This window comes from Paenibacillus mendelii (genome assembly GCF_024498075.1).
Classification (GTDB): Bacteria; Bacillota; Bacilli; order Paenibacillales; family Paenibacillaceae; genus Paenibacillus_Z; species Paenibacillus_Z mendelii.
Genome location: NZ_JANHOF010000017.1, coordinates 1 through 115,343 on the forward strand (window position 1 = coordinate 1; position 115,343 = coordinate 115,343).

Genomic DNA, 115,343 nt, shown 5'->3' on the forward strand with positions numbered 1-115,343 from the left:
AGCGGTAGAGCATCGCCTTGCCAAGGCGAGGGTCGCGGGTTCGATTCCCGTCTTCCGCTCCATGATATGTGCCCTTAGCTCAGCTGGATAGAGCATTTGACTACGAATCAAAAGGTCGGGAGTTCGAATCTCTCAGGGCACGCCATTTTATACTTATCGGGATGTAGCTCAGCTTGGTAGAGCACCTGGTTTGGGACCAGGGGGTCGCATGTTCAAATCGTGTCATCCCGACCATCTTTTCATGCGGGTGTAGTTCAATGGTAGAACTTTAGCCTTCCAAGCTAATAGCGTGGGTTCGATTCCCATCACCCGCTCCATCATGTCAATTCGAAGCCTCTGCTCACCTGCAGAGGCTTTTTTGATTCCTTTTGCAGGGCATGAATGAATTGCACACCACATCACAGAAGAAGCCCTCCGATTCCGGAAGGCTTCTTCTGCACTGCACACCCGGCAAGGGCGCAATATCTATAGGACCGACTAGCCGCAGGAGGTTAGTCCTTGGCAAACAGCTTCTTATCAAAGAAGACAAGGACGAGAAACAGAGCCATGGCGATCAGCAGTACGGATGCGGGGATAATAAAGCCCAGCAGCGTCGCCGTATTCTCCATCTTGTTATACACCAGCATGCCAATGGGCATAAGTCCGCCGCCGATCAGACTTGTCCAAGCATGGAATCGGGCAGTTTTCTTCATGCTGATCTCTTTGAATACATAATAGAACATACCGTATGCAAACAGGCTTAGCCAGCCGACTACAAGGATGTGGGCATGGGCTGGAATCATCGAGTAATCTTTTCTGCCCGCCATATCAGCGCCCATGAGCGCCCCCATTAACGCATAGATGGCTGCAACACGGATCAACCATTTACTATAATTTTTCATTTCAAACTCACCTCAACCCTTATTTAATCTCTAATTTACGCTGCGAAAATGAACCCAATATGAACAAGAGGTGAACGATATGTGAACGCTCGATAGCTATTCATTCTCACATGGTTGAGTGTACCGCGCTGCTCTCTCTTTGGCAAGATAAGTAAATCTACGAGGTTGAGGCGTTCCTTGCATGCCGCAAAAGACGTGAATACCCTCATTTCTTGCGTCTACATATTGACATTAAAAATTAGGTTATGTTATATAAAGAGGAGTGTTAGCACTCAAGACAAAAGAGTGCTAACGTGCGGAGCTTGTTATTTGATCAACAGCTGCACGTTTCAGTACAATGACAATGATCGAGACAACAATACCAGAGTCATCAGATTCTAATGCTGCCTATATGGGGAGGAGACCTATTCATGGAGAAGAAACAATTCCAAGCCGAATCGAAAAGATTGCTCGAGATGATGATTAACTCCATCTACACGCAGAGAGAGATCTTCTTGAGAGAGCTTATATCGAATGCCAGCGATGCCATCGATAAGCTGTACTACAGAACGCTTGCGGATGAACAGATGGTATTCAATCAAGAGGATTATTACATTAAAGTAACGGCCGATAAGGCAAATCGAACCTTGACGATCTCCGATACCGGTATCGGGATGTCTATGGAGGAGCTTGAGAATAACCTGGGGGTTATTGCGAAGAGCGGCTCTCTTGCTTTCAAGAAAGAGAATGAAGCGAAGGACGGCCACAATATCATCGGGCAATTCGGGGTGGGCTTCTACTCGGCGTTCATGGTGGCGGATGAGGTCACGGTAATCAGTAAGGCGCTGGGCAGTGATGAGGCGTTCAAATGGGAATCCCAAGGGACGGATGGCTATACGATCGTTCCGTGCGAGAAGGATACGGTAGGCACGGAAATTACGCTGAAAATCAAAGCGAATACGGAAGACGATCAGTATGATGAATATTTGGAAGAGTACCGGTTGAAGGCCATCATTAAAAAATACTCCGACTTCATCCGCTATCCGATCAAGATGGATGTGAAGGGCCAACGTCCTAAAGAGGGCAGCGAGAATGAGTTCGAGGAATATCAGGAAGAACAGACCGTCAACAGCATGGTTCCGATCTGGCGCAAGAACAAGAACGAGCTGACGACAGAGGATTATGAGCGTTTCTATCAAGAGAAGCGCTATGGCTTCGACAAGCCGCTGAAGCATGTTCATATTAGCGCTGACGGTGCGGTTGTGTACAATGCCATTCTGTTTATTCCAGAGAATACGCCGTTTGATTATTACACGAAGGAATACGAGAAAGGGCTCGAGCTGTATTCCAACGGCGTGCTGATCATGAACAAGTGCGCGGATCTGCTCCCGGATTACTTCAGCTTTGTCAAAGGCATGGTGGACTCCGAGGATCTGTCGCTCAACATCTCCAGGGAGATGCTTCAGCATGACAGACAATTAAGCTTGATTGCGAAGAATATTAAGAACAAGATCAAGAGCCAGCTGCAGAGCCTGCTGAAGGACGAGAGAGAGGCCTACGAGCGGTTCTACAAGTCCTTTGGCCGCCAGCTGAAGTACGGCGTATACAGCGACTACGGCGCTCATAAGGACGTGCTGCAGGATCTGCTGATGTTCCACTCCTCCAAGGAGAAGAAGCTGGTTACGCTTGATGAGTACGTATCGAGAATGCCTGAGGATCAGAAGTACATCTATTACGCTTCGGGGCCGTCGATCGACAGAATCGAGAAGCTGCCGCAGACCGAGCTGGTTGCGGATAAGGGCTATGAGATCCTCTACTTTACCGATGATATCGATGAGTTCGCGATCAAGATGTTCATGACGTACAAGGAGAAGGAATTCAAATCAGTATCGAGCGGCGATCTTGGTATTGAATCGGACAAAAGTGAGAATGATACGAACTCAGAAGATTCCGGAAACAAAGAGCTGTTCGAGCATATGCAGGGCATTCTAGCGGACAAGGTTAAGCAGGTCAAAGCCTCCAAGCGATTGAGAACCCATCCGGTATGCTTGTCGACCGAGGGTGAAGTCACCATCGAGATGGAAAAGATTTTGCAGGCTATGCCTAACAGCCAGGATGTTAAAGCGGACAAGGTATTAGAAATTAACATGAACCATGAGGTGTTCCAATCCTTGAAGGATGCGTATGACAACGATAAAGAGAAGCTCACCCTCTATACGAACCTGCTGTACAATCAAGCTCTTCTTATCGAAGGATTGCCGATCCAGGATCCGGTTGCCTTCACGAATGATATGTGTAAAATCATGGTTTAATAAGAGCGAATACAGGTAAGAAGGATAACCCGCACTGGTGTTGACCAGTGCGGGTTATTTATCGTTTGGCGCGCGGTGTGGCGCTGTACGACGGCAGGTAAAGCGGCCTTGAAATATGGGGTTCGTTATTGTAAAAAATTGTGATAATATGTAGCTTGTAGAAAAAGGAATCTAGTATCTATAGCTATTTTATTGCTAGAGTAAACGGCCGTACTTCAAACGGAGGAGGTGTTAGAGGGCTGATTTAGTAACATGCTCGATTAGTTATGTAATCGCTTACTTTAATGTTGTGCTGCGGTATGCGGTACGGAAATCCATTGTACATATGACGAGGAGGTTCATCATGAAGGGCTTAAAGAAAGGAAGTATAGCGGCCATCGTAATGGTCATGCTCGTAACCTTGCTATCCGGTATCGCGCCGATAACGGTCTCTGCAGAGGCATCGGTTCAGGTGTCTTCCAGCGCGCTGCCTGCTGGCAATGCAGTTGACGGCAATACAAATACGTTCTGGGCGAGCGGCGCCACCATTAACGAGTATCAAACGGAATGGATCTACATGGATTTGGCGGCAGCCCGGGAAGTTACCGGCGTTAGACTGACGCCTCGAATTGCCGGCAGTGCGGTCTATTGCTTTCCGAAGGACTTTGCCATCCAGTACAGCTCCGACGCCGTGAATTGGGTGGACGTACCCGGCCAGACCCATACCGGCTATGCAGCTTCAAACAGTCAACAGGTGTTTGCCTTTGCCAACCCGGTTAATGCCCAATTCATCCGTGTCCTTGCCACTCGGTTGAGCTTGGATAACGGCACCAATTACTATTTTCAGCTTGCGGAGTTTAAGGTAGACGTGAATGATACGGAGCCGCCGGCTCTGCTCGGGCTATCTCCTACTAACGGGGAAGCGGAAGCTGCGGTCAATACCCCTCTCACGCTAAGCTTCAATGAGCCAGTGCGGAGGGGGACGGCTGGCAATATCACCATTAAACAATCGGATGATCTTATGGTGGAGTCCATACCGGTAACCGATTCGAGGGTCACCGTCAGTGGCAATCAAGTTACGATCGTACCTTCCGCATATTTGGCATACTCTGCCGCTTATTATGTGGTGGTAGATGCGGGAGCTATTCAGGATGAGGCAGGCAACGGCTTTGCAGGAATCGCCGGCAGCTCGGCCTGGGCTTTCACGACAGAGGCGATTGAAGCGATACCGCCTGCGGCTAGCGAGTACGTGCCAGCCGCAGGAGCATCTCATGTGCCGATCAATGGCAATTTGGTGCTTACCTTCAATGAGGAGGTAAAGAAAGGATCAAGCGGCGCCGTCAACATCAAGAAGGCGGATGGCAGCCTTGAGCAAGCGATACCGATTGCAAGCTCGAACGTGCTCGTGAGCTCGCGCAAGGTGACCATCAAACTGATCGATAACCTGAAATATGATACATCGTATTATGTGGAAATCGATTCTGGAGGGATTATGGATATCGCCGGCAATCCTTATGCAGGGATGGAAGGGAACGGAATATGGGCATTCAAAACAGTGAAAAATTATATCAAGCTGCCTATTCTGGAAGCTGTGGCTTCATCAATTGCGATCCCTCAGCTGCCAGCAGGCAATGCCATTGACGGAACGGATCAATTCTGGGCAAGCACGGCCCATGCATCGGAAACGGCCGAGGAGTGGATCTATATCGGCTTCGAGAACGAGCAGGAGGTTTCCCGGATCAAGCTGCTGCCCCGCTCGTACAATGGCAGCGTCTATTCCTTTCCGAAGGATTTCAAGCTTCAATCCAGTCTAGATGCCGCCAATTGGACGGATATACCTGGACAATCGTTTGCTGGATATGTGGCGGGCATGAACGAACAAGTGTTCAACTTCGATACACCGGTTAATGCCAAGTACATTCGTGTGTTTGCGACGAGGCTAACGCAGGCGGACGGACCGGGCTATTATTTTCAGATTGCCGAGATTCAAGCGGAGAGTATAACAATAGCCGGCGATGCGGGACTGATTCCGCCGCCCTCGGAAGATGCAGGCATGCATGCGAGCGATCTGTACGACAACACCGGAATCAAATATGCATCCTCCTTATTGAAGGATTCTGACATGGCCGGGGAACGGTTTACGGCAGAAGGATCGTTCAGCGCGCTTGATGTCTTCGCATTCAATTGGCAGAATCAGACGGGCAGTCTGACCTTGGAACTGTACGCTTGGGATACCGACTATACGACGACATTGAGCGGAACAGCCATTGCATCTCAAGTATTTACCGACTACCCGAATAATTCGGCGCTAAAGCTGGTTTTTCCAGCGGCACAGGAAGGCGACTATTTGTGGGTGCTGAAGAATGCTGCAGGCAAGGTTGGCGTATGGTCCACTGCGAACAGTACGCACCCGAATACGGCATACATGAACGGCGCTGCCGTAACGGGAGATTACGCAAGCCGAATTTACTACACGGACGCCGCGGATGCTAAGATGAGCGGCTATCCGTTCGCGAGTGATGCGCCCAATAACTTCTCCACCTATTTAAACCGCATGTGGAGCATCTACGGCGCGGTCAATGACGGCACCAATGCCGTGTACAAGTTCGGCAACGAGCCGACTTACTTTGACTGGATTGCGACTAAGCTGCTGTGGAGCAACGAAGCGGCGTATAAGCAGGAATTGCGAAATAAGGTGAGAGATTTTGCCATCGGCAGCGACGGATATGTATGGTCATGGTCGAACCTGGAGAGATGGCCGAGCGGCGACTCGCTGCACTATGGCAATAACGTGAATTACATCATCGCGGTTTATAAGATTCTGTCATGGGAGAACAGCACAGACTTTCTGAATGAAGTGGATGCCACAACGTCGGCGGCTGGAGATGTGTCTTCCGGTCTAACCGTCAGGCAGAAGGTCGATATGGCCATGAACTATATTTTGAACGAACTGAACGGCAGCAATGGTTTATTGATTATTGACAACGGCGAGAATACCGGCAAGGCGGACGGACATGCCAGCAATTACTGGGATAACCTCAAGTACGGCTATAAGGAAGGCTATTCCAACATATATTTCTATCAATCGCTGCTGGCCATGAGCGGCATTGAACGAATGACGGGTGATGCCAGCGAGGCAGCGCGACTCGCGGCACTTGCCGAGACGGCAAAAGCAAACTATGACGCTACCTTCTGGGATGCTTCGAAAGGTAGATACGTAGCCACGATCGACGAGGACGGCAAGGCGTGGGACTTCGGATTTACGTTCCAGAATATGGAGGCACTTGCGAACGGGCTGGGCGACAACGCCAAGGCAACCCGTATTTATGATTGGCTGGACGGGCGGCGGATTATAGATGGCGATACATCGACAGGAGCAGATATTTATAATGCCTTCAACTATGCGCCGAGGGCCAATACTGTCCCAATCGAGAGTACAGGGGCCCCTTATTGGTGGAACGATGTGGGCGGAGGAATTCCGGTTACCTCAAGCGGAGGCTGGAACGAGCATCTCGAGAATGGCGGAACGATATTCTATATCTCCTTCTATGACCTTGTCGCTCGCGCCAAATACTTCGGGGCGGATAATGCCAAAGCGCGATTCGATGCGATCATGAGTGAGTTCAGGATTGACGAACTGCGGAGAGACCGGAAAAACAGCTACGGTGCTGCCTGGCTGGAAGGTATCGTCGGGGAGTTCCCGGAAAGCGGGCTTGTGCCAGCGTCTTACCTGTATGCCTTCATGGGAATTGACGCCGCCGGAGACACCATGAGAATCTATCCGAACCTGCCAAGCGATACGACCCATTCCGTCGTGAAGGATATCGTGTATGGCGGCGTGAAGTATGACATCACGGAGAAGAAAGTGTCTGGCGGCTATCAGGTTGAAATTGCAACCAACAATGGAGGTGCCGGGAAGCCGAAATTTACGGTAGGCAGCCTTCGTCCGAAAGCCGTGTACACCCTGACAAACCAGGATCGGACGAACGGAAGAATAGTATCTGCCGATGTGGTAACGAACGACAGAGGTGAGGTCATTCTCCATCAGAATATGGAAGGAAGCAGCAAGCTGACTCTTGTCTATAAGGGCGTGTACACGCCACCGCAGCCTCCAATCCAGATATCGGTGCCGCAAGCAGGAATACCTTCATCTTCTTCGGTACACATTGCTGCGGGAGAAGTACTTGCGGAAGTGAAGGCTGATGATGAAGGTACCGTTGAAGTTGATTTTGAGCTAGAAGACCTGATGAAAGCTATGGAAGATACGCAGGGCAAGAAGCTGCTTATCGGAGTGAAGGTTAACGGGGAAGCAGCTAAAATGAAAGTCAGGTTACCGGTTCAGACGTTAATTACGGCCGCCGGCAGCAATATAACTGAGCTCGAGATTGATACAGGACTAGCACGAATTTCCGTCAATCCAGCTGAGCTGAAAGAAGCTTTGGGAGCCGCGGCAGCCTACTTCGAGTTCGCAGTCTCCGAAGCGGATACGGGCGCACTATCTGAAGAGCTCAGGAAGCTGGCTGGGGGCAGTGCTGCGCATGCTATTATTTTGACCGTGGATGGGAAGACCATTGCACCATTCAGCGGAAAGATCACCGCGGCAATCCCCTATAGCTTGAACCAGGGGGAGAAGGCTGACACGTTGACGGTTCTGTATCTGGCTGAAGACGGAACGGTAAGAAACATGATGGGCAGGTATGATTCCAAGACCAATGAGATGGTGTTTACAACTGGAATACTCGGTACGTTCTTGGTGAAAAACGTCGTTGTGAGGTTCGCTGATCTGGAGCACGGTTATTGGGCCGAGGATTATATTGCTTCGATGGCGGCTAAAGGGATCATCGAAGGAACAGGATCCAATACCTTTAATCCGACCGGAGCGCTGCGACGGGCTGAATTTGTAAGGATGCTGGCAGTCGCGGCTGGAATTATGGATGACGAAGCCAGCGTAGACTTCTCCGATGTGGCCGCAGAAGAATGGTTTTATAACTATGTGGCATCCGCCTATAAGGCAGGCTTAGTCACAGGGAAGTCTGACGGGACATTTGATCCGAACGGGAAGATCACAAGACAAGAAATGGCCGTTATGATTGCCAGGGCACTGGGCGAGAAGGCTTCAACAGCCTCAGGGCTATCGCAGATACTGAACTTTAAGGATTATGACCGGATTGCCGGCTGGGCCAAAGAAGGCGTAGCACGAGCTGTAGCTGGAGGCTATATAACCGGTAAGCCGGGCCCTGTCATGGATCCTGAAGGAGATGCGACCCGGGCAGAAGGAGCGGCAATCATCTATAGGTTCTATAACTGAATCTAATAAGAGGCTCAAGTTGAACCCAACTTGAGCTTTTTTCTGTACATATCGCACCTGATGAGGTATATTTCATCATGCTTGGTTAAATAACCATAGATAAGGGATACAACTAATGAAGGACAAGTAATAACGATTTATAAACCCTAATGGAGTGATCATTTGAGTAAAGCGAAGGGTAAAGGCGGAACGGGCAGAGGAACGGATAAGAAAGGCTGGAACAGATGGCAAGCCAGCGCTAACCGGGCCAAGAACGCTCCCAAACCATACACAAGCAAAGGCGTCAAGAAAGCGGATGGAACAAAGGGCACAGGCGGCACCGGCAGTTCAAGCAGCGCAAAGAGTAATAAAGAATAGAAGGAGCTGGGTTTATTTTGGATCACAATGACATCGCAGCAGACATGCCCGCAAACTACGAGGAATTGAAAAAAATGGCCAATCGCACATCGAGTTGGAAAGAACGGCTGGAGGCGGTCAATGAGCTGGGCCAATGGAACAATAAACAAATCATTGATATCCTGACGCATCGAATGATGAACGATACGGTATACAGCGTACAGGAAGCAGCATATTTGAAGCTTAAAGCGCTTGGCGAAGCTGTCGAGCAGCCGCCGCGGAGAAAAGGCGAGCTGGTTAAGGGCGCCACGAAGATCCTCGTCAGAGTGAAGAAGAGCCTGCCGCAGGGTCATACATTCGAAGCGTTCAAGGAGAAGCTCCAGAAGATGAGACTCGATGTGTATGACGCCTACGAAGGCGACAAGGGCGCTGATTTCGATCAGTGGCTGGAGACTACTTGGGCATCGCTATCTGCGCGGTAACGCCCTTCAACACCCCCGGAAAATCGTGAACGACTGCGATAACGGGGGTATTTTATTCTTTTTAAGGGCAAAAATGAATGTAGAAGGTTCCTAATTATGTTACTTTCGGCATATGGGTGTACTAATCCGTCCATTATTAGTATGATAGAAGAGTATGATTTCGTGAATAGGAAGCGTTCCATTCTAACCTAATCAACCAGATCAATATGTACTGTTAAAATTGGGTAAGAGGATGGGGGGACATTGCCAAAGTGAACATAAACTTGAATTTTACGGCAAAGGGAAAAATAGCAATCGAGAATTTTACGAACGAAGAACTGCTTGAAATTCTCACCAGATATTCCAACACGCTCAAAAAGAAGTATGCCATTGATATTTCGTATCCGCTTGAGTCGAATCAGAGTATCTGTGAAGACGGTGTCGTGAAGGTCATCGCCAACAACATCGAATGCGATGTCGACCTCTTTTTTAGAGAGCTGGGGAGAGATATTAAAGTACCGCTCAAGAAAAGACTTCAAGGCAACCTAGACAATGTATTCAAAATGGTACGGGAATAATTGAACCGAGGTAGCTTGCCCTGTTCCTCTTGCCGTCTCCGCCGATGAGCGTTGATGGTAACCGGGATGTTTGTCTGGGGCTCTATCACGATGGATCCGCTCAAGCTTCGATAAGCTTGGGTTTTTTGTTTTTTCCATAAAACGGAGGACTTTAGAACGAGTTGTCGAATTGTGTAGAAGATGTAATTTTGTGCGGAATATCTGTGGAACAATAGACAAGACCGCAATAACCGGGGGATCCATGATCATGAATCATCTTCGCATTGGCCGTACATTCAAAGACATGCTGGAAAGGATGGCGGGGGATCGGAAGGAATACGTAAAGGTACTGCTGCTATTCGGCTATTTGTTCTGCGTGACGGCGGCTTCGACTACGGGCCGGACGACTGCAGACGCGCTGTTCCTAAGCCGGTTTGATAATTCTTTTTTATCGTTTATGTACCTGCCGCAGGCTCTGACGATGATAGTCACGGGTATCCTTTATCAGCGTTACTTTCACAAGGTACGTCTGGAAACGTTTATTCTGGCACTCATCCCGCTCATCAGCCTATTGGTTCTCTTGTCGAGGATTGGAGTCGGGCTGGAGCTTAGATGGGTATTCCCGGTTATTTACATAGGCTACGACGTATTTAATTTCTTGATGATTGTGTGCTTCTGGCAGTTCGCCACGTCGGTTATGGATCAACGAAAGGCCAAACGGACGATCGGGATCGTAGGCAGCGGCGGAATTGCAGGCGCGATTCTAAGCGGATTTGGCCTAAAGGCATTCGTGCCTCTGATCGGAACCTCGAATTTGATCTATCTCTATGCGTTTCTTCAGCTGCTTGCCCTGTTTATCGTGATTTACCTCGTACGAATATCCCGCTCTACCGCAGCGGCAAGGCCGGCGGCTCCGCCGCCTTCTCGCGCTGCAGCAGCCCGGCAGGTACAATCTAAATCCGGTCTCTTTCAGAATGTCCCGCATTTGAAATATATAGCCATTCTAACGGCAGTTGTGGTGCTGTCGCTTACGTTGATCGACTATCAGTTCAAGGTGATCCTCAGAGGCACGCTGCAAAATGAAGAGTTAGCCGGGTTCATGGGCAGCTTCTACGGATTCTCAGGTCTTATTGCGCTTGCCGTTCAATTGTTCGCGGCGGGACGTATTCTATCGCGCTTCGGGGTGATGGCCGCACTGCTCGTTTTTCCAATCATACTGGCAGCGGGAAGCTTGGGCGTATTGATACTCCCGGTTCTGGCTATGGCTGCAGTCGTTAAGGGCAGCGACAAGGTAGTGGGAGATACGCTGTATGCCTCGGTCAATCAATTGGTCATGTTTCCGATCCGGCCGGAATGGCGGGCGAAGGCGAAGGGCTTCGTGGACGGCGTCGTCAAGAATGGGGCCAAAGGGCTGGCGGCAGTCTGTTTGCTGGTCTTCACTCCGCTTATGAATGCGGAACAATTCAGCTACATCGTTCTGGTGCTGCTCGCGGTAGGGATCTTCGCTGCGCTCAAGGTCAAGAAGGCTTATTTGCATACCCTCATGGAAAGCTTGAGAACGGGAGGGGATGATTTGGAGAAGGCCGAGCTGAATTTTATGGATCCGGCAAGTCTTCGCATTCTGACGGATGCCCTGACAAATCCGGATAAGCAGCAGGCTTTGTATGCGTTAAGAATTCTGCGCGGTACAGCAGCTTTTGATCTATCCCCGTATATAGAAGGGCTATTGCAGCATGCGGACTCCGAGGTTCGCACCGAGGTACTGAGTGATATCGAAGCGTCGACTCCCCCAGGCTTGGAGGAGCAAGTAAGGGGGATGTTAGCGGTAAGCGATATTCAGATCCGACGCAAAGCTCTGCTGGCGCTTGCCGCGTACGCGGATGAACGATATTTGGACGAAATATCGGAGCATCTCGAGGATCAGGAGGCAGAGGTCCAAGCAGCAGCCATAGCGGCGCTGGTTAAATATTATGGCATCGAGGGCATGTTCAGAGCGGTCGGGAGGCTGAAGCAGCTGCTTGGCAGCTCGAATGAAGAGGACCGGATGGCCATGGCGTCTTTGTTCGGCCAGATCGGCATTACAAGCTTCTACAAGCCGCTGCTTTCCTTACTCCATGATCCAAGCCATAAGGTCAGGAGATCCGCGCTGCAATCGGCGGCGATTCTTCGTGTACCCCTGTTGGTGCCTTCCATCATTCAAGCGCTGCAGGATAGACAGACACGGAAGGAGGCCGTCGAAACGCTCGCCGCTTATGACGGGGAGCAAATCTTGACGCTTCTTCAGCCTTATTTGGATGACCGGGAAGCCTCCATGTATTTGTTTGCGGTGTATGAGCAGATAGGAACCCAGCCAGCAGCCGGGATCCTTCTGTCCGCCTATGGCCGTTCCGATTTCGATCAACGGGACCGGATATTGGCCTCTCTGCAGCGGATGAACAAAGCCATGTTTCAGCTGTACCGGGCAGAGGTCGAGGGCTATATTCTGCAAGAAACGGAGCAGTATAGTCAATTTGCCGAGCAGGGCGCGGCTTTAGCCGGAGTGAATGGCTGCTCGCAAATCGTGCAAATTATAGATGAGCTGCGGTACCGCATGTGCCAGCGGGCCTTTGGACTGGTAACGCTGCTGTATGAGGAGAAGATGTTCCGAACGGTCTTCTTCAACTGGTCCGAGGGCGACGTCATGCGGCAGGCAAATGCCACGGAGGTAGTCGATCAGACCTTGAAGGGGACGCTGCGGACGGCCATGGTGAAGCTGATGTCAGCCCCGCGCAGCGTGGTGCGGGCCGGACAGGAGCAGGAGGAACGAATCGAAGCTGCAATCCGCTGGTTTTTACTGCAGGAGGATGAATGGCTTTCGAGTAATATCGCCGTATACATACAACAGCGCCCGGACAGCTGCCCGATGCCGGGCAATAATGAATACGCGGTTAGCGCAGAAGACCCGGAGCAGCTTGACGAGTATTTGGAACGCGTACGTTTATTGAGAGGCGTATCCTTGTTTCAAGGCTTGACTAGCAAGGAGTTATCCGTCATTGCGCGGCGGCTGCAGAAGCAGATGTTTCGTGCAGGATATCCGATCATCCAGGAAGGGGAGCCCGGGGACTCCTTGATGATCTTGGACCGCGGCCGCGCAGGCGTGTATCGCAGCGATCAGCAGCTGAGCGTGCTGAAGAGGGAAGACTGCTTCGGCGAGATGGCGGTTCTTACGCACGGCACTCGAACGGCTACGATTCGCGCGGAAGAGGATGTCACCTTATGGAGACTGGATTCCAATGATTTCTATGAGATGATGATCGATCAAACCAGCATTGCCGTCGAGATGATGAAGCTGCTGTCGCGGAGGCTGCGTGCAGCATTGGCACGGGGAGGGAACCCGGACTCTCTCGAGAGGCCGGCGAGAGAGCTTCAAGAAGACGCGTCCGATATAACCGATATTTCGGATGAAGTCATCCTGCGCCGCATTTTCGTGCTGCAAAAAATAGAGCTCTTCTCGGATCTGACGCTGAATGAATTCATCGAGCTTGCCCGAATGGTGGATGAAGCCCAATTTGAACAAGGAGAGGTCATCTGCCAAGCAGGCGAGCTGGGCGATACGATGTATGGGATCATCGAGGGACATGTGCGTGTACACCGGGGTGCGGAGTTCATTGCATCGCTTCAAGAAGGCGAGTCTTTCGGGGAGATGGCCATCATCGACAGCGGACCGCGCTCGGCGGATTGCACGGCTGCAACCCGTACGGTTCTGCTGCAGCTGCATCGGGATCAGGTATTATCGTTCTGCTTCCAGAACACCGAGGTGCTCAAGAGGTTGATGCGGGTGCTGGCAGATCGTTTGAAAGGCATGCAGTAGACTTGCATATTGACCAGACGCGCCTATAAGGAGTAAAATCCAAACTAATCATACACAGCATGTACAGCATCATGAGGGGAGCATCCGTGATGAGCAAGGAAACCTTCATCCAACCTGATAAGCAGGGCTGGGTGGATCAATTCAGCTTTTCCATTCCGATTAAAGTTCGCTATTGCGAAACAGATTTACTGGGCCATGTGAACAACGTGAGCTACTTTATGTACTTCGAGCAGGGCCGTATCGATTATTTCGAGAATTTGAACCTGACGGAGGAGCTGTTCAGCGATGAGAAGGTATCCGTTGTCGCCGACTTGGAATGCCAGTACTTGGCCCCGCTCTTTCTAAGGGATCCCGTAACCCTCCATGTCAGAGTGGCGCGAATGGGCCGGTCCTCCATGGACATCGAATATGCTCTGGTCGTGCAGGATCAATTAAAAGCGGGAGGCCGGGGCACCATCGTGCTCGTCGAGACGGCAAGCGGCAAGAGCACGCCGATACCGGATCGGGCCCGTGATATCATCGGTACCTATGAAGGGCTGCACTAGCCGTCCTTCTCCATATATGAATCCCCGCTTCAGCATACTCGGCTGGCGGGGATTCTGTCTTTCCCTTGTCCCCGTCAATAGAGGAAATCCGGCCTAGATGTAGAACTATTGAACGACATCTTATTCGGGCACGTTGAAGGTGCTAAGAGGTCCGCATAAACATTGGAGGTAAACCATGCAGCGCGAAATCATATCACCGGCTAATCTGCTGGATAAGGACGGCAGACTCTCTCAGCATGGATATTCAACACAAGCCGTACTCACCTACAATCGGGACGGCATCAAAGCGCCGCCATGGCGGATTAAGGAATGGGACTTCTACCAGGTATCGAATGATGATTACTGCTTGCAGCTGACGATCGGGCATGTTTCTTATGCGGGCAGCATAACGGTTACCTTCTTCGAATATGAAACCGGCTTACGTTATGACGCGTCGACCATGCTTGCGCTGCCGTTTAACCGGCTGCGGATGCCCCCCTCTGCGGAGCAGGGCGATCTGGCGTTTCAACGAAAAGGCATGTCCATGCAGTTTGAGCATGTGAACGGCGGGCGCAGATTGCGATGCAAGACAACCGGGGGAAAGACTCCGCCGATGGATATCGATATTCAGTTGTCCCAGCCTGACCGGACCTCGATCGTGATGGCTACTCCATTCGACGAGCACCCTACCTTCTTCTACTATAATCACAAAATAAACTGCATGCCGGCCGCCGGCGTTGTCCGGATTGGCGAGACGGAATACCGGTTTGAACCGGAGAGCGCGTTCGGTCTGCTCGACTGGGGCAGAGGCGTGTGGCCCTTCCGGCATGACTGGTACTGGGGAAGCGGCAGTAAGATGATCGAGGGCAAACGATTCGGCTTCAATATCGGCTACGGCTTCGGGAATACCTCTGCGGCAACGGAAAACATGCTGTTCTACGACGGGACGGCCCATAAGCTGGGTCATGTGTATTTCAACCTGGAAGAGGACGGCTACATGTCCAAGAAGGTGTTTACGAGCGATGACGAGCGCTTCGAGATGGAGTTTACCCCGGTATACGACCGGTATACGGAAACGAAGCTGCTGTTCGTGGACAACAGCTGTCATCAATTGTTCGGGTGGTTCAACGGGAAAGCCGTCTTGGATGACGGCCGGGTCATTGAAGTGAAGGATATGATGGCGTTCGCCGAGCATGCGGCTAATAATTGGTAAGCGAGACAAGGGACCACACCCGGATGAAAAATCCAGGGCAGTGGTTCTTTTGTTACGCGTTCTTCTATGCCAGAATGATTGTGGGGGCGATGAGAGATGTTTAACGATTTCAAGCTCATGGATGACCGTCCGGTATCGATTCAAGTGAAGGAATACGTGAAACGTTTAATTATAAAAGGCGCGCTGCAGGCCCATCAGAAGCTCCCGTCCACGCGTGAGCTCAGCACGCTGCTGAGCATGAGCCGCAACACCATTATTTCCGCTTACGAAGGCTTGGAGGATGATGGCTTCGCCTATGTGGTTCATGGCAAAGGGAGCTACGTTGCTGCGGCTGTAAGCAGTGTGGCGGCCTCGTCATGGGAGCTGGACTGGGGAGCGCGCGTGAACGCGCATGCGCGGCAGGCGGTGGAGCTCGATCTGATGAAGCGCGGCATACGCGCGAAGAAAGGAACGATCTCCTTCACCAGCATTGCGCCCGATGAGAAGCTGTTCGACCTCGATAATGTGAAGCGGGCGTTTCAGGACCGCATGTCGGTGGAGGGCAACGTGCTGCTCAACTACGGCTATGCCAAAGGGTATAAGCCGTTGATCGATTATTTGCTGCGCTATATGGATCATAAGGGCGTCGATTTGAAAGGTAAGGACCTATTGATTACCAATGGCTTCACAGAAGGCTTCGATATCGTCTTGTCGGCCTTAAACAGGAAGAACGGATCGGTGATCTGCGAGAACCCCACCCATAATACCGCGATCAAGAATCTTAAGCTTCATGGGTTCGAGATTACGGGAATTGCGATGGAGCGGGACGGCATCAACCTTCAGGAACTGGAGCAGGCGTTATCGGATAAGGCTTTCGACTGCGCGTATTTCGTCCCTTCGTATCATAATCCGACAGGCATTGTGATGTCCCCGGAGAAAAGGCAGACGTTAATGAAGCTGATGACGCGATATCAGGTGCCGGTCATTGAGGATGGCTTCAATGAGGAGCTGCGTTATTCCGGCTCCCATGTGTCGCCTTTGATGGCAGCGGCAGGACAGGGCAACGGCGTCATCTACTTGGGGAGCTTCTCCAAGGTGCTGTTTCCCGGACTCCGTGTCGGATGGGTGCTGGCGGACCGGGAGCTGATTGATTACCTGGAAAGCATCAAGCGCGCCCGCAGTATTCATACCTCCACGCTGGATCAGTCGATCCTGTATCAATATTTGCATAACGGCAATTTCGAGAAATATTTGAGGAAGGCCAGAGCGGAATATAAACGGAAATACGAATGGACGAAGCAGTGCTGCGAGGCGTTCATCCCCTACGAGCAGCTGTCTGGTGATGGGGGACTTCACCTGTTTGTCGCCTTCGAAGAGGGCTTCGATACCAGGGTGCTGCTGGAGGCCTGCTCCAGCCAAGGGGTTATCTTCACGCCCGGTGATATCTTCTTCACGAAGGATGGCCAGGGGCGGCATACGATGCGGCTAGGTTTCTCGAGAGTGGCTGATGAAGACATCGGCAAGGGGATTCGGATTATAGGCGAGACAGCCAGACAACTTAGGGGATAGAGGTGCGGATATGAAGGTTGGCGTCATTATGGGAGGCATTTCATCGGAACGCGACGTATCGCTCATGACGGGCGAGGTCATGCTTGCTCATTTGGACCGGGATAAATATGAAGTAACGCCCATCGTCTTAACGGAGCGGGATGAGCTGATCGGGAAGGTAAAAGGAATCGATATCGCACTGCTTGCGCTTCATGGTTCCTATGGGGAGGACGGTACGGTACAAGGCACGTTGGAGACGCTGGGGGTTCCCTACACAGGAAGCGGCGTATTATCGAGCAGTGTGTGCATGGATAAAGATTTGTCCAAGAAGCTGCTGCGCGCGGAAGGGATTAAGACGCCTGACTGGCTCTGCTGGAACAGTATGGAGGAATACTCGGCGGAAGCCGTTGAGCAGCTGGGCTATCCGGTCATCGTGAAGCCCAATTCCGGCGGCTCCAGCATCGGAACGCAGCTGGTGCCAAGCGAAGAGCTGCTGCATGCGGCGGTTCAGGATGCTTTCCGCTGGGATGATTCGGTCTTGATCGAGAGCTACATTAAGGGAGAAGAGATTACATGCTCGATATTAGACGGTGAGCTTCTGCCCATTATCGGGATCCGCTCCGCGCATTCCGAATGGTTCGATTATCAGGCCAAATACGCGGATGGCGGCGCGGAAGAGCAAGTCATTGCATTGCCGGCCGAGGTCGAGGCGTGCGTGCGCGCGGCGGCGCAGGTTTGTTACCGGATCCTGAGATGCAGCGTGTACGGCCGTGTGGATATGATGCTGAGGGATGGCATTCCTTATGTGCTGGAAGTGAATACGCTGCCTGGCATGACGACGAACAGCCTGCTTCCCAAAAGCGCTGCAGCGGCGGGGATCTCCTTCAGCCAGCTGCTGGATCGGATCATTGCCTGCTCATGGGAAGAACACACAAGAGATCGAGGAGTGATGGGCCATGTCGAATGAATTCATTACGCCGCGGGTATTGCAAATACCGCCTTCCGGTATTCGCGCCTTCTTCGAGCTGACCGAAGGAAGCAGCGATATTATCTCTCTTGGTGTTGGCGAGCCGGATTTCGTCACACCGGAGCATGTACGGGCAGCCTGCGTGCGCGCCTTGAACGAGGGGAGAACGATGTATACGCCCAATGCGGGACTGATGGAGCTGCGGGAAGAAATTGCCTCGTATCTGAAGGACAGCTTCACGCTTCAGTACGAGCCGTCGAGCGAGATTATCGTAACGGTTGGAAGCAGTGAAGCGGTTGATCTAGCGCTGCGGACCTTCATTGCTCCAGGCGACGAGGTACTGGTTCCATCACCGACCTATATTGCCTATGCGCCGATTACCTATCTTCATGGCGGGACAGTCGTGGAGGTGGAAACATCCGCCGACCAACAGTTCAAGCTCACCGCACAAGCGCTGCAGGAGAAAATAACGCCGCGCTCGAAAGTGCTCATGTTGAACTATCCGAACAATCCGACTGGTGCGGTGATGACCGAGCAGGACTGGCAGCCGATTGCCGAGCTTGTGATCAAGCATAACCTGATCGTCATCTCGGATGAAATCTATGCTGAGCTGACTTATGGCCAGCAGCATGCCAGCATTGCTTCACAGCCGGGCATGAAAGAACGGACGATCGTCATTAGCGGCTTCTCCAAGGCATTCGCGATGACGGGATGGCGGGTCGGCTATGCTTGCGGCAACCGGGAGCTGATCGCCGGTATGCTGAAGATCCATCAGTATACGGCTATGTGCGCGCCCGTTCTCGGACAAATCGCGGCCATCGAATCGCTGCGCAGCGGATTGGAAGCGAAGGATGCGATGAAGGCGGCGTTCGATGGACGCCGGCAGATGTTCGTGAAGGGGCTTAGGGAAATCGGCCTGCCCTGTCACGAACCGCAAGGCGCCTTCTATGCCTTTCCTTCCATTGCGCATACGGGGCTGACATCCGAACAATTCGCCAAGCAGCTGCTGAGCGAAGGCGGTGTTGCCACCGTTCCGGGCCATGTATTCGGGACGGGAGGAGAAGGGTTCATCCGCTGCTCTTATGCGTCTTCGACGGAGAGGCTGTCCGAGGCGCTTGAGCGTATGGGGCGCTTCATGAACGCTCTGAGCTCCATGCGTGTGGCGGCGGGGTAATGACATAACGCCAATCGATTATGCAGGTTATCGTCCGCCCTGCAAAAAAGATATTCATGTCAGCAAGCTTTTGCGAGTATAATGAAAGCAATCTTTCAAGTTGAGGTGAAGTGGATGTCATTCCGTATCGTTCGAAGTAATTAGTTTCCGGGCTGGAGAAAAACGCGTACCAGCCATCAAGGGGCTCGTCTGCCCTTTGGTCACAAGCTAACGAACATTCGGACAACGATCGGACAATGAATCCAGTGCTTCATAATCTTCTTGAAGGGTGATATAACGATGAACGAAATTGACTACAAGGCATTCTATGATCAAATTGGCAGACTTAATGGCTGGGATTTCAGCAAGGTGAAGGCCGCATCGGAAGGCGTGCTGTGGGATTTCTTCCCTGAAGTAACCCGGCACTGCAAGCCCTCGGATATCTGCCTTGATATCGGCACTGGCGGCGGAGAAGCCTTATTATCGATAGCGGACTGCGCCTTGCTCTTCGTGGGAATTGACCAATCCGCCGGGATGATTGAAACCGCACGGAAGCGTGCGGAGGAATCCGGCAAACCGAACGTCCGGTTCCTGCAGATGGATGCGCGGAGGCTTGAATTTCCGGAGCGCTTCTTCCAGGTGGTGTCCTGCCGCCATTCACCATTCGATGCGGCAGAAGTCGCGAAGGTATTGGCGCAGGATGGCGTATTCCTCACTCAGCAGGTCGGCGAGAAGGATAAGCTGAATGTGAAGGAGGCCTTCGGGAGAGGGCAGGCTTGGGAGGCAGAGGAAGGAGCGCTAACCTCGCAATACGTGACGGAATTAAGGGAAGCGGGCTTTACCGATATCCGGACCTTCCACTACAATGCCGCGGAATATTATGAAACGGCGGAAGACCTGCTGTTCTTGCTGAAGCATACGCCGATCATTCCGGAATTTGGGCAGCGGGAAGCTGATTTTCCGATCCTCCATCAATTTATTCAAGACTATACGGAGGATAAAGGAATCCGGACCAATTCGGAGCGTTATATGATCATCGCGAAGAAATAGGCTGTAAGAAGGGCATAGGGACATCAGTCTAAGCTCTATTATAATCATAACTTGCTCAATTTAGCTTATAGTGAATCGAGAAAGAGCTTGGCATGGAGGAATCTGCAATCATTCCTTTATTGCGAAGTTCTTTCGTTGTTTATGGGAAATGTGTTGAAACGAGAGGGAGGGCCGACATGACACAGCCGAGAGTAACCCGATATTCGAATCGGACCAAATATACCCTGGGAAAGCTGGCATCGCTCCTAGTTTTGCTGCACAACGATGAATTGGGACGGGAAATTGAGGATGAGCTGGCGCTCAGAGGGTACCGGTATACTGTAGGGAAAGTCGGCTCCATGGACCTGGTCAAGGTTGTGGCCGCGATCGAGACGAGTGCCAAAGCCAATCATGTGATAGACCCCAATGTGTACCGGGAGGTCCATTCCTTGTATCATGCCATCTTGGAAGCGATTCAAGGCGTCGGCAGAGGAACGGTTCAATTCGGGGAGATTCTTCGTACGGTAGGCCTGACCTTCTCGATCGTCAGAGGCGTCGTGGATGTATCGGGGGATTCCAGCCAGTGGATCAGCGTCTGCATTTACGGTACGATCGGTGCTCCTAAGAAGGGGTTTGAACACGATGCTTTGGGCTTTGGATACAATCATATCTAAGGACAGCATTCGCATGTGCTGGCGGTCAAAGTTAGAACGGAACAGAGCTAACGGGCAAGTGCCCAAATGAAGTCAGATGGATTGACAGCATGAATCTTCGGTGTTACGTTTATTTGTAAGTGAAGAAAGCATAGGTCCAAGTAATTGAATATTCAGCCCATAGTGATTAGGATATCAGGGGGCTATACCTAGGAAGTCATTTCCTGGGTATAGTCCCTTTTTTGCATTCATATATGAAGCAAGAGGAGAGAGCGTCCATGATACAACTAGACGGCAGCTGTTTATCGATGGAACAGGTCAGCCAAGTCATTCACGATAATGAGCTTGTAGAAATAAGTGAAATCTCCTGGGACAAGGTGAAGAAATCCAGAGATGTCGTGGAATCTATCGTATCCAAGGGAAGCCTTGTTTACGGGGTAACGACAGGGTTCGGCAAATTTAGCGACACTGTCATATCGGTCGAAGACGTCGAAGAGCTGCAAATCAACTTGATCCGGAGTCATGCCTGTGGTGTAGGCGAGCCGCTGCCCGAGAAGGTCGCCAAGACGATGCTTCTTCTAAGAGCCAATGCTTTGGCCAAAGGCTACTCCGGAATTCGTCCGGCGACACTCCAGCTCTTAGTCGATGCGCTGAATCACAATATCTACCCCGTTATACCGAGCCAAGGCTCATTAGGTGCCAGCGGCGACCTTGCGCCGTTGTCTCATCTGGCTCTGGTGCTGGTCGGCGAAGGGGAGGCGGACTATAAGGGCCGGCGGATGATCGGGGGCGAAGCTCTGAAGCAGGCGGGGCTTCAGCCTATTCGCCTGCAGGCCAAGGAAGGCTTGGCGCTCATTAACGGCACGCAAGCGATGACCGCCATTGGGACGATGGCCTATCTGGAGGCTGAGCGGCTCGCTAATCTGGCCGATGGTGTCGCAGCGCTCACCTTGGAAGGATTAAGAGGCATCGTGGACGCCTTCCTGCCTGAATCCCATCAAGTGCGTCCTTATCCGGAACAGAAGCAGGTTGCCGATCGGATCCTCGGCTGGGTCGAGGGGAGCCAGCTTACCACCTCGCAAGGCGAGCTTCGTACGCAGGATGCCTACTCCTTGCGCTGCATTCCGCAGGTACATGGCGCGATTCAGCAGGTGCTTGCCTATGTAAAGGACAAATTGCTGATCGAGATCAACTCGGCGACGGATAATCCGCTGATCTTCTCGGATTCCGGGAGGGTCATCTCAGGCGGCAACTTTCACGGCCAGCCGATTGCCTTCGCGATGGATTTTCTGGGGATCGCTATCGCAGAGGTCGCCAGCATATCGGAACGAAGAATCGAGCGCCTCGTCAATCCGCAGTTGAATGACCTGCCGGCGTTTCTCAGTCCGAACCCTGGCCTGGAATCGGGCTTGATGATTACGCAATATGTAGCGGCCTCTCTCGTTTCGGAGAACAAGACATTAGCCCACCCTTCCAGCGTCGATTCGATTCCTTCCTCCGCGAATCAGGAGGATCATGTCAGTATGGGAACGACAGCAGCCCGGCATGCGGCGATGATTGTGCAGAACAGCCGCAAGGTCTTGGCGATCGAAGCGATCTGTGCGGCTCAAGCCGCTGATATCCGGGGAGTCGAGAGGCTGGCGCCAAAAACAAGAAGGCTGCACCGTCAAATTCGTTCCATCGTTCCGTTGATCAAGAAGGATCGCGTATTCTCCCAAGATATTGAGAAGCTGTCACGCAGCATGGAGGAGCAGGATTGGTCGTTCGATCAACCTGCACATGCATAGTCTGTAAGTAGAAGCACCGCATCTTATCTTCGTATGAAGGAGAAGATCATATGCACAACACAGATAAGGTTATACGGGCTCCGCGGGGCAATCAGCTGAATACGAAGGGATGGGTTCAGGAAGCCGTGCTGCGCATGCTGATGAATAACCTGGACCCTGAAGTGGCGGAGCACCCGCAGAAGCTGGTCGTGTATGGCGGAATCGGGAAGGCCGCCCGCAGCTGGGAGGCGTTCGAGCGCATCGTGGAATCCCTGAAGGAGCTCGAAGAGAATGAGACGCTGCTCGTGCAATCCGGCAAGCCCGTAGCGGTGTTCCGAACAACGAAGGATTCTCCGCGCGTCTTGCTGGCTAATTCGAACCTCGTCCCGGCTTGGGCGAATTGGGATACCTTTCATGAGCTGGATAGGAAGGGGCTTATGATGTACGGGCAGATGACTGCCGGAAGCTGGATCTATATCGGAAGCCAGGGCATTGTCCAAGGCACCTACGAGACGTTCGCGGAATGCGCACGCCAGCACTTTAATCAAACCCTCCAAGGAACGATTACCGTGACGGCCGGCTTGGGCGGAATGGGCGGCGCTCAGACGCTCGCCGTGACGATGAACGAAGGGGTCGTCATCGGCATCGATGTCGACAGAACGCGGATTGAGAAGCGGATCGAAACCCGCTATTGCGACCTGTTCGTCGAGTCGCTGGACGCTGCCATTGCGCTCGCGCAGGATGCCAAGGAGGCCGGAAAGGCTCTCTCCATCGGGCTGCTCGGCAATGCGGCGGAAGTGCTGCCGGCCATGCTGAGCCGCCATTTCATTCCGGATATCATTACGGATCAGACGTCTGCGCATGATCCGCTCAACGGCTATTTGCCAGCGGGGATGACGATTGAAGAAGGGAATCAGCTCCGTGCCGAGAACCCGGAGGAATATGTGAAGAAGTCCAAGGCCTCCATGGCTGTGCACGTCCGGGCTATTCTAGCTATGCGGGATAAAGGTGCGATTGCCTTTGATTATGGAAACAACATTCGCCAGGCAGCATACGACGAAGGCGTGAAGAATGCATTCGACTTTCCCGGCTTCGTGCCCGCGTATATCCGGCCGCAATTTTGCGAAGGCAAGGGGCCTTTCCGTTGGGTTGCCCTGTCCGGCGATCCTGAGGATATTCATAAGACAGATGAAGCGATTCTGCGTGAGTTTGCGCATAACGAGCATCTCTGCCAATGGATTCGTATGGCGCAGGATAAGATTGCGTTCCAAGGGCTCCCTGCCCGTATTTGTTGGCTTGGCTATGGCGAGCGCGCACGATTCGGCAGGATCATTAATGACATGGTCGCATCGGGTGAGCTGAGTGCGCCGGTCGTGATCGGCCGCGACCACCTGGATGCGGGCTCCGTTGCTTCACCGAACCGCGAGACGGAAGCGATGATGGACGGCAGCGACGCGGTAGCCGATTGGCCGCTCCTTAATGCGCTGGTGAATACCGCGGCCGGAGCCAGCTGGGTATCCATCCATCACGGAGGCGGCGTAGGGATGGGATATTCCATGCACGCAGGCATGGTGGTCGTGGCCGATGGGACGAAGGACGCGGAAGCGCGGCTCGAGCGGGTGTTGACTACCGATCCGGGAATAGGCGTTGTCCGGCATGCGGATGCGGGCTATGAATTAGCCGTTGATACTGCGAAGAAGAAGGGCATCCACATGCCGATGCTCGGGCAGCAGAGCTGAGCGTCGGCAGACATGTCGGTCAAGGAAGGAAGGGGACTAGATGAACAAGATAGAGCTGCTTCATCCGCCTGAGATCATGAGACGCTCGAATTGGAGAGACCGCTATGAAACGAAGGCAGCGCAGTGGTTAACGCCATGGGATGGCGAGGAACAACCCGAGGTTGGCTTCATCGGCATGCCGTTATCCAAAACCTCGATCAGCCATTCCGGCGCATCGATGACACCTAACGCGCTGCGCGAATTATTCGGGAATGTCACCACCTATAACATGGATCATGAAGTGGATTTGCAAGAGCTGCATGCCCGGGATCTGGGCGACATTCAGATGCATGTGACGGATTTATTGAAATGTCATTCCAACATTGAGGAAGGGATGAACCATATTTATGCGGCTCTGCCGGGCATATTCCCAATTATTATGGGTGGGGACCACTCGATTACGTGTCCGTCTGTCAAGGCGTTTAAGCGGCATATTGGCGGCAGCGTAGGTATGGTTCAAATCGATTCCCACATGGACGTCAGAAATTTGGAGGACGGCGGCCCCTCTAACGGAACCCCTATTCGCGGCTTGATCGAGTCGGGAACGGTTGAAGGCCGTCATATTGCCCAAATCGGACTTCACAGCTTTGCCAATTCGCGAGCTTATCATGAGTATGCCAGGTCCCAAGGAATTACCCAATTCACTTCCCGCCAGGTCTACCGGCTTGGCATCGAAGCGCTGGTCGACCAAGCCTTGGAAGTGGCGGGCAGGGATACGGATGCTATATATGTGACGGTAGATATGGATGTGCTGGATCAGGCCTTTGCACCGGGCGTCCCCGCCATGGTGCCCGCCGGGATGACTTCGTGGGAGCTGCTGGAAGCAGTGTTTCAGTTAGGCCGGCATCCCAAGGTTAAGGGATTCGATATCGTCTGCGTAGATCCGATGCAGGATCCGCGAAGAGCGACGGTCAGGATGACGCTGCACACCATATTGACGTTTCTGACCGGGTACATGAAACGCGCGGACTCCTGAAGCTTCACCCGGATGGAGCGATATGCCTTGATGGCCCATGGCAATCGGGAGCGGACTTCGAGTGAGGTGAGAAGAGTGGCTCAGCAAATTGACTTATTGATTCACAATATAGGAACACTCGTTACGATGAAGGGGAAATCCGGGCCGCGGCAAGGCCGCGAGATGTCCGAGGCAGCCTCCCTTCAGCAAGGTGCTGTAGCCATTCGTGGAGGGATCATCGCAGCTATCGGTACGGAAGCCGATGTCCGGGCTGAGATAGGCGGCGCCGCGATTGCGGCGGCATACGATGCGGAAGGGTTATTGGTAACCCCGGGGCTGGTTGACCCGCATACCCATCTCGTTCACGGCGGATCCCGGGAGAATGAGCTCTCGCTTAAGCTGCAAGGCGCCTCGTACTTGGACATATTGGCTCAAGGCGGCGGCATATTAAGCACGGTTCGCGCCACGAGGCGAGCTTCGGAGGAGGAGCTCTTCCATAAAGCGAAGCGAAGCCTCGACACGATGCTGCAGTTCGGGGTGACGACAGCGGAAGCCAAGAGCGGCTACGGTCTAACACTGGAGGATGAGATCAAGCAGCTCAGGGTCACGCAGAAATTGAACGAGGCACATCCTGTGCAGCTCGTGTCTACCTTTATGGGGGCTCACATGGTGCCTGAGGAATACAAAGGACGCGCGGACGAGTATGTGCAGCTGGTGATCCAGGTGATGCTGCCCGAAGTGAAACGCCAGGGGCTTGCTGAATTCTGCGATGTCTTCTGCGAGCAGGGCGTATTCACCGTCGACCAGTCGCAGCGCGTGCTGGAGGCAGCCAAGGCGCTCGGGTTTGCCGTCAAAATCCATGCCGATGAGATCGAGCCGATGGGCGGTGCGGAGCTTGCCGGGGAATTAGGATGCATCTCCGCGGAGCATCTGCTTGCCGCGTCCGATACAGGCTTAGAGGCGATGCAGCGTGCGGGAGTTATTGCCGTATGCTTGCCGGCCACCTCCTTCAATTTGCGATTAAAGCATCATGCCCATGCCCGAAGGATGATTGAGCTGGGGTTGGCCGTTGCCGTGTCGACCGATTATAACCCGGGGAGCTCGCCCACCGAGAATATTCAACTCGCGATGACCTTAGCCTGCTTGAATTTAGGCATGACGCCGGAAGAAGTCCTAACAGCCGTTACGATCAACGCGGCGCATGCCATAGGGCGGGGCGATCGCGTAGGAAGCCTGGAGATAGGCAAGCAAGCGGATATCGTCATATTTAATGCCCCTAACCTGGCGTACCTGCCGTATCATTTTGGAATCAATCATGTGCATACCGTCATCAAGCAAGGAAAAATCGTCGTTTCCCAAGGCAGGCTGCTGCAATAGAGCCGTATGCTGCTCTTGCATGAAACCGCTAGGGACTCCCAGTCATGTACCAAGCAAGGGCAAGGGATGCAGCTGTCTGCCTCCCTTACCCCGCTTGGTTCATTTCATCTCAAGCTCATGTCTACTGCATCTAAACGGATTAGAACCCAAGCGATTAGATCCGGAGCATACTGAAGAGCGCAGTAACCGGGGATTAGTGAAATTGCTGCAGCGGGTCAGGCCGTTTGCGGTAAGATCGGACAAGCATTGACGGGGTATACCATTGGATTACCAACCATAGTGGCCATTGGCCATGAGCTATTGTCATCGGAAGGTATTATCGATAAACTGAGGGCAGGCTGGGGCAATCAATCCTGTTACTTTGGCATAAAATGAGCTTGGCTAATTGGACGCAGTCAGAGCTGCTGGACTGGTGGATATGAACCGGACGCTCGAAATGAGTGTTTGAGCCAAGACGCATGTCTTGCACATGATCCGACGGAGAAAGGCCATCGCTGCCAAGCCTGCCCAGCGTGAAGGAGAGGAGTAAATAACGATGCTGAAGAGTCACCCTTATACAGTCCGTAGAGACGGACACACCCATACCGAGTATTGTTATCATGGTTCAGGGGAGAAGGCGGAACAGTACGTCGTGCAGGCGATTAAGAACGAATTTGAGATATACAGCTTGACCGAGCATACCCCCTTGCCGGAGCGGCTGTCCAGTCAAATTCCCAATGGGCCGGAGCTGATCAGAGAGCTGGCGATGCCCTTTCATGAGCTGCAGCACTATCTCGGGATGGCTGAGGGATTAAAAGAGAAGTATAGGGATCAAATCGAGCTGCTCGTCGGCTTAGAGGTGGATTACATACCGGGGATGGAATCCGATACCCGGCAGCTTCTGGACAGCTGCGGGAACAGGCTGGAGGATGGCGTATTGTCGGTTCATTTTCTCCCGGGGAAGAGCGGTTGGAGATGTGTGGACTATACGCCCGCCGACTTCAAGGACGGTCTAATCGATTATTACGGCAGCGTGGACAAGGTGTATCAAGCCTATTACGACGCGGTTGAACAAAGCATCGAGTCGGATCTAGGCCCTAATAAGCCGCGGAGGGTCGGGCACCTTACCTTGATTCATAAGTATCAAGACATTCATAAACCTACTGATCCGGATTGCTGCCGAGAGAACATCTACCGTATCCTGAGCAAGGTCAAAGCACATAACATGGAGCTGGACTTCAATGTGGCCGGATTATTCCAGCCTGCTTGCCGGGAAATTTATCCTCCGGAATGGATCATTCAAGAAGCACTCCGCTTAAACATTCCGATGATATATGGCTCGGACTCGCATCGGGTCGAGCATGTAGGCAGAGGGTATGACGTGTTTAAAGAGATCATGGGAACCGTATCCGGCGCAGACGGCAGTGACGAGCGAGTAGAGAAATGATTCCCCTAAATAGCCATGCAGGCCCCTTTACCTGTATGGCTATTTATTATTGTGTGATGCGTCTGCGTGCGCCTTTGTTTCCGGATGCCAGTCTTGTTGAATCATTCCGGGAATCTGAATCAATAGCGATCGGATGAATATTCGCCCGCACAGCGCTAATTTTGGACGGTGGAACTTCCGCGGGCTGTCAGGATCGGTTCATGCTTTTTCTATCTAATGATGATAGAATAGGGCTTGGAGATAACGTGAGGTACGGAGGGAACAACGTCTTGAAGACATTCAACAAGGTCTATATCGAAATTACCAGCGTGTGCAATCTGGCATGCAGCTTCTGCCCGCAGACGGCCCGGCAGTCCAAGTTCATCCAGCTGGATGCGTTTAATCACATATTGGATCAAATCAAACCGCATACGAACCATATTTACCTTCATGTGAAGGGGGAGCCGCTGCTCCATCCTCGGATTGATGAGCTGCTGGATGCGAGTCATGCCAAAGGGTTCAAGGTTAATATCACGACTAACGGGACGCTCATTCAGAAGAAAATGTCCAAGCTCATCGGAAAACCGGCGCTGCGTCAAATGAACTTCTCGCTCCATAGCTTCGATGGACATGAGGGCTCGGAGGACCGCGAAGGCTACCTTGCGAACATTCTTACCTTCGTCCGGGAAGCGGTCAAGCATAACGTGATCATCTCGTTTCGGCTGTGGAATTTAGATCAGGATAACGTGACGAACGCTCAGCGGAATCGGAATAGAGAAACGCTGGAGGTGCTGGAGAAGGAGTTTAACCTGGACTTCAAGATTGAAGAAAAGGTGGCGCCGGGCAGCGGAGTCAAAATTGCCGACCGCATCTACTTGAACCAGGATCATGAATTCCAATGGCCGAGCTTGGATGCGCCCGAGGATAATGGCAAGGGCTTCTGTCACGCGCTGCGGAGCCAAGCGGCGATATTGGTAGACGGCACGGTCGTGCCATGCTGCCTGGATGGCGAGGGCGTCATCAATTTAGGCAACGTGAATAATGCTCCCTTCTCCGAAATTGTGGAGAGTGAGAGAGCGAATAACCTGTTCTATGGATTTTCCAGAAGAGAAGCGGTCGAGGAATTATGCCGGAAGTGCGGGTACAGACAGCGTTTCGGCACATAACAAGCGGCAAGGCTGAGCAGAGAATCAACGGGAAACGGGCAATGAATAGATGTACGTGAAGACACGGCTCTCCGTGTCTTTTTTGTGTTCATGCGTCAAGAATCGGGATGTTGTTATTGCAGGATGCCGATATGTAGTCCGGAAGATGCGTGTGTCAATGAGACCGGGGCATACCCAAGATGAAGCGTTCGCCCTATTGTAGGGTGGACGCTTCTTCATCAAGTCCGGGAGAATGAAGAGATGGTCCAATATGCCCTGCAGACGGTAGAGAAGGCTTACTTCTTATTTGGAGAGAATATTACTTCCACGATGAGAGAGAGCACCTACGAATTATTGAATAGGTATGACAGGCAGCCTTCGTTCCAAGGAGAGAGGGAAGAATCAATATCAGTTTTACGCAGAGTGATGTTCAGTACGGACGGGAATATGCTCATATCTGTTGAAAGCCCGTACATAGGAAGCATCAGGACCATACGGTTCCTGGTGCTTTTTTTAGTATCGAGAGGTAACGAATGGAAATGCCGAAAAATGATATAAAAACAAATTACTCAGATGTATAATGATAATATCTCATTCATTATAGTTAGTAATTGGAAAATACAACAACAATAAATCATTCGCTGGATGTATTTATGCGGATGATTTGTTGTTCTTTATTATATGAATCGAAATTTTTCATGAAGCTGTTTCTGAAATTGTCCGATAGCTCTTTTCTATAGAAAATGTCGCAATTCCGCATATTTGGCAAACTGAGTCGGACGCTGACGTTCTGGTTAATGTTTACAAAGATAGATGGTCGAAAAGGAGAAAAACATGTCGAATTACAAGGGGATACATAGAAGCTCCATCTTGGTGGTTATCGTGCTGATCGCGGTATTTCTGCCGGGCTGCGGCCTGTTTGGAGACAGCCATAATTCGGCTGGGAACGGGGATAAGCAAACAGTGGAGGAGCAGCCGATCGTCCGCTTTGAAGGAGAGCCAAGCAAGGCGGTTTCGTCCGTCTTCACGACAAGCAGGGAATTGTCGCTTACGTTCAACGGTATGGGAGACGACAAAACGATGAAACAGCTCCTTGACGAGCTGGACCGCTATCAGATAAAGGCAACCTTCTTCCTGCCGGGAATGAGAGTGGCGGAAGAGCCGGAGATAGCCAAGGAGATTCTGTCCCGAGGCCACGAGATAGCCAATAACACGCTAAACCGGCTTGATATGACGAAATTGAGCTATGAAGAGATCTACAAAGAAATTCAAGTAAGCAATGAGATTATAGAGAAAGAGACGGGAATCAGGCCGCAATACATACGAACCAGGTCGGGTGATTATAACGAGAATGTTCGTCTGGCGGCGGCTCAAGCCGGCATGCAAGCGGTAGTATCGTACAGCTTGAATTTACAAGCATGGCATCTGGATAGCAAGGAGGACGTAGGCGAATATGTGAGAAGCTACGTAACCCGCGGCGGAATTATTGCCTTGAATACGGAAGGGAACTCCCAGGCGGTAGACACGATTCCGCTTATCGCCGAAGCTGCTGCTGATGTGAAATACAAGCTGGTACCCTTAAGCAAGCTGCTGGAGAAGGGCATGGAGAGAAAGCCGTTAGAATCGATTGCCGGCTATGATACCGCCAAGATTAATTTGAATTACAAGGATGCGAAGTATAAGGCAGTCGACCGGGGCAATCCCAACAGCAAAGAAATCGCGCTCACCTTCGATGACTGGGGCTATGATTTCACCGTCACGAAAATTCTCGATTTGCTGGACGTGTATAAGGTTAAATCGACGTTTTTCTTACGGGCGAACGGGGTGGAGAAGAATCCCAATCTGGCTAAAGCGATAGCTGAGGCTGGACATGATGTCGCCAATCATACCTACAGCCATCCGGTCATTACGAAATTGACGCCCGAGCAGCTGCAGGAGGAAGTCGTGAAGGCGCATCAGATTATCACGGAAGCCATCCAGCAGAAGCCTACGATGCTGTTTAGACCTCCCACGGGCGAAATTGATGATACAGCGGCGAAGGTTGTTGCTGCTACCGGCTACACGACAATCGCGCTGTACAATGTAACGGCGCTGGATTGGGATGTCAGCCATTCCGCAGATGATATTATACGGATCATCACGGAAAAAACAGAGAACGGAAGCGTGATTCTGCTGCACATGCTGGATCACATTCATACGTTGGAGGCACTGCCGACCGTCATCAAAGAGCTGCGGGCCAAGGGTTACACGTTCGTCACGATGTCGGACATGCTGGACATGAAGGAATAAATCTGCTGATGGAGTGTGACATATGGACGTATACCAACGAATAGTCAGCGGGCAGGGGCATATAGCGGTTATCGGCATGGGGTACGTTGGGCTGCCGGTCGCCTTAGCCTTCTCGAATAAGGTCAAGGTTATTGGATTTGATGTCAATCAGGAGAAGATCGATCGCTTGAATAGGGGAATCGACCCGACCGGTGATGTGGGAGACGAGCGTGTAGACGCGAGCTCCATCGACTTTACTTCCGATGAACGGCGGCTGGAAGAGGCGGATGTGTTCATCATCGCGGTCCCTACACCGGTTCAAGACGATAAGGTGCCGGATCTGCAATTTGTGAAGAGCGCCAGCAAGGCGGTAGGTAAGAGGCTGAAGCGTGGCGCGATCGTCGTCTATGAATCGACCGTATACCCAGGGGTCACCGAAGAAGTCTGCATGCCGATTCTGGAAGCAGAGTCGGGTCTGAAGTGCGGGACGGACTTTAAGATCGGCTACTCACCCGAACGCATCAACCCCGGAGATAAGGTTCACCGGCTGGAGAATATCGTGAAGATCGTATCCGGCATGGATGAAGAGACGCTGGGCGTCGTTGCGCAATTGTATGAGCTGGTTATCGAGGCCGGTGTCTGGCGAGCCGAGAGCATCAAGGTCGCTGAAGCCGCGAAGGTTATCGAGAATGCGCAGCGGGATATCAATATCGCGTTTATGAACGAGCTGTCCATCATCTTTAATAATATGGGAATCGATACGAAGGCGGTTCTGCAGGCGGCGGGGACCAAATGGAACTTCCTGAAATTCGCGCCCGGCCTAGTGGGCGGGCATTGTATCGGCATAGATCCGTATTATTTGACCTATAAAGCAGAAGGAACCGGGTATCATTCCAAAATCATTCTGGCGGGGCGCCACATTAACGATGGCATGGGAAAGTACGTCGCCCAGCAAATTATTAAGATGCTTGTCAAGCAAAAGAAGGATATCAGCCACATTAAAATTGGCGTTCTAGGTTTAACGTATAAAGAAAATTGCTCGGATATCCGCAATACGAAGGTGACCGATATCATCCAGGAATTCAGAGAATACGGCATTACGACGCTGGTAGCCGACCCGCTGGCTGACCGGGAGCAGGTCTACGAGGAGTATGGCATCGAGCTTTCCGATTTGTCCGCGCTCCATAATCTGAATGTGGTGCTTGTGGCCGTGCCGCATACCCGATTCACCCAGATGGGCGTTGCTGATTTCGATGAGCTGTATGCGGCGGACAACGGAAAGATCATGGCCGACATAAGAGCGATATACGATAGATCTGAATTTGAGAACAACGGTTACTATTACTGGAGTTTGTAATCTCAGATTGGAGACAGCATCTGTGTTTAAGAGAAAGAAGAATAAGCAAATCGTAGAGATACTGTCCGTTCCCAAGACGGACAGACGTACCCTATCTCATGTGCCGGATCCTGAGAAGATCCGCGTTACAAGCGATCGTAGAGGCAGTAAGCAGGCTGGTGCGGAGGGAAGAGAAGCGGAGTCAGACTTTGTCGCCAAGCTTCAGTTGCAGAGCTTGCGCTATATGGTGGATTTTGATGTATGGATTGCCGTGAATGGCCGGAGCAGAAAAAAGAGCGTGAAAGCACGGGCTGTCGATATATCGTCAACGGGATTACTGGTCGAGCTCGACGATCCGAGTGAGGGCCGCTTCAGGGAAGGCTTCCCGTACCCGATCCGATTCGAAATCCCGCCCGGTACGATGCCGGAAGGCTTCGAATCCAAGGTCAGCATGGAAGCTGCGGTCATCCGGACATTCATCGTCCAGACGGACGACGGCGAGCGGCTGAGAATTGCGTTTGAGTTCGCCAAGCCCCTGCCCAGCTACTTTCAGAAGAAGCGTTGGGGCTATTCAATCTACATGGCGAGCGGCTTCCTGTTTATAGCAGTTGCCATTATTATGCTTATGCGCGTGGAAAGCATTCTCTATTTCAAATACAACGCCCTCCTATACTTATACAGTATTATCGCCGCGGCTTTCCTGCTGACACGGTATTTATTCGGTGCCTTGTACCGGGAAGTGCCTGTTGACCCGCTATACACGCCAGGCGTCTCCATTATCATTCCTTGCTTCAATGAGGAGGAATGGATTCAGCGGACGATCTTGAGCTGCATCAATCAGGATTACCCGATCGATAAGCTGGAGGTCATCGTCGTCGACGACCGTTCCACGGACAAATCGGTGGAGCAAATCGAGAAGGTCATCGCCCTTGTGCATCAAGAGGCTGAGCGTTATTCCACCAAGGAACGGCTGAAGATGTTCGTGCTGCCGGAGAACGGCGGGAAGCGGGTGGCGTTGGTCAAAGGGGTGGAGATGGCAAGGCATAATTTGGTTGTCTTCGTGGACTCGGACAGCTTCCTGGAGCCGACTGCGATTAAAAACCTCGTTCAGCCCTTCCAGGATCCTAAGATGGGCGGCGTGGCAGGGCGGACGGATGTGGAGAACAAGTACACCAATTCCGTAACGAAGCTGCAGACGGTGCGGTATTATATTGCCTTCCGTATCATGAAGGCGGCGGAATCGTGGTTCGATAGCGTGACCTGCCTGTCGGGACCGTTGTCCTGCTACCGTAAGGAGCTGATCGTCAAGCATACCGATGCCTGGTTGAATCAGAAGTTTCTGGGACAGCCTGCGACCTTCGGCGACGATCGCAGCATGACGAATTTTATTTTGCAGACGCATCGTACAGGCTACCAGGATTCGGCGATCTGTTCCACCATCGTGCCCTCGAAGATGAAGGTATTCTTGAAGCAGCAGATGAGATGGAAGCGTTCCTGGCTAAGAGAGTCACTCCGGGCCGGCTTCTTCATTTGGCGCAAGGAGCCCTTCATGGCGCTATTCTTCTATATTGGCGTTATTGTCCCGATTGCTGCGCCAGTCATTGTGCTGCATAACCTGGTTTACGTGCCGCTGGTACACCGCATATTCCCAGGCACATTTCTCATGGGGCTGCTGCTGATGGCGCTGCTCATGAGCTTCGCTCACTTGCTGTTTCGCAAGAGCAAGCTGTGGATATTCGGCTTGGTGTTCTGCGTCTTCTACGAGCTGGTGCTGCTCTGGCAGATGCCGGTCGCCTGGGTGACGTTCTGGAAGTCTACCTGGGGAACGAGGGAAACGCCTCAGGATATCGAGGCTAAGAATAAGAAAGAAGCAAGGAAACGCAAGAGCAAGAAGGAATCAGGCCTTCCGCTATAAGGGCGGCTCGTCAAGGGTGCCTAAGCGGCTGCGGAAATTCGGGTAGGGTGAGGGATGTCTGACATGAATAAAGGGAAGGGCGGCGGGACCCTTAATTATCGTAGGAAGGACGCGGTCAAACGCGTTCGCACTATTGCGCAAATTGTGATTTTAGTGGTCTTAGCGACGCTGCTTGCTCGAGCCATGTTCGATATGAAGCACTATCAAGAGCCTGACAAGGCGCAATGGACGAATGGCAATGGGTTTATTGCGCTGACGTATTTTGGCGTGAGCCGGTCGGGTACGCCTGATTTGATCGCCAAGAAGCAGCTGGATCAGCAATTGAAGGCGCTCCGCGATCAAGGCTACGTGACCGTCTCGCAGCAGGATATTTTGGATTTCTATAACGAGGGCAAGCCGCTGCCAGATAAAGCGCTGTTTCTCGCTTTTGAGGATGGACGCAATGACTCCAGCCTATTCGCGCAGCCGATTCTCGAGAAGAATAATTTCAAGGCGACGATCCTGTCCTATGCGAACAAGGCCGGCAGCAAGGATTCCAAATTTCTGCAGCCCAAGGATATGTTGAAGATGACGAAGAACGGGTTCTGGGAGCTTGGGAGCAACGGCTACCGTCTGACCTACATCAATATCTTCAACAAGGACGGTTCTTTCGCCGGCATGCTGGACGAAGCGGAGTTTAAGGACAGAGAGAAGACGCTGTCGTATACCCATTACTTAATGGATTTTCTGAGGGATAAGAACAACGTGCCTGTCGAGCATCGCACAGAGATGGAAGCACGCGTGAATAAGGATTATGCGATGATGAAGGAGATCTATAACCGGACCTTGGGCTTTGTGCCGCAAACCTATATGATCATGCATGCCAATTCTCTTCATCATGGGATGAACCGGTTGGTGGAGGACGTGAACGCGAGCAATATTCAGGCGCTGTTCAAGCTCCACTTCAACCGGGAAGGGAACGCGTATAACGATAACAGCCAGAGCTTGTATGATCTGACAAGGGTGCAGGCGCAGCCTTATTGGTATACGAACCATCTGTTGATGAAACTGCAGAAGGATACCGGTCAGCCGATGAAATTCGTGACCGGTGATAAGAAGCGTGCGGAGAAGTGGCTAACGCTAAGCGGCGCGCCGCAATATATCGACAACCGGATCGTACTGACTTCTCCTCCTGCGGGGAGAGGAATGCTGGTACTGAAGAACAGCGATTCCTACACGGATATGAAGCTTACAGCCAAGCTGGCGGGCAATGTAGTCGGCAAGCAGTCGGTCTATCTCCGTTACGACAGACAGAGGAATGCCTACGTTAGGCTCACGCTCACGGATAACGAGCTGGTCGTCGAGCAGAAATCGCCAGACGGTCAGGCGGAACAGATTGCCTTCCGGGAATTTAGTGATATCGGGAAGAACGGTGCCGGCAGTTATCCCGTGAATATCAAACAAACCCGCGATATCGAGATGATGGTTCAGGGTGATCGTCTGACCGTGAAGGCTGACGGCTCCCTGCTCGTGGACAATCAGCCGGTTAACCGCGTAATAGCAAGCGGAGGAGTCGCACTGGAATCGGAATACAGCGATAAGAATCCGAAGGACGATATCTACGATGGCGTCTTCGACGATGTGAAGGTTGTATCCGCAGAGGGAGAGAGCGGCAGCGGGCCGCGCTTATACGATAACAGTCTGAACGGGTTTTCGTGGCTGTATAGTAAAGTTAAAGGCGGAATCAACGACTCCATTGACTGGGCGATTGATACATTCTAGACATGGAGCAAGGGGGAGCAAGGCGTATGTCAGGTTTAAAAAGGCCTGCGAAGGTCGCGGCTGCTGCTGTAATAATCTTCATTGTTACACTTGCTGCGTATCTGGTTATGGACAAAAAAAGCGGCAAAGAGCAAGGCAAACCAGCGGGTGAGGCAGAGCTGTCCGCTTGGATTGTAGATTGGCAGTGGGAATCCGGTATCGAGGATCTCGAAACATTAGCCGAAAGCTTATCCAGTCTGCAGGTGTTTGCGGCTTATTTTGACCATACGGACAGCTTGTATTTACGTGAGGACTTCCATCATATGCTCCCTCAGATCGTGAAGACGTACAATCAGAAGGGCGGCGGGGATCTCTACCTGACCCTAGTGAATGACCGGTTCGAAGAGGATGGCTCCTCCGTGCAGAAGGATACAGACCTGATTACCAGACTAATGACTTCTGAGGATAGCCGGGCCAAGCATCTGAATGAAATAATGGTATTGGTCGATCGATATGGTTTTGACGGAGTTGAGATCGACTATGAGAAGATCGGTGAGGACGATTGGAGTTCGATGGTTGCGTTCTACGGGGAATTGTATCAGCGGCTCCGGGAGAAGGGGAAGCTGCTCCGGGTCGTATTGGAATCCCGTGCTCCGATTGAGCGATTGTCGTTGCCTGAAGGGCCGGTTTATGTCATGATGGCTTACAATCTATATGGGTCGCACGGGGAGCCTGGGCCGAAGGCAGACCATGCTTTCATTACGGAGCTGGCGAAGAGGCTGGAGAAGATTCCGGGGGAGAAGGTGATCGCCTTGTCCGCAGGGGGATTTGATTGGCCGGAAGAAGGCAAGGTGACTTCCCTGACCGAGAAGCAGGCTTCAGAGCTGGCGCAGCGAAGCTCGGAGAAGCCGAAGCGAGATGAGGCAAGCGGAAGCCTCTACTATCGTTACTGGGATGAGGAGCAGCTCGAGCATACGGTCTGGTATGCCGATGAAATTACACTGGCGGGATGGATGGATACCGCGCGCCAAGCAGGCTACAACAAGATCGCGCTGTGGAGACTAGGCGATATGGGACCCGCTGCGCTGGAGTATCTAAGCACGAGATAATGACGAAAGCCCGAGCAGAGCCTGTGCTTGGGCTTTGTTCGTGCTGCATCCTCTCTCTCGTATTGTATGTATGTTCTCCGAAGAAGAGCTAGCGGGCAGGGTCCCAATATTGCCAGCTGCGGTGGCTTTCACGCTCAAGACAGCCCTGCCGCGGTGTTCTGGGCCAGTCTTGAACGGGCTTCATGAATGAGGAATCGGGCAAGCTGGCTGACGATTGGTATGTGTGCGTGCCGGTCGAACCCTTCGAACATAGGGCTTGGATTGCACTCGATCAGGATAACGGAGCCATCGCTCCTCTGTTTCAGATCAACGCCGCTAAATACTAAGCCGAGTGTCTTGCATGCCCGGATGCAGAGGTCCGAGAGTTCGTCCGTGATCGAGACCGGTGTAACCTTCGCGCTGCCTGTACGGTAATCGATACCTTCGCTTTCGATTTCGAAGGCAGCGATGACTTGGCTATCGAGCACGAATACACGAATATCCTGCCCCTCCACAAATTCTTGAAACAGTACAGGCGCTTGTGCCAAGGCTTCCAAACGCTCAGGCTGCAAATCCTGTTCGGTTAGTTGTTGGCAGTGGGCACCTCCTGCCACAGGTTTATACACAATGCTGCGCCTATTGGCAAATGCGCGTACATGTGCGCCATTGCCGGTTACGAGTGTATCCGGAACCGGAATGCTTGCTTGGCGGAGCATCTCGAGCTGGTAAGGCTTGGCGAAGTGGAGAAGCAGTGTATCGACGGGATTCACAAGCAGCTTGTCCTGCAGAGGCAGACACTTCAACCAGGACAGCCATGTGGCATAGCGCTCCCTCTGCGCAGCATAGGCGACATAGCCTTCTTCGCGTATTTGGGCTTCGACCGCGCGTGCATCGAATGCCGGTGTCGGGAGAAACAGCGCACGCAAATAAAACGCATGCATCTCCTCAAGCGAATGCTCCCGCTCATGCGTATGATAAGAGTTCTTACCTGGCCAGAGCGTCAATGGAAACGGCTGAAGCAGCGTATTGTCCATAATGAGCGGCTCCGCCCCTTGCTGCCGCAATTCATCCGCCAAATAGATACAGTGGCGTTCGTTCCTGGCGCCAATGATGCCAATCTTCGGATTGTTTGTCATGAAATCTCTCCCTCGCGGTCTGAGTAACCCGCGCACTTCACCAAACACGATCCCCCGATAAGCGAAGCGGTCTTTCAGCAGAGGCTGAAGCCCGTGCTTGCGCTGCTCGGAGGAAGTGTGGTTAGGCATGAATCGGGTTATGGATCGTGATCATAATACAATGGGGTTAGTAGGCCTTGCTAACAACCGCCTTCTTCGCCGATGGCCATCGTCGTATAGATGTCGCCGCCTTCTTCGCCAACAGCCATTGTCGTTACATCTAATCTACCTTTTTCTTCATTGGTGAACAGTGCCTGGTTCGTACGCCTCGTCTCCAGTTCGGTAATAAACAAAACTGTTTTCTTCACGTGATATCCCTCCTATAAAATTGAGAATAGATTCATGCCTACCTGTATGTTTAACCAATGAATCTGAATTTGCATCAATATTTTACATAAATGGTAAAATGGTCGTGTGCTGGTACTAGAGCATGTGCAAACTCTATCGGCAGACCTATTCGATGAACCCGTTCGGGAAGTAAAGGACCGAGGACACGGGGAAGAGGACGGCCATTAGTGGTATAATCGGATTAACTGGGCATTATTGCGGTAAGATATGGAATAAGCAGCACTTCACACAACTTTTAGGAGGATTCTCATGGCATATGAAGCTTATTTTAAAGAGCATCGCGAAGAACATCTGGACCAGCTGAAGGAATGGATCTCGATTCCCAGCATTTCCGCACAATCCGAGCATAAGGGGGATGTGAACCGGGCAGCTGGCTGGCTGGCCGATACACTGAAGAACGCTGGACTCGAGAACGTGGAAATACACGAGACCGCGGGGCATCCCGTCGTCTATGCCGATCATCTGCATGCGCCAGGCAAGCCGACCATCCTCGTTTACGGCCATTATGACGTACAGCCGGTCGATCCCCTGCATCTGTGGGAAACGCCGCCCTTCGAGCCGGATATACGCGACAATAAGCTGTATGCCCGGGGGGCCACGGACGATAAAGGACAGCTATTCCTGCACATCAAAGCGATAGAGGCCATTCTCCGGCAGGAGAAGTCTCTTCCGGTCAATATTAAAGTCTGCATTGAGGGGGAAGAGGAAATCTCGAGCGCGAATCTTCATCCTTTCCTGGAGGCCAATAAGGATAAGCTGGCGACCGACGCGGTGCTCATCTCCGACACCGAACTGCTCGGACCTGGCAGACCTGCGATCTGCACCGGTCTTCGAGGACTATGCTCACTCGATGTTAACGTGCGTACGGCCAACACGGATCTCCACTCCGGTACCTACGGGGGAGGCGTTCCGAATGCCCTTCATTCACTCGTCACCCTGCTGGCTTCGCTGCATGACGAGCAGGGCCGGGTAAGCGTGGACGGTTTCTATGACGATGCTCCGGCGCTATCGGATGAGATGCGGGCCGAGCTTGCGAAGAAAGGCTTCGACGAGGAGCAGCTGAAGGCAAGGCTCGACCTGGATGCGCTATTCGGCGAGGAAGGCTATTCGTATGTGGAACGCACCGGAGCGCGGCCGACCTTGGAGATCAACGGCATGTACGGAGGCTTCCAGGGAGAAGGAACCAAGACCGTGATTCCGGGCGAAGCCCATGCCAAGATCACCTGTCGGCTGGTCGGCCGGCAGAAGCCGCAGGACATCCTCGACAAGATCGAGCGGCATATCCGGAGCCATACGCCGGCAGGGGCGAGAGTGACTGTCGTTCAAAGGGAAAAAGGCAACCCGTTTACCATCGAGCCTTCGATTCCATTGCTGCAGAAGGCGGCCGATGCTTACGAGCAGGTGTACGGTACACGTCCGGTGTTCACGAAGGATGGCGGCTCCATTCCGATCGTTGAGGCATTCGCCCGCGAGCTGTCCGCGCCGGTTGTGCTGATGGGCTTCGGTCTTCCCACCGAAAACCTTCATGCGCCGAACGAGCATTTCCATTTGGAAAATTTCGATAAGGGACTGCTCACCATCGTTGAATTTCTGAAGCGGATCTGATGCGAAAGGCACCGATGGCACGGCTGCTTCTACCAGATGACAGCAGCTGGCGTTCATAGAACACCTTGTGGTTATATAGCGGTTGAACAGGTGGAACTGTTCAGCCGCTTTTTCTATGGGTCTGCAGCGAAGCAAATTGCGGAAGGCAGCAGCCAACCGTCCTCACTGCGACTCCTCGAATGCTGTCGTATTTTAAAACAAAAATAAAGCGGAATCATGTTTCAGAAAACATTCAGGCGCTGCCTATAGACTAGTCCAAGAAGACTAAACACTTCTTGTGATTGTCATGAACGAAGCTGGTTATCGCCCCGTGAAGGGGATAGCTGCAAGTGCCTCGCTCTAAGGGTGATAGCTTGCAGAAGTCAGATTTCATATAATGAATATACCTGAATGGGAAAGCGGGACTGCGGTAATTGATAAATCGGCTTCGTCTAATGAACGGACGAATACTATATGGGCTTATGGTACCTGTACTGCTTATCGCACTGCTTATTCCCTTGGCGGGAATGAGCAGTTCTACCGGTAACTGCGTCAGCAGCAGTCCGGGTGTGATCGATCTGCGAGGCTGCCAGAATCGCGATCAAGGGGTATGGAAGCTTGACGGGCAGTGGGAATTTTATTGGCAAGAGCTGCTTGTACCCGGAGACTTTGAATCACCTGATGGGGGGAGCGCAAGCGCTATACGCTATATGGAGGTTCCCTCGCAGTGGCCGATGTTCGTGCAGAGGGAGGGAGTCGGGCGACTTGGCTACGCGACATACCGGGTGCGTCTGCTTCTGCCGGAGAAGCGGCATGACTACTCGTTGAAGGTTACGAATATCCGCAGCTCCAGCCGATTGTTCGTCGATGGGAAGCTGCTCGGCTCCAGCGGTTCGCCCGGTAATTCCGCTGCTTCCACGGAGGCGGGCAACAATCCCTATCAAGTATCGTTCTCCGGAGATGGCGGCGAGGCTGAGCTCGTGATCCAGACAGCTAACTACACCTATTGGAGCAGCGGCATCTCGGAATCGATCTATCTCGGTGACCCGGTGGACATTAACGGCTTAACGAAGCGAAACGAAACGTATGATATTGCCATTATGAGCAGCATGGCCATCATGGCTCTATATTTCTTGGGGCAAGGACTGCAGCGCAATCCAAACCGCGCATTCTTATATCTGGCGCTGCTCTGCGCGGCAGGGGCGGTTTATCTCGCTACGCACAGCGAGAAGCTGTTGTACGATTACATACCGAGCCTGTCCTATGAATGGTTTACGCGCATTCAAGGCGTTTCAACCGTGGCGGGTCAATTAGCGCTGGCAGGGTATACGTATCATTTGATGCCAACCCGTTATTCATCATTCGTCTTTCGGTATATGGCGTTCTTCGCGTGTTTGTTCTCGATTCTGTGTCTAGCCGTGGATGTGCGAACGTACTCGCTGCTTGTTCCGCTTACGCTTATTCACACGATCACCGTCAGCCTGTCAGGCTTGCTTGCTATGATTCGGACGATCATAGCCCGGATGCCGGGGTCGGCATACTTATTCCTCGCCATGCTGAGCTTGGTGGCATTCATCGTCGTGCTTACCGCTAATATGGGATGGGAGAAGCCGGTCTACGCCCATCCGCCTATAGCGTTTCCTGTATTCCTGCTCTGTCTGGGCCTATATTTATCCGCTCAAGCGAATCATGCCTACTGGACGATTCGCAAGCTGTCGGAGGAGTTGAATCAGAAGGATAAGGATAAGGATGAATTCCTCCATCGAACCTCCCATGAGCTCCGCACGCCGCTGCAGGCGATCGCGCATATCTCACGGGCGATGACCGATGGCTTCGGCGGACGGTTGAACGATAGGCACAAGGAGGATGCGGCATTAATTGAGCAAACCGCGAATCGCTTATCGATCCTTGTGAACGATATTGTGGATTACGAACGGATGAAGAGCGGGATCATCCATCTGGATTTGAAGACGATTCAGCTGGCTCGGTTCATCGACGTCGTACTTGAGGTTATTCAGCACTTGAACCTCAGCGGGCGCGTCCAGCTCTACAACGGGGTCGATCCGCATCTGCTTGCCACAGCCGACGAGAACAGATTGACTCAAATTATGTTCAGCTTGGTTGAGAACGCGTTGAAGCATACCGAGGAGGGCAGTGTGACGATATCCGCAGAAGAGATTAGCGGGCGGATATTCATAACGGTTGCCGATACGGGTGATGGAATCTCGGACGAGAAGATGAACATGCTCTTCCGGGATTATGAACAGCTCGCGCCTCATCAGAGGACCGGGACGAATGGTCTTGGATTGCCGTTTAGCAGGCTGCTGGTCCAATTGCATGGCGGCGAGCTCCGCGTTCAGTCCGAGCCTGGAAGCGGAAGCCGCTTTACGTTCTCGATCTCCGGATCCACGGCGAATGCAAGAAGCTTGGAATCGTCCGTGTATCCGCTGGGAAGCGCGAAGGAGATCGCGGTATCCATGGAGCAGGTTGATTTCCCTTCCGATGAGACCGGCGGTGCATGCCAGGATCATGCAGATGACTCTGCTCCAAGCGGGAGGTCCTATCGGATTCTGATCATTGACGATTACGTCAACGCCAGGGCTCTTATGAATGTGTTGGCCGTTGAGGGCTACGAAACGGTATGCGCCCGAAACGGCGAAGAGGCCATGGCTCTGCTTGGAGACGGAGGCACCTTTGATCTATGACTGCTAATCGTAAGGGCATCCGGTGAGGCGATCGAAATCGTCGTGAGCGATGACGGTGTCGGGATGTACAAGGAGCAGATTGACACATGGTCCAGAACCTTCGAAATCCCCGATCGAGGAGCGGGAAGCGGCATTGGTCTGAGTAATGTTAATCGGAGGCTTATCCGCCAATTCGGAGAAACCTTGCGAATAGCCGCACGTCCCGGAGGGGGAACGGTCGTAACCATGCCCATACCTATTCTGCATGAGGAGGATCACGGGCAACGATGAAGTGTAGGGCAATCGTCGTAGACGACGAACGTCCCGCCTTGGAGGAACTCATGGAGCTGCTGGACGCAGCAGAGCCAATTGGGCGTGTGGACGGATTCACACGAGCGCAGGAAGCGCTCGATTATATGGCTGAGACTGAAACCAATGTCGATATCGTCTTTCTGGATATTCAAATGCCAGGGGTGAACGGGCTGCAGATGGCAGAGAAGCTCACCCAGTTATCGCCGGATACCGACGTCGTGTTCGTGACGGCGTATGAACAATATGCGCTGACCGCATTCGAGCTAAGCGCCGTCGACTATCTGCTGAAGCCGGTTGATCCGCAACGTCTGAGCCGAACGCTGGAACGCATCCGGAAGCGAAGAAAGCTGCAGGTCACGGCTGTGGACTCTCCGGAGGTGCACCATGCCGAAATTCGCTGCTTGGGTCCTCTCCGGTTAACGGGACAATCGGGTAAAGTGAAATGGAAGACGGCAAAGGCGGCCGAGATGCTCGCTTATTTGTACCTCAACCGGGAAGTAAGCCCTGATCGGCTGGCGCATGATCTGTTTCCACACTTGGAGTACGAGAATGCCAGAACATATGTCCATACCTGCATCTATCAACTGCGCAAAAGTCTGGCCCAGGTATCGCTGTCCGAACGAATATCGGTTGTGCTGGATCATAAGATGTATTGTTTACGCTTGGATGGTGTCGCAAGCGACTTGCAGCGGTTCGAGTCGACAGGCGGCATGGCGGAGATAAGCAAGGAAGAAATACTCGAGGCGTTGGCACTCTATGAAGGGGAGCTGTTCGAAGGAATCGACTCACTCTGGGTTATGGCTCGAAGAGAAAGCGTCGGCAGACATTATATGCGCATGGCCGTTAAGCTTATGGACCTGTATGCCGCAGAGGGCAGCGCGGCAGAAGCGCTGGATCAGGCAAGGAGGCTGAATTTGCGGGATCCGCTCGATGAAGATATCGGTCTTCGGGTCATCGAATACTATGTATTACTCGGACAGAAGCAGCAAGCCAAAGATTTCTTCAAGCAGTTTCAGGATCATTACCGGCAAGAGCTGGACAGTGAGCTGTCGCCTTCCACCCTCGTCCGCTGCCACAAGCTGCTGGACTGACCGCCGGTTGCCCTTGCATATGAACAAGCATTGAACCGGTAACGTCCGCCAAGACGTTTACTGGTTTTCTTTCAAAGAATACAATGAACATCTTTAATCTGGGTAATATATGGAGAGTGAGCGGTAATTTGGTTTAGATTATAGCAGAAATGAGGGATCGAACGATGACATTGACGCCGGAGCAGCGGATTACGTTACATGGGTTCAATAACCTGACGAAATCATTAAGCTTCAATATGTATGATATTTGCTACACCAAGACAAAGGAAGAACGCGAGGCATATATTGCTTATATTGATGAACAATACAATTCGGACAGGCTGAAGCGGATTCTGCAGACTGTAACGAATATTATTGGTGCGCATGTGCTGAACATCGCTCAGCAGGATTATGTGCCGCAGGGTGCAAGCGTAACACTGCTTATCTCGGAGGGGCCGGTGGTCGAGGTTCCGACGGAATCCTACGACGAGTCTCCAGGGCCGCTGCCCGACTCGGTCGTTATGCAGCTGGACAAGAGTCATATCACCGTTCATACGTATCCGGAATATCACCCGGACGAGGGGATCAGCACCTTTCGGGCGGATATCGACGTCTCAACCTGCGGTGAAATTTCACCGCTGAAGGCGTTGAACTATTTGATTCATTCGTTCGATACCGATATCATGACGCTGGACTACCGCGTGCGGGGGTTCACGAGAGATATTCATGGCCATAAGCTGTTCATCGATCATGACATCAGCTCGATCCAGAATTATATTCCCGATGAAATCAAAACCCAGTACGACATGATCGACGTGAACGTCTACCAGGAGAATATCTTTCACACCAAGTGCAAGCTGCGTCAATTCGATCTCAACAACTATTTGTTCGGGTATACGAAGGACAAGCTGGAGCCGGGTGAGGAGCAGGAAATTACAGAGCAGCTGAAAACAGAGATGGATGAAATTTTCTACGGCAAAAATATAAACCGTACCTCGCTGCAGACGGAATAGCGGCGGAGTCTGCCGCCCAGCAGCTTGCGGGCAAGCCTTGAACCCGATACGGTCCAAGGCTTGTTGGCGCTGCCGTCTTGGCGTATGGGACAAGGATAGCCCCCTGCCCCAATTTATTGGATAATCCGAAGCTTGCCGACGAATTCTTTGGGCGTGCATCCGTTATAGCGTTTGAACAGCTTGTAGAAGTGGGCCATGTTAAAGATACCGACGCCGTCTGCGACTTGAGCGATATTCCAGCTTACCGTGAGCAGCAGGCGCTCGGCTTTCTTGATCCGCTTCTGATTCACGTATTCGGTGAAGGAGACGCCCATCGTCTTTTTGAAAAATTTAGAGAAATACGAGTAGCTCATGTGAGCCAAATTGCTCACATCCTGAAGCTCAATCCGGTCATCGAGATGCTCGTCCACATACGCAAGGACAGGCAGCAGAAGCTGGACCTCGGCGGCATCCTGCCGCTCTAAGGTGCCGAGCGTATCGCCGCGCAGCAGCGTCAGCATGAGCTTTTTCATAAGCATGCTGGTTGCGATCTCGTAGCCTTTGGGTTTCTCGTGCATTTCTCTGTAAATACCGGCAAAAATACGGCTGATGCGGGCTTTGACCTCTTCGTTGGCTTCCAAGACATAATTGAGACAGTCCAGCGGCTGATCGATCTCCATGAACATTCGGAAGTACATCTGCATGGCAGGGTCGAAGTATGCCGCAAATTCGACATGCAGCACATAGTAGACAAGCTCCTCTTCCCCTATTTTGCGGCTAAAATGAAGCTGAGACGATCCGATCACGCAGCTATCGCCGGCCTTCAAGTGAAACACATGGTCCTTTGTATGGATATCGAGCTGACCGCGCTCGATCAGGATGAACTCGACCGGTTTATGGTAATGCCAGATCCAATCGATCGGATACTCGATTCCCTTGTTAACGAGCTGCCAAATTTTCACGCATAGGATGGGATTCTGGTACTCAATCGGCTCTTGGTAAACGTCCACGTCGCAATCTCTCCATTATGTTAAGTTATCAATAAGGGATATAAATATGATGAACGGCAAGTGAACCATTGGAGTTTCTATCGTTATTATACACGATGAAGAGGCAGGCAGAATATACGGTCAGCGATGAGAAAACGGCATGATGATGTGCAAAAGTAAGCAATATGCTGTAACGAATTGAATCGAAGGGTGTTGTATAATTCAGGTAAAGGAGGACAATCGAGGGAATGAACTCAGTTCTTGTTCTCTCCAAATGTAAACGCTACCATTACATGGAGGTGGATGATGTTGTTTTGGAAGAGGTCGTGGTTTATCGGGGGTATGGCTATACTGCTGGCGTTGTCAATGGTCACGCTGGGCTATGATGAAGTGGGAGGCGGTACCGCTGAGGCCAGCGATGGAGCCGTCACATATACGCAGGATTTTTCTAACGTTACGGAGGGTCATGGCCCGGTGTGGGACATTGACGATACATGGCAGGGCAATAATGCGCAAATCGTCGGCGGCGCGCTGACGAATCTCGATGGGCTGCTGCACGGCTTGCGCTACAAAAAAACGACGCCTGCCACGGGAACCTACACGGCGCAATTCGATCTGGTTTCCGCGCCAGCGGATTCCTCCCCGTGGATGACACTGTACGTCGGTTTGCGGCTGGGGACATACGTCAAGCAAGCCAACGAAGCCGACGGCCTGTGGCTTGCATTCAAGGACAATAAGATCGGCATGAGAACGAATAATTGGCCGGAAACGACATATATGACCATCGATTATGACTTCTACGAAGCACGCAGAGTCTATATCGAAGACAACGTTGATCAGGACATCGTCAAGATATATGTCGAGGATAATCAAGGTGTCAAAACATTCGTGGCGCAGGTAGCGATCCAAGGTCAGTCCGTCAGCATGTATGCCGCGGATGATCTCATTACTCCCGCAATCACGACGCAGCTTTCATACCAGCTCGCTAAGACAGGCTACATTAACTGGTGGGTTCACCTGACGACTGGAGTCTTCTTGGACAATGTCTCCGTTATTACGGAAGCAGCCACCGATTCCGTCGATTTCCCTAATGATACCGTCATCCGCGACGACATCTGGGAAGTGAACAATGCCCAGGTGATTGACGGTGCCCTTACGAACCCGAACGGCGGGCTATATGGGCTTCGCTTCAAGAAGAAGACAACGGCAGCCGGAAGCTACCAGGTGAAATTTGATCTGCAGGCCGCACCGGTGGATACCTCGCCATGGATGACGATGTACGTGGGCTTGCGCCTTAGCGGCTATTCGTCACAGGCTAACGAATCGACAGGCCTGTGGCTTGCCTTCAAGGACAACAAGGTCGGAATTCGCACGAACAACTGGCCACTCACCGGATATGTCCAAATTCCGTATAGCTTCGCGGATATGCGGACGGTCGAGCTTGAAGACGATCTGGATCAGAATATCGTGAAGATCTACGTCAACGACGACCAAGGAGCGAGAGCATTCGTCGCGCAGGCCGTGATAGACGAGACGAGCGTCAAGCTGTACGCAGCGGATGATCTGCAGACGCCGGCCGTGACCTCGGAGCCGGGGTATGTCATTGGCAAGAGCGGATTCATTAACTGGTGGGTGCATAACGCGCCGAACATTGTGCTCGATAATGTATCCGTCACGACAGCCGAGTATCAGCGTCCGCCATACGAAGCGGCGGATCCGCTTCAATACCGGGATGTGTACAGCGATACGTGGGTAGCCGCGGACGATTTGTCCAGAACGACGCCGACCTACGCGGCGGTGGGAGCACCGAAGGATAAGAAGGTCGGCATGTTCTATTTCTTATGGCATGACTCCTCATCGGGTCAAATCTTTGATCACAATAAAGCGTATCTCGAAGGCGGTGTGAACGCGGTGTGGGATATGATCCCGCAGGGACCGCTCGGATTCGCGCATTACTGGGCGGAGCCTTATTTCGGCTATTACCGCTCCGACGACCGGTGGGTCATCCGCAAGCATGCGAACATGCTGACGGAAGCAGGGGTGGATTTCGTCTTCTTCGATAACTCCAATAATCTGCTGTATCCGCATATCTACACGGCAGTACTCGACGAGTATAAGAAGATGAGAAACGAAGGACTCGATACGCCGCAGATCGTCTTCTTCTTCGGTGACAATGCCGATTTCGGCAAGAACATGATGACGCAAGCCTGGGAAGAGGTCTACAAAGACGGTTATTACAACGAGCTGTGGTTCAAAGTCGACGGCAAACCGCTCGTGCTCGGCAACCTGAACAAGGTACCCAAGTCGCTTCGCGAGCAATTCACGGTTCGCTCGTCGTGGGCATTCAACGGTTGGACGGGTGACGGCATGGGCAGATGGCCGTGGATCGCTGAATATCCGCAAGCGCCCGGCAAAGACCCTGTAACGGGAGAAGTGGAGCAGCTGACGATCGCGTCGGGCTTCCATGCGAATGCGTCCAAGGGGCGCAGCTTCGCGGGCGGCGAGCAGCCTACCGACGGACAGAATGCATTCGAATTCGAGCTGCCGACGACACCGCTCGGTCTGGCCTACGAGGAGCAATGGAGCCGCGCTTCCGAAGTCGATCCGGAATATGTCATGCTGACGGGCTGGAACGAATGGTGGGCAGGCAGATGGGAGAACGACGCTAACGGGCAGCGGATCGCCAACACATATACGGTGGTGAGGGATGATCCCACCTACAAGCATTATTACGTGGATGCGTTCAATCCCGAGTTCAGCCGTGACCTCGAGCCGATGAAGGGCGGGTTTAACGACAACTATTATTATCAGACCGTGGAGAAGGTCCGCCAGTTCAAGGGCGTTCGGCCGATCCCGGCGGTGTTCGGGCAAGGGAAAATTCACCAGCAGAAAGCGTTCCAGGAGTGGAAGGCGGTCGGTCCGGAATACCGGGATACGCTGGGCGATACGTCACATCGGGACAGCATGTCCTTCGCAGGCGTCTATCATTATACGAATACAAGCGGCAGGAATGATATCGAGTATGCGAAGGTCAGCTCGGATAATCACAACTGGTACTTCTATGTACGGACGAAGGATGCCGTCACGTCCCGCACGGGTACGAACTGGATGAACCTGTTCATCGATGCCGACCAGAATGCCGCAACCGGCTGGGAAGGGTATGACTTTATCATTAACCGCTTGGAGAGCGGCGGCAAAGCATCGATTGAGACCAACGACGGCGGAAGCTGGAATTGGACGAAGACAGGCGATGCCGCGTATACCGTAAGCGGCAATGAAATGTATATTACGATTCCGAAGAACATGCTGAACGTTGATACGGCCCAAGGCTTTGATTTCAAATGGGCGGACAATTCCGTTGCCGATGGGGATGTTATGCAGTTCCTGGATCAGGGGGATGCCGCACCGAATGGCCGATTCAACTATCGCTACACGACCCAGACCCAGAATGTAACGCTCAGCACCGAGCTTTCTGCCTTACTGAATGACGGGGCTGTTGCGATGAAGGTCAACGGGTATGAAGCTTATTTGGACAATAAGAAGGTCATTGTCGATAAGGACAACACCAACATCACGCCGATCGGGGAGAACGGCCAGCTGTACATCCCCGTCACCTTCCTGGAGAAGACGGCGAAGAAAGTCGTGAACAAGAAAGAGCTGAAGAAGTGGAGGGGTGAAGACTACGTTGACGTGAACACGGCGGCGCTCATCTTGGGCAAACAGGCGACAGTCAGCGGGTCGGGCATTGTCATCTTCTCCGCAGGCGGCAGCGTGAGCACGGAAGTGCTGGAGGAGCTCTTCCGCAAATTATAGTCGGCAGGCTCTGTCCTTCTCTATGGGCGGGGCAGTGAGCTAACAAGGCTTTTATTATGAATAAGGCAGCTTCGCCAGGGCGGCGGGGCTGCTTTGTTTGTGACAGAGGCGTTCCGCAGCAAGCTGGACTTATCTGAACGTTTCGTCCCGCCGGCATGATTGACTAACCTAGGATAACAGCCTATATTGTACGGAGGACAGACGCGGGAGTCATAGACTGAGAGGCAGTATCATGATTCGCAGGCAAGGCAATAGGAGGGGGGACAACATGAAGCGCAAACTTAACAATTCCCGCCTGTTCTATCAATTCCTGTTGTCGCATGTGCTTATATTCGCTATACCGTTCACGATTCTTAGCGGCGTTGTTTATTATAACGCGGTCGTCCGGTTTAAGAGCGAGATCGAGACATCGAACGTGTACAAGCTCAATCAGGTCAAAAATACATTCGATCTGCTTGTGCGCGGTCTGGACAACACGGCATCGAGAATTTCAATCGATCGGCACCTGACGCCATTTATGGTCAGGAGCGGGATCTATAACGAAATGGAAGCGGTAGAAGAGCTTAGCAAGTACAAGGTGAATAACACCATTGTCGACGAGGTAGCGCTATATTTTCACGGTGACCGGCAGCTGTATTCCTCCATTGGGATGAATTCGTTCGATACATTTACGGAGCGGATTTACCGGTTCAGCGATATTGACGGGGATCGTCTGGCGAAAGAGATGAGCGAGCTTCAGCTCCCGGAAATCCGGCGTATTCAGACATACCTATCAGGAAGTGACCAGAAGCAGAACATGCTCTTATACATGTTCCCGATTCCGCGCAACAGCCAATCGCCTTATGGGACGGTCTCCTTTATTATTCGCGAATCGGTGATGACTGACCTCGTCGGACCGATATTGGGGGATTTTAATGGCAGCGTTTACATCTCGGATGCAAACGGCCGCATTCTTGCCTCCCGAAGCCGTGAGAACAACCTTACGGAACAGAATGCCATCAATGAAATGTCGCGCCATAATGAGGAGGGCATCTACAATGCGACTATTGGAGGAGAGCGGTATTCGCTCATGCAAGCCAAGTCGGATTTGACCGGGTGGTCCTACGTGATTGCGATGCCGACAAGCCAGTTTCTGGACCGCGTTTTGGAGATGCGGACCTTTATTCTGCTTATTTGTTCCGCAGTTGTCGCGTTCGGCATTCTAATCGCTGTCCTGCTCTCCACAAGACAATACCGACCGATCCGCAGCATTGCCGAGTACGCTCGATCCTTGCAGGGACGATCCCCCGCAATCGCCGATCGCAGGCACAACGAATTGGACCTTATCCGGGATTCCGTTCATGCCACGCGCGACCTGATGGAGCAGATCAATCATCAGCGTCCGATTGTGCGCGAGCAATTCTTCGTCCGTTTACTGGTAGGTTCGATCAAGGATTCGGGTGAAATCACCGCGTTCATGGCCCGGGAAAACATGACGCTGCCTGGCGAGAGCTGCTTTGTGGCCGTCATACCAACGGACGGATACGAGCATATCTCTACACAGAGCCGGGAAGAGCTGCTGCGGATGTTGTCCGAGGTTGCGCTGCCGGGGGCTGTAGGATACGGTGTGGAAATGATCCAGGACAACGTCATCGCTATCCTTATAGTAACGGGGTGTGACGTAACGGCCATGCGCGAGACTCAGGAGGAGAGCGCACGTGAAATCGTGCGGTTGTTCGAGCAATGCTGGGGCATTCGGCCAACGGTCGGCATCGGGAATCCGGTATCGGGCATGCCGCTCGTGAACCGCTCCTATATCGAAGCTTCAGCCGCCATGGAGGCTAATGCCAGGGGGCGCCGGGGCGGAATTGTATTCTTCGACGAGCTCTCGGAATGGCAGGAGAGCAATGAGTGGTATTCCGTCGAGGAACAAATCCGCATGGTGCAAAGCATGAAACAGGGTAATAAAGAAGCGGCAAGAACGGCGCTGGCGACGATTATGAGCGATTTGCAGGGAAAAGATGTGTCGTTGTTCTATCTCCGCTGCATGTGCTTTGATTTGATCAACACATTCTTGAGAACGATGAACGAGCTCAAGCTGAACATTCAACAGGAGCATCGGCGGAATTTGATCGAATTCTCGACACTGAAGCAGCTCAATGCAGGCATGGACGGCCTGATTGACGACATATGCGATTACGTGCAGGCCAATAAGGAAAGCAAGAGCAGCGCTCTGGGCGCCGATATCTTGCACTATATCGGGCAGCATTACAACGAATATGATTTGAATCTGGAGAAGATCGCCGATCATTTCCGCATGTCTCTCTCGTACTTCAGCCGTTTCATGAAAGATCAAACCGGCTATACGTTTACCGACTACGTCACCCATCTTCGCATGGAGGAAGTAAAACGGCAGCTGAAGAGCAGCGACCTCCCGATCAAGAACATTGTGACCAGCGTCGGCTACTCGGATGTATCGAATTTCATGCGTAAATTTAAAAACACGGAGGGCCTTACGCTAGGGCAGTACCGCAAGCTGCATTCATAAACGACTTTCTATCGGAATGTCGTCCGATAAGCCATTCCCTCGAATGAAGACTCATTCGGGTGGAATGGCTATTTTTATTGGCGCGTAATAGAAGGTGGAAAGCCTGTAGGGACGCGGGATGAGCGGGTTGAATGTAAAGAATGACAACCTGCCGCATGAACGACATATTTACACAGGACCTGTCTGTGGGGGCATTCCATGTAAAAAGTGACAACCTCAAAGCATCAATCACAAATTTACGATTGTCCGTCTGAGCGGTAGCATAATGGCTATAAACCGCGGTGAGTTAGAGGGGGAGTTAGATTCATGACAGCACAGACGGAGCCGCTCGCTGCCAAGAAGGCGGAGCGTGCACCGAGACGAAGCGGCTGGAAGTCCATTCGTAAGAATTGGGAATTGTACGTGTTCGTATTGCCCACGATGGCGTATTTTATCGTATTTCATTATTTTCCGATGTATGGCTTGCAGATCGCCTTCAGGGATTATACGCCAAGCCTAGGGATCTGGAACAGCCCTTGGGTCGGTCTTGAGAATTTGCAGCGCTTCTTCGATTCGTATTATTTCTGGACGCTGATCTGGAACACGATCGGAATCAGCCTGTACGAGCTGGCCGTCGGGTTCCCGATACCGATCCTGCTTGCTTTGGCGTTGAACGAGCTTCGCAACGGGACGTTCAAGAAGTGGGTACAGACCGTAACGTACGCGCCGCACTTTATATCCGTAGTCGTCATGTCGGGTATGATCATCGCGTTTACGTCTCCAAGCAGCGGACTGATTAATTTAGCGATCAAGGCTTTGGGCGGAGATCCGATAGCGTTTCTCTCCGAGCCTGGCTGGTTCAAGAGCGTGTTCGTCTTCTCCGGCGTCTGGCAGAGCATGGGCTGGGGAACAATCATTTACTTGGCGGCGCTGGCCGGGGTCGATCCCCAGCAGCATGAGGCGGCGATGATTGACGGCGCAACCCGGCTGCAGCGAATCTGGCATATTAACTTGCCGAGCATCGTTCCGACGATGGTCATCCTGCTCATCCTGAATGTGGGGAGCTTCATGTCCGTCGGTTTTGAGAAAGTATTCCTGCTCCAGAACCCGCTTAATCTGGAAGCGTCGGATGTCATCTCTACTTACGTATACCGCAGCGGGCTTGTACAAGGACAGTTCAGCTTCTCCGCGGCGGTCGGCTTGTTTAACTCGGTCATTAACTTTATACTGCTTCTTACTGTAAATCGGGTCGCCAAACGATTGAACGAGACGAGCCTATGGTAAGGGGGAAGGTGGACAACCATGAATAGGGAAGCCAGATCGGACCGTGTGTTCGATGTCGTCAATAAATTGTTTCTGTTCTGCGTACTGATTATCGTTTTGTACCCGCTGGTGTATGTTGTCAGCGCTTCGATAAGCGATCCCGTCTATGTGAATCAGGGAGCGATGTGGCTGTTCCCGAAGGGAATTACGTTTGAAGGATACCAGCGGGTTTTTCAAAATCCGGAGATTTGGGCCGGTTACGCCAACACGATCTTGTATACGGTTGCCGGAACGAGCATCAACCTTCTGTTCACGCTTCCTGGCGCCTATGCGCTCTCACGCAAAGATTTGAAGGGGCGCGGCATCATGATGGGCTTGATCGTGTTCACGATGTTTTTCGGCGGCGGTCTCGTTCCGACGTTTCTGCTCGTCAGCGGGCTTGGAATGATGAACACCGTATGGGCGCTGCTGATTCCGAATGCGGTCGCGGTATACAATCTGATTATTTGCCGTACGTTTTTTCAAATGAATATTCCAAAGGAATTGCAGGAATCGGCAGAGATTGACGGCAGCTCCAATACGATGCTGTTTCTGAGAATCGTGCTTCCGTTATCCGCGCCAATTATCGCCGTCATGGGGCTCTATTACGGGGTGACGCACTGGAACAGTTATTTCAGCGCCATCATCTATTTGAAGGATCGCAGCTTATATCCGCTGCAATTGATTCTGCGGGAAATCCTCGTGCAGAACCAGATGAGCGATACGATGCTGATGACCGGGGACGATATGGAAGCCATGGCCAAGCAAGCCCGGATCGCGGACATCATTAAATATGCGGTTATGATCGTATCGAGCTTGCCAATTATCGTCGTTTATCCATTCATGCAGCGGTTTTTCATGAAGGGTGTGTTGATCGGATCCGTCAAAGGGTAACGGAATCCGGTTTTACATAGCACAGCAAATCAACTAGTGGGGGAAGAGAAAGGGGAAGCAGCAAATGAAGAAGTGGTTGAAAACAAGCATGGTCGCCATCGTAAGCAGTGCGGTCCTGCTGGCCGGATGCAGCTCAGACAAAGCAGGGGATACGTCGACATCGGAAGGTGGCGGGGCGCCGAGCAATTTCAATGCGGAAGGCTACCCGATCGTGAGCGACAAGGTCACCTTGAAGATGATGGGATCGAAAGCGGCCATTCATGGTCCATGGGAAGATATGATCCTGTTCAAAAAAATGGAGGAAATGACGAATATCCATTTCGAATTCGACACGCCTCCGCAAGCGAACTACCTGGAGACGAAGAACCTGGCGTTTGCCAGCCGTCAATTGCCCGACGTGTTCTTCAACTCCCAGCTGACGCCGGATGACGAAGTAACCTACGGCGGCCAAGGGTATTTGATTCCATTAGAAGGTCTTATCGAGAAATATGCACCGAATTTCAGCAAGCTGATGAACGACAATCCTGAAATCAAGAAGTCGATCACAACGATGGACGGGCATATCTATGCGCTGCCGCTCATTATCGACCAGCCCCGGGCTTTTGTTCCGAACCGGATGTGGCTGAACGGAGATTGGATGGCGAGCTTAGGTGTTACGGCAGAACCAGCGACAACGGATGAGTTGTATGAGCTGCTGAAGCGGTTCAAGAATGAGGATCCCAATAAGAACGGTAAGGACGATGAGATCCCTATGTCCGGCGTGAAATTGGATAGCTTGCAGGTCGCGCTGCTTCCGGCATTCGGCTTGCTGGGCCGGGAAGTAGAAGTGAAGGACGGGAAGGCGCGTTTCAATCCGGTCCAGAGCCAATACAAGGAATACCTCACTTACTTGAATAAGCTGTTCTCTGAGAAGCTGCTGGATAACGAAATGTTCGTGCAGACCTCCCAACAGATGAATGCTAAGGGAAATGCGAATCAACTGGGTGCTTTCTCAGGGTCGGCTCCGGATCTTGTACTTAAGGTAGACAAGCCGGAAGACAATTTGAAGCACCCGATGCTCGGACCGCTTACAAGTCCGGTAAACAGTGAGAAGCTGGCGATGAGGGCATCGAATATCCGCAGAGGCACGTTCGCGATTACGAGCGAGAATAAATATCCTGAAGCAACGATGCGCTGGGTCGATTATTTGTACTCTACCGAAGGCAGCCAGTTGGCTTATCTAGGAAACAGCTTCAAATGGCTGGACGATGCAAAGACCAAATGGACTTTCGATTCTCCTGAAGGCGAAAATCCGGAGGAATACCGCGCTAAGCTGACCCCGGATGTAGGCGGACAGCTGCCGCTGATTAAAGAAAGAGAGTTCGACGCTAAGCGCGACAACGGCAAAGGGCCGGATTATAATAAGATGGTGGATGAGGAGCTGAATCCATATGCTAAGCGGGAATATCCGGACGTATATTTCAGCAACGAGGAGCAAAAGCGGCTGAATGTAATCAAGACCGACATTAAAACGTATGTCGATCAAATGGAAGCGAAGTTTATTGTCGGACAGGAGCCGTTCACGAAGTGGGACGATTATCTGAATACGATCAATAAGATGGGTCTGGATGAAATGCTGAAGATTTACCAGGATGCCTACGAGCGCTGGAACGCATTGAAATAAGAGAAAAGGTGTGACCGTTATGACAAGACCGAACATCGTCGTCGTGTATTGCGACGATTTGGGATACGGCGATTTGGGATGCTACGGGTCCGATGCGATTCGGACCCCCCATCTGGACGCGCTGGCGGCGGAGGGGGTTCGCTTCACGGACTGGTATTCCAATTCGCCGGTCTGCTCTCCGTCCCGTGCGTCGCTATTGACGGGGCTATATCCGGCGAAAGCAGGCGTGAGCCACATATTGGGCGGAAAGAGAGGAACCGGTGGGCTGAAGCAGGAAGCGAAGACGCTGGCCGAACGGCTCAAGGAATCCGGCTACAGCACGGCTCTCTACGGCAAGTGGCATCTCGGTTCAGCCGAAGATGCCAAACCGAATGCACGTGGCTTCGACGATTACTTCGGCTTCCATGCCGGCTGCGTGGACTATTACTCGCATATCTTCTATTGGGGCATGCCGAATGTCAATCCTGCGCATGACCTGTGGAGCAATCGCGAGGAAGTGTGGCATGACGGCGAATATATGACGCATCTCATTACGGACAAATCAGTCGATTTCATCGAGAGAAGCAAGGAGCAGCCCTTCTTCCTGTATGCAGCTTACAACGCGCCGCATTATCCGATGCATGCGCCGGATAAATATATGAAGCGATATAGTCATCTGCCCCGTGACCGCCAGCTGATGGCGGCGATGATCTCCGCCGTCGACGACGGCGTCGGCGATATCGTAGCAGCGCTGAAGCGAGCGGGGCAATATGAGAATACGATCATTTTCTTCTCCAGCGATAATGGGCCTTCTTCCGAATCCCGCAATTATCTCGATGGGACGGAAGACGTCTATTATGGAGGCAGTGCGGGCGTATTCCGCGGCCATAAAGGAAGTTTGTTCGAAGGCGGCATCCGCGAGCCTGCTATACTGGTCTATCCCGCTGCTATAGCAGCGGGGCAGGTATGCGGAGAAGCGGGCATGATGGCTGACATTGTGCCGACTGTCATGGAATTTGCCGGTCTGGCATCGCCATCTTCAGAGAAAATTGACGGGAGCAGCGTCGTCAAGATGGTGACGGAGGGGGCTTCAACGCCGCATCGTCAAATTTTCTGGGAGTATGGCAGTCAGCTTGCCGTACGTGAAGGAAAATGGAAGCTGGTTCTGGGCGGCAAGCTTGACTTCGACCGCACGCAGCCAGACGATGTCCATCTCTCCGATCTGGAGGCGGACCCTGGCGAGCGGGTCAATCTGAAGGATGACCATCCGGACGTGGCCGCTCGTCTGGAACGCGACGTACGAGATTGGTATAAACAGCTGGGGCAATAAGCCGGAGTATAAAAGAGAAGAGAGGAGAGGAGAGGCGAGCATCCCTCTCTTCTTTATTTAAACGATATTAAGGAGGTATGGCCATGTCGCCAAAGAATGAACAAGCGCCGCGCCGTCCGAACATTCTGTTCATTCAGACGGATCAGCAGCGGGTTGATACGCTGCGCAGCTACGGTGGACAAGTCTGCCAGACACCGCATCTGAATGGCCTTGCGGAGGAAAGCGTCGTATTCGAGAACGCCTACACCAGCTGTCCGGTATGTACGCCGGCCAGGGCTTCGATGCAGACGGGCATGTACCCGTTCAAGCACGGGATGCAGACGAATGGCTACGGTATGGGCAGCATGGTGCAGGAGCTGCCGGATACGCCGCGGCTGCTTAGCAGACAGCTGGAGGAGCAAGCGTACAGCATTGGCTATACGGGCAAGTGGCATCTGGGCTTCGGGCCGGAGATGGGTAAGTACTTACGGGAGAATCTCGCCTATGTGCGGTTTCCGGATATTGCCGCCGGTATCAAATCCATGCCTACCGATGTCGGCTATGAAGGCGACGATTTCTCCGGCCACGGCGGCGGGGGGATGAATTACCCGCAATTCAAGCAATATTTGCAGGATAACGGATTGACCTGGCAGGAAGAGAATAAAGTGAGCGGTCACTTCGAATTTCATTACGCCTCCGAATTGACCTCGCCGATCGAGTCTACCGTTGAATACTACCTGACAGAGCGGGCGATCCACTATATCGATCAGTTTCGTCAGCGGGAGGAGCCTTTCTTCTTCTCCTTAAACTTCTGGGGACCGCACGAGCCTTACGTCGCGCCGACGCGCTTCCTCGACTTGTACCGCGATGCGGAGCTGGAGCCGTGGCCGAACTTCTACGATGACAACAAGGGAAAACCGTCCATTCATCAGATCAAAAAAGGGAATACGAAGGAATGGGCCGATTTCATTCCGTATATTAAACATTATTATGCGGCTATGAGCAGCATCGATGAGCAGATCGGGCGGCTGCTGGCTTACTTGAAGCGGCATGATCTGTACGAGAATACCGTTATTATCTTCACTGCCGACCATGGGGAATCGCTTGGCATTCACGGCGGCTTGTGTGACAAATCGTTCTTCATGTATGAAGAAACCTGCCGCATCCCGCTCATCGTCAAGCCTGCCGGCGATCGGGCGGAGCCGCGGACGGAGGCCAGCTTCGTCGGCACGTGCGATATCCATGCAACGATTCTCGATCTCGCAGGCGCAGGGTCGCCGCCGCGCGGAGCGGACGGCAGGTCGTTCGCCCCGATGCTGGCCGGAGAGACTGTGGCTGAATGGCCGGATTGCATCGTGACCGAAGGCGCTGGCCTTGAGGCTGCTATGTTTACCCAGCGTATGCTCCGCAAAGGTTCTTACAAGTATGTATTCAACTGCGGCGATCTGGACGAGCTCTATGATCTAGAGTTCGATCCTCATGAGCTGACGAATCTGATCGACCGTTCGGATTACAAGCAGACGCTTGCCGATCTGCGGCAGTCGCTCGCAGACTGGATGGTCCTCCACGAGGACAGCCTTCTCAAGCAGTTCAAGCGGATGCGGGTCGAGTAGCCAAGTCCAAAGGGGTAGGATCCAATGTCATGGTGGTGCAGGGAATGTCCTGTACCGCCATTTTTTGATTCCTCTTCCTTCATCGATCAAGAAAAGAAGGAGATACTCCCCATAACCATGATCGATAGAACAAGGTTCACTCCATTGTGCTATGCGCTGCACATAACGCCAGATCATGAATCATATAAGAGAGGGTTGGCAGTCTCGAGTAGAAGCCTTACCATAGGGAATACAAGGATCGGGGAGGGAAAGCGTATGACGTTGTATTTTCGGGACAACTTTTTTAGCTCCGGCATGACGGAGATTATGAACGATAGCGGTGAGACTGTGGGCGAGCTGGATTTGAAGAGCTCATTCAGCGCATCGCTGGATGTTTGCGATTTGACCGGCCGGACGTTGTGCTCGGGGAAGTTCCCGTTCTTCTCAGGCAGATGGGAAGTCACGGACGAAGACGATCGCTTGTTGGGGGAGCTGCGCTCCCGAATGAGCTTCTTTTCTCAGCGGTACGAATATGATGCGGGCGGACGGGGCCTCTACGAAATCAATTCGCCCGCCTTCACCCAGGATTACTTCATTCAACGCGAGAACGAAGGTGAAACGGTAGCGACCTTCGAGCGAACGAGCGGTTGGCTGCACTCGGGTGCGTACAGCTTGGAGAACTATTCGACGGAATTGAGCGACTATGAATTGGTGGTGGTCGTGCTGGGCGTGCATGCGATTCGGAAGCGGAGATCGAACGCTGCTGCGACCTAGCTTCGCGAAATTCAAGTGCCCGATCATTTGTAGACCGTATTGGCATTCATTCAGGAAAATAGTTCTACCTTTGTGCGGGTTTGGGTCTTATTGTCTACATTTTCGGGATAATATCCCCTGTCACACCTCTGCAAGAATTGGTTAATATAAGAAAGAATACAAATCTTGGGAGGACGAGTAATTGAAGAAGTGGACAGCAGGACTATTAACAGCAATCATGGTACTAGGAATTACAGCAGCATGCGGCTCGAAGGAGCCGGTCGACTCGAATGCCGGCAGCGGCAACAAAGGCGGCAACGCTGAGCAGACGACGGGCGCTGGCGGTAACGCCGGATCGACGGGCGCCGGCAATTCGAATAAGGAGACGGGCTCGCTCCCGACGGTAGAGGAACTCATTGAGAAATCGACAGATGCAAGCATAGCGTTAAAGAGCTTCTCCATGGATGCCAAAGTGAATCAGAACATGACGATGTCGCAGGGCGACCAGAAGCAAGAGCAGAAGGTCGACATGAATATGAAGACGGATGTCATCAAAGAGCCGATGCAAATTTACCAAGAGATCCAGATGGAAATGCCGCCGCAAGGCAGTCAGACCATCAAGCAGTACATTATGGAAGACGGCATCTACTCGGAAATGAACGGAAGCTGGATGAAGCTGCCTAATGAAATGAAGGATCAGATGATGGCCAGCATGCAAAGCTCCTTGAAGCCGGAAAGTCAGATGGAGCAGTTCAAGACGATCGCCAAAGATACGAAAGTCACAGAAGAGGGCGGCGATTACGTGATGACGGCCGAGCTGTCTGGGGATAACGTGAAGGAGATGGCCAAATCCCTGATGAGTCAAGCCGGCGGTGCGAATGAGCAAGCAGCAGCTATGCTGGATAACATGAACATCAAGAGCATCAAAATCTCGTATGGCGTCAACAAAGACACGTACCTGCCCACCAAGTCCGATGTGAACATGACGATGGATATGAATCAAGAGGGCCAGAGCATCACGCTCGAGATGGTCATGACCAGCACGATCTCCAAGCACAACGAGGTCGGCGAAATCAAGGTGCCGCAAGAAGCGCTGAATGCACCAAGCACTCCAACCGATTCAAGCCCTGCTCCATAAGACCGATGAAAAAACCGAATCCAACAGCGGATTCGGTTTTTTTTGCGGGATAATCGTATTGCCCTCCCCGCCAAAGTGGAGGCGTCTGCAGCTTGTAATTGTGACCTATACGATTGAACGCAAATCGACTGACAATTGACGAACCGGTTGTTTCGCTTGGCTGTGGAGCTGATATAAGAATGAAGGGCGGGGTTGATCGGTTATCAGCTTGTCGATGGCCCCAAGATTATGCAATTCATCCAATCGCATAGACAACGTGCGCGGCGTAACCCGCTGCAGGGCATTCCGAATTTCCTGAAACCGTTCATGCTCAAAGTTAAGCGCAAGCAGAACCGACAGGTTCCACGCTTTGGATGATAGACGGCCATAGCCGAGGCCGCGTTCCGCAATTTGAATGGTGGATGCTGCTTCTCGATAAAGCAGTCCCTTCTCGGTCAATACATACTCAGGCAGAGCAGGGTGGCGGCGTTCATGCGGCGATAAATGTTTGAGCAGGCCGTTCTCTTCCATTCGTTTCAAATTATCGCTTAGCCGTGCAGGCGTTATTTCGAGATGGTGCTGCATAGGTGTAAAGCGTCCTCTGCAGCTATCCAGCGCCAGCAGCACGGGGACGGTCCATTGGCCGGACAGCTCCTGCGACAATTGAAGAATCCGTTCCTCTGAACTCAGAGCGGACTCAATACCTCGGACAACATGAGGCTATGTCCGTCTGGATCGATAAAAGTAGCTAATTTGGCCATGCCCGGGACCGTCTCGGTTTCGCCAATGAAGGTAACGCCCTTGTGCTCGAGCACTCTCCTGGATTCCTCGATGTCGTATACCTCGAAAACGGTGGAAGAAGTGGAAGCGATAACCTCGTTAGCTTCAGAAAATCCGATCACGCAGTCCTGCGTACTCGTATTCATCATCGCCATCCCTGATGCAGGGTCGTGAAACAACGGTTCAAATCCAAGCTTCTCTTTGTAAAAGTCAATTGTAGCTTCCATACTTTTCACGTTATACCATACTGTGACGCCTGGTCTAAACATAAGTCACCTCCGGGGTTTACTACCGATAGTATACTGCATATAAAATCGATAGTAAAGGAAAGTTTTACATTCGACGATAGACATATCGACGTCTAAGGAAGGAATATTCTTCCCTCAGCCGAATTAGTAGTCTATAGGTAAATAGAACTAGACGACTAAGGAGCATCAGCATGATCGACAAAGTGATCCGTATTTTCAACATGATTAACGCCATTCAAGCGAACCCGGGGATATCGGCCGCTGACCTTGCGCTGAAGTGCAATGTGACCATTCGAACGATCTATAGGGATATGGACATTCTGAGCCTGATCGCACCCGTGACCAATGAAGGCCGAGGAACGGGCTACCGCTTTATCGGCAAATTCTTCCTCTATCCGCTTAATTTCTCCGAGCAGGAAGCGCTCGTCTTCTCGCTGCTGCCATCGGTTCTGGATAAGGACAAGCTGCCTCCGGGCTTCGACACGGCCTATGACAAGGTGCTGGCTACGCATCTGAAGGAGAAAGCGAAGCAGAACAGTATCATCGAGAACATCACCGATATCATTCAGATGGGAACGCCGGCGTACCGCAAAGAAAGCCCGAATTTCCTGCAGCCGATCATTCAAGCGATACTGGACCAGCATTCGATTGACACGGTGTATCACACGCAATCCAGGGATGAAACGACGCAGCGGAGAGTCGATCCGTATTACCTTGTACCCCGCGATCAACGGTTCTATCTCATTGGCTACTGCCATTCGGCACAAGCCATACGCACCTTCCGGATTAGCCGGTTTCAGCATGTGGCCATTACGAGCGACGCCTTCGACAAGGGTGATTTCAATATTAAGCAGTATTTGAAGAACACGTGGTCCATCGACCGCGGCGACAAGAATGTGACGTTCAAGGTGCGATTCAGTCCCGAAGCCGCGCGTTACATCAAGGAAGAGGAGCTGTTCGTTCATCCCCGGATGAAGGACCAGAAGGATGGCAGCCTACTGTTTGAGGTCACCGTCAACAACGAGAAGGAGTTCGTCCAGTGGATTCTCAGGTATGGCCCGAATGCGGAAATCTTGGAGCCCAAGTCAGTAAGAGAAGGCTTGAAGCAGCAGCTTAGTCAGTGGATGGAGCTGTATCAGTAGAAACTCCCGGTATCGAGTCGAGTTCCTCCAGTTCTTTCTGCAAACTGTCATGGGTATCGGCTCTTTCCTGTTCCGTCTGGCTATCGAATGCAAGCTGCTCGATCCATTCCCATAGATCCTCCAATTTTCGCCGGATTTGATAGAACAGCAGTGCGTTTGGATTGATGACATAATCGGGATGGGATTTGCGATAAATAGTCATAAATTCATCGAAATAGGGCTTGTCTGTCAGAAACATGAGATCAGCTTCCACGGGAGCCAGCTTCAAGCCCTCCCAGTCAATCAACATCAACTGCCCACCTGCTTGCATCAAATTCCAGTTGTGGAGATCCGTATGGCAGAGCGCCATCCGCAGGATGGTATTTTTCAAGCATTCTGACAGATTATAGAAGGTAACAATGATTTGCTTGATGGTTTCTACATAGGGATCCAAACGTTCTCTCACATCGCTTGGGAGCCGATCGTACTCCTTGTTCAAGGCATCTTTCAGCAGCGGAACAAATGGAGCATGGAAGTGTTCCTTTATGGCATGGGTATCTAACGGTATTTCTTCTCCATAGGAATGAAGCTCCGATAGCATCGCCGAAAACTGATGAATTTGACCTTTCGTTAACGTTCGTTTCCCGATGGTTTCTCCATCGATGTATGCATAGAGCAGGTAAATGCCATGGTCATCCTCGCATTTGTAAAACCCGTTATTTGTTTGGATCGGAACAGGAATCTTGCCGTGCAAATCTGTATTGTTCATGAGCCATACTGTAATGGGAACATACGAATCGATGAGAGCCGTCCATTTGGAAGTGGAGGCTCTCTCCTTGTCATAAGCCTTCAGGAAATAGGATTGTTTATTGTCGGTCACCTTATAAGCGAGTGCCGCCCATCCGCCCTGCTGAGGGGAAATATCTACGTTCTCGAGACCATAATGCGTGCTCAATATGGTTTGTAATGCATTCATAAGTTCTCCTCCTGTTCGCCAGCCTAAGTCATATCGCTCTCTTCATCAAGGGACAAAGATATTAAACTAAGCATAGACTTATTCTACAATAAGTGATCCAGCCCTCTATAAGAAACATTCAGCAACGTCGGAATGCACGAAGCCTTAGACCATAACGCGGTCCAAGGCTCTTTAGCGTTCGATAATTTAAATGAATTGAGATAGTCCAAGTCCTTCCGCAACGCGTCTGCCGTACTCAGGATCGGCTTTATAGAAGTGTCCGATCTGGCGGAGCTTGATATCGTCTTTCTCGACGGGCATCATGGCCCCGACGATATTCTGAACCAGCCGCGCGCGCTCTTCCTCGCTTAACAGCCGGTACAAGTCGCCCGCCTGCGTATAATGATCGTTATGATCGTAGGCTGTGCTGTCCGCAGAGCCGGATACCGGATAAGCGGCTGGCTTGTTCTCAGGAGACTCCGCCGGTCCGCCATAGCTGTTGGGCTCGTAATAGACGGAGCCGCCGCCGTTCTGATCGAAGCGCATTTGGCCGTCGCGCTGATAGTTGTTCACTTCATTGCACGGCCGGTTGATTGGCAGTGCCTGATGGTTGGCGCCGACACGGTAACGATGGGCGTCGTGGTAGGCGAACAGTCGTCCCTGCAGCATTTTGTCAGGCGATACGTCAATACCGGGAACGAGCGTGCCTGGCGAGAACGTCGCTTGTTCCACCTCGGCGAAGTAGTTGTCTGGATTCCGATCGAGCACCATTCGGCCCACTTCGATCAGCGGATAATCCTTCTGGGACCATACTTTGGTCACGTCGAACGGATCGAACCGGTAGGTGTCGGCATCTTCGAGCGGCATGATCTGTACATACAATGTCCAAGCCGGGAAGTCTCCGTTGTTAATCGCGTTGAACAAATCCTCGGTATGATGATCCGGATTCTCGCCGGCAATTTGCCGTCCAACTTCCTCGGTTAGATTCTGGATGCCCTGCTCCGTCTTGAAGTGATATTTGATCCAGACGCCTTGTCCTTCTGCGTTCACCCACTTGAAGGTATGACTGCCGAAACCGTGCATGTGGCGGAAGGTCGCCGGAATACCGCGGTCTGACATTAGAATGGTCACCTGATGCAGCGATTCCGGGGATAAGGACCAGAAATCCCATACCGCGTTCGGATTTTTCAAGTGCGTTTGCGGATGGCGCTTCTGCGTATGGATAAAGTCCGGAAATTTGATCGCATCGCGAATGAAGAATACGGGCGTATTATTGCCTACCAGATCATAATTGCCTTCTTCCGTATAAAACTTCACCGCGAAGCCACGCGGATCGCGTACGGAATCAGCGGAACCGTTCTCGCCAGCAACAGTCGAGAAGCGGATGAACATAGGCGTGCGTCTGCCTACCTCGGATAAGAAATTCGCTTTGGTATATGCGGTAACGTCATTCGTCACTTTAAAATAACCATGCGCCCCGGCGCCTTTGGCATGAACGACACGCTCGGGCACGCGCTCCCGGTTGAAGTGGGCCAATTTCTCCAGCAGGTGAACGTCTTGAATTAATGTCGGGCCGCGTGAACCGGCTGTCATGGAATTCTGGTTATCCCCTACAGGGGCACCCCAGCTAGTCGTCAGATTGTTCTTATCTATCGTCATGCACAATCACCTCGTAGTCAGATTTTGTATGACTTCATTGTAGAATAAGTAGAGAAGTGAAATCAATATTAATTTAGAATTATTACAATTAATATTTGATGAAGAAAGACTCAGTTGAACCTCTATCCGGTATTTAATTGTCCCATGGAAGGATTTGGGGGTGGTCTTCCTGAATATAGTTGAAACCTATTCATTGCCAAGCAGTTGTATGCATGTTCGAAACAGGATAAGGGGTGACCTATGCAGCCGACATTCGAAACAGAAAGGTTATGCTTAAGACCGTGGAAGCTAACGGATGCAAGTTCAATACGGGAGCTTGCGGGGAGCAAGGAAGTAGCCGCAACAACATTGTCCATCCCACATCCTTACCCAGAAGGAGCTGCGGAGTCATGGATTGACGCGTGCCATCATCGTTCGGCAGAAGGCAATGGTTACTCTTTTGCCATCACGAGCAAAGACCAGCATACCTTGCTCGGCTGTATAAGCTTGAATGTATCGAAGCCTCACAGGAGGGGCGAGCTTGCTTATTGGTTGGGAAGAGCGTTCTGGTGCAATGGATTTGCTACGGAAGCGGCGAAGCAAATCGTCCATTTTGGATTTCACAATCTACATCTGAATAAAATACATGCGGCAGCGATGACGAAGAATCCAGCCTCCTCCAATGTGATGATCAAGGTGGGGATGGAGTATGAAGGAACGTTCAAGCAGCACATTATGAAGTGGGATGTGTACGAGGATCTGGTTTATTATGGGCTGGTCAGAGCCGATTATGAGAAGAGGAACGGATAAGAAAGGATGGCGCCCTAGGCCGTCCTAAGGGATGTGAAGTGAGATGATTAAAGTAGCAGCAGCGATTATTGAAGATGAACAAGGCAGGCTGCTTATTGCGCGGCGCAGGGAAGGCAAATCTCAGGCCGGGCTTTGGGAATTCCCCGGAGGCAAGCTCGAAGGTGAAGAGTCCGTGCAGGAATGCCTCCGGCGCGAGCTTATGGAAGAGATGAATATTGATATCGAGCCGTATGCCCTATTCGGCGCAAACGATCACTGGTATGGCGAGATCCATATTCATTTGATCGCCTACAAGGCCACTTACGTGAGTGGAGAAATTGTATTATCCGATCATGATGATTACCGCTGGATAACCCCGGACTCTTTCGCAGACTTCGAGTTTGCGCCGGCGGATATCAAGTTTGTGAAGATGTTGGAGCAGGAACGGATACCGTAGCAACCATCCTGCAGATAGCACAAATCCCCTTTGACCGTCTGAAGTCAAAGGGGATTCGTGTACATACTGCTGAATTAATGTCCAGCTGCCTCGTGATCATTGCTTAGCTTGGTCACGTCGAACAGCTTGAACAGCAGGCTGAAGATGATGGCAACGACGGTAGCCAGAGCCATGCCCGATAGCGAGAAGTCGCCGATCGACACCTTTACGCCGCTAAGGCCGGTAACAAGCACGATTAGCGTTAAGAACAGATTGGTCGGTTTGCTATAATCCACTTTCGATTCAACCAGCATCCGGAACCCGGATGCGGCAATGACACCGAACAGCATTAAAGAAACGCCACCCATAACGGCTTCGGGGATATTAGCAATGAGCGCGGAGAATTTGCCGAGAAATGAGAGCAGAATCGCGATGACCGCCGCGCCCCCGATGACGAAGGTGGAATATACGCGGGTAATGGCCAGTACGCCAATGTTTTCACCGTAGGTCGTATTTGGCGTGGAACCGACGAAGCCAGACAGCATGGTTGATAGGCCGTTACCCAGCATGGAACGGTGAAGGCCCGGATCCTTAGACAAATCCTTCTTGACGATATTGCCTGTCACGATGAGATGGCCAATATGCTCGGCAATGACAACGAGCGCAGCCGGCACAATCGTCAGAATTGCGCCCCATTCAAATACAGGGGAGGTGAAGGTAGGGGCATCGATCCAGTTCGTCTTCGAAATGGCATCGAATTTAACGAGTCCCATTAGACAGGCAATGACATATCCCGTGACGATTCCGATCAGAATCGGAATAATACGCATAAAGCCGCGGAATAGGACGGAGCCGAAGATGGTCACGCAGAGCGTGATGCACGAGAGCGCGATGATGCTGGCGTCAGGAGCCCAGACAGCGGCTTTCTCAGGCTCGGCTGGAGCAATCCAGCCCGCCATCCGGGCAGCGGTCGGGACCAGCTCCAAGCCGATGACGGCAACGATGGCGCCCATGGCAGCCGGTGGGAAGACGATGTTAATCCAACCGGTTCCCGCCACTTGGATGATCCAGGCAAGAATGGTGAACACCAAGCCTGCGACGATGAAGCCGCCAAGCGCAGCCGCATAGCCGGCCTCTTCGGAAGCATAATTGCCGATAACCGCTCCAGCCGGAGCGATAAAGGCGAAGCTCGATCCCAGATAAGCAGGGATTTTCCCTTTACAAATCCACAGATAGAGCAGCGTGCCGATGCCGTTCATCAGCAGGCAAATCGCTGGATCGACCCCGAGCAAATTCGGAACAAGCACCGTTGATCCGAACATGGCGAATAGATGCTGAACGCTCAGCATCAGGCTTTGCCCCATGGGCGGTCTTTCATGAACCCCTACTTCAGTTCTCATGGTACAGCTTTCCTCCATTTAGGTATGTTATCTTTCTTGACAATATCTTTGTTGATTCTACCTAGTAGCCTGTCCACTTGGCAAGCGTTTTCTTGCGGGAGGGTAAGAACCGTGCCGAAAAAGCTGTGATACCGCTTCAGCATTTCCGAATAAAAGAAGCCTCCAATCCACCGGGTAGTGGATTGGAGGCTTTATCCTTACATACGGCTACTTCGCATCGCCGCCAAAGATAATATCGAGATGACGTGACGTGTCATAGACGAGCTGATGCGGGTTGGCCGCATAGATCCCCAGCTCTGCCGTCACGGTATCCGTATAGTTGATTTCCTGCAGCGCCTCACGGACGGCCTTCCAATTGACGTCCCCGGCCAGCAAGGAGACGAAGCCGTTACCATTGCCAACGCCTGTAAGGAAGTCCTTCACATGAATTTTGAAGATGCGATCGCCCAGGATCCGGATCCACTGCTCCGGATAGCCGTAGAGCAGGACGTTGCCTACGTCGAAGTAAGCACCAACATAAGGCGATCCAATATCATCTACATAACGTGCCATCTCAAGAGGGGACAGCAGAAACTTGTTCCACACGTTCTCGATGCCGATGCGGGTTTTGCGCTTCTCGGCTTCCTTGGACAGCAGCTGTACTTCCTTGTGGCTGCGCTCGTAGCATTGATCATAGGATGTATCCGGGTTAACGGAGCCCGGTACGACGAGGACCGTGTCCATGCCGAGCAGCTCGGCCAGCTCCAGCTGCTTCGTAACCACGCGGCGGCCTTGCTCACGTACGGAAGCATCTGCTGAGGACAGTGGGTACTGCCACAGCAATCCGGTCGACAGACTGCGCAGCTGCAGTCCGTGATCGCGGGCCAGCTTCCCGATCTTCTCGGCTTCCGCGGCCGTCGTATCCAACGTCAAGCCGATGCCGCCGGGCTCATACAGGTTTAACTCTACCGCGCCAAATCCGGCGTCGCTGCTGATGGCCATGACTTGCTCAAGCGGCGTGTCGCCTTTAAAGCACCATTGGTTAATGGATTTAATCATAGGGACAGCTCCTTCGCATGATTAATAGTAATGGCCTTCCCTGCAGCGGCAGACTCGTTGGCTGCGAGCGTAACGGCGAGGGTATCGGCGGCATCGGAGAAATCGCCCAGCAGCAAGCCTGGCTGGTTGGTACGGATGGCTTCGATAAACGCTTTATCCTGCTCGTAATAGAAGTCGACTTCCAGTACTTCCGTCAGGTCTTGCGTATCATCCACGATCCGCAGCGTATTCACGTCAACGGAGAGGAAGAAGTTGTGTCCATAGAACTCCGTGCCGCCCTTACCGACGTACTTGGACAGGCAGCTGCTCGTGATATTGCCGATCGCGCCGGATTCCATGACGAACGAGACGGTACCCACATCATACGCAGTGGCCTCTGGATCAATATTGTGAATGTGGCGCTGCTCGTGATAGGCATGAACTTCCTTGATATCGCCAGCTAAGTAACGGATCAAATCCAGCTGATGCGTGGACTGCTCGACCAATTGACCTCCGGATTGCTCCATCATTCTCCACCAGCGTACGCCCGGCATACCGCCAAGACGGTAGGACAGGACCATATCGATCTGCTTGTCGGCCAGATAGGCTTTGGCCTTGGCAACGGTTTCTAAGTAACGCAAGCAGTAGCCGGAGGTATGGATAATGCCGGAATCTTGTATAATCTTCTCTATCTTACGAACCTCATCCATATGTAAACCGACCGGTTTCTCCGCTAACAAGTGAATGCCCTTGCGAGCCGCAGCCACTTCTTCCGCTCCCGAGCGTGCGAACGGAGGTGTACATATGAATAAAGCGTCCACTTCTCCGGAATCGATCAGCTCGGCACTGCTCTCGAAGGATTTGGCGCCGTACTTTTCGGCAATTTCCTCGGATCTTGCTTGGTTGATGTCATAGACTGCAGTGATTTGGGCGTGCTCGATCTTCTGCAGGGTGTTAATATGATGCTCCGCCATACCGCCAACACCGATAAAACCAACTCTAACTGTCATAATTAACATTCGCCTCCCAAATCGATTCGACTAAGATAATGGCCCTTTATCAAACCTCAGGAGTAGAATAATCGATTCGGAGATGCTTGTATTTATCGAAATCAACAATAAATTTACGCAAATCGCCATCGGAGACGTGAATGTGCGACATCTAGCCGAGCTGCTGCATTTTACGCCATTCGGTCGGAGAGACGCCTTCCGCCGATTTGAACCATTGCGAGAAGGAGTGCAGCCGGGTGAAGCCGATTTGGGCTGCGATTTCCATGATCTCCTTGTCGGAGGAGCTTAGCAGCCATTTGGCCTCGGTCATCCGGCACTGCTGCTGATATTTCTTGGGACTCATATGATAAATTTGCTCGAACAGCCGGCGGAAGCCGGCCTCCGAGAATCCGGCAAGCGCAGCCATGCCCGAGATCTGCACGCCCTCCTGCAGATTCTCGCGGATATAATCTGCCGCTTTGGTGATGGTGAGCGATTGCTGATCCTTCTGCGAATGCTCCAGCAGGAAGAGTACCATCACTTCGATCCACGAGACATAGTTCCTCGTCTGTTCTTTTAATTGAGAGGACTTGATGCGCTGCCACTCCCGAAACAAGCGTTCGAATCGATCCTTATCCAGGCGGGAAAGGGCGAAGAGGGTAGGCTTCTCTTCGCTTACGAGCATCTGCAGCAGCTCTTGGATTCGAGTAGGTATGCCCTCCAGATGAATAACCCCGTAGCGATTTTTGCCAAGCCCCTCGAAGAGGTGGGGGATATGGGAAGGAATAAGCACCACATGACCAGCCTCCAAATCATGCTTGCCCTGATCCCACCCGAAGACGCCGCGGCCTTCTAATAATATACTGATCTCGAAGGTAGCATGCCGATGTAATCCAGGATCCTGCCAATCCTCATCGAACGTACCTATGAAGCTTCGAATTTGGAATTCAGTGTGCATCGGATAATCCTCCATATGGATGTAAATGACTCAGATGTGCCGCCTGAAGGAATTACTTCCCCTTGCGAGTCATCTCGGCGAGCAGATCCCATTGCTGATCGGTCACATCAAGAAGGTCGTTGAACTGGCCGGCGCCCTGAAGCCACTCTCCTCCATCAATGGTGACGACTTCGCCGTTGATATAGCCGGCATAGTCCGATATGAGATAGGCGGCCAAATGAGCAAGCTCCTCTGTGGTACCTGTCCGCTTGAGAGGAATGCGGTTCATCATCTGCTGCTCCAAATCAGGTGTAGGCGCAAGTCTCGACCACGCCCCTTCTGTCGGGAAGGAACCTGGAGCAATAGCGACCTGCCGGATACCGTGCGGAGCCCACTCGACGGCTAGCGAACGGGTCAGAGCGAGCACGCCTGCCTTGGCAGCGGCCGAGGGGACGACGTATCCCGAGCCTGTCGAGGCGTAGGTGGTAACTATATTCAGCATCGTGCCGGCAGTGCCCTGGGCAATCCAACGCTTGCCCACTTCCAAAGTCATATAGAAGGTGCCATGCAGCACGATATTCAAGACCGCATCGACCGCCCGCGGAGAGAGACGCTCGGTGGGGCTGATGAAATTTCCCGCGGCATTATTAATGAGGACATCGATTCGGCCGTAATGCTGCTCGACGGCATCCACAAGCTCATGAATTTGGGCGGGCTCCCGAACGTCGCAGCTTTTGTAGAACACTTCTTTACCGGCAGAGCCCATTTCCTCAGAAGCCTTCTTCAGCACTTCCTCGCGGCGGCTCGTAATCGCGAGCCGGGCTCCCAGCTTCAGAAACATTTCTCCCATAGCGCGTCCGAGTCCAGTAGCTCCGCCTGTAATGAGCACGACTTTGCCTTGTAATAAATCCTTTGCGAACGGTCCCATCTCATCACGCTCCTATGCCAGGAATTATGCGATCGAAACAGCGATGCGCGAGCAGCGCCCATAAAGAATCTCTATAACTAATATAGAACAATTCGCTGGGATATGTGTAATAAATTGTTTATGAAAGAAGGGCAGGGGAACATTTCTAATGGAATAAATACATATCATATATATACAATATATATAATTTGTTATATGCTTATCCTGCTCATTAGCACTCATACAGCTATTAATTTGTAACCGTTACCATTCGGGAGAGGAGGAGTGCGCATCGGAAGGGCTTGCCTTACATTATGCAGGGGGCTTTCCGTCATGAGATGATTCTGTCCGTAGAATAACGACCGACGACAATGATCTAGATTCCCTATTAAGCGGAGGAGGATTTTGATGCACAAACGCAAGCTTTTATCGCTGTTCTTATCGATTTGTCTGGTTGGTTCGCTTATAGCCGGCTTGATGCCTGAGCGTGTCGAAGCACATTCGAAGGGAAAGGATTCCTACTACGAGAAGGCAGCTTACCGGGCGAAGAAGCTGAATGTTATCAAGCTCAGCGATATGACCCCGTCGGAAAGCGTGATGATCGCAACGCTGCAGGGACTGATTGCGAATAAGACCTCGGAGCAAATTTACATTTTGCCGGAATCGGGCAATTATGGGCAATGGCTTCAAGATCTGAAGAGCAAATACGGCGTGAAGATCAAGACGGTCGATAATCCTTGGAAGCTGCTGAAGCAATACAAGTCTTATATCAAGGGTTATCTGCTGTGGGAACAAGGAAACAGCTCGATCAATGCAGCCTCTTCGCTTGCCCATCTGAAGGACGCGGTGCTGGTGGAGAAGGGGGACGTGCGGAAGGCGAAGGGCTTCAAGCAGGTCATGGATCTCTCGAGCAAGGACGAGGCTTGGGTCAAGGCCAACTATTGGAACCGGTTGAAGCATGACCTCTTTATTGAACAGAAGGGCGAAACAAGGGAAGAGCTGGCAGGGGGCATGGGTCCGAAGCTGCGCGACTATGCGGCGATGACAGGCGCATTCACCTTCTACGATGGCAACAGCGATTTCCGCAAGTCAGTGCTCGCCGATGCGGACGATGATTCCGTCCTGCTCGGCTGGGGCGATGCATCCGGTGGCGAAGACCGCTTCATCATGCCGAGCTCTGAGGCAGGCGTATTCACCCTGCCTGCAGATCACGCGTTCAACCTGTCCGTATTGAGCGGGTTCACGCTGCAAGGGCTGGAGCAGAAGCAAGCCGATCCCGTAACAGCTGAAGACAATGTGCATTATGTGTCCTTCGTCATGTCCGACGGCGACAACATCCAATGGATGCTCAACGACTTGGCGGAGAAGGGGAAGCCTTGGTTCGGGAATGCGAACCGGGGGGCCTTTGACATGGGATGGGCGGTATCGCCGAGCATGATCGACTTAGCGCCGACTGTCGCCAAGCGCTTCTACGATGACGCGACTAAGAAGGATGCTTTCGTAGTAGGTCCATCCGGCGGGGGCTACATGTATCCGAGCAAATATCCGGAGGCGGAGCTCGATTCCCATTTGAAACAGTTGAACACCGCTATGGGCAGAATGGATCTGGGGCTTGTGGAGGTCATCGATTTCAATGCGTTCGAGAGGATGGACATCTGGAATAAATATACGGCGCAGCCGAATGTCGACGGTGTCATTTATTTGGAGTACAGCAATCACAAAGCGTTGAACGGTGCGATCAAATGGGCGAATGACAAGCCGATCGTAACGCCGCGGGAAATGCTATGGGAGGGCAACGCGGGCAGTGACAACGCAAGCGTGGTCAATCATATTCGCAACGCGGCCCGAAATCCGAAGAGTGCGGTAGGATACTCTCTCGTACTGGTGCATGCCTGGTCCAAATCGATGGATGATGTCAAATCGGTCATCGATCAATTCGGCGAGGATGTGAGGGTTGTTACGCCAGACAAGATGGTCGAATTAATTAAGCAGAATGTGCCGCAGCAAGGCCCGGATGCGCCGAATAAGGTGTATGAGGCGGAATCTGACTTCGGTCATAACACGGGCAAGCTCGACGGTGACGGCTGGTCCGCCAATGCGGCGGAGCATGCCCCAGGACATATGCTGTTCGGACCGAACGCGGCGGATATCCCGGCCGGCCGCCACCAAGTCAAGTTCCGGACCTTAATCGATAATCGGACAGCGGATAACAGCCGCGTGCTGAACCTCGATATTTTCGATGTCACAGGCAACCAGGTCATTGCTGAGAAGGCGGTCGTCAAGTCACAATTTCAGGCGGCTAATACCTATCAGAATTTAGTGCTGGAAGCCGATTTCGTGGAAGGGCACACCTATGAATTTCGCGCCTGGTACGACGGCAATGCTTACGTGAAGATCGATCGCGTGACCGTCGTGCTGGAGAACAATCTGGCGCAGCGCCTGTATGAGGCGGAGAACGACTTCGGACACAACACAGGGAAGCTGGACGGCGACGGCTGGTCCGCCAATCCGGTAGAGCATGGATCGGGGCATATGCTGTACGGGCCCTATGTGGCGGATATCCCGACAGGCGTTCATGACGTAACCTTCCGGATGATGGCTGGCGATATCGCGGGTGCGGATGCCGCCGTTGCCAGCGTGGATATCTACAGCCCAAGCTTCGATCAGGTGCTGCGATCGGTGGAGCTGAAGAAGAACGATTTTGCCGCTCCCATCACGTTTCAGGATATTACGCTGGACGACGTGAATTTCTCGTTGGGCAGCACGTATGAGTTCAGGGTCTATTTCAACGATGCCGTTAACGTGAAGGTGGACCATGTGCGGCTGGATATGCCGGAGCTTGTCGTGCCGGACACGGCGTCCATTTATTTTAAATTCAGCGGGGCTGATGTCGACTCACTGGCATTCGGAACGGACGCGGGGCAGAAGCAGCTTCAAGCTTGGGGCAAAGCAAGCCAGGCAGGGAAGCCGGATGTCAATGTAACCGCGAATGCGGTCTGGTCGGTCGTGAGCGGCGGGAATACCGTCAGCGTAAGCGACAGTGGGATGCTGACAGTGCTGGGAGCAGGCGAAGCAGTCGTCAAGGCGGCTTATAATGGTCTGGAAGCCAATATCTCTATTCGGGTATCGGACACCTACGAATACCGTATATTCGAAGCGGAGAGCGATTTCGGCCATAATACCGGAGCAGCCGACGGGGATAGTTGGCACGCGAATACGGTTGATCATGGACCCGGCCATATGCTGCACGGACCGGGGGTTACGGATCTTCCATCCGGCAGTCATCCAGTCATTTTTCGAATGAAAATCGATGTTAATACCGGCTCATCGGACCGCGTGTTAAACTTGGATATCTTCGACGGAACGGGCAACCGGGTCGTAGGGGAAAAAGCGATTCTTCGGACGGATTTTACGTCTGCCGACGGTTACCAGGATTTTGTCGTCAATGCGGATTTCGTTACCGGGCATTCCTACCAATTCCGGGTGTGGTATGACGACAACGCGGCCATTCATGTGGATAAGGTATCCGTCCGGATACCCGCGGCAAACTAATTTCTATGCAGCCAGCCGTATAGTGGAGAGCTCGATTGAGAGATCGGGCTCTTTGTTTGCGTGAAAATGCTTTTGGGTAAAATAAGGGTGTTGGTTTGCTTGAAGTTTCTTACACATACAGGTGAAACCGGAAGGAGAATCAGACGATGCAGGAGACGAAACAGCTGGAGAAGCAAATTGCAGATGTATTGAAGTCCAATCAAATCTGTTCGTTCGGCACGGTGGACGGAAATAAGCCGAAGGTTCGCTACATGGCGCTGTTCAGCGAAGGTCTGGACATCTACTTGGCTACCAACAGCAAGACGGATAAAGTGGACGAGCTGAAGAACAATGATAACGTGCATATCCTGGTCGGCTATGACGGGAAGCGTTCCTCGGATATTCTACAAATCGAGGCAGTGGCTGAGCTGTGCAAGAATAACACGCTGCGGGAACGGTTATGGAGCGATGCCTTCAAGGCATGGTTTGACGGGCCGCATGATCCGGAGTACATTATTCTGACCATTAAGCCGGGCAGAATTGAGTATATGAGCGAGGGCGCAGAGCCGCAGCGATGGGAGCGTTAAGCGCGAACAAGCGAATGGTGTTGAAAATAACGAGGAACCGGAGATCAGGCTGCTGATCTCCGGTTCTTTTTGCTGCAATATATCGTCTTTCTATTCGGCATTCCATCATTGTAATAGCTATACAGCTGCTGAAGTTAGAATAATATTACCATATAAAGGAATTTATTGAGATCAATTAGGGGATTCAGATAAATAGCCATCCAGAAACATAAATCAGGAGGGGAATAAGTTAAATAATGTAATTTAATAATCACTCTCAATCCGCATTTTGTAGAATACCCTCTCACAGCTTATTGACCTTGATAACGCTTTCTCCTAATATAGGAGCAAGACTCCGCTCCGTACTTGCCGGAGCCGAATAATGGATCCAAGGCGGTGTGACCTGTGCTAAGAATGCTTGTTGTGGACGATGACAAATTTGAACGGGACGGCGTCAAGTTTCTAGTCAACAAATACGGACTCCAGTTGAATCTTGTTGAAGCAGACAGCGGTGAGAAAGCGTTGGATTATATCGTGAACCGCGGCGTTGACATCTTGTTTACCGATATTCGGATGAAAGGGATGGACGGTCTCGAATTGGCGGAGAAGGCCGTAGAGCTGGGAAGGCCGATCAAAGTGATATTCATGAGTGCGTATGGAGAATTCGAATATGCGCAGCGGGCAATCGATTTGAAAGCAATCCGCTATATTTTGAAGCCGGTTGAAGTGAATGAATTCCTGAAGGTCGTTTCTCAGGTTATTCAGCTGTGCGAAGATGAGCGGAAAGCGAAAGACCAGCATGAACGAATGGAACAGATGTCCCGGATGGAGAGGCGCTTCGAGAAGCAGAAGATCGTCTCTAATTTGATTCGGAGAAGAAACGATGCGGGGGACGATGCAGAGGAGCTGAATCTGTCGATGATTCCGGCTGGCTTCCATCCGGGGGCACGGATGATTATGCTGGACACGCGAACCCGTTTCTTTGATCTGCTGGACCTCGATTTCGAGCAAAGCTTGAAGGAGATCGTCTTAACCAAGCATGACCTCGTTCATCTGAATGAATGTCAGAGTTTGCTGATCGTGGAGTCACACGCCGAAGAGAAGGGCGAATTGCAGCTATTCGGCGAACGGATTATCCATTGGTTCAAAGCTACCTATGACCGGGATGTTACGGTCGTCATCGGCGGCGTACTGAATGAGACCAAGACGTTTGATGAGCAATTCGGCGAACTTGAGCTCATTCTCGAGAATAAGTTTTTCTGTGATGAAGGAGCCGTCTTATTCGGTAATCCGACCTCGTTCGTCAGCCATCAGGATCAATACTCGCTGGATGAGGCGTTAGCCGAATTAACACAGAACATCCGGCGTGTCCGGTATGATATTGCCAGGCTGCAATTTCAACAAATGATCGAAGCGTTGCACAATAGCGATCAATATTCCGTTATTTACGTCAAGTATCTTTGCTCGGAGATTATCAAAGCGGTCTTTGACGCCTCGACGCTCAAAGACGCCAGCAGCTTCAAGGAAACTCTCGATCAAGTATACAAAACAACTCAGCTGGGCGAGTTAAACGCAGTCGTGTCTTCGGTATTGGCGGAACACGAGCCGTCCGGCAGCAACGCGACCGATTCGATGCGCAAAGTGATCGAGGATGCTGTCCGAATCATCGAGGAGGAGTATCATACCGACCTGTCGCTGGAATCTTTGGCTGAGCGAGTCTATTTGTCGCCCAGCTATTTCAGTCATTTATTCAGGCAGGAGAAGGGGATCGGCATCAATAAATACATCACCTCTTATCGAATGGAACAAGCACGTCGCATGCTGCTGACGACCAACCAGAAGATCGTAACGATCAGCCATCAGGTCGGATATTCAAACTTCCCTTATTTTAGCACATTATTTAAAACGCATTACGGTAAGACGCCAACGCAATACAGAGAAGAGTCGGGCAAATGAAACGAGCCGTCTATGGGGTATTTAATCGGCTTCGGTTTAATCAGAAGCTATTTCTCTCCTATTTAATCGTCATTATCATCCCCATCCTGGTGCTGGGCATCTACTCCTACCGTCAGTCGAAAGAGATGCAGAATATCCAAGCAAGCCAAAGCATTGAGAGAAATGTGGAGGCGGTATCGGAAAGTATCAAAAATTCGTTGGAAGAGTATGACCAGATGATCCGTTCGATCGTCCTTAACCGTACGTTTCAACGAATCGTGGCGAATGATTACCTGGATCTGATCAATCTGTCGCGTGACCTGAAAGAGTATTTAAGCCCCTACGTGAACATGATGATGATGATGAACAATCATATCCATCAGATTACCTTCTATACGCAGAGCGATGTTCCGGAATATGGGCTGTCGGTGTTGAAGCATGAACGTGTGATGAATCAGCCCTGGTATCAGAAGGTGCTTGAAGGAACCGAGTATCAGTGGTTTTTTGATGAAAGCGGATATGTATCCGTGGCCGGGAAATTCCCGCGGTTTTTCTCCGATACCTATACGAATGTGGTCTACATGCGCATTGAGGACAAGGGGCTGTTCAAGAACATCTTGGATCTTGCGAAGGGCTACAGCGTGATTATATCCGACGAGAACAATCGGGTCCTCTACGTGAATTCTAGCGAAGCCAAAGCCGGCATGCCAGCGTATTCAACCGGGGATATCCTCCACCTGAAGGACGGCTTGGCCGTCATCAATGGAACGAAGATGTTCGTCGTCAACAAGACGATCCCCCAAACCCAATGGGTCATCCGTTGTTTCGTACCGATGAACCAAGTGACGCAGAATGCGGATTCGATCCTGGGAGCCACGCTGATCGTTATCGGCTCTTGTATTGTATTTCTGCTCATAATCATCTCGATCTTCTCCAAGACGATGATTAGGCGCATCTATAAGCTGAACACCTTAATGAAACGGGTGGAGAACGGCGAGCTGATGCCCCTCGTCCAGAGCGCATCGAAGGATGAGATCGGTGAATTGACGAACCGGTTCGGTAACATGCTGGTGCGGATTAATGCGCTAATTGAGGAAGCGTACACGAATAAAATCATTCAAAAAGAGCTGGAGCTTAAAGCGCTGCAGTCGCAAATCAATCCTCATTTTCTATATAACACGCTCTCCTTCATCAATTGGGAAGCGCTAAAGAATGAGCAGCACATCACCAGCCATGTCGTGACGGCGCTATCCCGATTTTACCGTACGTCATTGAACAAAGGGGATAGCATCATCCAAGTGCGGGATGAGCTCGACAACATTAAATCCTATCTCGATATTATTCGGATCATGAGCGATGGAGGATTCGAGATCCACTATGAGATTGACGAAGCGGTCTACGATTATTGGATGATCAATCTGATTCTGCAGCCGCTTGTCGAGAACGCGGTGAGGCACGGGATCAACCAAAGGGAAGACGGCGGAGGAGGGGTGCTGCGGGTAAGCGCTCGACTTACGGCCGGGAGCATCATATTTACGGTGGAGGATAACGGCCCGGGGATGAACGAAGAGATGGTCGTCCGACTGTTGTCCGTGCAATCATCGGGTTATGGCTTGAAGAACGTCAATGAGCGGTTGAAGCTGTTCTTCGGCATCGCCTCGAGAATTGAAATTGAAAGTGTAATCGGCCGGGGCACCATCATGAAAGTTACGATACCGCAGTATGTGAAAAGTGAATAGACGTCACTCAACGGCCTCTATTTGCATGGTGAAATCCATGTGAATGGAGGTGTTTTCATCCTGGAGCGATGAACAGTTGAAGGAAGCGAAAAAAATTGAAGGATATCGTAAGGATTAGATAATTCCTTCTCCAATTGTCCGTGCTATAGTTTATTTACTCAATTGTATGCGCATACAAAGCAGGGTAAGGAGTGGATAACCGTAAATGAACAAAATGACTCAGGCAGCTCGATCCAATTACGGGAAGTCAGAGACCTGGCAGAAAGTGAAGCAATATCGCGTGCTTCTTATCATGCTAATTCCAGGAATGCTGTATTATCTCATCTTTCACTATCTCCCGATGTATGGCGTGGTGCTGGCCTTTAAAGATTTTAAAATTACGAGAGGGATCTTAGGCAGTCCATGGGTAGGTCTGGATGTATTTAATAAGGTGTTCTCGGACAATTATTTTTATGTCGTGCTGAAGAATACAATTGTCATCAGCTTCTATAAGCTGATCTTTGGATTCCCTGTCCCGATCGTCTTTGCACTGCTGCTGAGCGAGATCTCGAGCGCAAAGTTTAAGAAAGCGGCGCAGACGGTCTCCTATCTTCCTCATTTCATCTCATGGGTTGTCTTGGGCGGTATTTTCTTCACGATCTTTTCGTTAGAGGGCTCGGTCAATACCATCCTGCAATGGTTCGGGGTGGATCCGGTGCTGTTCATGGCCGATGATCGTTATTTCCGTTCGATTCTAGTCGCGACGAGCATCTTTCAAGGGTTCGGCTGGGGCTCGATTATTTATTTTGCAGCGATCTCGAGTATCGACCCGCAAATGTATGAAGCCGCTATTATCGACGGGGCTGGACGGTTTAAGAGGATGATTTATATCTCGATTCCGATGCTCGTTCCTGTAATCGCAATCATGCTGATTCTATCGATGTCGGGCATTCTGGATGCCGGATTCGATCAAATCTTTAATATGTACAACATCAGAGTGATGAATGTCTCCGATATTATTGACACCTATGTATATCGCAAAGGTCTGGTTGAGATGAATTACAGCTATGCCACAGCAGTTGGATTGTTCAAATCGCTCGTTGCCTTGATCTTGATTGTCAGTGTCAATCGTGTGGTGAAGTTCATCGGCGGAAAGGATCACGCATTATGGTAAAAGGTTACGCTGGGGGGTGTTCGACATCATCAATGTAAAGAAGTCATCTGGAGATAGAATTGTGGATGTTTTCCTCTACATCCTTGTAGCCGTCCTTATGCTGATCACGATTTATCCCTTCTGGACGCAAATCGTCATCTCGCTTGACGGTGCCGGAGCGGACAGTGCGGCGTATTCATCGGGCATTATTCTATTTCCCCAGGAGCTGAGTTTTGAGAGCTATAAACTGGCGTTCCAATTCGATGCTTTGTGGCAAGGGTATTGGAACACCTTGGTCCGAACGTGCCTAGGAGTCGTATTGGCCGTCCTGTTCACATCGCTAACAGCATACCCGCTGGCCAAGAAGGATTTGCCCTGGAACCGGACGTTCACAAGCATCATTCTCTTCACCATGCTATTTGGCGGCGGCACGATCCCGAGCTATCTGCTCATTAAAGAGCTGGGGCTTTATAATACGGTATGGGCACTGGTGCTGCCGGGTATGATCGGGACGTTCAACGTCCTTATCATGCGAAACTTTTTCCGTGCGATTCCAGACGAGTTAGAGGAATCAGCCAGAGTCGACGGTGCAGGTTATTTTCGGATCTTTACGCAGATTGTGCTTCCGTTGTCCAAGCCGGTTCTGGCAACCGTCGCGCTGTGGGTCGGGGTCGGGCATTGGAATGCCTGGTTCGACAGTATGATTTATATTTCGGATCCAGATAAACAAGTGCTGCAGATCGTACTCCGGAAAATTATCATTCAGAATGATATGTCGGATATTAATTCCGTCATTCAAAACATCGGCAACAAGACGGTGTTCTCGGGCCGGCAGCTGCAGGCAACCGTCATCATGTTTTCCATTCTTCCGATGATTGCCGTGTATCCGTTTATTCAGAAGTATTTTGTCAATGGCGTAATGGTAGGTGCTATTAAGGGGTGACCCTTGTATAGATCGTGTTCGAATGCCGAGCGTACCTGGTATTGTGAACATACATGTGTACAGAAGACATAGAGAGGGTTGGTATTCATGAATAAGAACAAGCGGCGTTGGACGGCTGGGGTGCTCGCCATGATGATGATGCTCCTTATTATTCTGGCGGGCTGCGGCAAGAATGATCCGGTTAATACACCTGCCAATGAGGAAGAGAAGAAGACCGAGACGGGGGAGACCCCTAAAGACAAAAAGAAGCTGATGTTTTGGAACTTGGACGGCAATGGTAACGCGGACTCCTACGGTGTTCAAGCGATAAAAGACAAATTTGACGTCGATATCGAATTTGTAGCGGCTTCCCGGGAAGTGTTCAATGAACAATTGAATTTAAAAATCGCTTCGGGTGAAATTCCGGATTGGTGGAAAGAGCCTTCATTCTCGGAGTATGACAAATTTCTGCAGCAGGAAGTAGCAGCTGAAATTCCGCAAGAGCTGATCGAAGAGCATATGCCCAAATACGTGGCATGGCTGAAACGGTTTCTCGGCGATGATCCGTATAAATACGTGAGAAGAGACGGGAAAATTTACGGCTTGCCCGTGCTTTGGGATATCGGAAGTGACGGCATGCAGCTTGGATTCCGCGAGGATTGGCTGAAGAAGGTGGGCATTGCCAAGACGCCTGAAACGATCGAGGAAATGGAAGCTGCGCTCACGGCGTTCCGTAATGACGATCCGGACGGTAATAACAAGAAGGACACTTACGGCATCACGGGTTCGGCAGAGAATGTGGCAGGTATGTTCAGCTCGGTGTTCGGCGCTTATGATGCATACCCGGATATTTTCCGCGAGAAGGATGGCAAAGTGGTTCGTGGCGAAATCGAGCCTGGTGCCAAGCAAGCGCTGGAAGTGTTGAATCGCTGGTATAAGAACGAACTCATCGATCCCGAATTCGTCGTCAACAAAGGGGAGAACGTCGAAGATAAGGTGCTGACCGGCAAGACCGGCGCAATTGAGTACTATTGGTGGGCGTTCCTGCCGGGCAATGCCTTCCTTGGAGGCGAGCAATGGTACGACAAGCTGAAGGCGAAGAACCCGGAGTTTAATTGGGCTATTGTCGGCGGCGTGAAAGGGCCGGAAGGAAAATACGGTATGTCGCAGTATCATCCGAGCTATGCTTCGGGCGTCATGTTCAGCAAAGAATTGAACAATGACCGCGAGAAATTGATCAAATATTTGCAGGTGTTCGAAGCAAGCCAGTTTGATCCGGAGATTTATGAAAAGCTCAACTTTGGCGAGAAAGATAAAACATGGAAGCTTAGCGACAAAGGCACGGTTGAATTCATCGCGCCGTACACCGATGAGAAAGAGCGTCAGCGTGCGGGAATCGGCGTTTATTCGATGGCGGGCTCATTCAACGATTATGATTTCCAAACCTCGTACACCTCGGATGAGAGCCTGCGGCAATTGGCGAAGGATACGAGAGCGAAGGGAACGCCGAATATCGATATTCTTGCGCCATTAAACAAGCCGGTTTACAACGAATATCAGGATAAGCTGAAGCAATTTACGCTGCAGAACTATGTGGATTTCATTACGGGACGCAAATCGTTGAACGAATTTGATGCCTTTGTTAATGATTGGAAGAAGATGGGCGGAGATAAGGTGCTCGAAGAAGCCCAGAAGATCTATGACGAAAACTTAAAGTGATAAGGAGCTTAACATAATGGTTCAACTTCGCATGGGAAGTCTTGAGCTTCAAGTGGATGACAAGGGTGCTGTTGCGAGTCTTACAGATGTGGAATCAGGTAAGTATTACAATGCAGCTGCAGCGAAATCATCCCTATTACGAATAGCCGTCAACGGAATGTCAGAAGAGCCTGACGCGTGTCATTACGATGAGAATTCAGGCATCATCACGCTTGGTTTCGGTAACAGCGGGACACAGGTTGAAGTCGCGGTGACGGACAAGAAAAGCTATATGACATTGGAAGTTATTCGAATCGTGGGAGCGGACCCGGATGTTCTGTTATGGGGCCCCTATGCAACCTCCATTCAAGGGGAGATCGGGGAATCGGTCGGTGTTGTACATGACGGCGACTATGCGATCGGCATTCAAGTCCTGAATGAGAAGACGATAGGCGGCTGCCCGATCGACTATCTGACGGAATTCGCCGATTATCCGTACCCGGATGCCAAGATGGCCTTCGATGTTAGTGCGGCTTGGCCGATCGCAGGCGGAAGCTTGCTTCAGGCGTATGCCAGAAACCGGCTGAAGGAAGGGAAGCGGACGGTATGGGGCATTCCAGAGATCTCCGTTTCCCCGCTAAGCGGGTCAGATGCCGAGCTGGTCGGAACCGGCATCGCCCTGTTCGGCTGCTCCGTTGAGCGTGTACTGGAGACGATCGAAGCCATTGAGTTAGGGGAGGGCTTACCGCATCCGACCATCGGGGGCATCTGGGGGAAAACGTCTCCCGCAGCGAATCAATCGTACTTAATTACCGATTTCTCCGAGTCGACGATGAAGGATGCAGTGGCATACACGAAACAAGCCGGACTCGGCTATGTCTATCATCCCGAACCTTTTGCGAACTGGGGCCATTTCGAATTAAAACCGTCGTTATTTCCACATGGCGATGAAGGCATGAAGATTTGCGTGGATGAGGCCGAGAGGGAAGGCGTTGCTGTAGGGCTTCATACGCTCACCAATTTCACTACGCTTAACGACCCGTACGTGACGCCCGTACCGGATCCCCGGCTGCAGAAGGTTGGCACCTCCATTCTAACTGCCTCCGTAGATGAGGCAGCTACGGAGATCGAGGTCAAGGATCCGGAGCCGTTCATCGTCAATCTCTACCGGCGCACAATAGCCATTGACGGTGAATTGATTGAGTACGATGCGGTTTCAGGCAGCGCACCCTGGGTACTGCTTGGCTGCCGGAGAGGCGCGAACGGAACGGCTGCTTCCTCCCATGATTCGGGGTCTGAGGTCGGCCGGCTATGGGACCATCCCTATGATGTGTTCTTTCCTAACATGGAGCTGCAGGATGAGTACTCCGATCGGCTCGCCGAGCTGTTCCGCCGAACAGGGCTGAAGCAGATCTCATATGACGGATTGGAAGGCGTCTATGCAGCTGGCCATGAAGACTATGCGATCAATCGATTCGTGAAGCGGATCTATGACGGCTGGGAGCATGAGGTTATCAATGACGCAAGCATCGTCGTGACCAACTATCTATGGCATGTGCATACGCGCTTTAATTGGGGCGAACCATGGGGGGCGGCAACCCGGGAAGGGCAGCTGGAATGGCGCTTGCATAACCAACGCTATTTTGCCCGAAATTTCATTCCCCCGATGCTGGGATGGTTCCTCATCCGCTCGGCTTCCGACAAATTCCAGGCGACAGCTCCGGATGAGATCGAGTGGGTGCTGTCGAAGGCGGCCGGCTTCGGTGCCGGGTTCGCATTAGTCGCCGACATGCCGGTATTGAAGCGAAACGGCAATATCGATGAGCTGTTTACCCTGGTTCGGGAATGGGAGACGGCAAGGCGGATGCAGGCGTTTACGGCCGAACAACGGGAGAGGCTGCAGGATCCGAAAGGTGATTGGCATCTGGAGCCGACCGGGGAAGATGGCTGGAATTTGTATCCAGTCGATATATCGAATGTGCTCGAATGCAATCCCGAGGAGCTGCAGCCCGGGCAGCCCGGAGGAGCGGACTGGGCATTCTATAACCGTTATGCCGAGCAGCCTTTACGGTTTTGTATGCAGGTACGGCCATCGTACGGCAATGAGAAGGGTCTGGTTAAACGGCCGACGTTTTATGCGTATGGCAGTTACATGGCGTTCGAGACGGACGTATGCGCAGATCAATATCTGGTTTGCGATGGAGATAACCTCGGGAAAATATATGACAAAAATTGGAATTTAATTAAAACCGTTCAGGCATCCGCTGAACCGTTAATTGTGAAAAGCGGCGGACAATCCCTATCGTTCAGCTGCAAGTTCGAAGGTGATCCCAAACCGAGTGTTGCTGTCAAGCTATTCACTCGGGGAGCGCCTGAGCTGGTTGGCAGCAGGTAGAAGTCGTAAAGTCGGGAAGGGAGTAAGCCCTTCCCGATTTTGATTATCAGCGATGACCGAACATGAAGAGAGCGGTTCGATTATGATGAAAACCGAATAAGCAGCTCATTTTTAACCGATGGAACGGTGACCCGCAAGAAGGATGCTTTGAAAAAAAGCGATCTTCTTGCGGGTTATTTGTTTTTTCATCAAATAAACTATGCCGCATTCATCATTCAGCCCCTAATAGCGCCGTTTAATGATATAGTGCTATCATATGAATCAGTAGACAATCACAATTCTTCCAATAGATCAAGAGACCCGAACATCATTTCTAAGAACTGGGAGGACATAAGTTTTGAACGACAAAATTCGTTGCGATTGGACATATAGCGAGACCGTCAACTATGCGATGCAGCAGAACCATGTTCCTGTCGTAAAAAAGATCGTACTAACCAATACGACGGCCGGCGAAGACTTGCGCCAAGTGACCGTCAGGCTCACGGCAGAGCCGCAGTTTGCATTCGAGTGGACCCAAACTTACGATATAATGCCAGCCGGACAGTCGGTCGATTTGGGTCCCATCCATCTCCAGATGTCGGCTTCCTACCTTGGCGGGTTAACGGAACGGGTAAGTGGTTCGATTGCCATCGCGATCATGCAGGACACTGCGCTGTTATATGAGGAGCGCGTCCCGATCGCGGTGCTTGCATTCGACGAGTGGAGCGGCCTTGCCGTGCTGCCCGAGATGGTGGCTGCTTTCGTCACGCCCAACCAACCGGAGGTTCCGCGCATCATGCGCGAGGCATTGGATAAGCTGGGCGAGTGGAGCGGCAGTCCGTCGTTCACCGCTTACCAGAGCAAGGATCCGAATCAGGTCCGCATGCAAGCTGCGGCAATCTATGCCGCCCTGAAGAACAGAGCGATCGCATACTGCGTAGCGCCGCCAAGCTTTGAGCAGGTCGGTCAGCGCGTCCGTCTTCCGGATACCGTGTTCGCACACCGGATGGGCAATTGTCTGGACCTGTCGCTTCTCTATGCGGCATGCCTAGAAGCGGCGGGCTTGCATCCGCTGCTCGTGTTCACCGAAGGGCATGCCTTTACGGGCGTGTGGCTTGTCGAGGAGACGTTCTCCGAGAGCGTGCAGGACGACATCTCATTGTTGACCAAACGAATCGCCCCCGGTATAAGCGAGATCTGCCTCATGGAATCGACGGCATTCGCGGCGGGCCAGCAGATCCGTTTCGAGGAGGCCTGCGCACTAGCTGCCGCGCATTTGCACAACCTGGATCAGTTCGATTGTTTAGTCGATATCCGGCGAGCACGTTCCGGCGCTATACGTCCGCTGCCGCTTCGGACGGCGTCGCAGGACGGCCCGTCCGCAGATGCCTCGCCAAGGCCGGATGGACAGTCTACGGACAGATCCGGCGCACCGGAATATGTGGAGGTTCTCGAACGGCCGCAAGACGTCGAGTCCCTTCCTATGACCAGACAGAAGCAATGGGAACGCCGGCTGCTCGATTTGTCGCTTCGCAATACGCTGATTAACTTTCGTCTGACGAGGTCCAGTGTGCCGCTCATGACGAATTTGCTCGGAGACCTGGAGGATGCGTTGGCGGAAGGCGGGGAGTTCCAGCTTCTCGCGAAGCCCGGCGACTGGCAGGATGACAGGCGGGATGTCAATGCACAGCCGAGCATTGGCAGCCATCACCCCTACGCAGAGCTGCTTCGGGAAGAATTCAACCGGAAGCGGCTGCGTGCGGATATTCAGGCAGCGGAGCTGGACAAGAGGTTAGTTCATCTGTATCGCTCCGCCCGCGTTTCACTGGAGGAGAATGGAGCCAATACGCTGTATTTGGCACTAGGTCTTCTGAAATGGTACGAGACGCCGGTTAGCCAAATGCCGCGCTACGCGCCGCTTGTTCTTATTCCGGTCGACATTGTGCGGAAATCGTCCCGCCTTGGTTATGTTATCCGCGCGAGGGATGAAGAGCCGCAAATGAATATTACGCTGCTCGAAATGCTGCGGCAGGATTTTGGCATTGGGATCGGCGGTCTTGATCCGCTCCCAAGGGATGAGAAGGGAATCGACCTCAAGCAAATCTTTACGGTTCTCCGGCATGCACTTATGCAGATGTCGCGTTGGGACATTGAGGAGACGGCTTATTTGGGACTGTTCTCGTTTGGTCAGTTTGTCATGTGGAACGATATTCGCTCGCATGCCGAAGCTCTGGCGGAGAACGATATTGTCGCCAGTCTGATGGAAGGCCGACTAAGAGGGCTTGCAGATCGAACCGGCTCGGAGGAAGAAAGGCTTGACGAGGATCATCCGGGCACACAGATGACTCCGATAAGCGCCGATTCATCCCAGCTATCTGCCATTCGAGCGGCTGCGGGCGGGCAGAGCTTCGTGCTGCACGGCCCGCCTGGCACGGGCAAATCCCAGACCATTACGAACATGATCGCAGGGGCGCTTGCGGGCGGCAAACGAGTGCTCTTCGTGGCGGAGAAGATGGCGGCTTTATCCGTTGTGCAGAAGAGACTCGATCAGATCGGGTTAGGTCCATTCTGCTTGGAGCTGCACTCGAACAAAAGCACGAAGAGGGCCGTTCTCGACCAGCTGAATGCGGCTCTGGAGGCTCCGAGCGTGCTCTCGCCGGAAGCGTGGAGCGTTCAGGCAGAGCGCTTGGCCGGCTTGCGGGGCGAGTTGAATGGGTACGTGTCCGGTTTGCATCGCCCATATCCCTTTGGTTTTTCGCTATTTGAGGCTATATCTGAATACGAACGTGTCGGAGGGCCTGCCTCGGACGCCGCCTCGTTCGAGCCGGCTGCAATCGCTGAGCTGACGCCGGAGAAGCTGACGGCTTGGCGGGACTTGGCGTCCCAGCTTCAAGTTGCGGGCGCCCGGTGCGGCAATCCGGCCGGGCATCCCTTGGCTGATGCGCGCTGCACGGGCTATTCGCAGCCGCTCAAGGTGGAAGTGGAGAGCTTGCTTGAGCGTTATGTGTCCGATTTGCCAGCATCCCGTGCTGCCCTCGATGACGCGGCTTCGCTGCTTGGACTCGATCCCGCCCCGGTTGGCTACGAACAAATTGAGATACTTGCGCAGCTATGCGAGTGGATGATTCGTATCCCCGACGTGAAGCCGGCGCTGCTGCAAGCGCAGAATCTCGAAGAAGCCGTTCATCAGCTTCAGGCGACAGCCGAGCAAGGAAGACGGCGGGACGAGATCAAGACAGCGGTACTTGCCAATTATGGACCGGACGTGATCCGGTTCGACGCGCAGACGGCCTTGTCGGAGTGGACGCGAACGGAGCTGCAATGGTTCTTGCCGAAATGGCTTGGACAGAATCGGGTACTCAAGCTGATGAAAGGGATGGCGGTTTCCGGAGCCGTCCTGTCCAAAGAACAGGTGAAGACGCATCTATCCGATATCATCCGCTGGCAGGAGGAAGAGCGGAAGCTGAAGGAAGCGGGAGCCATCGCAGCACCGCTGCTCGGCTTGGCCTTGTGGAAGGATGATCAGGGTGACTGGGATGGGCTAGCCTCGGCATGCGATTGGATTTTACGGCTGCAGGAGCTGCTTATGGTATGGTTTGGCAATGAGGCGGAGGCCGGCGCTGCACGCAGCCGGATCGGCAACAAGCTGGCAGGCGGCCGAAGCGCGTTTCTCGCGCAGACCAATCGGCTTGAAGCGGCGGTTGCCGCCCGGCGGAAAGCAGACGCGGGCGAGCGGAAGCTGTGCGAGCTGCTGCAGGTGGATGCTGCGAAGCTGATGGGAATGGAAGGCGCGAAGGATTGGTATGCCTTTATAGGCGAGAAGGCTAGCCGCTTCGCAGCTCATCTCGACGGCCTGCGCGATTGGTGCGCATGGCGGCGGGTTCGCGACCAGGCAGAGGAAGCGGGCTTGATGCCGCTTATCGCCCCCTATGAACAAGGCGAGCTGACGAACGACCGGCTGATCGCGGCCTTTGAACGCGGATTGTACAAGGCTTGCGCCAATTTCATCTTAGCGGCCGATAGTCAACTGGGCGCTTTCTCCGGCGGCTTATTCGAAGAAAGTATCCTGCGCTTCAAGGAAACGGATCGCCGGTTCGAAGAGCTGACCCGCCAGGAGATTGCGGCAAGGCTGTCGGCCAAGGTGCCGAAGATGACGCAGGAAGCCGCGCAGAGCTCCGAGGCCGGCATTCTGCAGCGTGCTATCCGCAGGGGAGGACGAGCGCTCTCCATCCGCAAGCTGTTCGAACAGGTGCCGAACCTGCTGCCGCGCTTGACGCCCTGTATGCTCATGAGTCCGATCTCGGTCGCGCAATACTTGGACCCGGCAGGCGCAAAATTCGACCTGGTCATCTTCGACGAGGCATCCCAAGTGCCTACGTCTCAAGCCGTTGGGGCACTTGCAAGAGGCACTCAAGCCGTTATCGTCGGCGATCCGAAGCAGCTGCCGCCGACCAGCTTTTTCTCGAAGACGAATGAGGAATCGGACGAAGAAGATATCGCCACTCAAGATATGGAGAGCATACTCGACGATTGTCTGGCGCTTGGTATGCCTCAGATGCATTTGTCTTGGCATTACCGGAGCCGCCATGAGAGCCTTATCGCCTTCAGCAATACGCATTATTACGACAGCAAGCTCATGACGTTCCCCTCGCCGGATGAACCGGTATCGAGCGTCACTTGGCGTCCTGTGGAGGGTTACTATGATCGGGGACGCACGAAGCAGAACGTCGCGGAAGGGGAGGCGGTCGTTGCGGAAATTGCACGGCGACTGCGCGATCCCCAGCTGCGGACGCAAAGCATTGGCGTTGTAACGTTCAGCTCTATTCAGCAGACACTCATTGAAGATTTGCTGGATGAGACGTTCAAGAAGGAAGCGGATCTGGAGCTGCTGCTGCCCGAGCTGCCCGAGCCGATTTTCGTGAAGAATCTGGAGAACGTTCAAGGGGATGAACGGGATGTCATCTTATTCTCGGTCGGCTACGGTCCAGATGCGGCGGGCAAGATCAGCTACAACTTCGGCCCGCTTAACCGGCAGGGAGGCTGGAGGCGGTTGAATGTCGCGGTGTCCCGGGCAAGGCATGAAATGATGGTGTTCTCGACGCTGCGCTCCCATCAATTAAGTGCCAGCCGCACGAGTGCGCAGGGTGTGCTCGGACTTAAGGCTTTTCTGGATTACGCGGAGAAAGGGAAACAGGCGCTGCCGGCCGGCGAAGCCGCCAAGCAGGTATCCACGGTATCCGACATTCACCGCAGCTTGGTGGAGGAATTGAATCGACTCGGCTACGAAGCGGACCTGTATGTAGGTTCATCGGGCTACCGGATCGATGTCGGCATTCTGGATCCGGAGCAGCCTGGCCAATATATGCTGGGACTCCTGCTGGACGGGCCGATGTACCGTAATGCCAAGACGGCGCGGGATCGCGAAATATTGCGGCTCCAAGTTCTGGGGCAGCTCGGATGGAGCTTGCACCGGGTATGGTCGCCGGATTGGTGGGAGAACCGGAACGCGGAGCTCAGCAGCATTCGGCAGGTGATCCAACGAGCGAAAGAGAGTCGCCGCGTGGAGGAACCGGCCAGGGATGGAGCGATTGGCGGATTGCGTGACGGTCAACCGGCCGCTTCCTATGAAGGTTCACCGGAAAGGGTGAGTGATGAGGAGCAGATTCAAGACACCTTGCCAGGCAGGGGGGACTTGGATCAAACCGATCTACTGCAAGGCGTAAAGCAAGACGAGAAGCTGGATGTGTTACTGGGAGGGCTGACCGGCACAGTGCCTGGTCAATCAGCAGATTCCACGCTGGACGACCAGATTGTTAAGGTCTCAAGCGCAGACAGCCGTGCTCTGGATCAGTCAACGGGCTATACAGAGCAGAGAGAAGAGAGCGGCGCCGTGGCAGAGCCTGCAGTCCAGGCGCAGCGGCTGGCTTCCCTGTATACAGCTGATCCCCGGCGGCTGCCGAGCGGTGCGGCATGGTATACTGCATCGGAGCTCGAGAGCGTTGACTTGGGGACGGACGCCTTCTATTCGCCAACGCACACGCCGTTGATTCTCGGGCAAATCACAAGGGTCATTCAAGAAGAAGGGCCAATCAGCCGCAGTCTGCTTGCAAGACGTGTGCTGCAGGCTTGGGGAATTGCCCGTATGGGTGCCAAGCTGGACAGACGGCTCGAGGAGCTCCTGGAGAAGCGAAGCGTTCGTCGAACGGAGAACGGCGGAACGGTATTCATCTGGCCCGAAGGCGTCGAACCGGAGAGCTATTCCATGTTTCGTGTGGCATCCGACGATACGCAGCGACGCGCGGCGGAGGATCTGCCGCCCGAGGAAATAGCGAATACGGTGAAGTCGGTTCTCTTCGCGCAGATCAGCCTTCCAGCCGAGGATCTGGTCAAGCAGGTGGCCCGGACGCTTGGTTATATGCGCTCCGGACCGGCGCTCGAGAAGGTGGTTAAGAACGGAATTGCCCTCGCGGTCGAACGCGGCTTTGCACGGCAGGACGGGCAGGATCGGATTGTATATCAAGACAGCTAGTGAAGATAGAGAACCGGGTCCTGAGGGCGCGGTTCTCTTGGTGCTTATCGGCATTGGGCAAGGCTGTGCCGTACATGAAGCAGCAGACATGGCTTGCTGCTCTTCCGATTTGCCCTCGATGAAGAAATCCGTATTGACCGGGCCGGAGCTGCCGAATGGATCCGATATTCGATCTTATGGACGAATGGGGCGAAAACCACCGCAAGGTCAACAAGAAGAACTTGTAAAAGGTTTGACAGCTCTAAGCGGCTTTCGTATACTAAAACCGAATTTATAAACGGGACGGCCAGGTATCGCCCTCCAAGAAGCCCTTGCTCCATATCCGCTTCTTTCGCCCCTGCGAGGCTGCGCTTACGTGACAAGGTTGTTTTGTTTGTTCCTGCCGTTGTCCAATAAGGAGCGTGTGTTCATTGAATAAGGAACTGCCGATCGTTATCGCCCACCGCGGCGCAGCTGGTGAAGCACCCGAGAATACACTGGCTGCATTTCAACTGGCGCTTGAGCAAGGATGCGACGCCTTCGAACTGGATGTGCACCTGTCCAAAGATGGGCAAATCGTCGTCATTCACGATTTTTCGGTAGATCGGACAACGTCCGGCCAAGGGGCTGTGAACCAGCTGACCGTTGAAGAAATGAAACAGTTCGATGCCGGTGCTTGGTTTAATCCTACATACGCGGGAGAGCGCATTCCGACACTGGAGGAAGTCATTGCGATGACGCCCGCACATATTCAGATAAATGTGGAAATCAAGGGCGGGATCGGACAAGGGATGGAAGAGAAGCTGGTCGAGCTGCTGCGCCGGATGAACCGGACCGCAAGCATCATCGTTTCTTCGTTCCACTTCGACTGTCTGAGAACGTTGAACCAGCTCGAGCCCTCTCTTCGTGTCGGATTGCTGTACGATCTGAACTTGAAAGACTATGCGCTGCTTCCCAAAGCGGCCGGTGTCGACGCATACTCGCTTCACCCACTGTTTATGCGGCTTGAAGCCGAAGCGGTCAGAGCTGCCGTAGCGCAGGGCGTGGCTGTATTTCCGTGGACCGTCAATGGCGAAGAGGGTATGGCGGCCATGCTCGAAATGGGCGTAAGCGGCATTATCACCGATTTTCCAGGCAAGCTTCGCAAGCTGATGGAGCAATAATCCGTCTTATTCCAGAGGAGAACATTTCATTCAAGGCTGCCGTACGTGACGGCAGCCATTCCAAGCCGCACGAGTACGAGGCAGTACAGTTGTATTCGTGCGGTTTTATTACGCTCACTGACCCTTGCGGCGTGCCAACAGCAAGTAAGTCTGCCATTGCTTGCGCGAACCTCTCCTTGTTCATAACGGCAATCCTATTCTACCTGAGGCTGTTTAAGTGTTTGGCGTTTCGTGTCGAGATTCTACAGGTTCAGGAATTCATTTTCGCCGCTAAGCCTTTATTCAAGGTATAATAGCTCTAGCCATGCGTAGGAGGAGCCAATTATGACGTTGATGAAGCAATTGACGGCCAACGATGAGTTTGTGGGCTATTATTTATTGAAAGAGCTGGAAGTAAAGCAGACCAACGGTACGCCCCCCAAAGACTATTTCGATATCGTTCTGTGCGATGCCAGCGGACAGATGTCGGCCAAGTATTGGGATGTAACACCGACTGACAAGGAAACCTTCTTTCCGATGGAGTTAGTCAAGGTACAGGGGATTGTGCAGACCTATCGTGAGAGGCTGCAAGTGAAGGTTTTTCGAATCCGCAAAGTGACTCCCGAGGATGGTGTTACGTTAACGGATTTCATCCGCTCCGCTCCAATCCGGCCGGTTGATCTGGTTCATATGATCAAGCAGGCTATCCATAGCATTACCGATGAAGAAATTCGTACCGTCGTTTCGTTCTGTGTAGCGAAGGTGGAAGAGAAGCTGATGCATTATCCGGCGGCCAAGACGCATCATCATGCCTATTTTGCCGGTTTGGCCTACCATATCGTGCGGATGCTGGAGATAGGCGAGTTTATTTGCAAACAGCGCCCGTTCTTAAACCCCGACTATATTAAAGCCGGCATTATTCTGCATGATATCGCCAAGCCGGAGGAAATGATCGCGCAGCTGGGCATCGTATCGGATTACAGCGTCCAAGGCAAGCTGATCGGCCATATCTCGATGGTTTCCAATTGGATTACGGAGGCTGCCATCCGGTGCGAGTACGATTTGCAATCGGAGAAAATCATCGGACTGCAGCATTTAGTGCTGTCCCATCACAACTTAGGCGAATGGGGGAGCCCTGTCCAACCCCAGATGGCGGAGGCGGTTGCACTGCATCACATTGATGCGATGGACGCGAAGCTTCAGATGGTCGAAGATGCGCTGGACACGACACCGGAGACGGAGCCGTGGACCCCGATGATCAGAGGCTTGGAGAACAAAGCGATTTATCGGCTCAAAGGGTGAGCATGCGCGAGTAGGGTTTGGCTATTATGTTTCCTATGATGCTATCGGTATTACCTAGGAGGACTGGCCAGAGACTCCTCTTGGAACGTGCCAAATAATCAATAGTCAGTGTGCCGCTTGTTAGAGAACCCTGGCCGATGATGCGAAAGGCGACAGGTCTTCAAGCTCCATAGAGCCAGCTTCCAACTACGAGATTGGGGGCTGGTTTGCTTTATGGGCTAGCTGACTAGTATAAGGGTCTATTCCTGCTAGACCTTCAACCGACCGAGTAGCCCCCATCTCATCCATTAGCTAAATTCACAATTGATAGAGCACCCCAGACGACCTATCGCTTAACTCATCATCCTGCCGAACCCCCGAACCCCCGAACCCCCGAACCCCCGAACCCCCGAACCCCCGAACCTCCGAACCCCCTATTGAATTTATATGTTAGAATGTCTCCCAATCTTAGCTCCCATCTTCAATCGAATAACTCATCCGACGCTCCAATCACCCTTCCGCACAACTTGTAACATTAACGGCTCCTATCCGGCGCATTAAGCCTGCACGACTTGCCGCCGGCAGCACATGCAGGCCGCACTTGCTCTAATAACTTTTTCAGTAGTCGCCATACTTTCACCATGTTCGCCCAAGTGAAATTACGCGAAGATAAGAGGGCAGCAGCGGTACGGACGGCGTTGCCGAAGCAGGAGTTTCCATATGGCTCCGCAGTGCTTGCTCATCATAGGGCCAAGTATACTGGTGCGCGAACAAGGCCTTGCTGCTCTAATGTATGGGTTCGAATCCCATATCGCCTGTCACGCGATAAGCTCATTGGTAGAGCACCGATACAATGAATCGGTAATGATGAAAAAGAGTAACCTTGCAAGGGAATTCCAGCCTGCTGAGTGTAGCAGGCACCGGATCGGCGCTATGCAGCCGGTGGATACCGGGGAGTGCTGCCGCTTCAGGTTATCCCAAGCGACCGGCTCGCAGATGCCTGCGTGCAAGCGGCTTAGGCACAGCGACAACCGGGAGATTCGGCCAATCTTGAGCCGCCGCTTCCCCTTAAACCAGGCTCCGCTGCCGTTCCGGCGGACTTCCCCGTACAAGGTTCGCGGGCAAGGCATGACCGTGAGGAGAGGATAATATGTTTAAGAAAATAATCATCCAAGCCGATGAACGCGGCCTGCTGTTTAATAAAGGCCGCTATATGAAGCCGCTGGACTCGGGCATCCATTGGATGTCTACGCTGCGCGGCGATACCGTGACCGTGATGAACGTCATGAAGCCTTTCAGCGTTCCCGGTAAGGAGCTGAATCTATTTCTTCAGGACGAGGAGCTGCTTCGCCAGCTGGATGTGGTCGATGTACAGGATTTTGAATATGTGCTGCACTATGAAGACGGTAAATTCGCTGCTCTGCTGACCGCTGGCAAATATGCGTTCTGGAATTCGTTGAAGCGTCACCGGTTCGTCCGTGTCGACATACGTGAGCCGGAGATTGGGCCGGACATCGATCTGTCCATTGTGCCTAAGCTGGCCGGTTACGTACATATGCAGGAGGTTGCAAGCGGTGAACGGGGCCTGCTGCATTATAACAACGTTATGAAGAAGGAGCTTCCGCCGGGCAAGTATTACTTCTGGCGCGGTCCCGTACAAGCTGTCATTAAGACGATTGACCTGCGTCAGCAGCAATTGGATCTGACCGGCCAAGAGATGATGACCGAGGACAAAATTACGCTTCGGCTTAATTTTGTCTGCCAATACCGGGTCGTCGAGCCGCTCCGGGCGCTGGAAATCAAGTCATTCGAGGAGCAGATCTACATACAGCTTCAGCTAGTGCTGCGTGAATACGTGGGAACGCTCAAGCTTGATGAGCTGCTTCGCACCAAGCAGGAAATCGCCGCCTATGCGCTGTCTCGCCTAAACGAGAAGAGTGCCGAATTCGGCATCAAGTTTCTATCTGCCGGTGTGAAGGATATCATTCTGCCCGGTGAGATTCGGGATATTCTGAACACGGTGCTGCTGGCCGAGAAGAAGGCGCAGGCCAACCTGATCACACGCCGCGAGGAGACGGCCTCCACGCGAAGCCTGCTGAATACCGCAAAGCTCATGGATGAGAACCAGACGCTGTTCCGGTTGAAGGAGCTCGAGTTTCTGGAGAAAATATGCGAGAAGATCGGCACAATTTCGCTATCCGGCGGGAGCAATCTGTTGGAACGCTTGAATATGCTGGTCGGTTCGAAGGGGGATGCGAGCTAAAGAGGGCCTCCCTTGGGGATCCTTACTGCGCAGTATGCGACTATTGACAAATGCTGGGCTGCGCATATATGATAGACCTACATTTTTGAAGGGAGGCCAATTGAAATGACTTATCCAACACAACGCGTCACCTTAACTTCACAAGCTTATCTCTTGTTTCATTGGTCTCCACGGACTTTTGGCAGCAGCAGGGACTAACGTATAGCCCTCTATACGTATAGCCCGGCATGAATGCAATCGTTAACCATGGACAATGAGTCTATGGTTTTTTTGCGTATATTTGAGCGGGCAATCGCGCTTCGCCTGCTGTTCACAGTGGGCAGGCAGCGGTTTGCTTGCAGCCGAAAATCATTCACGTGGAGACCTGAAAGGAGGCAGCGGACATGAATGCTGTTACACCACTTATTTCTTCTATTAAATTGAGAATTGAAAGGAACTTATTGCATGAATACAAACTATTACAGGCAGGTGCCGCTTCCTTCAGGAACGCTGCATGTGTATGCCGGACAAGAAATATATAACACGCTGGATTATAAAGTATTTGAAATGGCAAATAACAATTTGCAAATTCCGAACCAAGCTTATATGAGCTATACGCCTGACGTACATGTCGGGGTGGGGACGTGCATCGGCACGACTGCAGTATGGAACGCCGAAGATGGCTATGTATCGCCTTCCATTGTAGGGAGTGATATCGGCTGCGGGATGCGGGTTCATCTGACCAACCTGCGCAAGGAGGATTTGCAGGAGGTGGGTCTCCGGCGCAAGCTGGTTCGAACGATTGAGAAATATTTGCCCGTGGAGCAGCATGCGCGGGGACATTTCTCAGATATCCGGCTAGAGCATGTGGTCACGAAGGGGCTGCACGGCCTTCCCAAGAAGTACATTCCTGACGGCTATACGCCGCGCAAAGCAACCTCGCTGACGCATGTGGAGTGCGCCAAATTTCATTTGGACGAGGAGTCGTTGAACCGTTTCCCGGATGTGGTGTGGCATCGGTCACACCGGCAGCTGGGTACGCTCGGGAACGGGAATCATTTTGTAGAAATTCAGGCCATTGAAATTCCGGAGGAGAATCAAGCTGTTGCCGAGGATTGGGGACTCTTTGATGGACAGATCGCGGTCATGATTCACTCCGGCTCACGCGCTTGGGGAGGATCGGTCAGCCAATACTGCAGCAGCGATATGGCGAAGGTTATGCGGTCAGACGGCTATGGAACTGCGGACCCGAAGCTGGTATATGCGGCGCTAGCGCATCCTGTTGCACAGACATACGTCAATCTGATGTATTCGGCATTGAATTATGCGGTCGTTAATCGTCATCTTATCGCGTATGCCGTTCGCGAAGCGGGCAAAGATGTGTTCGGCTCCAAATTCGAGATGAGCACGCTGTATGATCTCATGCATAACTATGCGTGGGAAGAGGAGCATGAAGGGCAATCGTACTTCGTGCATCGCAAAGGCGCAACGCGGGCGCTGCCTGCCGGGCATCCCGATAATCCGGATCCGTACCTTGGAACAGGGCACCCGGCACTTATCCCCGGTTCTATGGGGACCGCCTCGTATATCATGGTTGGAAGCCCCGAAGGCCGGGCCAACTTCTACTCGATCTGCCACGGTGCCGGCCGGATCCGCTCTCGGAGCGCCACGAAACGGCTGGTCACGCTTGACGAGTTCGAAGCCTCGCTTCGTGTGGGTGCAGAGGATGAAATCGTCGTGAACCAACGATCGCTGGAAGGCCTCATCGATGAATCTCCTCAGGCCTATAAAGACGTGGATCAAATTATTGCGAGCGTCGTCGGAGCCGGACTGGCCCAGGTGGTCGCCAAGTGCAAGCCGCTGGCGGCCGTTAAAGGCGCATAGGTGTCGGAGCAGACGATGGATGTAGATGAAAACCCGGTTGACCAGGGCTGTTCAACCGGGTTTTTCACTAGATCATCAATTTGAAGAGGCATGAGAGGCATGAGGAGCGTGCGGATAGCCATGTCGTTGACCAGTGCATATCCCCGAACGCGATGGGTGAACGAGCACTGTTTGGCCATGCTAGCTGCTGCAGGGCAAAGCGCTCTCGGCCTGCAGCGCATTTTGCCACTTGCGATATAACTCCCATGGTGCACCGTCATCAAGCAAAGCTTTGCATGTATAAAGCCCTTCCTCGATGGATTCAACCTTCTCCGCCAGCTGTAATCTCACAGCTGCATTAAGAAGCACCTGATTGACGAATGCGAGATGCCCGCGTCCTTGAAGCACGGACTCAGATACACGCAATTGCTCGGCGGGCGTCCACTCCATTTTTGGCAGGGGTGTTTCTAATCCGTAGGTGTCGGGATCAATCATATGAAGCTTGGATTCTCCATCTGTGACCAAATAAGTGCGGGTCGGCCGTTCGATGAACAAATCCTCGGAGCCCTCCATCCCTTGAACGATGAGCGCTCTTGTATATTCCAAATTGGTCGCCAGCTGGGCCATACGCGCAGAGACGGTATTATGATAAATGCCGAATACTAAAAAAGGCGAATGCGAATAATCGATTAGCTTCTCGGCCGTGTTAAGCACCGTTCGCATGCCCAGCTCAATTCGAATCGAACGCAGCGCTCTAAGCTGCGGACACCATTCTTCGGCCGGAACGTACAGCACTCCCGTATCCTTGGCTGCCTTAACAATCTGATCACGAGAAAGACGGTCGGCATCAATCCCGGATTCATGCAGCAAATCATGCAGCGTTATGCCCCATTTGGGGGGCAAGGCTGCCGCTCCATGCAGCGTAATCGGCAGTCCGGCCGTTGCGAGAAGAAACGCTGCCGGGAAGGTGGCGAAAAACGACTTTTTTCGGCCGTCATAAGGTCCTGCACAATCGAGCCCTTGTTGAATAGGCAGGCGATGCGCATGCTTGCGGCACACCGTTACGAATGCTTCAATCTCCTCGACGCTTTCCATTTTTATTCGCTCCGCGATGAAGAAGGCGCCGATTTGTGCCGGGGTTGCCTTTAAATCCAGGATCGCATCAGCAGCAAGCAGCGCTTCATCATAGCAAAGGTCGCGAGCGCCTCGTTTTCCCCGTCCGACTTCCTTTAATAGGTTCGTAATCACGGCAGGACCCCCTTATTTTTGATCCTGAAGCAGTTGATACACCTTGACGATCGACGTAGCAACGTCAACCATTCGTTTGCGTTCATTCATCGCCTGCTTGCGCAGCACGTCATAGGCTTCCGCTTCAGAAATGTTTTTGATTTTACATAAGATCCCCTTAGCCATATCAATCCACTTCCGCTCCTCGAGCCGGGCCTCCAGCTGCTTGCGCTCATTCAGCCATTGAAGCCTCTCAAAGTGCTGCTTAGAGCCGAAATGCAGCGCCCAATGCAGCTCCTGCTCACTCATCGAAGGAGATAGAAGGCCATCGATAGGCAGGTCGTCCTCGCAAAAGGCGGCAGATAAAGTCGCTATGTCCGCGCTGCACCACCATAGCATCGGAATCATCTTGTGCTTGAGCAGCTTGGTGCCCCAAAGCTTAACCTCATTCAGCGGCAAGTGAAGGATGACTGCGTCCGCGCTGCCCATTTGAAGCTCGTTATTCTTCTCATCGAAAGCGCGCAGAACGTGATAACCATAAGCCTCGAGCATCCACGCCGGTGATTGTTTTATTGAAAGCTGTTCCGACTGAGGGTCCAACATGGCTGCCTCATTTGCCGTACGATGATCGACCACTAACAAAGAACGCATGTAGAAGCGCCCCCTCCTTAACGACTTTATCGATACCTATGTCACTATTTATAACACAAATATTGCGATAATGTCACGACCCAAGTTTTTTATACTTTTGGTGTTAATTATATTGACATATACTTTGATGCTGTTGTACATTTACGTTAGCAACCCTATATATTCACGAATACAACGGTGTATTCGTTTGAAGCGGCAAAGAAGCCTGCTTTCGCATCAACGGGAGATGTACGTTTTCCCTTGGAGCGAAGCAGGCTTTTATTATTTTCTGACAGACGAAGGATGGGGAGGAGAGAATGACAATGGCTATAACGAAGAAGAAATTAGTGCTTATCGGTAATGGCATGGCAGGAGTTCGGGCAATTGAGCATCTATTGAAGCTTTCTCCTGGCAGCTACGACATAACGATCTTTGGTGCTGAGCCGCATCCCAATTATAATCGCATTATGCTTTCTTCTGTCCTGGCGGGCGGCGCGGATATGCAGGAAATCGTCATCAACGACTGGGATTGGTACAAAGAGAATAACATTACCTTGCATACAGGCCATAGGGTGACAAAAATTAATACGGAGCGCAAAAAGGTTACCTCCCACCTAGGCATTGAAGCGGCTTACGATGCGATTATTATTGCAACGGGCTCCAATCCATTCATGCTGCCGCTTCCCGGCGCAGACAAGGAAGGCGTTATCGCATTCCGTGATATTCATGATTGCGAGGTGATGATCGATGCCTCCAAAAAATATAAGAAAGCAGTCGTTATCGGCGGTGGCTTGCTCGGGCTAGAAGCCGCCCGGGGGCTTCTCCATCTCGGGATGGAAGTGACTGTCGTCCATATTAACCGCTATTTAATGGAACGCCAATTAGACGAAGCGGCATCCAGGATGCTGCAGCGCGAGCTGGAGCTGCAAGGGATGAAGTTTTTATTGCAGAAAAGCACAACATCAATTAAAGGTAAGCGCCGCGCTACCGGGCTGGCCTTCACGGATGGTACTGAGGTAGATGGTGATTTAGTCGTGATGGCCGTCGGGATCAGGCCGAACGTGGAGCTGGCCAGGGGGGCTGGCATTGATGTGAATCGCGGTATTGTCGTGGATGACTTCATGCAGACGAGTGTATCCGGCATTTATGCCGTCGGCGAATGTGCGGAGCACCGCGGCATCGGATATGGCTTGGTTGCCCCGCTTTATGAGCAGGGTGCTGTGCTAGCCAAGCATCTGGCCGGTGTGGAGACGGCCGGCTATACGGGCTCTGTCACCTCAACAAAGCTGAAGGTTTCCGGCGTTGATGTATTCTCGGCCGGACGCTTCGAGGAATCGCCGGGCACCCGGGCTCTGAAAATTCAAGATGAATTGGCTGGCACGTATAAGAAAATTGTCATTCAGGATGGGAAGCTTATCGGTGCGGTGCTGTTCGGAGACACCTCGGATGGTGCGGAATTATTCGCTTCTATTAAGAAGGGAGAGTCGGTAGCAGGGCGCGAGAAGGAAATATTGCTTGGTATTTCGTCGGATCTGCTTGGTCAATCCTCCGGTGGTAACAGGCTTGAAGCGATGGGCGAGGATGAAATTATATGCGGCTGTAACGGTGTGTCAAAAGGAACGATTGCCGAAGCGATCATGACCAAAGGCTGCAATACCGCTCAAGCTATTAAATCATGCACGAAGGCTTCTGCTTCCTGCGGCGGCTGTAAGCCTCTCGTAGAGGGATTGCTGACTCTGTACGCAGGCGATTCACTCGGCGAGCAAGTAAAAGAAGGTATCTGCGGCTGTACGTCGCATAGCAGGGATGAGATCGTAGATGGAATTACAAAAATGCGGCTTATGAGCACCAAAGAGGTGATGAACGTGCTTGGATGGCGCAACCCCGAGGGATGTACGAAATGCCGTCCGGCCCTGAATTACTACCTTGGCATGCTTTATCCGGAGGAATACGTCGATGAGAAGGAATCCCGTATCACGAACGAGCGGTATCATGCGAATATTCAGAAGGACGGTACTTATTCCGTCGTTCCTCGTATTTATGGCGGAGTTACCTCCCCAGCCGATTTGAAGAAGATCGCTGAGGTGGCCGAGAAATTCGAAGTGCCGATGGTCAAATTCACGGGAGGACAACGGATCGACCTGCTGGGCGTGAAGAAAGAAAATCTTCCGAAAATTTGGGCGGAGCTCGATATGCCCTCCGGACACGCCTACGGAAAAACGCTGCGAACTGTCAAGACATGCGTCGGCAATACGTTTTGCAGATTCGGAACCCAGGATTCAATCGGCATGGGCATCCGGATGGAGAAGGCCTTTGAACGCTTGAATACGCCTGCTAAGGTGAAGCTCGCCGTGTCCGGTTGTCCGCGGAATTGTGCGGAATCGACGATCAAGGATCTTGGCGTTATCGCGATTGATGGCGGCTGGGAGCTTCATGTTGGCGGCAATGGCGGCATTAAAGTGAAAGCGACAGAGCTGCTCACCATCGTGAAGACCGAGGACGAGGTGATGGAATGGTCCTCCGCTTACTTGCAGCTATACCGGGAACATGCCCAATGGAATGAGCGTACTGCTCAATGGATTGAGCGCGTTGGACTCGACTATGTCAAGAAAGCGTTGGAGAAACGAGAGGACCGCCTTGCCCTTATGGCGCGAATCGAGAAAACGCTTAGCCTGACAACCGATCCCTGGAAGCAAATCGTAGAAACGGCGGAGCTGCGCAAAAACTTCGAGCATTTGACCGGTGAACAGTCTATGCAGATCTAGCAACGAAGCGTCGTTGGGTTCACCACTTATGAGATGAAACGGAGGCGTACGGCTATGACAACGAAGCTGCTGGTAGCTAATCTATCGGATATTGATGTGAAGGGATCGCGTACTATGCGGGTAAAGGGTACTGATATCGCCGTATTCCGTTTAACGGACGGCAGTGTGCTTGCTGTAGAAAATAAATGTCCGCATAAGGGCGGAGTGTTGTCGGAAGGAATGGTGTGCGGGACATCCGTACACTGTCCGCTCCATGACTGGAGAATCGATCTTCGCAGCGGCCGCGTCCATGAGCCTGACGAAGGCTGCGTCAACACGTACGAAACTGAAATTGACCGCGAGAGCGGATCTATCTATATCACGATTTGAGCTTATGCTTGTGATGAAGCTTGTTACGGCGAAAATCTGTGAGGATAAGCTTCACAAAACGATGGAGGAATGACAATGGCATATGTAAAACCTGGTGAAGTGTTAGATGCCATGATTGAAGCTGGAACTGCAAAAGCAAGCTTAAACGCCTTTCATATCGTGATCCGCGGATTGTTGGGAGGCGCTATACTCGCCTGCGCGACAACACTGGCTTTCACGGCTGTTAGTCAAACGTCCATCGGTCTGGTAGGGGCTCTTATTTTCCCCGTGGGCTTTGTCATGATCGTTCTGCTGGGTCTTGAACTTGTGACGGGAACCTTTGCACTCCTTCCATTATCGGTTATGGAGCGTAAGACAACGATGCCTCGTATGCTCGCAAGCTTCGGATGGGCCATTCTGGGGCATCTTGTCGGATGCGGCTTATATGCGGTCTTGTATGGTTTGACCGTGACGAAGATGGGTACGGATATGAGCAATCCATTGGCACAAATGCTCATCCAATTAAGTGAAACCAAAACGCTCGGTTATCAAAAAATGGGCTATGACGGAATGATGCTTGTGACCATAAAGGCCGTGCTGTGCAACTGGATGGTAACGCTAGGTGTCGTGATGGCTTTTACATCCAAATCTACGATGGGCAAAATTGCAGCGATGTGGCTGCCGATTTTGATTTTCTTTGCGCAAGGCTTCGAGCATGCTGTCGTAAATATGTTCGTTATTCCCGCGGGCATGCTGCTTGGCGCTGACGTATCCATGGCTGATTGGTGGCTGTGGAACCAAATTCCGGTGTTGATCGGTAACTTTGTGGGGGGCGCGTTGTTTACAGGCGTTCTATTCTATTTATCTCAAAGAAAGTTTACCCGCAACCTATCCTTTGCTCAGCAAGGAACAAAGTTACCGGACACGAAGGCTGCGATACTGCCAGCCGAAGGGAGCGGCTTATGAGGGGACCGATGACAGGCAAGGTCTATATTGTCGGAGCAGGACCTGGTGATCCTGAGCTTATTACGGTGAAGGCTATGCGTCTCATTCAACAAGCAGACATTATTCTGTACGATCGTCTCATAAGCAATGAATTGCTGGAGTACGCCAGTCCCCATGCAGCGTTGGTTTACTGCGGCAAAGCTCCCGGCTCGCATGCGATGCCTCAGCAGCGGATTAACGAGACGCTTGTCAATTATGCGCGGGAGGGTAGGATGGTCGTCCGTCTTAAAGGGGGAGACCCTTTCGTCTTTGGAAGAGGAGCTGAAGAAGCGTTAGAGCTTGCAACATGGGGAATCCCGTATGAAGTTGTACCAGGTATCACTTCGGTTATCGGTGCTGCCGCTTCAGCGGGCATTCCCGTTACACATCGTGAGTATGCCGCTTCCTTCGCTTGTGTGACCGGCAGCCGCTGTCATGGCGACAAGCCGCCCGTTCGCTGGGACTTGCTTGCGCATGGCGTGGATACGTTGGCTATTTATATGGGCGTCAGCGAGCTCCCGGCTATTCGCGAAGAGCTGCTTAAGCACGGCAAGGCCTCCACAACCCCGGTTGCCTTGATCGAACGCGGTACGACTTCTCGCCAGCGTACCATCATAGGAACTCTTTCGGATATTCATACAATTGCCGCCTTGCGAAAACTAAGCAATCCGGCACTCATTATTGTGGGAGAGGTGGTCCGCGTGCGCGAAAGACTGCTGCAGGCCGAGCAGCAGGCAGTAACATTGATTGGATAGGCTCTTGTTATAAGAGCCGCAGCATCCCTTAAATAACAAGCGGCCTGTCCGATGTCAGCAAGAAACTGACAGGAACAGGCCGCTATTGCGTTTCCGCCGCATACCGTGCCAGCGCCTTCGATGTGGATTCCAGCATTCGGCGCTGCAGCCTCGCACCTTCTGCCACGCGGACGCGTTTGCCGAGAAAGCGAATCTTTGACAGCACATATTCGCTCTCATCGCCGAGAAACGTAAGCTTAATCCGATACGTATCCGAATCGCCGTCATAATCGACTTCTTTCTCGAAGCAGGAGAATGCGTAAAGAATACGAGACAGCTCCTGATTATACAGTCTGACGACCTCAATGATGGCAGTCTCCTTGCGCCCTTCCAATTGTGCGCTAATCTGGGCAGGCAGAGCTGCCGACCGGTCCGGAGCGATAGCCTCTTCGTGAACATCCACGATGTTCGCGAGTCTCGTCGACATGAAGCTTTGATGGCGCATATGGTGCCAGAGCAGGTACCATTCCCGTTTGACCATACTGTATTCCAGGCGATATGGAAAACCGTAGTGGCCGGTATAGACGCCCCCGTTCTTGAGCCGGAAGGTAAGCCGGATGCCGCTGCCATTCATGATGATTCGCCGGAGGGGCCGGAGGAGCGGATGGTAGACCTGGCGCTCCGCGCTTCGCGCTTTCTGCACCACATGATCGGATAGTCCGAGCGTTGGTTCGGATTCCAGCACGGCGCGGAGCTTGCGCAGCGTCTCTGGCATGAAGGCCTCGTCTGCAGCAGGATGAGCGAGCATTGTTTTCAACCAGGCTCTCTCATGAGAGGTGAGCGTATAGGAGCCGGACTCCTCCAGCCGGGAAATCAGCTGGTAGTTAAAGATTTTCTCGAACAGGTTCATAATAAGCTTGAATCTCCTTCCATTCCGCGATAAACTCGCGCCGAAGCTGAAGCGGCTCCAGAACCTCGCAGCTCGAGCCGAAGCTGCGGAGCCACGGCTTGATCTCTGTCGTACCATTCACCGTAATCTCGTAGATGAACGATTCGCCGGTGGTCTCGGTGATCTCGCCCCACTGTCCTTGAAGCTCTACTCGCTCCCGGATGAAATTCACCTTGGCGCCTTCGGGATTGAAGAAGCGTGCGCGGATGAGAACCGCCCGTCCGGTATCGATGAGCCAGCTGAAACGCGTTCGCAGCTGCAGAAGCTCCATCCTTTCGGCGAACAGCGCTTCTTCCGCCTTATCCTCTTCCTCCACGATTTGAGTAATGCCCTCCACGCGGTACTTCACAATATCATGACGGGCATATCCGAGCAGATACCATCGGCCGTATTGGTGGTCGTACACGACCTTCAGCGGCAGCATCCTTGCCTGTTTGCCCTCGGTTTCGCGTTCGAATAGCGGGTTCGTATTCTTCGATCCGTAGCTTTGCCGGTTCTTCGGCGAGAAGTATAGAAACGTAATCGATCTTCGATCCCGGATCGCATGCAGCAGAGTGAACAGATGTGCCTCGTCGAGAATCCGGGAAAAGTAGTGGTACCGGTATAAGAAGGGCTCCATCGCATCCTGCAGCTTGAACGCCTTCTTCAGGCTGTCACGCAGCAAATACCCTTGGACAGACGGTACCTGCGTATTGGCCATCACATCGACGAAGGCGTACAAATCGATTCGTTCCTGCTCCGTCAGTTCGTTCACCAAGCTGTTATGGATGGCATACCTATAGGGCCGTCCCCCGGCTTCGCGGCGAACCACGCCAACCTCCTCCAAATAGCGAAGATCGGAGCGGATCGTCTTCTCATCGGGCATTGGAAAATCAGAGGGCAGTCCGCCGCAGCATACATCGAGCAGCTCCATCGCCGTGAGGGAACGCTGCTGAAGGGCTGCGATCAGAACGGAGAGGCGATAGCTCTCCGATTCTTTGACCGATTTGGCCCGGTATAGAAACAGCAGCATGGGATCTGCACTTTCGTAATAATTGAAGCGCAGCATGTTCGCAAACTCGCGGCCTTGCGTCTCGGGCAGCTGCTGGTAGACGGTGCCGACGATTTCCTTTAGACGGCGTAGCGTCTTATCGAAGGTGTGGACAGAGATGCCGAGACGCTCGGCGAACTGCTGCCGGCTGTAAGCGCCGCTCGTCAGCACCAGCATGCGCAGGAATTGGACTTCTTTATCAAAGCTCTCTTTGGCCATAAGGGAAATGCTCCTTTCGAACCCGAACAAACGTATAATTATCATTCTACCAGTGCGTGCAGACGGTGGATAGACAAAGTAATTGAAGCATCGTCATACTTATGCCATGTTCGGGAAGCGCAGAATGAGCGATGATTAGAGCATGAATTCACACGTTAGGAGAGTTATTGGACATGACCTATCAAACCATTGAAGGCGTTCGCGTCTGGGGAAAACCAGACGAAGGCGCGATGCTGCAAGCCAAGACCTGTAATGAGCATGGCAATGTGGTGCAAACACTGCTGATGGCAGACCATCATAAAGGCTATAGTCAACCGATTGGAGGGGTGGTCGTCTACGGCGGGCAAATCTCTCCATCGGGAGTAGGCTATGATATTGCATGCGGCAACAAAGCGGTACGTACGAATCTTATGGCTTCGGATATTAGGCCGAGAATCGCGCCTATCATGGACCGGATTGCCGCGAAGATCTCGTTTGGTATCGGCCGGGTCAACAGTGAGAAGGTCGATCACGAGCTGTTCGATGATCCGGATTGGGCAGTCTTCGCAGCCATAGGGCGGCAAGAGCACGATAAGCTGAAGGGGCTGGCCCGGGATCAGCTCGGAACGGTCGGAAGCGGGAACCACTTTGTGGACCTGTTCGAGGAAGCCGGTACGGGAAGGCTGTGGGTGAGCAATCATTTCGGCAGCCGCGGCTTCGGACACAAGACGGCCAGCGGATTCCTCAATTTGGCTGCAGGACGGGGGACGAGAACCGTGATGCCTACTACAGCACCGTTCATGGAGCAGGCCGGCTTATGAGCCGTACACAGGCGGCAGGTAAGATGAACTGGAAGACGCGTAAGCGCTCCGGCGGTCAGATCACGCCAGACCAAATGAGGAAGGCGGTCCAACAATTCGGCGTTGAGCTTCGGGGCGCGGGTACGGACGAAAGTCCGTTCGTCTACCGCAAGCTGCAGGAGGTGCTTGATGCCCACTCGGAAACCATTGAGGTTCTGCATGTGCTGAAGCCAATCGGCGTCTGCATGGCCGGGGCTGACGAATTCGATCCCTATAAGGACTGAACGGCAAGCGGTTAATTCTCGTAAATTATACAAAAGTAAAACTATAGACCTATCAAAATGAATGAATCTATTTACAATGGATAAGGAAACTATTACTATATACCTATAAAAGGTTAACAACGACACTGACGTTACTGGCAAACCCGTTGAAAGGCGGGGACGCAAAGCTGCGGGTCTAAGGCATATGATCGTGTATGCTAAGACAGCCGGGCCGCCATAGGGTGTCTTTTCTATTGTCGATACATAACGTACAGGAGGTAAGTTTCAGATGATGAACAAAGCGATAAAAGGGGTAATGGCCTTATCCATCATGCTCGCATCGACCGGAGTTGCTGCGGCTGAACCTGTGCAGCCTGCGGCTGCTGTAGCGAATGCGAGTCCGCTGGCGAATAAGAAGATGACCGCAGCCACCTTCAACAAGAAGCTGGCGGAGCAAGCTCGGACGAGCAGCACGTTGAAGAAACAGCAAGGCTATCTGCTCGGCCAATTGAAGAACAACGAAAGCGGACTAACCGACCAGCTTGTTGAATTGCTGGAGGCGGAGGATACCGTCGGGTATTTGAACGAGGAGCGCACTCTTTTCTTCGCCGGCGCCATGAACATGCTGTCGACGCGGAATGACAGTGTCGCAGCGTATCTGGAAGAGGAGGAGATGGACCTCTTATCCTCGCTCGCGGCAGGCTGGATATCGCAGAGCAAGCAGGCGACCAAGCTCAAGGAGTCATATGCTAAACTCGGTGTAACCTTCAAAACCTATGTCAACCAGAAGCTGTATCAAGAGGCGCTGAACGTGCGCAATGAGCAGATCGGTCTCGATAAGAAGCTGAATACGCTCTATACGGCGATGGTAGCTAACCAAGAAGAAATTCATGAGGTTCTGTACGATGTGCTTAACCCGCGGTTGTATGAAGATGAATGGACGGACGAGGACAGCAGCGAAGATAATAACGATGATGGTTATGAGTCCGTATGGGACGCTGTCTACGGCCGATAGCAGCTGGGGCAAACACTTGAATATATGGAAACCACCCTCCTTCAGGGTGGTTTTTTATATTTCCACACGTAGAATTCATTGTTATGCCGCTAATAGTATAACGATGTGATAGATTTATGTGATAGAATAAAACCGCAATTGACAGATTATACATACAGATGAACTGAGTTGATGACCTCATGATTGAATCGCTTCAATCCTTTCTATCGCTTGCTGATGCCGTTATTATTACGAACGAGAAGCATCAAATCCTGGCCGTGAACAAAACCTATGAATGCATTACGGGATATTCGTCGGAATTAATCGTGGGCAAGAAAGCGAGCATATTACGAACCAAGCATACTCCAGATGATACCTATGTCGGGATGTATGAAGCTCTGAATAACGGTTCCCCGTGGTCGGGTATCTTCACCAATCGAAAGCGCGACAAGAGCCTGTGGCATTCATCGATAACGATCAGCCCCTTCATCATAGAGGGGAGTACATATTTCGTCGGTGTGTTCCGGGAGCTGGAGCAGCTCGACCGCGGATATTATTTGGATGAGAAAAGGGTGGCTTCGATCCAAGCTTCTCTATTAAAGGTGCTTGCGATTTCATGCGAGATACGCGACCCGGGAATCGAGCCCCACCTCACACGCGTGCAGAAGCTGACCGAGCTCCTTGCGCAGCGGCATAATGAACGATGTCAATTGGATATGCCGGAACTGGTAGTTGCGGGTATCGCCCATTCCAGCATACTGCATGATATCGGCAAATCTGCCATTCCCGAAGGCATTCTATACAAGCCAGGTCGTTTGGCAGACTATGAACGTACCATTATCGAGATGCATACCGTAATTGGCGTTGATATTATTGGTAAAATATATTCGGAGCTGGACGATGAAATTTTTGAAAATGAATTTTCCACAGCCAAAAATATAATCCTCTACCATCATGAAAAATGGGACGGCACGGGTTACCCGCATCGGCTTCGGGGAACGGAAATTCCTCTAGAAGCGCGGATCGTCAGTGTCGTCGATGTCTTTGATGCACTCATATCGAAGCGGCCTTACAAGGAGAAATGGTCGATTCCGCAAGCCGTGCAGTATTTGCAGGAGAACAGAGGAAAGCATTTTGATCCGGATCTGGTAGATTCGTTTTTAACGCTTTATGAGGAAGGCGAGCTGCTGCCTGAATCTGATACATAACGGCTGGATTCACCTGCTATTTGTTATTACAAAGAAAGAAGAGCGTCCGAAGGGGCGCTCTTCTTCATTTAAATTCTGCTGCAATCTGCGAGGCGTGTTGGATCCCATTACAGCGGTTTCCGTCAGTAAGCAACTACTCTACTTTAAACTTAGCTGCTGATTCGGCCAAAGCCTTCGTCAGATCGTCGATCGTTCTGACCATGTCTGCGAGCTGCTGAACCATAGCGGACTGCTCTTGGATCGTGGCTGTTACTTCCTCGACCGATGCGGAAACTTCCTCTCCGGATGCCGACAGGCCTTGGGCGGATACGAGCATTTCATCTTTATCCTGCTCGATGTAGGCGATTTCCCCGGCCATTGCTTTGATTTGCTCTGCGATTTCCGATACATTGTCCATGATCATGCGGAAAGATTGCTGAGTTTGACCCACATAATCGTCCTGCAGGCTCGAGATATCGCGAATTTCCCGGACACTGTCATTATTCTGGGCAACAAATCCGAGATTTTGCTGAATGATCGTATGAATTTCACTGGATTGCTTCGCGCTCTGCTCGGCCAGCTTGCGAATCTCAGAAGCGACAACGGCGAAGCCACGGCCATGCTCTCCGGCTCGTGCTGCTTCAATGGATGCATTCAGAGCTAGCAAATTCGTTTGATTGGCGATATCGGCAATCGCGCCGGTAATTCGGCCGATGCTGTTGGAGCTTTCCTCCAGCTGCAAGGTAATGGAAGAGATCTTCCGTACCTCTTCTTCGTTGCGATTGTTGATTTCCATCAGGTGGTCAACAACCTCATTGCCGGTGTGGAACACGCCGACAATCTCGTCTGTGCTCGCTTTGACGGATTGGGCTTTGTCGTTAATGGATACAACCTTCTCACCGAATCCATAGAACTTGTCGACGATAAGCTCTGTATCATTCGCTTGAGATTCCATCGCCTTTGCGATTTCACCTGCCGTTGCCGATGTTTCCCTGATGGATACTGCCGTTTGCTTCGACGAGGACTCCAATTGAACGGTACTCGCTTTGAGAACGTCAATAGAGCGGTTCATATGAGAGATGAGCTCCTTGTTCTGGCTGGTCATCGTATTGAAGCTTTCAGCTAATTGCTTGAATTCACTGTCATACCGCCCGGTGGCAGAGACGGTCAAGTCTCCTGAAGACAGCTGCTTGAACAACTGGGCTAGCTTCGCTACTGGTCGCGTAATCATCCGGGAAATAAATAGTCCAGCAGCAATTGCAAGGATTACGGCGATGATCATAACGATTATGACTTGATTCAGCATCTTTTTCAGAGGCCTCTCGATGTCATTGTAGCTGTCGCTAACAACAATGGCCCAATCTGCTAGCGGTATTTTCGTATAACGGATGTAGCTGTCGCTCATTTCAATCTCACCTTGCAGCACTTCACCTTTGGCACGGTCATCCAAGAATGAGTCGATACCTGCGGTTTCGAGCTTTTGGCCAAGCCGTTCCGATGTTTTTGAATCGTAAAAGACGATCCCGGACCGGCTTAGAATCATGACAGAGCCTTCTTCATTGACTTTGACGTTTTCCAGCTTATTAATAAAGAAGGCGGTACTTACGGAGGAACAAAAGACGCCGATTACTTTACCGTTATCGTCTTTGATCGGAACCGCAATGGCAACGACCAGTGCATTCGTTGATTTGGAGACGATCGCATCGCTTATAAACGGGTCGCCTTGAATGGCTTTTTGGTAATATTCGCGGTCCGCGAAGGATTTTCCTGAGGCCTTCGAATTACTGCTCTCTGCTACCACTGTCCCCTTCGAATCTAGAAGAATAAAAGAATCGTAGCCTTGAGTTCCTGTCAAGCTTTTGGTTAAGATATTGTTGGCTTTATCGTAGGCCGGATTTTTTGCGGAGAAGAATTCGTTGTCTGAGAGAGTGCCTGCTTGCCGTAGCTGCAATAAATCTTTAAACGTGTTATGAATGGAGATCAGATAAGTAGATTGCTCTTGAAGCTGAATGGCAGACCAGAGTCCTTCTCCGATCCGGTCCGAGTTGGCGCGCATTTCATCTTTACTCTTTTGCAGCAGGATGGCGGAGCCTAATGAATACATCGCAAACCCTGATCCAAGCAGTGTAACGACAACCAACGCACTGATGAATACGGGGAGCTTAATTCTTAGGGAAAGATTAGTCCAATGTTGATACCAACTTGTTTGTTTCTTCATGATGCAGCCTCCTTGTTAATGATGAAGATAGTAGTCGTTCAGCCTTAATCCTTCTCGTTATCGGATATTGATTTATAGTTTTGAAGAGGGGGGTGCAATTAGTGAAAACTTTGTCGAATTTTCGTGTAATCGATCCTTTCTCTACAAGCTCACCGTCAAAAAAACACCCTTCCTTCTGCCCAGGGCAAAAGGAAGGGTGTACATGGAATCCGTGGTTGTTAGGAATTGTTTCTTCAATAAAGGTTCAATGTCGCGTTCAAGACAAACATCTACGACTAGAAAGTGCGGGATCGCGGTTTGCCGGTGTTCATGGCGCTGATCAGGAGAAGGATGGCTGAAGCGAGATGCATGAACCAACCTAAGACTGGAATCCAGCCGAGTATAGAAGTGGCGATACCGGCAACGGGGCCGTATATAGGCTCGCGATTGTTTAACGACAAGACCAGCGTTATTAGGTGAAGAACAAACATGATCCCCAGTGGGGCGTAGGAAAACCCTACAACGATAAGCCCGCCCACTATCGGTATAGCGAGCACTAATTCCAATAGGCCGGTTACGAGCTTCATAATTTTTGAGTTCGACACAAGGTCACTCCTCCGTAATAGGTAAATTTTACTATATCGTATCATTTTCGATTATATGCGACAAGGTGCTGTTCATCCAAAGTATGAGCGATTTCATTCGCCGGTAGTCCTTCCTTCTATAGAAGGTTTGGCAATCATTAATGTAGAATGATGAAAGACGACATCGAAAGTGACGTTGAAGGATCTAATTAACATATGTAGAGGAGCGTTTCATATGAACGATACCCGCGCTAATTTGAAGCCTGAGATTAGAGCTTATCTGGCTCGGATCGGATATGAAGGACCATTAGACGGCAGCGCATCGACTTTAGCGGAATTGCAGGAGCGTCATTTGCATTCTGTTCCGTACGAGAATCTTGATATATTACAGCGCATCCCTCTATCGCTCGAGATACCGGACTTGATTGAAAAGATCGTCGTGCAGAGACGCGGGGGCTATTGTTTTGAGCTAAACGCCCTATTTGGTTGGCTGCTGCGTGAGCTGGGCTATCCCGTTACAGATTTCGTCGCCCGCTTTTGGCGAGATGAACCCGATTGCCCGCCCAAACGGAGGCATCATGTGTTAAAAGTGGAGGCAGGGAATGATTCCTATTTGTGTGATGTGGGTGTTGGTGGAATCGTGCCGCGCAAACCGGTTCGGATGGAAGAAGGCCTGGAGCAATGGCAGGGGGATGAATGCTACCTGCTGGAGCGGGATA

81 protein-coding genes, 3 tRNA genes, 1 pseudogene and 1 riboswitch (1 of these 86 running past the window's edge) are annotated in these 115,343 nt (G+C 52.1%); of the genes and pseudogenes, 66 read left to right on the forward strand and 19 right to left on the reverse strand.

Annotation, left to right across the window (positions count from 1 at the left end; translation table 11 throughout):
- Positions 1–68: 68 nt before the first annotated feature.
- The 3 genes from NNL21_RS30275 to NNL21_RS30285 all read left to right on the forward strand — a co-directional run bounded on the left by NNL21_RS30275 (position 69) and on the right by NNL21_RS30285 (position 317).
- Positions 69–145 (forward strand) — tRNA-Arg (locus NNL21_RS30275).
- A gap of 12 nt (positions 146–157) precedes the next feature.
- Positions 158–234: transfer RNA gene (locus NNL21_RS30280), tRNA-Pro, on the forward strand.
- Between the two features lie 9 nt (positions 235–243).
- Positions 244–317: transfer RNA gene (locus NNL21_RS30285), tRNA-Gly, on the forward strand.
- A gap of 174 nt (positions 318–491) precedes the next feature.
- Here NNL21_RS30285 and NNL21_RS30290 read toward each other — a convergent pair.
- Positions 492–881 (reverse strand): hypothetical protein, encoded by a 390-nt coding sequence (locus NNL21_RS30290; RefSeq protein ID WP_204821999.1) that lies wholly within the window; start codon positions 879–881, stop codon positions 492–494.
- 410 nt (positions 882–1,291) lie between these two features.
- Here NNL21_RS30290 and htpG point away from each other — a divergent pair, with 410 nt between their 5' ends.
- The 24 genes from htpG to NNL21_RS30410 all read left to right on the forward strand — a co-directional run bounded on the left by htpG (position 1,292) and on the right by NNL21_RS30410 (position 37,523).
- Positions 1,292–3,172, forward strand: a complete 1,881-nt coding sequence (gene htpG / locus NNL21_RS30295) for a molecular chaperone HtpG (protein WP_204821998.1) — start codon at positions 1,292–1,294, stop codon at positions 3,170–3,172.
- A gap of 343 nt (positions 3,173–3,515) precedes the next feature.
- Positions 3,516–8,459 carry a discoidin domain-containing protein gene (locus NNL21_RS30300; RefSeq protein WP_204821997.1) on the forward strand — a complete coding sequence of 1,648 codons (4,944 nt, stop codon included), beginning with the start codon at positions 3,516–3,518 and terminating at the stop codon, positions 8,457–8,459.
- Between the two features lie 162 nt (positions 8,460–8,621).
- Complete coding sequence (locus tag NNL21_RS30305) at positions 8,622–8,816, forward strand: DUF3934 family protein (RefSeq protein ID WP_204821996.1); 195 nt, start codon at positions 8,622–8,624, stop codon at positions 8,814–8,816.
- 44 nt (positions 8,817–8,860) lie between these two features.
- On the forward strand, positions 8,861–9,277 hold the full coding sequence (locus NNL21_RS30310; protein WP_373567612.1) for a HEAT repeat domain-containing protein: 417 nt from the start codon (positions 8,861–8,863) through the stop codon (positions 9,275–9,277).
- A gap of 251 nt (positions 9,278–9,528) precedes the next feature.
- Positions 9,529–9,834, forward strand: coding sequence for a hypothetical protein (locus NNL21_RS30315; protein ID WP_204821994.1), 306 nt, complete (start codon positions 9,529–9,531; stop codon positions 9,832–9,834).
- A gap of 247 nt (positions 9,835–10,081) precedes the next feature.
- Positions 10,082–13,663, forward strand: coding sequence for an Npt1/Npt2 family nucleotide transporter (locus tag NNL21_RS30320; protein WP_204821993.1), 3,582 nt, complete (start codon positions 10,082–10,084; stop codon positions 13,661–13,663).
- Between the two features lie 89 nt (positions 13,664–13,752).
- Positions 13,753–14,208, forward strand: coding sequence for an acyl-CoA thioesterase (locus tag NNL21_RS30325; RefSeq protein WP_204821992.1), 456 nt, complete (start codon positions 13,753–13,755; stop codon positions 14,206–14,208).
- A gap of 175 nt (positions 14,209–14,383) precedes the next feature.
- Entirely contained in the window at positions 14,384–15,400 is a 1,017-nt protein-coding gene (locus NNL21_RS30330; RefSeq protein WP_204821991.1) for a DUF2804 domain-containing protein, read from the forward strand.
- A 96-nt stretch (positions 15,401–15,496) separates the two neighbouring features.
- Positions 15,497–16,948 (forward strand): aminotransferase-like domain-containing protein, encoded by a 1,452-nt coding sequence (locus tag NNL21_RS30335; RefSeq protein WP_204821990.1) that lies wholly within the window; start codon positions 15,497–15,499, stop codon positions 16,946–16,948.
- Between the two features lie 10 nt (positions 16,949–16,958).
- Entirely contained in the window at positions 16,959–17,894 is a 936-nt protein-coding gene (locus NNL21_RS30340) for a D-alanine--D-alanine ligase (protein ID WP_204821989.1), read from the forward strand.
- Entirely contained in the window at positions 17,884–19,068 is a 1,185-nt protein-coding gene (locus NNL21_RS30345) for an aminotransferase class I/II-fold pyridoxal phosphate-dependent enzyme (RefSeq protein ID WP_204821988.1), read from the forward strand. Before NNL21_RS30340 ends, NNL21_RS30345 begins: the two co-directional genes overlap by 11 nt.
- Positions 19,069–19,347: 279 nt before the next feature.
- Positions 19,348–20,097, forward strand: a complete 750-nt coding sequence (locus NNL21_RS30350; protein WP_204821987.1) for a class I SAM-dependent methyltransferase — start codon at positions 19,348–19,350, stop codon at positions 20,095–20,097.
- Positions 20,098–20,273: 176 nt separating this feature from the next.
- Entirely contained in the window at positions 20,274–20,750 is a 477-nt protein-coding gene (gene hutP, locus NNL21_RS30355) for a histidine utilization transcription antiterminator HutP (RefSeq protein WP_204821986.1), read from the forward strand.
- 257 nt (positions 20,751–21,007) lie between these two features.
- Positions 21,008–22,516 carry a histidine ammonia-lyase gene (gene hutH / locus NNL21_RS30360; RefSeq protein WP_204821985.1) on the forward strand — a complete coding sequence of 503 codons (1,509 nt, stop codon included), beginning with the start codon at positions 21,008–21,010 and terminating at the stop codon, positions 22,514–22,516.
- A gap of 50 nt (positions 22,517–22,566) precedes the next feature.
- Positions 22,567–24,234, forward strand: a complete 1,668-nt coding sequence (gene hutU, locus NNL21_RS30365) for a urocanate hydratase (RefSeq protein ID WP_204821984.1) — start codon at positions 22,567–22,569, stop codon at positions 24,232–24,234.
- A 40-nt stretch (positions 24,235–24,274) separates the two neighbouring features.
- Entirely contained in the window at positions 24,275–25,249 is a 975-nt protein-coding gene (locus NNL21_RS30370; protein ID WP_204821983.1) for an agmatinase family protein, read from the forward strand.
- A 30-nt stretch (positions 25,250–25,279) separates the two neighbouring features.
- Positions 25,280–26,605 carry an imidazolonepropionase gene (gene hutI, locus NNL21_RS30375; protein WP_204821982.1) on the forward strand — a complete coding sequence of 442 codons (1,326 nt, stop codon included), beginning with the start codon at positions 25,280–25,282 and terminating at the stop codon, positions 26,603–26,605.
- A 535-nt stretch (positions 26,606–27,140) separates the two neighbouring features.
- The gene (gene hisJ, locus NNL21_RS30380) at positions 27,141–28,031 is read left to right on the forward strand and encodes a histidinol-phosphatase HisJ (protein WP_204821981.1); all 891 of its coding nucleotides are present in this window, start codon (positions 27,141–27,143) and stop codon (positions 28,029–28,031) included.
- Positions 28,032–28,300: 269 nt separating this feature from the next.
- Positions 28,301–29,176 (forward strand): radical SAM/SPASM domain-containing protein, encoded by an 876-nt coding sequence (locus NNL21_RS30385; protein WP_204821980.1) that lies wholly within the window; start codon positions 28,301–28,303, stop codon positions 29,174–29,176.
- Positions 29,177–29,989: 813 nt separating this feature from the next.
- Positions 29,990–31,444 (forward strand): polysaccharide deacetylase family protein, encoded by a 1,455-nt coding sequence (locus tag NNL21_RS30390; RefSeq protein WP_256555586.1) that lies wholly within the window; start codon positions 29,990–29,992, stop codon positions 31,442–31,444.
- A 22-nt stretch (positions 31,445–31,466) separates the two neighbouring features.
- A complete protein-coding gene (locus tag NNL21_RS30395) occupies positions 31,467–32,780 on the forward strand; it encodes a nucleotide sugar dehydrogenase (protein WP_204821978.1) in 1,314 nt (437 codons plus the stop codon).
- Between the two features lie 22 nt (positions 32,781–32,802).
- Positions 32,803–34,674 carry a glycosyltransferase family 2 protein gene (locus NNL21_RS30400; RefSeq protein WP_204821977.1) on the forward strand — a complete coding sequence of 624 codons (1,872 nt, stop codon included), beginning with the start codon at positions 32,803–32,805 and terminating at the stop codon, positions 34,672–34,674.
- 63 nt (positions 34,675–34,737) lie between these two features.
- Entirely contained in the window at positions 34,738–36,435 is a 1,698-nt protein-coding gene (locus tag NNL21_RS30405; RefSeq protein WP_204821976.1) for a polysaccharide deacetylase family protein, read from the forward strand.
- Positions 36,436–36,461: 26 nt separating this feature from the next.
- Positions 36,462–37,523, forward strand: a complete 1,062-nt coding sequence (locus NNL21_RS30410) for a glycosyl hydrolase family 18 protein (protein ID WP_256555587.1) — start codon at positions 36,462–36,464, stop codon at positions 37,521–37,523.
- A gap of 134 nt (positions 37,524–37,657) precedes the next feature.
- Here the strand turns inward: NNL21_RS30410 and NNL21_RS30415 are convergent, their stop codons facing one another.
- Both NNL21_RS30415 and NNL21_RS30420 read right to left on the reverse strand, forming a co-directional pair.
- Entirely contained in the window at positions 37,658–38,638 is a 981-nt protein-coding gene (locus tag NNL21_RS30415; protein ID WP_204821975.1) for an ATP-grasp domain-containing protein, read from the reverse strand.
- Positions 38,639–38,817: 179 nt separating this feature from the next.
- Positions 38,818–38,985, reverse strand: coding sequence for a hypothetical protein (locus tag NNL21_RS30420; RefSeq protein ID WP_204821974.1), 168 nt, complete (start codon positions 38,983–38,985; stop codon positions 38,818–38,820).
- A 289-nt stretch (positions 38,986–39,274) separates the two neighbouring features.
- Here NNL21_RS30420 and NNL21_RS30425 point away from each other — a divergent pair, with 289 nt between their 5' ends.
- The 5 genes from NNL21_RS30425 to speD all read left to right on the forward strand — a co-directional run bounded on the left by NNL21_RS30425 (position 39,275) and on the right by speD (position 45,688).
- Entirely contained in the window at positions 39,275–40,630 is a 1,356-nt protein-coding gene (locus tag NNL21_RS30425; protein ID WP_204821973.1) for a dipeptidase, read from the forward strand.
- A gap of 413 nt (positions 40,631–41,043) precedes the next feature.
- Entirely contained in the window at positions 41,044–43,314 is a 2,271-nt protein-coding gene (locus NNL21_RS30430; protein ID WP_204821972.1) for an ATP-binding protein, read from the forward strand.
- A 6-nt stretch (positions 43,315–43,320) separates the two neighbouring features.
- A complete protein-coding gene (locus tag NNL21_RS30435; protein WP_373567613.1) occupies positions 43,321–43,584 on the forward strand; it encodes a sensor histidine kinase in 264 nt (87 codons plus the stop codon).
- Positions 43,581–44,696, forward strand: coding sequence for a response regulator (locus NNL21_RS30440; RefSeq protein ID WP_204821970.1), 1,116 nt, complete (start codon positions 43,581–43,583; stop codon positions 44,694–44,696). Before NNL21_RS30435 ends, NNL21_RS30440 begins: the two co-directional genes overlap by 4 nt.
- Before the next feature lie 164 nt (positions 44,697–44,860).
- Positions 44,861–45,688 carry an adenosylmethionine decarboxylase gene (gene speD / locus NNL21_RS30445; protein WP_204821969.1) on the forward strand — a complete coding sequence of 276 codons (828 nt, stop codon included), beginning with the start codon at positions 44,861–44,863 and terminating at the stop codon, positions 45,686–45,688.
- A gap of 113 nt (positions 45,689–45,801) precedes the next feature.
- Here the strand turns inward: speD and NNL21_RS36645 are convergent, their stop codons facing one another.
- On the reverse strand, positions 45,802–46,677 hold the full coding sequence (locus tag NNL21_RS36645; protein WP_204821968.1) for an AraC family transcriptional regulator: 876 nt from the start codon (positions 46,675–46,677) through the stop codon (positions 45,802–45,804).
- A 282-nt stretch (positions 46,678–46,959) separates the two neighbouring features.
- Between NNL21_RS36645 and NNL21_RS30455 the strand changes: the two genes are divergently transcribed.
- The 9 genes from NNL21_RS30455 (at position 46,960) to NNL21_RS30495 (ending at position 61,605) form a co-directional block, all read left to right on the forward strand.
- The gene (locus tag NNL21_RS30455) at positions 46,960–50,469 is read left to right on the forward strand and encodes a hypothetical protein (RefSeq protein WP_204821967.1); all 3,510 of its coding nucleotides are present in this window, start codon (positions 46,960–46,962) and stop codon (positions 50,467–50,469) included.
- Positions 50,470–50,737: 268 nt separating this feature from the next.
- Positions 50,738–52,996, forward strand: a complete 2,259-nt coding sequence (locus tag NNL21_RS30460) for a helix-turn-helix domain-containing protein (protein ID WP_204821966.1) — start codon at positions 50,738–50,740, stop codon at positions 52,994–52,996.
- Between the two features lie 306 nt (positions 52,997–53,302).
- Positions 53,303–54,259, forward strand: coding sequence for an ABC transporter permease (locus tag NNL21_RS30465; RefSeq protein ID WP_204821965.1), 957 nt, complete (start codon positions 53,303–53,305; stop codon positions 54,257–54,259).
- Between the two features lie 18 nt (positions 54,260–54,277).
- The gene (locus tag NNL21_RS30470; protein ID WP_204821964.1) at positions 54,278–55,171 is read left to right on the forward strand and encodes a carbohydrate ABC transporter permease; all 894 of its coding nucleotides are present in this window, start codon (positions 54,278–54,280) and stop codon (positions 55,169–55,171) included.
- A gap of 64 nt (positions 55,172–55,235) precedes the next feature.
- Entirely contained in the window at positions 55,236–56,834 is a 1,599-nt protein-coding gene (locus NNL21_RS30475) for an extracellular solute-binding protein (protein WP_204821963.1), read from the forward strand.
- Positions 56,835–56,853: 19 nt separating this feature from the next.
- Positions 56,854–58,143 carry a sulfatase-like hydrolase/transferase gene (locus NNL21_RS30480; protein WP_204821962.1) on the forward strand — a complete coding sequence of 430 codons (1,290 nt, stop codon included), beginning with the start codon at positions 56,854–56,856 and terminating at the stop codon, positions 58,141–58,143.
- Between the two features lie 83 nt (positions 58,144–58,226).
- A complete protein-coding gene (locus NNL21_RS30485) occupies positions 58,227–59,735 on the forward strand; it encodes a sulfatase family protein (protein ID WP_204821961.1) in 1,509 nt (502 codons plus the stop codon).
- Positions 59,736–59,990: 255 nt separating this feature from the next.
- Positions 59,991–60,488 carry an LURP-one-related family protein gene (locus NNL21_RS30490; RefSeq protein WP_204821960.1) on the forward strand — a complete coding sequence of 166 codons (498 nt, stop codon included), beginning with the start codon at positions 59,991–59,993 and terminating at the stop codon, positions 60,486–60,488.
- Positions 60,489–60,669: 181 nt separating this feature from the next.
- Positions 60,670–61,605: a DUF6612 family protein gene (locus NNL21_RS30495; protein ID WP_204821959.1), complete on the forward strand. Its 936-nt coding sequence runs from the start codon at positions 60,670–60,672 to the stop codon at positions 61,603–61,605.
- 105 nt (positions 61,606–61,710) lie between these two features.
- Here NNL21_RS30495 and NNL21_RS30500 read toward each other — a convergent pair whose 3' ends face one another.
- Complete coding sequence (locus NNL21_RS30500) at positions 61,711–62,247, reverse strand: winged helix-turn-helix transcriptional regulator (protein WP_204821958.1); 537 nt, start codon at positions 62,245–62,247, stop codon at positions 61,711–61,713.
- Between the two features lie 23 nt (positions 62,248–62,270).
- Positions 62,271–62,633, reverse strand: a complete 363-nt coding sequence (locus tag NNL21_RS30505) for a VOC family protein (protein WP_204821957.1) — start codon at positions 62,631–62,633, stop codon at positions 62,271–62,273.
- Between the two features lie 170 nt (positions 62,634–62,803).
- On the opposite strand from NNL21_RS30505, the gene NNL21_RS30510 reads away from it, so the two are divergent.
- Positions 62,804–63,754 (forward strand): helix-turn-helix transcriptional regulator, encoded by a 951-nt coding sequence (locus NNL21_RS30510; protein ID WP_204821956.1) that lies wholly within the window; start codon positions 62,804–62,806, stop codon positions 63,752–63,754.
- On the opposite strand, the gene NNL21_RS30515 is transcribed toward NNL21_RS30510, so the two are convergent.
- Positions 63,726–64,709 carry an aminoglycoside phosphotransferase family protein gene (locus tag NNL21_RS30515; RefSeq protein WP_204821955.1) on the reverse strand — a complete coding sequence of 328 codons (984 nt, stop codon included), beginning with the start codon at positions 64,707–64,709 and terminating at the stop codon, positions 63,726–63,728. The two genes, NNL21_RS30510 and NNL21_RS30515, sit on opposite strands and share 29 nt — an antisense overlap.
- A 186-nt stretch (positions 64,710–64,895) precedes the next feature.
- The gene (katA, locus tag NNL21_RS30520) at positions 64,896–66,341 is read right to left on the reverse strand and encodes a catalase (protein WP_204822003.1); all 1,446 of its coding nucleotides are present in this window, start codon (positions 66,339–66,341) and stop codon (positions 64,896–64,898) included.
- A 246-nt stretch (positions 66,342–66,587) separates the two neighbouring features.
- Between katA and NNL21_RS30525 the strand changes: the two genes are divergently transcribed.
- Together NNL21_RS30525 and NNL21_RS30530 are read left to right on the forward strand one after the other, a co-directional pair.
- Complete coding sequence (locus NNL21_RS30525) at positions 66,588–67,136, forward strand: GNAT family N-acetyltransferase (protein ID WP_204821954.1); 549 nt, start codon at positions 66,588–66,590, stop codon at positions 67,134–67,136.
- A gap of 43 nt (positions 67,137–67,179) precedes the next feature.
- Positions 67,180–67,572: a (deoxy)nucleoside triphosphate pyrophosphohydrolase gene (locus NNL21_RS30530; RefSeq protein ID WP_204821953.1), complete on the forward strand. Its 393-nt coding sequence runs from the start codon at positions 67,180–67,182 to the stop codon at positions 67,570–67,572.
- Between the two features lie 74 nt (positions 67,573–67,646).
- On the opposite strand, the gene uraA is transcribed toward NNL21_RS30530, so the two are convergent.
- The 5 genes from uraA to NNL21_RS30555 all read right to left on the reverse strand — a co-directional run bounded on the left by uraA (position 67,647) and on the right by NNL21_RS30555 (position 72,822).
- Positions 67,647–68,951 (reverse strand): uracil permease, encoded by a 1,305-nt coding sequence (gene uraA / locus NNL21_RS30535; RefSeq protein WP_204821952.1) that lies wholly within the window; start codon positions 68,949–68,951, stop codon positions 67,647–67,649.
- A gap of 207 nt (positions 68,952–69,158) precedes the next feature.
- On the reverse strand, positions 69,159–69,989 hold the full coding sequence (locus NNL21_RS30540) for a sugar phosphate isomerase/epimerase family protein (RefSeq protein ID WP_204821951.1): 831 nt from the start codon (positions 69,987–69,989) through the stop codon (positions 69,159–69,161).
- The gene (locus NNL21_RS30545; RefSeq protein ID WP_204821950.1) at positions 69,986–70,978 is read right to left on the reverse strand and encodes a Gfo/Idh/MocA family protein; all 993 of its coding nucleotides are present in this window, start codon (positions 70,976–70,978) and stop codon (positions 69,986–69,988) included. The genes NNL21_RS30540 and NNL21_RS30545 overlap by 4 nt, the downstream gene beginning before the upstream one ends.
- A gap of 151 nt (positions 70,979–71,129) precedes the next feature.
- A complete protein-coding gene (locus NNL21_RS30550) occupies positions 71,130–71,915 on the reverse strand; it encodes a helix-turn-helix domain-containing protein (protein ID WP_256555589.1) in 786 nt (261 codons plus the stop codon).
- A gap of 52 nt (positions 71,916–71,967) precedes the next feature.
- Positions 71,968–72,822, reverse strand: coding sequence for an SDR family oxidoreductase (locus tag NNL21_RS30555; RefSeq protein WP_204821948.1), 855 nt, complete (start codon positions 72,820–72,822; stop codon positions 71,968–71,970).
- A gap of 387 nt (positions 72,823–73,209) precedes the next feature.
- On the opposite strand from NNL21_RS30555, the gene NNL21_RS30560 reads away from it, so the two are divergent.
- From NNL21_RS30560 to NNL21_RS30625, 14 genes are all read left to right on the forward strand, one after another.
- Entirely contained in the window at positions 73,210–76,353 is a 3,144-nt protein-coding gene (locus tag NNL21_RS30560; protein ID WP_204821947.1) for a GxGYxYP domain-containing protein, read from the forward strand.
- 146 nt (positions 76,354–76,499) lie between these two features.
- Positions 76,500–76,919, forward strand: a complete 420-nt coding sequence (locus NNL21_RS30565) for a pyridoxamine 5'-phosphate oxidase family protein (protein ID WP_204821946.1) — start codon at positions 76,500–76,502, stop codon at positions 76,917–76,919.
- Positions 76,920–77,312: 393 nt separating this feature from the next.
- Positions 77,313–78,854 carry a response regulator transcription factor gene (locus NNL21_RS30570; RefSeq protein ID WP_256555592.1) on the forward strand — a complete coding sequence of 514 codons (1,542 nt, stop codon included), beginning with the start codon at positions 77,313–77,315 and terminating at the stop codon, positions 78,852–78,854.
- Entirely contained in the window at positions 78,851–80,572 is a 1,722-nt protein-coding gene (locus NNL21_RS30575; protein WP_204821944.1) for a cache domain-containing sensor histidine kinase, read from the forward strand. The genes NNL21_RS30570 and NNL21_RS30575 overlap by 4 nt, the downstream gene beginning before the upstream one ends.
- 205 nt (positions 80,573–80,777) lie before the next feature.
- On the forward strand, positions 80,778–81,725 hold the full coding sequence (locus tag NNL21_RS30580) for an ABC transporter permease (RefSeq protein ID WP_204821943.1): 948 nt from the start codon (positions 80,778–80,780) through the stop codon (positions 81,723–81,725).
- Between the two features lie 61 nt (positions 81,726–81,786).
- Positions 81,787–82,647 carry a carbohydrate ABC transporter permease gene (locus NNL21_RS30585; RefSeq protein WP_204821942.1) on the forward strand — a complete coding sequence of 287 codons (861 nt, stop codon included), beginning with the start codon at positions 81,787–81,789 and terminating at the stop codon, positions 82,645–82,647.
- Positions 82,648–82,734: 87 nt separating this feature from the next.
- Positions 82,735–84,345 (forward strand): extracellular solute-binding protein, encoded by a 1,611-nt coding sequence (locus NNL21_RS30590; RefSeq protein ID WP_204821941.1) that lies wholly within the window; start codon positions 82,735–82,737, stop codon positions 84,343–84,345.
- Between the two features lie 16 nt (positions 84,346–84,361).
- Complete coding sequence (locus NNL21_RS30595; protein WP_204821940.1) at positions 84,362–86,719, forward strand: hypothetical protein; 2,358 nt, start codon at positions 84,362–84,364, stop codon at positions 86,717–86,719.
- 337 nt (positions 86,720–87,056) lie between these two features.
- A complete protein-coding gene (proA, locus tag NNL21_RS30600; RefSeq protein ID WP_204821939.1) occupies positions 87,057–93,227 on the forward strand; it encodes an anti-phage protein ProA in 6,171 nt (2,056 codons plus the stop codon).
- Positions 93,208–93,504, forward strand: coding sequence for a hypothetical protein (locus NNL21_RS30605; protein ID WP_204821938.1), 297 nt, complete (start codon positions 93,208–93,210; stop codon positions 93,502–93,504). The genes proA and NNL21_RS30605 overlap by 20 nt, the downstream gene beginning before the upstream one ends.
- Before the next feature lie 124 nt (positions 93,505–93,628).
- A complete protein-coding gene (locus NNL21_RS30610; protein WP_256555590.1) occupies positions 93,629–94,369 on the forward strand; it encodes a glycerophosphodiester phosphodiesterase in 741 nt (246 codons plus the stop codon).
- A 324-nt stretch (positions 94,370–94,693) separates the two neighbouring features.
- On the forward strand, positions 94,694–95,650 hold the full coding sequence (locus NNL21_RS30615) for a 3'-5' exoribonuclease YhaM family protein (RefSeq protein ID WP_204821936.1): 957 nt from the start codon (positions 94,694–94,696) through the stop codon (positions 95,648–95,650).
- A gap of 1,129 nt (positions 95,651–96,779) precedes the next feature.
- Positions 96,780–97,892, forward strand: a complete 1,113-nt coding sequence (locus NNL21_RS30620; protein WP_204821935.1) for a slipin family protein — start codon at positions 96,780–96,782, stop codon at positions 97,890–97,892.
- A 444-nt stretch (positions 97,893–98,336) separates the two neighbouring features.
- Complete coding sequence (locus tag NNL21_RS30625; RefSeq protein ID WP_204821934.1) at positions 98,337–99,755, forward strand: RtcB family protein; 1,419 nt, start codon at positions 98,337–98,339, stop codon at positions 99,753–99,755.
- 180 nt (positions 99,756–99,935) lie between these two features.
- Here the strand turns inward: NNL21_RS30625 and NNL21_RS30630 are convergent, their stop codons facing one another.
- Positions 99,936–100,979, reverse strand: coding sequence for an anthranilate phosphoribosyltransferase (locus NNL21_RS30630; RefSeq protein WP_204822002.1), 1,044 nt, complete (start codon positions 100,977–100,979; stop codon positions 99,936–99,938).
- Between the two features lie 15 nt (positions 100,980–100,994).
- Positions 100,995–101,612: an ANTAR domain-containing response regulator gene (locus tag NNL21_RS30635; protein WP_204821933.1), complete on the reverse strand. Its 618-nt coding sequence runs from the start codon at positions 101,610–101,612 to the stop codon at positions 100,995–100,997.
- A 302-nt stretch (positions 101,613–101,914) separates the two neighbouring features.
- On the opposite strand from NNL21_RS30635, the gene nirB reads away from it, so the two are divergent.
- From nirB to cobA, 4 genes are all read left to right on the forward strand, one after another.
- Positions 101,915–104,356 (forward strand): nitrite reductase large subunit NirB, encoded by a 2,442-nt coding sequence (gene nirB, locus NNL21_RS30640; RefSeq protein ID WP_305881023.1) that lies wholly within the window; start codon positions 101,915–101,917, stop codon positions 104,354–104,356.
- A gap of 54 nt (positions 104,357–104,410) precedes the next feature.
- The gene (gene nirD, locus NNL21_RS30645; protein WP_204821932.1) at positions 104,411–104,725 is read left to right on the forward strand and encodes a nitrite reductase small subunit NirD; all 315 of its coding nucleotides are present in this window, start codon (positions 104,411–104,413) and stop codon (positions 104,723–104,725) included.
- 75 nt (positions 104,726–104,800) lie between these two features.
- Entirely contained in the window at positions 104,801–105,670 is an 870-nt protein-coding gene (locus NNL21_RS30650; protein ID WP_204821931.1) for a formate/nitrite transporter family protein, read from the forward strand.
- Between the two features lie 8 nt (positions 105,671–105,678).
- A complete protein-coding gene (cobA, locus tag NNL21_RS30655) occupies positions 105,679–106,443 on the forward strand; it encodes a uroporphyrinogen-III C-methyltransferase (RefSeq protein WP_204822000.1) in 765 nt (254 codons plus the stop codon).
- Between the two features lie 82 nt (positions 106,444–106,525).
- On the opposite strand, the gene NNL21_RS30660 is transcribed toward cobA, so the two are convergent.
- Positions 106,526–107,332: a WYL domain-containing protein gene (locus NNL21_RS30660; RefSeq protein WP_204821930.1), complete on the reverse strand. Its 807-nt coding sequence runs from the start codon at positions 107,330–107,332 to the stop codon at positions 106,526–106,528.
- Complete coding sequence (locus NNL21_RS30665; protein ID WP_204821929.1) at positions 107,307–108,620, reverse strand: helix-turn-helix transcriptional regulator; 1,314 nt, start codon at positions 108,618–108,620, stop codon at positions 107,307–107,309. Before NNL21_RS30665 ends, NNL21_RS30660 begins: the two co-directional genes overlap by 26 nt.
- A gap of 173 nt (positions 108,621–108,793) precedes the next feature.
- On the opposite strand from NNL21_RS30665, the pseudogene NNL21_RS30670 reads away from it, so the two are divergent.
- From NNL21_RS30670 to NNL21_RS30680, 3 genes and pseudogenes are all read left to right on the forward strand, one after another.
- A pseudogene (locus tag NNL21_RS30670) lies at positions 108,794–109,683 on the forward strand (RtcB family protein).
- A gap of 126 nt (positions 109,684–109,809) precedes the next feature.
- Positions 109,810–109,902, forward strand: a riboswitch (cyclic di-GMP riboswitch).
- A 49-nt stretch (positions 109,903–109,951) separates the two neighbouring features.
- Entirely contained in the window at positions 109,952–110,677 is a 726-nt protein-coding gene (locus tag NNL21_RS30675) for a hypothetical protein (protein WP_204821928.1), read from the forward strand.
- A gap of 179 nt (positions 110,678–110,856) precedes the next feature.
- Positions 110,857–111,864 carry an HD domain-containing phosphohydrolase gene (locus NNL21_RS30680; RefSeq protein ID WP_204821927.1) on the forward strand — a complete coding sequence of 336 codons (1,008 nt, stop codon included), beginning with the start codon at positions 110,857–110,859 and terminating at the stop codon, positions 111,862–111,864.
- Between the two features lie 133 nt (positions 111,865–111,997).
- Here the strand turns inward: NNL21_RS30680 and NNL21_RS30685 are convergent, their stop codons facing one another.
- Entirely contained in the window at positions 111,998–114,061 is a 2,064-nt protein-coding gene (locus tag NNL21_RS30685; protein ID WP_204821926.1) for a methyl-accepting chemotaxis protein, read from the reverse strand.
- Positions 114,062–114,336: 275 nt separating this feature from the next.
- Positions 114,337–114,645, reverse strand: coding sequence for a hypothetical protein (locus tag NNL21_RS30690; RefSeq protein WP_204821925.1), 309 nt, complete (start codon positions 114,643–114,645; stop codon positions 114,337–114,339).
- A gap of 214 nt (positions 114,646–114,859) precedes the next feature.
- On the opposite strand from NNL21_RS30690, the gene NNL21_RS30695 reads away from it, so the two are divergent.
- Positions 114,860–115,343: the 5' portion of an arylamine N-acetyltransferase family protein gene (locus tag NNL21_RS30695; protein ID WP_204821924.1), read on the forward strand. It continues 302 nt past the right edge of the window; 484 of the gene's 786 nt are visible here — the first part of the coding sequence; its start codon is at positions 114,860–114,862; the stop codon falls past the right edge of the window.

Coding starts and splice junctions, on each gene's coding strand:
- NNL21_RS30510 (WP_204821956.1), top strand. CDS start 62,804: ATGATCGACAAAGTGATCCGTATTTTCAACATGATTAACGCCATTCAA.
- htpG (WP_204821998.1), top strand. CDS start 1,292: ATGGAGAAGAAACAATTCCAAGCCGAATCGAAAAGATTGCTCGAGATG.
- NNL21_RS30350 (WP_204821987.1), top strand. CDS start 19,348: ATGAACGAAATTGACTACAAGGCATTCTATGATCAAATTGGCAGACTT.
- nirD (WP_204821932.1), top strand. CDS start 104,411: ATGACAACGAAGCTGCTGGTAGCTAATCTATCGGATATTGATGTGAAG.
- NNL21_RS30665 (WP_204821929.1), bottom strand. CDS start 108,620: ATGGCCAAAGAGAGCTTTGATAAAGAAGTCCAATTCCTGCGCATGCTG.
- NNL21_RS30320 (WP_204821993.1), top strand. CDS start 10,082: ATGAATCATCTTCGCATTGGCCGTACATTCAAAGACATGCTGGAAAGG.
- NNL21_RS30440 (WP_204821970.1), top strand. CDS start 43,581: ATGAAGTGTAGGGCAATCGTCGTAGACGACGAACGTCCCGCCTTGGAG.
- NNL21_RS30455 (WP_204821967.1), top strand. CDS start 46,960: ATGATGTTGTTTTGGAAGAGGTCGTGGTTTATCGGGGGTATGGCTATA.
- nirB (WP_305881023.1), top strand. CDS start 101,915: ATGGCTATAACGAAGAAGAAATTAGTGCTTATCGGTAATGGCATGGCA.
- NNL21_RS30620 (WP_204821935.1), top strand. CDS start 96,780: ATGTTTAAGAAAATAATCATCCAAGCCGATGAACGCGGCCTGCTGTTT.
- NNL21_RS30570 (WP_256555592.1), top strand. CDS start 77,313: ATGCTTGTTGTGGACGATGACAAATTTGAACGGGACGGCGTCAAGTTT.
- NNL21_RS30330 (WP_204821991.1), top strand. CDS start 14,384: ATGCAGCGCGAAATCATATCACCGGCTAATCTGCTGGATAAGGACGGC.
- NNL21_RS30480 (WP_204821962.1), top strand. CDS start 56,854: ATGACAAGACCGAACATCGTCGTCGTGTATTGCGACGATTTGGGATAC.
- NNL21_RS30300 (WP_204821997.1), top strand. CDS start 3,516: ATGAAGGGCTTAAAGAAAGGAAGTATAGCGGCCATCGTAATGGTCATG.
- NNL21_RS30595 (WP_204821940.1), top strand. CDS start 84,362: ATGGTTCAACTTCGCATGGGAAGTCTTGAGCTTCAAGTGGATGACAAG.
- hutH (WP_204821985.1), top strand. CDS start 21,008: ATGATACAACTAGACGGCAGCTGTTTATCGATGGAACAGGTCAGCCAA.
- NNL21_RS30550 (WP_256555589.1), bottom strand. CDS start 71,915: ATGCACACTGAATTCCAAATTCGAAGCTTCATAGGTACGTTCGATGAG.
- NNL21_RS30565 (WP_204821946.1), top strand. CDS start 76,500: ATGCAGGAGACGAAACAGCTGGAGAAGCAAATTGCAGATGTATTGAAG.
- NNL21_RS30625 (WP_204821934.1), top strand. CDS start 98,337: ATGAATACAAACTATTACAGGCAGGTGCCGCTTCCTTCAGGAACGCTG.
- NNL21_RS30635 (WP_204821933.1), bottom strand. CDS start 101,612: ATGCGTTCTTTGTTAGTGGTCGATCATCGTACGGCAAATGAGGCAGCC.
- NNL21_RS30485 (WP_204821961.1), top strand. CDS start 58,227: ATGTCGCCAAAGAATGAACAAGCGCCGCGCCGTCCGAACATTCTGTTC.
- NNL21_RS30310 (WP_373567612.1), top strand. CDS start 8,861: ATGCCCGCAAACTACGAGGAATTGAAAAAAATGGCCAATCGCACATCG.
- NNL21_RS30335 (WP_204821990.1), top strand. CDS start 15,497: ATGTTTAACGATTTCAAGCTCATGGATGACCGTCCGGTATCGATTCAA.
- NNL21_RS30465 (WP_204821965.1), top strand. CDS start 53,303: ATGACAGCACAGACGGAGCCGCTCGCTGCCAAGAAGGCGGAGCGTGCA.
- NNL21_RS30530 (WP_204821953.1), top strand. CDS start 67,180: ATGATTAAAGTAGCAGCAGCGATTATTGAAGATGAACAAGGCAGGCTG.
- cobA (WP_204822000.1), top strand. CDS start 105,679: ATGACAGGCAAGGTCTATATTGTCGGAGCAGGACCTGGTGATCCTGAG.
- hutP (WP_204821986.1), top strand. CDS start 20,274: ATGACACAGCCGAGAGTAACCCGATATTCGAATCGGACCAAATATACC.
- NNL21_RS30325 (WP_204821992.1), top strand. CDS start 13,753: ATGAGCAAGGAAACCTTCATCCAACCTGATAAGCAGGGCTGGGTGGAT.
- NNL21_RS30405 (WP_204821976.1), top strand. CDS start 34,738: ATGAATAAAGGGAAGGGCGGCGGGACCCTTAATTATCGTAGGAAGGAC.
- NNL21_RS30395 (WP_204821978.1), top strand. CDS start 31,467: ATGGACGTATACCAACGAATAGTCAGCGGGCAGGGGCATATAGCGGTT.
- NNL21_RS30460 (WP_204821966.1), top strand. CDS start 50,738: ATGAAGCGCAAACTTAACAATTCCCGCCTGTTCTATCAATTCCTGTTG.
- NNL21_RS30490 (WP_204821960.1), top strand. CDS start 59,991: ATGACGTTGTATTTTCGGGACAACTTTTTTAGCTCCGGCATGACGGAG.
- NNL21_RS30660 (WP_204821930.1), bottom strand. CDS start 107,332: ATGAACCTGTTCGAGAAAATCTTTAACTACCAGCTGATTTCCCGGCTG.
- NNL21_RS30390 (WP_256555586.1), top strand. CDS start 29,990: ATGTCGAATTACAAGGGGATACATAGAAGCTCCATCTTGGTGGTTATC.
- NNL21_RS30575 (WP_204821944.1), top strand. CDS start 78,851: ATGAAACGAGCCGTCTATGGGGTATTTAATCGGCTTCGGTTTAATCAG.
- NNL21_RS30580 (WP_204821943.1), top strand. CDS start 80,778: ATGAACAAAATGACTCAGGCAGCTCGATCCAATTACGGGAAGTCAGAG.
- NNL21_RS30590 (WP_204821941.1), top strand. CDS start 82,735: ATGAATAAGAACAAGCGGCGTTGGACGGCTGGGGTGCTCGCCATGATG.
- NNL21_RS30555 (WP_204821948.1), bottom strand. CDS start 72,822: ATGGGACCGTTCGCAAAGGATTTATTACAAGGCAAAGTCGTGCTCATT.
- NNL21_RS30525 (WP_204821954.1), top strand. CDS start 66,588: ATGCAGCCGACATTCGAAACAGAAAGGTTATGCTTAAGACCGTGGAAG.
- NNL21_RS30685 (WP_204821926.1), bottom strand. CDS start 114,061: ATGAAGAAACAAACAAGTTGGTATCAACATTGGACTAATCTTTCCCTA.
- NNL21_RS30475 (WP_204821963.1), top strand. CDS start 55,236: ATGAAGAAGTGGTTGAAAACAAGCATGGTCGCCATCGTAAGCAGTGCG.
- NNL21_RS30615 (WP_204821936.1), top strand. CDS start 94,694: ATGACGTTGATGAAGCAATTGACGGCCAACGATGAGTTTGTGGGCTAT.
- hutU (WP_204821984.1), top strand. CDS start 22,567: ATGCACAACACAGATAAGGTTATACGGGCTCCGCGGGGCAATCAGCTG.
- NNL21_RS30425 (WP_204821973.1), top strand. CDS start 39,275: ATGGCATATGAAGCTTATTTTAAAGAGCATCGCGAAGAACATCTGGAC.
- NNL21_RS30680 (WP_204821927.1), top strand. CDS start 110,857: ATGATTGAATCGCTTCAATCCTTTCTATCGCTTGCTGATGCCGTTATT.
- NNL21_RS30515 (WP_204821955.1), bottom strand. CDS start 64,709: ATGAATGCATTACAAACCATATTGAGCACGCATTATGGTCTCGAGAAC.
- hisJ (WP_204821981.1), top strand. CDS start 27,141: ATGCTGAAGAGTCACCCTTATACAGTCCGTAGAGACGGACACACCCAT.
- speD (WP_204821969.1), top strand. CDS start 44,861: ATGACATTGACGCCGGAGCAGCGGATTACGTTACATGGGTTCAATAAC.
- NNL21_RS30345 (WP_204821988.1), top strand. CDS start 17,884: ATGTCGAATGAATTCATTACGCCGCGGGTATTGCAAATACCGCCTTCC.
- NNL21_RS30290 (WP_204821999.1), bottom strand. CDS start 881: ATGAAAAATTATAGTAAATGGTTGATCCGTGTTGCAGCCATCTATGCG.
- NNL21_RS30675 (WP_204821928.1), top strand. CDS start 109,952: ATGATGAACAAAGCGATAAAAGGGGTAATGGCCTTATCCATCATGCTC.
- NNL21_RS30650 (WP_204821931.1), top strand. CDS start 104,801: ATGGCATATGTAAAACCTGGTGAAGTGTTAGATGCCATGATTGAAGCT.
- NNL21_RS30540 (WP_204821951.1), bottom strand. CDS start 69,989: ATGATTAAATCCATTAACCAATGGTGCTTTAAAGGCGACACGCCGCTT.
- NNL21_RS30415 (WP_204821975.1), bottom strand. CDS start 38,638: ATGACAAACAATCCGAAGATTGGCATCATTGGCGCCAGGAACGAACGC.
- uraA (WP_204821952.1), bottom strand. CDS start 68,951: ATGAGAACTGAAGTAGGGGTTCATGAAAGACCGCCCATGGGGCAAAGC.
- hutI (WP_204821982.1), top strand. CDS start 25,280: ATGGCCCATGGCAATCGGGAGCGGACTTCGAGTGAGGTGAGAAGAGTG.
- NNL21_RS30340 (WP_204821989.1), top strand. CDS start 16,959: ATGAAGGTTGGCGTCATTATGGGAGGCATTTCATCGGAACGCGACGTA.
- NNL21_RS30560 (WP_204821947.1), top strand. CDS start 73,210: ATGCACAAACGCAAGCTTTTATCGCTGTTCTTATCGATTTGTCTGGTT.
- NNL21_RS30370 (WP_204821983.1), top strand. CDS start 24,275: ATGAACAAGATAGAGCTGCTTCATCCGCCTGAGATCATGAGACGCTCG.
- NNL21_RS30545 (WP_204821950.1), bottom strand. CDS start 70,978: ATGACAGTTAGAGTTGGTTTTATCGGTGTTGGCGGTATGGCGGAGCAT.
- NNL21_RS30410 (WP_256555587.1), top strand. CDS start 36,462: ATGTCAGGTTTAAAAAGGCCTGCGAAGGTCGCGGCTGCTGCTGTAATA.
- NNL21_RS30505 (WP_204821957.1), bottom strand. CDS start 62,633: ATGTTTAGACCAGGCGTCACAGTATGGTATAACGTGAAAAGTATGGAA.
- NNL21_RS30470 (WP_204821964.1), top strand. CDS start 54,278: ATGAATAGGGAAGCCAGATCGGACCGTGTGTTCGATGTCGTCAATAAA.